General features: G+C 71.1%; 107 protein-coding genes and 1 riboswitch (1 of these 108 only partly in view). Of the genes, 62 read left to right on the top strand and 45 right to left on the bottom strand.

Features of this window, described 5'->3' with window-relative positions; genetic code table 11:
* Positions 1-204 precede the first annotated feature (204 nt).
* Complete coding sequence (locus JJ691_RS20010) at positions 205-702, top strand: hypothetical protein (RefSeq protein ID WP_211770260.1); 498 nt, start codon at positions 205-207, stop codon at positions 700-702.
* A gap of 114 nt (positions 703-816) precedes the next feature.
* Here the strand turns inward: JJ691_RS20010 and JJ691_RS20005 are convergent, their stop codons facing one another.
* Positions 817-1,785: a quinone oxidoreductase family protein gene (locus JJ691_RS20005; RefSeq protein WP_211770259.1), complete on the bottom strand. Its 969-nt coding sequence runs from the start codon at positions 1,783-1,785 to the stop codon at positions 817-819.
* Between the two features lie 28 nt (positions 1,786-1,813).
* Positions 1,814-3,421, bottom strand: a complete 1,608-nt coding sequence (locus tag JJ691_RS20000) for a DUF885 domain-containing protein (protein ID WP_249228054.1) — start codon at positions 3,419-3,421, stop codon at positions 1,814-1,816.
* Between the two features lie 42 nt (positions 3,422-3,463).
* Here JJ691_RS20000 and JJ691_RS19995 point away from each other — a divergent pair, with 42 nt between their 5' ends.
* Positions 3,464-3,757, top strand: coding sequence for a hypothetical protein (locus tag JJ691_RS19995; RefSeq protein ID WP_211770258.1), 294 nt, complete (start codon positions 3,464-3,466; stop codon positions 3,755-3,757).
* A 61-nt stretch (positions 3,758-3,818) separates the two neighbouring features.
* Here the strand turns inward: JJ691_RS19995 and JJ691_RS19990 are convergent, their stop codons facing one another.
* The 3 genes from JJ691_RS19990 to JJ691_RS19980 are packed head-to-tail and all read right to left on the bottom strand — an operon-like array spanning position 3,819 to position 6,289.
* Positions 3,819-4,802 carry an alpha/beta hydrolase gene (locus tag JJ691_RS19990; RefSeq protein WP_211770257.1) on the bottom strand — a complete coding sequence of 328 codons (984 nt, stop codon included), beginning with the start codon at positions 4,800-4,802 and terminating at the stop codon, positions 3,819-3,821.
* An 11-nt stretch (positions 4,803-4,813) separates the two neighbouring features.
* Complete coding sequence (locus JJ691_RS19985; RefSeq protein ID WP_211770256.1) at positions 4,814-5,902, bottom strand: DUF1648 domain-containing protein; 1,089 nt, start codon at positions 5,900-5,902, stop codon at positions 4,814-4,816.
* A gap of 6 nt (positions 5,903-5,908) precedes the next feature.
* Positions 5,909-6,289, bottom strand: a complete 381-nt coding sequence (locus JJ691_RS19980; RefSeq protein ID WP_211770255.1) for a GntR family transcriptional regulator — start codon at positions 6,287-6,289, stop codon at positions 5,909-5,911.
* 328 nt (positions 6,290-6,617) lie between these two features.
* Between JJ691_RS19980 and JJ691_RS19975 the strand changes: the two genes are divergently transcribed.
* Positions 6,618-7,349: an alpha/beta hydrolase gene (locus JJ691_RS19975; RefSeq protein WP_211770254.1), complete on the top strand. Its 732-nt coding sequence runs from the start codon at positions 6,618-6,620 to the stop codon at positions 7,347-7,349.
* A gap of 67 nt (positions 7,350-7,416) precedes the next feature.
* Here JJ691_RS19975 and JJ691_RS19970 read toward each other — a convergent pair whose 3' ends face one another.
* Positions 7,417-10,197: an AfsR/SARP family transcriptional regulator gene (locus JJ691_RS19970; protein ID WP_211770253.1), complete on the bottom strand. Its 2,781-nt coding sequence runs from the start codon at positions 10,195-10,197 to the stop codon at positions 7,417-7,419.
* A 130-nt stretch (positions 10,198-10,327) separates the two neighbouring features.
* On the opposite strand from JJ691_RS19970, the gene JJ691_RS19965 reads away from it, so the two are divergent.
* The 3 genes from JJ691_RS19965 (at position 10,328) to JJ691_RS19955 (ending at position 12,458) form a co-directional block, all read left to right on the top strand.
* Positions 10,328-10,747, top strand: coding sequence for a hypothetical protein (locus tag JJ691_RS19965; protein WP_211770252.1), 420 nt, complete (start codon positions 10,328-10,330; stop codon positions 10,745-10,747).
* Between the two features lie 92 nt (positions 10,748-10,839).
* Positions 10,840-11,463: a phosphotransferase gene (locus JJ691_RS19960; RefSeq protein ID WP_211771593.1), complete on the top strand. Its 624-nt coding sequence runs from the start codon at positions 10,840-10,842 to the stop codon at positions 11,461-11,463.
* Positions 11,464-11,540: 77 nt separating this feature from the next.
* Complete coding sequence (locus JJ691_RS19955) at positions 11,541-12,458, top strand: hypothetical protein (RefSeq protein ID WP_211770251.1); 918 nt, start codon at positions 11,541-11,543, stop codon at positions 12,456-12,458.
* Here JJ691_RS19955 and JJ691_RS19950 read toward each other — a convergent pair.
* The gene (locus JJ691_RS19950) at positions 12,440-13,141 is read right to left on the bottom strand and encodes a tyrosine-protein phosphatase (RefSeq protein WP_211770250.1); all 702 of its coding nucleotides are present in this window, start codon (positions 13,139-13,141) and stop codon (positions 12,440-12,442) included. The genes JJ691_RS19955 and JJ691_RS19950 overlap by 19 nt on opposite strands.
* Positions 13,142-13,294: 153 nt before the next feature.
* On the opposite strand from JJ691_RS19950, the gene JJ691_RS19945 reads away from it, so the two are divergent.
* Both JJ691_RS19945 and JJ691_RS19940 read left to right on the top strand, forming a co-directional pair.
* The gene (locus JJ691_RS19945; RefSeq protein ID WP_211770249.1) at positions 13,295-14,185 is read left to right on the top strand and encodes a hypothetical protein; all 891 of its coding nucleotides are present in this window, start codon (positions 13,295-13,297) and stop codon (positions 14,183-14,185) included.
* Positions 14,186-14,356: 171 nt separating this feature from the next.
* On the top strand, positions 14,357-16,075 hold the full coding sequence (locus JJ691_RS19940; protein ID WP_211771592.1) for an FAD-binding dehydrogenase: 1,719 nt from the start codon (positions 14,357-14,359) through the stop codon (positions 16,073-16,075).
* 33 nt (positions 16,076-16,108) lie between these two features.
* On the opposite strand, the gene JJ691_RS19935 is transcribed toward JJ691_RS19940, so the two are convergent.
* Positions 16,109-16,825 carry a TetR/AcrR family transcriptional regulator gene (locus JJ691_RS19935; protein ID WP_306291377.1) on the bottom strand — a complete coding sequence of 239 codons (717 nt, stop codon included), beginning with the start codon at positions 16,823-16,825 and terminating at the stop codon, positions 16,109-16,111.
* A gap of 50 nt (positions 16,826-16,875) precedes the next feature.
* Here JJ691_RS19935 and JJ691_RS19930 point away from each other — a divergent pair, with 50 nt between their 5' ends.
* A complete protein-coding gene (locus JJ691_RS19930) occupies positions 16,876-18,375 on the top strand; it encodes an FAD-dependent oxidoreductase (RefSeq protein ID WP_249228053.1) in 1,500 nt (499 codons plus the stop codon).
* On the opposite strand, the gene JJ691_RS19925 is transcribed toward JJ691_RS19930, so the two are convergent.
* On the bottom strand, positions 18,372-19,028 hold the full coding sequence (locus JJ691_RS19925; protein WP_211770246.1) for a TetR/AcrR family transcriptional regulator: 657 nt from the start codon (positions 19,026-19,028) through the stop codon (positions 18,372-18,374). The genes JJ691_RS19930 and JJ691_RS19925 overlap by 4 nt on opposite strands.
* A 73-nt stretch (positions 19,029-19,101) precedes the next feature.
* Here JJ691_RS19925 and JJ691_RS19920 point away from each other — a divergent pair, with 73 nt between their 5' ends.
* Positions 19,102-20,220 carry an FAD-dependent oxidoreductase gene (locus JJ691_RS19920; RefSeq protein ID WP_211770245.1) on the top strand — a complete coding sequence of 373 codons (1,119 nt, stop codon included), beginning with the start codon at positions 19,102-19,104 and terminating at the stop codon, positions 20,218-20,220.
* Positions 20,221-20,226: 6 nt separating this feature from the next.
* Here JJ691_RS19920 and JJ691_RS19915 read toward each other — a convergent pair whose 3' ends face one another.
* Positions 20,227-20,661, bottom strand: coding sequence for a PaaI family thioesterase (locus JJ691_RS19915; protein ID WP_211770244.1), 435 nt, complete (start codon positions 20,659-20,661; stop codon positions 20,227-20,229).
* A gap of 59 nt (positions 20,662-20,720) precedes the next feature.
* On the opposite strand from JJ691_RS19915, the gene JJ691_RS19910 reads away from it, so the two are divergent.
* The 4 genes from JJ691_RS19910 (at position 20,721) to JJ691_RS19895 (ending at position 24,583) form a co-directional block, all read left to right on the top strand.
* Positions 20,721-22,130: an MDR family MFS transporter gene (locus JJ691_RS19910; RefSeq protein ID WP_211770243.1), complete on the top strand. Its 1,410-nt coding sequence runs from the start codon at positions 20,721-20,723 to the stop codon at positions 22,128-22,130.
* A gap of 57 nt (positions 22,131-22,187) precedes the next feature.
* Entirely contained in the window at positions 22,188-22,646 is a 459-nt protein-coding gene (locus JJ691_RS19905) for a GbsR/MarR family transcriptional regulator (RefSeq protein ID WP_211770242.1), read from the top strand.
* A 136-nt stretch (positions 22,647-22,782) separates the two neighbouring features.
* A complete protein-coding gene (locus tag JJ691_RS19900; RefSeq protein ID WP_211770241.1) occupies positions 22,783-23,397 on the top strand; it encodes a TetR/AcrR family transcriptional regulator in 615 nt (204 codons plus the stop codon).
* Between the two features lie 82 nt (positions 23,398-23,479).
* Entirely contained in the window at positions 23,480-24,583 is a 1,104-nt protein-coding gene (locus tag JJ691_RS19895; protein WP_211770240.1) for an FAD-dependent oxidoreductase, read from the top strand.
* An 83-nt stretch (positions 24,584-24,666) separates the two neighbouring features.
* Here JJ691_RS19895 and JJ691_RS19890 read toward each other — a convergent pair whose 3' ends face one another.
* Positions 24,667-25,641: a COX15/CtaA family protein gene (locus JJ691_RS19890; protein WP_211770239.1), complete on the bottom strand. Its 975-nt coding sequence runs from the start codon at positions 25,639-25,641 to the stop codon at positions 24,667-24,669.
* 185 nt (positions 25,642-25,826) lie between these two features.
* Between JJ691_RS19890 and JJ691_RS19885 the strand changes: the two genes are divergently transcribed.
* Complete coding sequence (locus JJ691_RS19885) at positions 25,827-26,975, top strand: S53 family peptidase (RefSeq protein WP_249228052.1); 1,149 nt, start codon at positions 25,827-25,829, stop codon at positions 26,973-26,975.
* Between the two features lie 138 nt (positions 26,976-27,113).
* On the top strand, positions 27,114-28,292 hold the full coding sequence (locus JJ691_RS19880; RefSeq protein WP_249228051.1) for a S53 family peptidase: 1,179 nt from the start codon (positions 27,114-27,116) through the stop codon (positions 28,290-28,292).
* 66 nt (positions 28,293-28,358) lie between these two features.
* Here JJ691_RS19880 and murJ read toward each other — a convergent pair whose 3' ends face one another.
* The 4 genes from murJ to mptB are packed head-to-tail and all read right to left on the bottom strand — an operon-like array spanning position 28,359 to position 33,445.
* On the bottom strand, positions 28,359-29,984 hold the full coding sequence (gene murJ / locus JJ691_RS19875) for a murein biosynthesis integral membrane protein MurJ (protein WP_211770238.1): 1,626 nt from the start codon (positions 29,982-29,984) through the stop codon (positions 28,359-28,361).
* 37 nt (positions 29,985-30,021) lie between these two features.
* Complete coding sequence (locus tag JJ691_RS19870) at positions 30,022-30,798, bottom strand: ABC transporter permease (RefSeq protein ID WP_211770237.1); 777 nt, start codon at positions 30,796-30,798, stop codon at positions 30,022-30,024.
* Positions 30,795-31,733 carry an ABC transporter ATP-binding protein gene (locus tag JJ691_RS19865; protein WP_249228050.1) on the bottom strand — a complete coding sequence of 313 codons (939 nt, stop codon included), beginning with the start codon at positions 31,731-31,733 and terminating at the stop codon, positions 30,795-30,797. Before JJ691_RS19865 ends, JJ691_RS19870 begins: the two co-directional genes overlap by 4 nt.
* A gap of 44 nt (positions 31,734-31,777) precedes the next feature.
* Positions 31,778-33,445, bottom strand: a complete 1,668-nt coding sequence (mptB, locus tag JJ691_RS19860) for a polyprenol phosphomannose-dependent alpha 1,6 mannosyltransferase MptB (RefSeq protein WP_249228049.1) — start codon at positions 33,443-33,445, stop codon at positions 31,778-31,780.
* 257 nt (positions 33,446-33,702) lie between these two features.
* On the opposite strand from mptB, the gene JJ691_RS19855 reads away from it, so the two are divergent.
* The 9 genes from JJ691_RS19855 to JJ691_RS53065 are packed head-to-tail and all read left to right on the top strand — an operon-like array spanning position 33,703 to position 40,868.
* Complete coding sequence (locus JJ691_RS19855; RefSeq protein ID WP_249228048.1) at positions 33,703-34,443, top strand: helix-turn-helix transcriptional regulator; 741 nt, start codon at positions 33,703-33,705, stop codon at positions 34,441-34,443.
* The gene (gene sufB, locus JJ691_RS19850; RefSeq protein WP_211770234.1) at positions 34,440-35,897 is read left to right on the top strand and encodes a Fe-S cluster assembly protein SufB; all 1,458 of its coding nucleotides are present in this window, start codon (positions 34,440-34,442) and stop codon (positions 35,895-35,897) included. The genes JJ691_RS19855 and sufB overlap by 4 nt, the downstream gene beginning before the upstream one ends.
* A gap of 1 nt (position 35,898) precedes the next feature.
* A complete protein-coding gene (sufD, locus tag JJ691_RS19845) occupies positions 35,899-37,077 on the top strand; it encodes a Fe-S cluster assembly protein SufD (RefSeq protein WP_211770233.1) in 1,179 nt (392 codons plus the stop codon).
* Positions 37,074-37,394 carry a non-heme iron oxygenase ferredoxin subunit gene (locus tag JJ691_RS19840; protein WP_249228047.1) on the top strand — a complete coding sequence of 107 codons (321 nt, stop codon included), beginning with the start codon at positions 37,074-37,076 and terminating at the stop codon, positions 37,392-37,394. The genes sufD and JJ691_RS19840 overlap by 4 nt, the downstream gene beginning before the upstream one ends.
* 40 nt (positions 37,395-37,434) lie before the next feature.
* Positions 37,435-38,208 (top strand): Fe-S cluster assembly ATPase SufC, encoded by a 774-nt coding sequence (gene sufC / locus JJ691_RS19835; protein WP_211770232.1) that lies wholly within the window; start codon positions 37,435-37,437, stop codon positions 38,206-38,208.
* A 49-nt stretch (positions 38,209-38,257) separates the two neighbouring features.
* Positions 38,258-39,541, top strand: a complete 1,284-nt coding sequence (locus JJ691_RS19830; RefSeq protein ID WP_211770231.1) for a cysteine desulfurase — start codon at positions 38,258-38,260, stop codon at positions 39,539-39,541.
* Positions 39,541-40,002: a Fe-S cluster assembly sulfur transfer protein SufU gene (gene sufU / locus JJ691_RS19825; RefSeq protein ID WP_211770230.1), complete on the top strand. Its 462-nt coding sequence runs from the start codon at positions 39,541-39,543 to the stop codon at positions 40,000-40,002. Before JJ691_RS19830 ends, sufU begins: the two co-directional genes overlap by 1 nt.
* Positions 39,999-40,385: a metal-sulfur cluster assembly factor gene (locus JJ691_RS19820; RefSeq protein WP_211770229.1), complete on the top strand. Its 387-nt coding sequence runs from the start codon at positions 39,999-40,001 to the stop codon at positions 40,383-40,385. The genes sufU and JJ691_RS19820 overlap by 4 nt, the downstream gene beginning before the upstream one ends.
* Positions 40,386-40,433: 48 nt before the next feature.
* A complete protein-coding gene (locus JJ691_RS53065) occupies positions 40,434-40,868 on the top strand; it encodes a hypothetical protein (RefSeq protein WP_211770228.1) in 435 nt (144 codons plus the stop codon).
* Here JJ691_RS53065 and JJ691_RS19810 read toward each other — a convergent pair.
* Positions 40,822-41,583, bottom strand: coding sequence for a class I SAM-dependent methyltransferase (locus JJ691_RS19810; protein ID WP_211770227.1), 762 nt, complete (start codon positions 41,581-41,583; stop codon positions 40,822-40,824). The two genes, JJ691_RS53065 and JJ691_RS19810, sit on opposite strands and share 47 nt — an antisense overlap.
* Before the next feature lie 30 nt (positions 41,584-41,613).
* On the bottom strand, positions 41,614-42,720 hold the full coding sequence (locus JJ691_RS19805; protein ID WP_256449437.1) for a 5-aminoimidazole-4-carboxamide ribonucleotide transformylase: 1,107 nt from the start codon (positions 42,718-42,720) through the stop codon (positions 41,614-41,616).
* A riboswitch (ZMP/ZTP riboswitch) is annotated at positions 42,708-42,792 on the bottom strand. It overlaps the preceding gene by 13 nt.
* Before the next feature lie 18 nt (positions 42,793-42,810).
* Here JJ691_RS19805 and JJ691_RS19800 point away from each other — a divergent pair.
* Positions 42,811-43,320 carry a mycothiol transferase gene (locus JJ691_RS19800; RefSeq protein WP_211770225.1) on the top strand — a complete coding sequence of 170 codons (510 nt, stop codon included), beginning with the start codon at positions 42,811-42,813 and terminating at the stop codon, positions 43,318-43,320.
* Positions 43,321-43,323: 3 nt separating this feature from the next.
* Here JJ691_RS19800 and JJ691_RS19795 read toward each other — a convergent pair whose 3' ends face one another.
* The 3 genes from JJ691_RS19795 to JJ691_RS19785 form a co-directional block, all read right to left on the bottom strand.
* Complete coding sequence (locus tag JJ691_RS19795; protein WP_249228045.1) at positions 43,324-44,505, bottom strand: carboxylate-amine ligase; 1,182 nt, start codon at positions 44,503-44,505, stop codon at positions 43,324-43,326.
* 184 nt (positions 44,506-44,689) lie between these two features.
* The gene (locus JJ691_RS19790; RefSeq protein ID WP_211770224.1) at positions 44,690-46,405 is read right to left on the bottom strand and encodes an EAL domain-containing protein; all 1,716 of its coding nucleotides are present in this window, start codon (positions 46,403-46,405) and stop codon (positions 44,690-44,692) included.
* A 54-nt stretch (positions 46,406-46,459) separates the two neighbouring features.
* Positions 46,460-47,533, bottom strand: coding sequence for a lycopene cyclase family protein (locus tag JJ691_RS19785; protein ID WP_211770223.1), 1,074 nt, complete (start codon positions 47,531-47,533; stop codon positions 46,460-46,462).
* Between the two features lie 24 nt (positions 47,534-47,557).
* Between JJ691_RS19785 and JJ691_RS19780 the strand changes: the two genes are divergently transcribed.
* A complete protein-coding gene (locus JJ691_RS19780) occupies positions 47,558-49,111 on the top strand; it encodes a deoxyguanosinetriphosphate triphosphohydrolase family protein (protein ID WP_211770222.1) in 1,554 nt (517 codons plus the stop codon).
* Positions 49,112-49,250: 139 nt separating this feature from the next.
* Positions 49,251-52,052 (top strand): S8 family serine peptidase, encoded by a 2,802-nt coding sequence (locus tag JJ691_RS19775; RefSeq protein WP_442912738.1) that lies wholly within the window; start codon positions 49,251-49,253, stop codon positions 52,050-52,052.
* A gap of 90 nt (positions 52,053-52,142) precedes the next feature.
* On the opposite strand, the gene JJ691_RS19770 is transcribed toward JJ691_RS19775, so the two are convergent.
* Complete coding sequence (locus JJ691_RS19770) at positions 52,143-52,547, bottom strand: SHOCT domain-containing protein (protein ID WP_211770221.1); 405 nt, start codon at positions 52,545-52,547, stop codon at positions 52,143-52,145.
* Between the two features lie 139 nt (positions 52,548-52,686).
* Here JJ691_RS19770 and JJ691_RS19765 point away from each other — a divergent pair, with 139 nt between their 5' ends.
* A complete protein-coding gene (locus tag JJ691_RS19765; protein WP_249228044.1) occupies positions 52,687-53,199 on the top strand; it encodes a potassium channel family protein in 513 nt (170 codons plus the stop codon).
* Here JJ691_RS19765 and JJ691_RS19760 read toward each other — a convergent pair.
* Positions 53,102-54,475, bottom strand: coding sequence for a hypothetical protein (locus JJ691_RS19760; protein WP_211770220.1), 1,374 nt, complete (start codon positions 54,473-54,475; stop codon positions 53,102-53,104). The two genes, JJ691_RS19765 and JJ691_RS19760, sit on opposite strands and share 98 nt — an antisense overlap.
* A gap of 3 nt (positions 54,476-54,478) precedes the next feature.
* Complete coding sequence (locus JJ691_RS19755) at positions 54,479-54,916, bottom strand: DUF7144 family membrane protein (RefSeq protein WP_211770219.1); 438 nt, start codon at positions 54,914-54,916, stop codon at positions 54,479-54,481.
* Between the two features lie 195 nt (positions 54,917-55,111).
* Here JJ691_RS19755 and JJ691_RS19750 point away from each other — a divergent pair, with 195 nt between their 5' ends.
* On the top strand, positions 55,112-55,579 hold the full coding sequence (locus tag JJ691_RS19750) for a hypothetical protein (RefSeq protein WP_211770218.1): 468 nt from the start codon (positions 55,112-55,114) through the stop codon (positions 55,577-55,579).
* Positions 55,580-55,627: 48 nt separating this feature from the next.
* Here the strand turns inward: JJ691_RS19750 and JJ691_RS19745 are convergent, their stop codons facing one another.
* Entirely contained in the window at positions 55,628-56,179 is a 552-nt protein-coding gene (locus JJ691_RS19745) for a hypothetical protein (protein WP_211770217.1), read from the bottom strand.
* 14 nt (positions 56,180-56,193) lie between these two features.
* Positions 56,194-56,763: a DUF1269 domain-containing protein gene (locus JJ691_RS19740; RefSeq protein WP_211770216.1), complete on the bottom strand. Its 570-nt coding sequence runs from the start codon at positions 56,761-56,763 to the stop codon at positions 56,194-56,196.
* 263 nt (positions 56,764-57,026) lie between these two features.
* On the opposite strand from JJ691_RS19740, the gene JJ691_RS19735 reads away from it, so the two are divergent.
* The 13 genes from JJ691_RS19735 to JJ691_RS19675 all read left to right on the top strand — a co-directional run bounded on the left by JJ691_RS19735 (position 57,027) and on the right by JJ691_RS19675 (position 73,765).
* Positions 57,027-59,513 carry a LuxR C-terminal-related transcriptional regulator gene (locus tag JJ691_RS19735; RefSeq protein WP_211770215.1) on the top strand — a complete coding sequence of 829 codons (2,487 nt, stop codon included), beginning with the start codon at positions 57,027-57,029 and terminating at the stop codon, positions 59,511-59,513.
* A gap of 151 nt (positions 59,514-59,664) precedes the next feature.
* Positions 59,665-61,095 carry an MFS transporter gene (locus JJ691_RS19730; RefSeq protein ID WP_211770214.1) on the top strand — a complete coding sequence of 477 codons (1,431 nt, stop codon included), beginning with the start codon at positions 59,665-59,667 and terminating at the stop codon, positions 61,093-61,095.
* A gap of 68 nt (positions 61,096-61,163) precedes the next feature.
* Complete coding sequence (locus JJ691_RS19725) at positions 61,164-63,836, top strand: MGH1-like glycoside hydrolase domain-containing protein (RefSeq protein WP_211770213.1); 2,673 nt, start codon at positions 61,164-61,166, stop codon at positions 63,834-63,836.
* Positions 63,833-65,326, top strand: coding sequence for an alpha-amylase family glycosyl hydrolase (locus JJ691_RS19720; protein ID WP_211770212.1), 1,494 nt, complete (start codon positions 63,833-63,835; stop codon positions 65,324-65,326). Before JJ691_RS19725 ends, JJ691_RS19720 begins: the two co-directional genes overlap by 4 nt.
* A 122-nt stretch (positions 65,327-65,448) precedes the next feature.
* A complete protein-coding gene (locus JJ691_RS19715; protein ID WP_249228043.1) occupies positions 65,449-66,813 on the top strand; it encodes an MSMEG_0569 family flavin-dependent oxidoreductase in 1,365 nt (454 codons plus the stop codon).
* The gene (locus tag JJ691_RS19710) at positions 66,813-67,643 is read left to right on the top strand and encodes an amidohydrolase family protein (RefSeq protein WP_211770211.1); all 831 of its coding nucleotides are present in this window, start codon (positions 66,813-66,815) and stop codon (positions 67,641-67,643) included. The genes JJ691_RS19715 and JJ691_RS19710 overlap by 1 nt, the downstream gene beginning before the upstream one ends.
* Positions 67,644-67,654: 11 nt before the next feature.
* Complete coding sequence (locus JJ691_RS19705; protein WP_211770210.1) at positions 67,655-68,167, top strand: MSMEG_0572/Sll0783 family nitrogen starvation response protein; 513 nt, start codon at positions 67,655-67,657, stop codon at positions 68,165-68,167.
* Positions 68,168-68,180: 13 nt separating this feature from the next.
* Positions 68,181-69,233, top strand: coding sequence for an MSMEG_0568 family radical SAM protein (locus JJ691_RS19700; protein ID WP_211770209.1), 1,053 nt, complete (start codon positions 68,181-68,183; stop codon positions 69,231-69,233).
* The gene (locus tag JJ691_RS19695; RefSeq protein WP_211770208.1) at positions 69,230-70,588 is read left to right on the top strand and encodes an MSMEG_0567/sll0787 family protein; all 1,359 of its coding nucleotides are present in this window, start codon (positions 69,230-69,232) and stop codon (positions 70,586-70,588) included. Before JJ691_RS19700 ends, JJ691_RS19695 begins: the two co-directional genes overlap by 4 nt.
* A 28-nt stretch (positions 70,589-70,616) precedes the next feature.
* A complete protein-coding gene (locus JJ691_RS19690) occupies positions 70,617-71,432 on the top strand; it encodes a carbon-nitrogen hydrolase family protein (protein ID WP_211770207.1) in 816 nt (271 codons plus the stop codon).
* Between the two features lie 4 nt (positions 71,433-71,436).
* Positions 71,437-72,255, top strand: a complete 819-nt coding sequence (locus tag JJ691_RS19685) for a carbon-nitrogen hydrolase family protein (RefSeq protein ID WP_211770206.1) — start codon at positions 71,437-71,439, stop codon at positions 72,253-72,255.
* Positions 72,255-73,352 carry an MSMEG_0565 family glycosyltransferase gene (locus tag JJ691_RS19680; protein ID WP_211770205.1) on the top strand — a complete coding sequence of 366 codons (1,098 nt, stop codon included), beginning with the start codon at positions 72,255-72,257 and terminating at the stop codon, positions 73,350-73,352. The genes JJ691_RS19685 and JJ691_RS19680 overlap by 1 nt, the downstream gene beginning before the upstream one ends.
* The gene (locus JJ691_RS19675; protein WP_211770204.1) at positions 73,304-73,765 is read left to right on the top strand and encodes a LysR family transcriptional regulator; all 462 of its coding nucleotides are present in this window, start codon (positions 73,304-73,306) and stop codon (positions 73,763-73,765) included. Before JJ691_RS19680 ends, JJ691_RS19675 begins: the two co-directional genes overlap by 49 nt.
* 56 nt (positions 73,766-73,821) lie before the next feature.
* Here the strand turns inward: JJ691_RS19675 and JJ691_RS19670 are convergent, their stop codons facing one another.
* Entirely contained in the window at positions 73,822-74,811 is a 990-nt protein-coding gene (locus JJ691_RS19670; RefSeq protein WP_211770203.1) for an SDR family NAD(P)-dependent oxidoreductase, read from the bottom strand.
* Positions 74,812-74,884: 73 nt separating this feature from the next.
* Between JJ691_RS19670 and JJ691_RS19665 the strand changes: the two genes are divergently transcribed.
* From JJ691_RS19665 to JJ691_RS19620, 10 genes are all read left to right on the top strand, one after another.
* Positions 74,885-75,790, top strand: coding sequence for an AraC family transcriptional regulator (locus tag JJ691_RS19665; RefSeq protein ID WP_211770202.1), 906 nt, complete (start codon positions 74,885-74,887; stop codon positions 75,788-75,790).
* A gap of 126 nt (positions 75,791-75,916) precedes the next feature.
* Positions 75,917-76,774 carry an alpha/beta fold hydrolase gene (locus JJ691_RS19660; RefSeq protein WP_211770201.1) on the top strand — a complete coding sequence of 286 codons (858 nt, stop codon included), beginning with the start codon at positions 75,917-75,919 and terminating at the stop codon, positions 76,772-76,774.
* Between the two features lie 124 nt (positions 76,775-76,898).
* A complete protein-coding gene (locus JJ691_RS19655; protein WP_249228042.1) occupies positions 76,899-77,939 on the top strand; it encodes a hypothetical protein in 1,041 nt (346 codons plus the stop codon).
* 65 nt (positions 77,940-78,004) lie between these two features.
* A complete protein-coding gene (locus JJ691_RS19650; protein WP_211770200.1) occupies positions 78,005-80,080 on the top strand; it encodes an AbfB domain-containing protein in 2,076 nt (691 codons plus the stop codon).
* A 70-nt stretch (positions 80,081-80,150) separates the two neighbouring features.
* Complete coding sequence (locus JJ691_RS19645) at positions 80,151-84,227, top strand: polymorphic toxin-type HINT domain-containing protein (protein WP_249228041.1); 4,077 nt, start codon at positions 80,151-80,153, stop codon at positions 84,225-84,227.
* Between the two features lie 5 nt (positions 84,228-84,232).
* A complete protein-coding gene (locus tag JJ691_RS19640) occupies positions 84,233-84,754 on the top strand; it encodes a hypothetical protein (RefSeq protein ID WP_211770199.1) in 522 nt (173 codons plus the stop codon).
* 24 nt (positions 84,755-84,778) lie between these two features.
* Entirely contained in the window at positions 84,779-85,243 is a 465-nt protein-coding gene (locus JJ691_RS19635) for a hypothetical protein (RefSeq protein WP_211770198.1), read from the top strand.
* 63 nt (positions 85,244-85,306) lie between these two features.
* Positions 85,307-85,714 carry a hypothetical protein gene (locus JJ691_RS19630; RefSeq protein WP_211770197.1) on the top strand — a complete coding sequence of 136 codons (408 nt, stop codon included), beginning with the start codon at positions 85,307-85,309 and terminating at the stop codon, positions 85,712-85,714.
* 66 nt (positions 85,715-85,780) lie between these two features.
* Positions 85,781-86,575 (top strand): SDR family NAD(P)-dependent oxidoreductase, encoded by a 795-nt coding sequence (locus JJ691_RS19625; protein ID WP_211770196.1) that lies wholly within the window; start codon positions 85,781-85,783, stop codon positions 86,573-86,575.
* Positions 86,576-86,597: 22 nt separating this feature from the next.
* Entirely contained in the window at positions 86,598-87,335 is a 738-nt protein-coding gene (locus tag JJ691_RS19620; RefSeq protein WP_249228040.1) for an SDR family oxidoreductase, read from the top strand.
* 497 nt (positions 87,336-87,832) lie between these two features.
* On the opposite strand, the gene JJ691_RS19615 is transcribed toward JJ691_RS19620, so the two are convergent.
* From JJ691_RS19615 to JJ691_RS19590, 6 genes are all read right to left on the bottom strand, one after another.
* On the bottom strand, positions 87,833-88,978 hold the full coding sequence (locus JJ691_RS19615; protein WP_211770195.1) for a DUF222 domain-containing protein: 1,146 nt from the start codon (positions 88,976-88,978) through the stop codon (positions 87,833-87,835).
* Between the two features lie 404 nt (positions 88,979-89,382).
* The gene (locus tag JJ691_RS19610; protein ID WP_211770194.1) at positions 89,383-90,198 is read right to left on the bottom strand and encodes a hypothetical protein; all 816 of its coding nucleotides are present in this window, start codon (positions 90,196-90,198) and stop codon (positions 89,383-89,385) included.
* Entirely contained in the window at positions 90,195-92,186 is a 1,992-nt protein-coding gene (locus JJ691_RS19605) for an alpha-galactosidase (protein ID WP_211770193.1), read from the bottom strand. The genes JJ691_RS19610 and JJ691_RS19605 overlap by 4 nt, the downstream gene beginning before the upstream one ends.
* A gap of 44 nt (positions 92,187-92,230) precedes the next feature.
* Positions 92,231-93,061 (bottom strand): carbohydrate ABC transporter permease, encoded by an 831-nt coding sequence (locus tag JJ691_RS19600; RefSeq protein WP_211770192.1) that lies wholly within the window; start codon positions 93,059-93,061, stop codon positions 92,231-92,233.
* 73 nt (positions 93,062-93,134) lie between these two features.
* Entirely contained in the window at positions 93,135-94,064 is a 930-nt protein-coding gene (locus JJ691_RS19595; protein WP_211770191.1) for a carbohydrate ABC transporter permease, read from the bottom strand.
* Between the two features lies 1 nt (position 94,065).
* Positions 94,066-95,349, bottom strand: a complete 1,284-nt coding sequence (locus JJ691_RS19590) for an ABC transporter substrate-binding protein (RefSeq protein ID WP_211770190.1) — start codon at positions 95,347-95,349, stop codon at positions 94,066-94,068.
* A gap of 170 nt (positions 95,350-95,519) precedes the next feature.
* On the opposite strand from JJ691_RS19590, the gene JJ691_RS19585 reads away from it, so the two are divergent.
* Genes JJ691_RS19585 through JJ691_RS19575 form a run of 3 tightly spaced genes read left to right on the top strand, consistent with a single transcriptional unit; the run spans position 95,520 to position 96,817 of the window.
* Entirely contained in the window at positions 95,520-96,218 is a 699-nt protein-coding gene (locus tag JJ691_RS19585; protein ID WP_211770189.1) for a FadR/GntR family transcriptional regulator, read from the top strand.
* Between the two features lie 36 nt (positions 96,219-96,254).
* Positions 96,255-96,584: a hypothetical protein gene (locus tag JJ691_RS19580; protein ID WP_211770188.1), complete on the top strand. Its 330-nt coding sequence runs from the start codon at positions 96,255-96,257 to the stop codon at positions 96,582-96,584.
* Between the two features lie 47 nt (positions 96,585-96,631).
* On the top strand, positions 96,632-96,817 hold the full coding sequence (locus JJ691_RS19575; protein WP_211770187.1) for a hypothetical protein: 186 nt from the start codon (positions 96,632-96,634) through the stop codon (positions 96,815-96,817).
* On the opposite strand, the gene JJ691_RS19570 is transcribed toward JJ691_RS19575, so the two are convergent.
* Positions 96,812-97,429 carry a bifunctional 4-hydroxy-2-oxoglutarate aldolase/2-dehydro-3-deoxy-phosphogluconate aldolase gene (locus tag JJ691_RS19570; RefSeq protein ID WP_211770186.1) on the bottom strand — a complete coding sequence of 206 codons (618 nt, stop codon included), beginning with the start codon at positions 97,427-97,429 and terminating at the stop codon, positions 96,812-96,814. The two genes, JJ691_RS19575 and JJ691_RS19570, sit on opposite strands and share 6 nt — an antisense overlap.
* Positions 97,423-98,571 (bottom strand): galactonate dehydratase, encoded by a 1,149-nt coding sequence (dgoD, locus tag JJ691_RS19565; RefSeq protein WP_211770185.1) that lies wholly within the window; start codon positions 98,569-98,571, stop codon positions 97,423-97,425. Before dgoD ends, JJ691_RS19570 begins: the two co-directional genes overlap by 7 nt.
* 106 nt (positions 98,572-98,677) lie before the next feature.
* Between dgoD and JJ691_RS19560 the strand changes: the two genes are divergently transcribed.
* Positions 98,678-99,298 (top strand): cyclase family protein, encoded by a 621-nt coding sequence (locus tag JJ691_RS19560; RefSeq protein ID WP_211770184.1) that lies wholly within the window; start codon positions 98,678-98,680, stop codon positions 99,296-99,298.
* Here JJ691_RS19560 and JJ691_RS19555 read toward each other — a convergent pair whose 3' ends face one another.
* The 3 genes from JJ691_RS19555 to JJ691_RS19545 form a co-directional block, all read right to left on the bottom strand.
* Positions 99,299-99,970 carry an SDR family NAD(P)-dependent oxidoreductase gene (locus tag JJ691_RS19555; RefSeq protein WP_249228039.1) on the bottom strand — a complete coding sequence of 224 codons (672 nt, stop codon included), beginning with the start codon at positions 99,968-99,970 and terminating at the stop codon, positions 99,299-99,301. It lies immediately after the preceding gene.
* 51 nt (positions 99,971-100,021) lie between these two features.
* The gene (locus JJ691_RS19550; protein ID WP_211770182.1) at positions 100,022-102,100 is read right to left on the bottom strand and encodes a glycoside hydrolase family 27 protein; all 2,079 of its coding nucleotides are present in this window, start codon (positions 102,098-102,100) and stop codon (positions 100,022-100,024) included.
* A gap of 184 nt (positions 102,101-102,284) precedes the next feature.
* Positions 102,285-103,268, bottom strand: coding sequence for a helix-turn-helix domain-containing protein (locus JJ691_RS19545; protein WP_211770181.1), 984 nt, complete (start codon positions 103,266-103,268; stop codon positions 102,285-102,287).
* A gap of 227 nt (positions 103,269-103,495) precedes the next feature.
* On the opposite strand from JJ691_RS19545, the gene JJ691_RS19540 reads away from it, so the two are divergent.
* Positions 103,496-104,059 carry a hypothetical protein gene (locus JJ691_RS19540; protein ID WP_249228038.1) on the top strand — a complete coding sequence of 188 codons (564 nt, stop codon included), beginning with the start codon at positions 103,496-103,498 and terminating at the stop codon, positions 104,057-104,059.
* An 84-nt stretch (positions 104,060-104,143) separates the two neighbouring features.
* Here JJ691_RS19540 and JJ691_RS19535 read toward each other — a convergent pair whose 3' ends face one another.
* The 4 genes from JJ691_RS19535 to JJ691_RS19520 all read right to left on the bottom strand — a co-directional run bounded on the left by JJ691_RS19535 (position 104,144) and on the right by JJ691_RS19520 (position 106,826).
* On the bottom strand, positions 104,144-104,893 hold the full coding sequence (locus JJ691_RS19535) for a maleylpyruvate isomerase N-terminal domain-containing protein (protein ID WP_211770180.1): 750 nt from the start codon (positions 104,891-104,893) through the stop codon (positions 104,144-104,146).
* Positions 104,894-104,920: 27 nt separating this feature from the next.
* Positions 104,921-105,121, bottom strand: a complete 201-nt coding sequence (locus JJ691_RS19530) for a hypothetical protein (protein ID WP_211770179.1) — start codon at positions 105,119-105,121, stop codon at positions 104,921-104,923.
* A complete protein-coding gene (locus JJ691_RS19525; RefSeq protein ID WP_211770178.1) occupies positions 105,112-105,480 on the bottom strand; it encodes a PASTA domain-containing protein in 369 nt (122 codons plus the stop codon). The genes JJ691_RS19530 and JJ691_RS19525 overlap by 10 nt, the downstream gene beginning before the upstream one ends.
* Before the next feature lie 80 nt (positions 105,481-105,560).
* Complete coding sequence (locus JJ691_RS19520) at positions 105,561-106,826, bottom strand: cytochrome P450 (protein ID WP_211770177.1); 1,266 nt, start codon at positions 106,824-106,826, stop codon at positions 105,561-105,563.
* A gap of 48 nt (positions 106,827-106,874) precedes the next feature.
* Here JJ691_RS19520 and JJ691_RS19515 point away from each other — a divergent pair, with 48 nt between their 5' ends.
* Entirely contained in the window at positions 106,875-107,606 is a 732-nt protein-coding gene (locus JJ691_RS19515) for an alpha/beta fold hydrolase (RefSeq protein ID WP_211770176.1), read from the top strand.
* Between the two features lie 9 nt (positions 107,607-107,615).
* Positions 107,616-108,437, top strand: coding sequence for an LLM class flavin-dependent oxidoreductase (locus JJ691_RS19510; RefSeq protein ID WP_211770175.1), 822 nt, complete (start codon positions 107,616-107,618; stop codon positions 108,435-108,437).
* On the opposite strand, the gene JJ691_RS19505 is transcribed toward JJ691_RS19510, so the two are convergent.
* Complete coding sequence (locus tag JJ691_RS19505) at positions 108,434-109,423, bottom strand: hypothetical protein (protein WP_211770174.1); 990 nt, start codon at positions 109,421-109,423, stop codon at positions 108,434-108,436. The two genes, JJ691_RS19510 and JJ691_RS19505, sit on opposite strands and share 4 nt — an antisense overlap.
* 347 nt (positions 109,424-109,770) lie before the next feature.
* On the opposite strand from JJ691_RS19505, the gene JJ691_RS19500 reads away from it, so the two are divergent.
* Together JJ691_RS19500 and JJ691_RS19495 are read left to right on the top strand one after the other, a co-directional pair.
* The gene (locus JJ691_RS19500; protein ID WP_211770173.1) at positions 109,771-111,399 is read left to right on the top strand and encodes an ABC-F family ATP-binding cassette domain-containing protein; all 1,629 of its coding nucleotides are present in this window, start codon (positions 109,771-109,773) and stop codon (positions 111,397-111,399) included.
* A 200-nt stretch (positions 111,400-111,599) separates the two neighbouring features.
* Positions 111,600-111,809, top strand: coding sequence for a helix-turn-helix domain-containing protein (locus JJ691_RS19495; RefSeq protein WP_025357225.1), 210 nt, complete (start codon positions 111,600-111,602; stop codon positions 111,807-111,809).
* Between the two features lie 58 nt (positions 111,810-111,867).
* On the opposite strand, the gene JJ691_RS19490 is transcribed toward JJ691_RS19495, so the two are convergent.
* The 3 genes from JJ691_RS19490 to JJ691_RS19480 all read right to left on the bottom strand — a co-directional run.
* Complete coding sequence (locus tag JJ691_RS19490; protein ID WP_211770172.1) at positions 111,868-113,445, bottom strand: penicillin-binding transpeptidase domain-containing protein; 1,578 nt, start codon at positions 113,443-113,445, stop codon at positions 111,868-111,870.
* Between the two features lie 101 nt (positions 113,446-113,546).
* Positions 113,547-114,269 (bottom strand): sugar isomerase domain-containing protein, encoded by a 723-nt coding sequence (locus JJ691_RS19485; protein ID WP_211770171.1) that lies wholly within the window; start codon positions 114,267-114,269, stop codon positions 113,547-113,549.
* A 139-nt stretch (positions 114,270-114,408) separates the two neighbouring features.
* Positions 114,409-114,663, bottom strand: partial view of an ArsR/SmtB family transcription factor gene (locus tag JJ691_RS19480; RefSeq protein WP_211771579.1) — the 3' portion only. Its footprint extends 78 nt past the window's final position; only the last 255 of its 333 coding nucleotides appear in the window; its start codon lies off the right edge, out of view; its stop codon occupies positions 114,409-114,411.

Genomic DNA, 114,663 nt, shown 5'->3' with positions numbered 1-114,663 from the left:
TGCTGACCGTACCAGCTAATCGTGCACGTGCATATGGCTGTGCAGTCGGCTCAAGGCTGTGACCAGCGACGCTGACCAGGCGAAGTCATCCCATCGGGTGATGTCGACGCGCAGCCGGGGCCCGGGTTGCTGTGAGGTTCGCCCGGTGGCCATCGGGTCCGGCCCCGCGCCAAGATCGGGTCACGATTCCAGGGAGGGAAATCGATGATCGGGAAAGTTCTCGCCGTTCTGCCCGTGGCCGCCGCCGTCGCCGTGCTGGCCGGGCCGGCCGCCTTCGCCGACACCACGCCGGTGGCCAGCATCGCCATCACCGCCGAGCCCGGCTCGTACCCGGTGACGGCCAGTGGGCACTGGGCCGCGCCGGACCAGGAAGTGCTGGTCAGCAGCCCGCAGAACGTGCTCAAGGCGCAGACCGACAACGGCCTCGGGTACATCGCCGTGCTGCTGCGCGGTCCCCACAACGAGCCGTTGCACGTCGGCTCGTACGACACTGTCGGCGACCCGCAGGCGCATCCCGAGCTGGCCAGCGTCCAGCTGATCTCGAACGGCCTCGGCTGTTACGCGGAGCAGGGCGGCTTCACCGTCGACCGGATCGAGACCGACCCGGCCAGCGGTGTGCTGACCGCCTTCGACGGCACCTTCGACCAGCGCTGCGCGGGCTCCACCGGCACCGCCCACGGCGAGATCCACTTCCAGCGCTGACTGCGGGGGAGGGCACATTGCCGGACAATGCCCCTCCCACCGCGCTGACTTAGTGCTCGGAAGGGGGCTTTCCTGGCGTTCAACGCCAGGAAAGCCCCCTTCCGAGCAGCTGGGTCATGGGATGAGCAGCAGCTTGCCGGTGGTGCGGCGGCCCTGGAGGTCCTCGTGCGCCTTGGCCGCGTCGGCCAGGGGGTAGCGGCCGCTGATGCGGATGGTGAGCTTGCCGGACTCGATGCCGGCGAAGACCTCGCCGGAGCGCCAGGACAGCTCGTCCACGGTCAGGGTGTGGTGGGCCAGCGTGGGCCGGGTGACGAACAGCGAGCCGCCGGCGTTGAGGCGTTGCAGGTCGAACGGCGGCACCGGGCCGCTGGCCGCGCCGTACAGGGCGAGGGTGCCGCGGATGCGCAGGCTGTCCAGGCTGGCGTCGAAGGTGTCCTTGCCGACGCCGTCGTAGACCACGGCCACGCCCTGGCCGTCGGTGAGCCGGCGGACCTCGGGCGCGACGGCGGTCTCGGTGTACCGGATGATCTCGTCGGCCCCGGCCTCGCGGGCCAGCTTCTCCTTCTCGGCGCTGGACACCGTGCCGATGACCGTCCCGCCCAGGGCCTTGACCTGCTGGGTGAGCAGCAGCCCCATGCCACCGGCGGCGGCGTGCACCAGCACGGTGTCGCCAGCCTGCACCGGATAGGTCGACCGGGTCAGGTAGTGCATGGTCATGCCCTGCAACATCGACCCGGCGGCCACGTCGAGCTCGACGCCGTCGGGCACCGGGACGGCGAGGTTCTCCGGCACCCGGGTCAGCTCGGCGTAGCTGCCGATGGCGCTGGCCCACGCCACCCGGTCGCCGACCTTGAACCGGCTGACGCCGGACCCGACCGCCACCACCTCGCCGGCGCCCTCCAAGCCCGGCACGAACGGCGTCGGCAGCGGGTAGGCGCCGGTCCGGTGATAGGTGTCGATGTAGTTCACGCCGGCGGCCGCCACCCGGACGAGCAGCTCGCCCGGCCCCGCCTCCGGATCGGCGACCTCGGTCGCGACCAGCACCTCGGGACCGCCGGGGGTTTGGACCTGTACCGCCCGCATGGGCTCTCCTCCTAGATCAGCTCCTGTGTCAGCGCCAACCAGCAAACTCCCCCGGTTGTTCCAGCACCACCCGGCGGGCCAGGCCCAGCGGCATCGCGCCGGAGCCGGCGATCCGGTCGTGGAACGACTTGAGGGTGCCCAGGCCCCGGGCCAGGAACTCGTCCCGGATCGCCTCGATCTCCATCGCGCCGGTCAGGTAGGACGGGGCCTGCGTCGGCCACGAGCAGTACCGGTTGACCTCGCCCTTGGCCGTGCCGGCGGTCAGCGTGTACTTGGTGGTCATGAACTCCTCGGCCTGCTCCACGGTCATGTCGCCGCAGTGCAGCTCGGTGTCGACGATGATCCGCGCGGCCCGGAACAGCCGGAAGTCCAGGTGCGCGAGCAGCTGGCCGGGAGTGGTGTAGTAGCCCTGCTCGCGCATCATGCGCTCGGCGTACAGCGCCCAGCCCTCGGAGAAGTACGAGGTGCGGAACACCTTGCGCACCAGCCTCGGGTTCCCGGCGTGCCAGGAGAAGTGCCAGTGGTGGCCGGGGTAGGCCTCGTGCACCGAGACCGTGCGCAGACCCGGGTTGGAGTTGGTGCGCAGCCGCTGCTCCACCTGCTCCGGGGTGGCGTCGTCGGGCGTGAACGGCACGAAGTAGTGGCCGAGCCGGGACGGGGTCGCGGCCGGCGGGGTCATGTAGAACGGCACCACGAACATCGGCCGCAGGAACGACGGTGACGGCACCACCCGGCACTGCTCGCCCTCGGCGAAGGTGACCAGGTCGTGGTCCTTGAGGAACTGCCGGGCCTGCTCGGTCTCCTCGGCGACGACGGTGAGCAGGTCGTCCAGCGTCGCGGCATGGTCCTCCTGCAACGCCCGCACCGCGACCCGCCAGTCGCCGCCGGCCACCGTCGTGGCCTCGGCGTCCAGTTCCGCGTAGGCGGCCTCGCCGCGGGCATGCAGCTCGGACGCCCCGTAGCCGAGCAGCTCGCACTCGGTCAGCAGCGTCGAGTACAGCTTCTCGCCCATCCGCCAGTCGCCGGTCGCCCGGTCGGCCAAGCCCTCCAGGTACGTCGTGAGCTCGTCGGCGGCGTCGGCGGCCCGCTCGCCCGCCTCGACCAGCCGGGCCCGGTCGGCCTCGTTCTCGACGTTGGCCGGCAGCACCTCGGTCAGGAAGCCGCGGGCGGTGCGCAGCTGGCCGAGGCTGCGCCGGACGATCAGCGGCGAGGCCAGCTCCGGGTCCAGGTTCTCGCGGCACGCGGCGTAGATGCCGGGCAGCTCGGCCAGCCGGCTCAGCGCCGACTCCACCAGCTCCGGCTCCGGGCGCAGGCGGTGCAGGAACGTCGTGTTCAGGCCGCCGAGCGTGCCGACGTACACCGCCGGATCCCGCCGCCAGGCCGGCCAGTCGGCCATCGCCCGCTCGCGCCGCAGGTGGGTGAGCACCAGCTCGTGGTCCACGCGGTCGCTGAAGTCGGCCGGCAGGTCGGCCGCGGTGAACTTGGCCAGCCACTCGGCGTGCTCGCGCTGTCGGGCCAGGAAGCCGGCCTCGGTGAAGTCGCCGAACGTGCCCTCGTGTTCGGTGAGGCCCAGGTGCGCGGCGGTGATCGGCTGCGCGGGCAGGTACCAGTCGAGGAAGGAGGTAACAAGCGTCACTGCGCCCAATCTAGTGTCGAGAACGCTGGTTATGGTGGGCGGATGTCGGAACAGACCCGGATTCCCCGCCGCGCCGTGTCCTCGGCCAAGGCCTTCGTCGCCGCGCACGGCCGCCCCACCCGGGCCGTGGTCGCCCCGATCGGCCGGGCCGGCGCCCGCCTCGTGCTCGTCGGCAACGACGGCGCGATGGGCGACATCGTGGTGCCGGACGTGGCCACCGGCGAGGCGGTCATCGAGGCCGCCGGCGCACAGGCGGCCGAGTGGGACCGCGAGACCACCGCCGCCACCAAGATCGGCCCCCGCCACCGCCGCCGCATGGCCGCCCCCAAGGTCTGACGTATTAGCTCGGAAGGGGGCATTCCTGGCGTTGAACGCTAGGAATGCCCCCTTCCGAGCGTTAGTGGCGTGTCCAGGGGCGGGCCCACTGGTGCAGGGCGATGAGCAGTGCGGGGGCCAGGGGCTGGCCGTTGACGGGGCTGCCGGCCGGGTGGAAGAAGTGGTCGATGCCGTTCAGCGTCGACAGTTTCTCCCCGCGCAGGGCCCGCAGCAGCGGCGGTGTGGTGGCACACGGCACGTTCGTGTCGGCGGTCCCGCAGGTCACCAGCACCCGGGTCCCGGCCGGCACCCGGCGGGCGATGTCCGGCGGGTAGATGTCGTCGTTGGTGCGCAGGTAGGCGCCCTGGGCCAGCAACGTCTGGAACAGCTGGGCGATCGTCGGCAGCATGCCGGTCGTGCTCACCGGCTTCTCCGCCCGGTAGTCGGCGATCCAGGCGGCGATCAGGTCCTTCTGGGCCTGCGCCTGATCGGCCGGCAGGGCGGCGTCGAGCTGTTCGCCCAGTTGCAGGTCGATCAGGTCCAGGATCCGTTCGTCCTGTGGGGCGAGCAGCGCCAGGCCGGCGGGTCGCGGCCACACCGAGGTGTCGACCAGCAGGGCGTTCATGCCGCCCTCGCTGTGCCCGACGATCAGCATGGCGCGCGGATTCGTCTCGGGCTGCTTGAGCAGCGCGGCATACGCGGCGTCGGCCTGGCGGATGAAGACGCTGTAGTCGGCGCCGGCCGGCGGGGGCGTGCGGGTCGGGCCGCTGCCGTACTTGTCGAACCGGAACGTCATGATGCCGTCCTGACCCAGCGCGTCGGCCAGCAGCGACAAGGTGTTCGGCTGGATGGTCGGCAGCTGGTCGCCGTTGCGGTCGGTGGGACCGCTGCCGGGTAACAGCAGCGCGGCCGCGAGCCGGTCCCCGGGTTTGTGCGCGGGGACGTGCAGCGTGCCGTACGCGGTGACGCCGTCGGACTGGAAGGTGATCTCCCGATCCGTTGCCGGGATACCGTTCGCGGGCGTGATGGCGGCGGCGACCATCGCCGCGACAACAAGGCTGTGCATGGGTTTCTCCTTCAGCGCAGGATGAACGGCAGGATCATGCTGAACGCGAGGACGACGACCACCAGCCCGCCGCAGACGGCCAGCGCGGTGCGGTTGCCGATGTTGATCGTCCAGCCGAAGCCGAAGCGCCGCTGCACGAACCAGGACGGATCGTTGGCGTTGCGGTAGATCACGCCGCCGATCCAGTTGCCGTCATCGTCCCGATGGGACAGTCCGGTGTGCTCGTCGGGCTCCTGTTCGCGGCCGCGCTGCACGACGATGATCGCCAGCAGCCCGACGCCGAGCAGGATCGGCGCCAAGGCCACGGCCAGCAGCGTCCCGATCCGGGCCGTGCCGGTCCACATCGCCCAGTCGACCGCCGCCAGCCCGAGGTTCATCAGGGCCGCGAAGATGATGAACCCGCGGCTGAGCCGGACGACGTGCTCCCGGTGGGCCTGTGCCGACGCCGCCGGCCGTGCCGGGTCCACGTCGGCCGGGGCACGGCCGATCAGCGCGCCGATCCCGCACAGCAGCACCGTGAGCACGGCCTGCACGAACACGATCCCGAACACGCTGCCCACCGACTTCGGCGCCCACCGGTTGACCACGCCGTTGGCGTCGTAGTGCATCGGCAGCGGGTCGGGCAGGCTCGGATAGAGGACGGTGCCGATCACCGCGGTCGCCGCGACGACCAGGAACGGCAGCAGCAGCCACAGCCACGGGAACTTCGGCGGGTCGCTGCGCAGTGTCGTGTCGGCCGTGACCGCCTGGCGGACGCCAGCGAACCAGTCCTGGTCCCGCTTGGCCGCCGCGATCGCCTGGTGGGCCCGGTAGTACAGGCCGTACCAGACGAGTTCGACGACGATCACCGGCAGCGGCAGCAGCGCCAGCCCGATGGCCAGCATCAGACCGACGCCGAGCAGCCCGGTGATTCCCCCGTAGAGCAACAACGCGGTGCGGAACCGGGTGGTTTCCCGCCGCACCACCGGATCGTCCACCCGCTCGTCCGGCACCCGGACGCCGAACCGCACCGTGCGGGCCGACAGCGACGGCGTCAGCCAGGCCAGGTAGAGCAGCAGCCCCGTCAACATCAGGTGCGCCACAACGGCAGTCGTGGTCACTTTGACTCATCCCCTCGGTTTGTCGAATCCCGCGAGGACCGCCTGGCACGTCGCCAGCACCTCCGCCGCGGACACCCCCTTGGCCACCGCCTCCGCGAGCAGCGTGCGCGCCCGCGTCGTCCAGTCGGCCACGAACGCCTCGTCCGACTCCGTCGGTCCGACCACTGCCCCCGTCTTGCGGTTGACGCGCACGAATCCCTGTTGCCGCAACAGGTCGTACGCCTTGTTGACGGTGTGGAAGTTGATGCCGAAGTCCGCCGCCAGCTGCCGGGTGGACGGCAGGGACTCCCCGTCCGGCAGCGTGCCGTCCGCGATGCCCTCCACGATCCGGTCCCGCAGCTGCTGGTAGATCGGCACCTCGCTGGTCAGGTCGAGGCTGATGATCACGTGACCTCCCTCCTGGTGGTCTGTTGTAGTAGTTATAGAACAAAGCAATCGAGGCGGCAAGGGGCAGGCGGGGGAGGGGGAGGCGCAGGGAAGGGGACAGCGGCGAGGGGGAGGGTGTTCTTTGGGAGTCGACGACGGCCGCTGACCGAGGCGTGAAAAGCCGTTGGCGGAGCACGGCGGCCGGCTGCTACCTTTCCGGCGGCCGTGCGAGAGACCGAGGAGGTGGTACCCGTGAACATTTCGACATGGGTGCTCCCCTCCGGGGTCACGGTCGGGCGATAGGTCGTCCGGGAGCGCCGTTTCACGCGCAATCCCGAAAGGCACGACCATGGACTTCACCTCTGAGCGGCGTCTCGACGACGGCGTCCTCGAACGAGAATTCACCCTCGGCGAGATCCCCGGCATCCTGTGGACGCCCGGATCCACGTCCGAGCCGGCCCCGCTGATCCTGCTGGGCCACCCCGGCGGACTGGGCAAGATGTATCCCCGACTGGTTGCCCGGGCCCAGCGCTCCGCGGCGCAGGGTTTCGCCGCGGCCACCATCGAGCTTCCCGGAAGCGGCGACCGGCCCCGTTCCGCCGCCGCCGAGCAGGCCCGCGCCGACCTGCGCCGGGCTCTGGAGGCCGGCGAGCCAGTCAGCGACGAGATCGTCGACGCCCTCATCCTCCCGCTGGTCGACCAGGCGGTCCCGGAATGGCGGGCCACCCTGGACGCCCTCCTCGCGCTGCCCGAGATCGGCGGCCCGGTCGGGTACGCGGGAGGGGTGATCGCCATCGGCGTCCGGCTGGCGGTGGTCGAGCCGCGCATCGCGGCCGCCGGCCTGTTCGCCGGAAGTTTCGTGCCCCGCAGCATGTTCGAGGAGGCCCGCCAGGTCACCATTCCGCTGCACGTCCTGCTGCAGTGGGACGACGAGGGCAACGACCGGCAGGCGGCCCTGGACCTGTTCGACGCCTTCGGCTCCAAGGAGAAGACGTTGCACGCCAACATGGGCGGGCACACCGGCGTTCCGCAGTTCGCAGGGGAGGACGCGGCCGGGTTCTTCGCCCGGCACCTGAAGTGACGCCGGGCCGGTAGCGGGATGCCGCTCATCGAGGACAGGTCCCGGCCGTCCTCGATGAGCGGCGCCGCTATGGCGTGGACTCGTTGGTGTCCAAGCTGTCGAGGCGGCTCTGCACTCGGCTGGCGTCCTCGTCACGGCCCTGCTGCCGATACAGCTCCACCGCCTCCCGCCACGCCGCACGGGCCTGGTCGCGGTCGCCGGAGGCGACGTGCGGGAATCCCAGGTTGTCCAAGGTGTTGGCGGCCTCGTAGGCGTTGCCGAGGTCGTGGAACAGGGTGAGGGCCTGCCGGTAGAAACTCACCGACTCCTGGTGGTCACCGCGGTGATGGGCGATGTAGCCGAGGCTGTCCAGGGTGTTCGCCTCAGCCTCGGGGTTGTGGTGGCGCCGGTTCAGCGTGAGGGCGGCCTGGCAGTGGTCGCGGGCCCGGTCGTACTGGCCCACCCGGGCGGCGTACCAGCCGACCGCGTTGAGCGCGTCGGCTTCCCACACCGGCTGGCCGACGACCCGGAACAGGTCCAGTGCCTGGGCGGCGTGGTCCAGTGCCTGCCGGGCGTCGTCCCGGGCCCAGGCCCGCGCGAGCACCCGGTGGGTGGCGGCCAACTGGAGAGGATCCTGGTGCACCTCCGCCAGCGCGAGTGCCTGGCGCAGCTGGCTGATCCCCTCCTCGTGGTGCCCGAGTTCGGCGTGGACCGCGCCCAGACGGCGGTGGGCGTAGATGCCGGGTACGGGTTCGGGCAGGTGCTCGGCGGCGTCCAGAGCGGGTTGCCACGTCGCGAGCTTGGCATGCCGATCTCCGCGCCAGTTGTGGAAAGTGTCCACGGTCCACGCCAGCTGCCACACGATGAGGTGCCACTTGTGGCGAGCAGCGGCGCGTTGCGCGGCCAGCAGCACGGAGTGTTCGGTGTCGAACCAGGCCACCGCCTCGGAAACGTCATGGAGTGGCTGGGGTTGGACGCCGTGGGCCGGCGGGCCGAGTCGGATCGGCGGACGGTGGGGATCCAGGAGTCGGTCGGCGGCATGGGCGGTGTGACTGTAGAAGGTGAGCACTCGCCGCAGCGCCGCATCCTGTGTCTGCTCGTCCACCTCTTCACGGGTGATGCTCACGGCATAGGCGCGCATCAGGTCGTGCATGGCGTACCGGTCGTTGGCGCGACGTTCGACCAGTGACGCCTCCACCAGATGGCGCAGGATCTCACGCATCCGCACCGGAGGCAGGCCGCACAGGGTGGCGGCGGCCGCGAGCCCGATGTCCGGGCCGGGGGCGATGCCCAGAAGTGCGAACGCCGTGCGCTGCTGGGCGGTCAGGCCGTGCAACGACCAGGACAGCACGGCCGGCAGGCTGATGGAGACGTCGGCGTCGTCGAGCGCGTCGATGCCGAAGGCCCGCAGATCGGTGGTGAAGTCGGCCAGTGGCAGGTGGGGGTGGGCCTGGGCCCGGCCGGCGATGACGCTCAGCGCGAGCGGATACCCGCCACAGAGCCGGATGAGCTCGGCCACCGCGTCCGGCTCGGCCGCGACGCGGTCGGTTCCCAGCCGTCCGGCAAGCAGGGCGTGGGCTTCGGCGCTGGACAGGACGTCCAGGTTCAGGCTGCCGGCGTTGTGCCGGACGACCAGCGGCGTGAGGATCTTGCGGCTCGTCACCAGCACGGTGCACGACGGTGTGCCGGGCAGCAGCGGGACGACCTGGTCCGCGGTGGCGGCGTTGTCCAGCACCACAAGGATTTTCTTGCCGGCGAGCTCACTGCGGTAGCGGGCGGTGTGCTCGGCCAGCCCGCCGAACACGCCCTTCGTGTCGACACCGAGGCCGTCGAGGAAACCCCGCAGCGCCGTCAGCGGATCGACCGGCTCGCCGTCCGGGCTGAATCCGCGGAGGTCGACGAACAGCTGCCCGTCGGGGAACCGCTCGGCGTGGGTGTGGGCCCAGTGCAGGCCGAGCCAGGTCTTGCCGATCCCGCCCGCCCCGGCCAGCCCGGAGATCAGCACGGTCGCCCCGTCCGCGGTGTCCAGGGCGCCGGTGAGCGTGTCGAGTTCGGCGTCGCGGCCGGTGAATCCCGTTGGCGCGGGCGGCAATTGGCGGGGCGTGATCTTCGACGTCGTGACCGGGGCGGCCAGCGCGTCGTCCGCGGTCAGAATGCTCTGGTGCAGTTGCTGGAGGGCGGGTTCCGGGGCGGCGCCGAGTTGTTCGGCCAGCTCCTCACGTACGCGCTGGTAGTGGTGAAGCGCGTCGGCCTGGCGGCCTGAGCGGTACAGCGCGAGCATGACCTGCCCGGCGAGGCGTTCGTCCAACGGGTGTTGCGCCGCCCGGGTGCTGAGCTCGGCGAGCAGTTCGGCATGCCGACCGCAGCGCAGCGCGGCATCAGCACGGTCGAGTTCCGCGGTTCGCCGCTCGGCCTCCAGCGCCGTTCGCACGGCCACGAACCACGGGCTGTCCAGTTCGGCGAGCGCCGTTCCCCGCCACAAGGCCAGCGCACGGTCGAACAGCACCAGCGCTTCGCTGTCGTCCGCGCACGAGCGGGCCTGCGTGACCAACTGGCGGAACCGGTGCACGTCGACCGCGGCCTCGTCGACCACGAGCCGGTATCCGGTGGAACTTCGTTGCAGGGACACATCCGACATCGAGGCGAGAATCGCCCGCAGGCGGGAGAGGTAGCTGTAGAGGGCGTCACGGCCGCGTTGGGGCAGGTGTTCACCCCAGACGTGGTCCAGGAACTGGTCGGCGGGCACCGGATGGTTGGCGTGGACCAGCAACACCGCCAACACACCGCGCTGCCGGGCCGGGCCGAGGTCGACGAGGTGACCGCTGTCGTGCGCCTCGACGCTGCCCAGCACGCGAAACTCCGTAGCCACCCGCAACCCCCATCGCCCCGCCCCGTGAATAGCAGAGCTGACCAGCGGTTTCAAGCTTCCGCGAAGGTTTCACCAGGATCGCGCGGCCATGGTGGGACCACAGCGAAGTCGACAAGTTCGGAGGTTTTCCGTGCGTCACAATCGTTTCGGCAGGTTCGCCGCCGTGGTCGCCCTGGCGGGCACCGCTCTGCTGGCCGCGGGCGCGACCGCCGAGGCCAGCCCGGCTGATCCAGTGCAGGCGTCCCCCTCGGCGGCGTCCGGCTGCCTCGTGCCCAAGCAGGGCTCCATCACGATCGCCGGCAGTGTCGCGATCGCCGTCTCCCACCTGGCGAACTGCGGCCCGGACTCCGTCATCCTGTCGCCGGGGCAGGACACCTACCACACCCTCGGCTGGAAGGAAGCGGCTGGCGCGTACATCGGCAGCGGGTTCACGGCTCACTGGTACGTGAAGGGGGTTTCGGGGCAGGGCTGCCACGTGAGCAACGGCGGCTGGGTGTTGAACCTGGACGGCGGCAACCTCGTCGTCTGGGCCGACAAGAGCGGTTGCTGAGTCGACCGCTCCCAGGGGGGACGGGGCCGGCCGGGCGTTCCCCGGTCGGCCCCGTGGTAAATGCGGCGACGTGGGCGATTGATGCCGTGACAATGGCCGGCGTGGAGAAGGTCGAGGTCGTCGTGGCCCATCAGGAGCGCACGACGCTGCGCGTGGGGGACGTGTTCCTGAAGGTGGACGCCGACCAGGCGCGGACGGATGTCGAGGTCGAGGCGATGGCGATAGCGCCGATCCCGACGCCGCAGGTGTTGTGGCGGAAGCCGCCGGTGTTGGCGCTGGCGGCCCTGCCGGGGACGGCGCTGGGGCGGCTGGGGGAGCCGTCGACAGCGTCGTCGAAGGCATGGGCGGCGGCGGGGGCGGCCGTGCGGACGCTGCATGAGGCGCCGCTGCCGCCGTGGCACAGCCGGGACTGCGACGAGATGGCGGCGGACCTTGTGAGCGAGTGTGAGTTGCTTGTGGCGAACGGGGTCCTGTCCGCAGGGTTGGTGACCCGCAACCGGGAGGTTGCCGAGGCGGCGCTCCGGCCCCGGACACCGGTGTTCACGCACGGAGACCTGCAGATCGCCCACGTCTTCGTGGACGGTGACGAGATCACCGGCGTGATCCGCGGCTGGTGGTCGCTGCGCAGCCTGCTGGCGATCCGCTGGCTGGTCGAGCACGGCTTCGACCCGTTCGCACCGGGCTGCGAGGTCGACGTGCTGAAAGCCCGGATGTGAGGCCCAGCGCCGGATCGTTACGGGAAAGAAGCGCGTTCCCCGAGTGGTGCTCGCGCGACCAGGACACGATCTTGGGCATGGCTGACAGCGGGTGGCGGTACTCCCTCCGGGCGGCGCTGGTGGGCGGCGGCCTGGCGGCGTTGTGGATCGCCTTCGCGTTCACGGCTTCGACAACGGTGTGCCGGAACTCGTGGACCTGCGCGATTGTGCTGATCTACGGGTACTGGGCCATGCCGGCGATCGGGGCGCTGGTGGCGTGGCCGGTGACGCGGTGGGCGGGCCTGCGGCCGGCGTGGCTGGTGGCGTTGCTCGGCTCGGGAATCGGGCTGGCGGGCCTGTTCGCCCGGGACTCGTTCGGGTTCCAGCCGACGTTGACGTCGCCGTGGCTGGTGCCGATCGAGGCGATCGGGTTCGTGGTGGCGGCGTGGGTGGTCGTCACCAGGATTCCGTTGGTGTGGCGGGCTTTGCTGCTGGTGCTCGTGTTGCTGCCGCTGCCGGTCGCCGAGCTGACCGCCGGAATCCGGGCCAACAGCGCCAAACAGGACACGTTGGCCCAGGCCGGTGTTCCGCTGTACGGCCCGGACGTCCCGGCCGGCTACCAGATTCGGTTCGCGGGGAACATCGGCTACGGGGAGCACAAGTTCTTCTACAGCATCGAGCCCACCGCGATCGGGACCAAGCCGGATCCCAATACCGAGGACGAGACCTCGGTCCGGGTCACCGTCGCCGCGGTGTCGCCCAGCTTCGCGCCACCGGACCACTGCACGTTCACGGGTTCCATCGCCGAAGGCGATCGCGTGCCGCCGTGTCCCTCGGTCGGCACCGACATGTGGCGCTGGAACAGCAAGGACGGCAGTTACGTCAGCTACTTCGTCCGTCGGGACGGCGTCGGCGTGGAAATCGAGCGGCACAGCGACAAGGTGCCCGAGGACATCCTGCGCGGCATCGCCCGGACGCTGGCCGTGCGAGACCCGTCCTACTTCACCGGCGGCTGAGTCAGGCGGGTACGCAGAGCGGTGAGGTCGGTGTCGGACAGGCCGTTGTCGAGCAGGAAGTCCGGCATCCGCAACGTGGCGATCGTCGAGGTCAGCGATTCCTCGAACGTCGTTCCGTGGGCGGTGAGGAGTTCGGTCACCGCGCCGAGCTGGTCACGGACGCCCATTTCCTCGAACCTCGGCTTCATTCGCTCGTACGTCAGCAGGTAGTCGGCGATGATCTCGTCCGGCGTCGCCTCGGCCAGCGTGAGCAGCACCAGCGACAGCAGCCCGGTCCTGTCCTTGCCGGTGGCGCAATGGAACACCACACATCCCGGCGCGGCGTTGGCGATGGCCCGCACGGCACCGACGACCAGCTCGGGGAATTCGGCCAGCAGCCCCGGGTAGTGCAGCGGCGAGGACAGGTAGTCGGTCTTGCACCAGTGCTCGTAGAACGGCGTGCCGACGGGATCCAGCGGGGTGTTCAGGGTGGTCAGCCCCGCTGGCCTCGGCACGTGGTCCGGCTCGGGCTCGTCGGGATTGCGCAGGTCGATCACAGTGCGAACGCCGTAGTCCCACACCGCCGACCATCCCGCCTCGCTCAACCGCGTCGGTGCCTCCATCCGCACCACCGCGCCCGGCCGGAGCCGCCCCATCCCGCCGAGGTCACGGGCGTTGACGCAGCCGTCCCAAGAAAGCTCCATGATCACAGGACGTGTCAGCGGCACCGGAGTTCACTCGGATATTTCGGTTGACCGGGTTTGGGAACCCGTTGGCAGGTGGGAGAAGTGGTCTCCTGAGACTCCCACAGCCAAAATCGTTGTGAGTCGCGGTTGTCCCCGGGGCACGATGGCGCTGTGGACTCGGGTGTGGCCTGGCGGATGGATGTGGCACGGCGCGTGGCCGATGCCTATGGCGTGAAAGACAATCTGGCCGCCGTCACGGTCGCGGGATCGGTGGGCGCGGGGCTGGCCGACCGGTGGTCGGACCTGGAGCTGGACTGCTACTGGCGGCAGCCGCCCACCGACGCCGACCGTCGCGGCCCGATCGAACGGCTCGGGGTGGACCTGGAGACGTTCTGGGACTACGACCCCGACGACCAGGAGTGGAGCGAGGACTACCGCCTGGGCGGCCTGGGGGTAACAGTCAGCAACTTCACCGTCGACGTAGTGGACGGGATCCTCGACGTGGTCGTCGGGCAGGCCAGCACGGATCCGTTGGCACATATGAGGGTCGCGGCGATCCAGCGCTGCCAGCCGCTGCGAGGCGGCGATCTCGTGCAGGCGTGGCGGATGCGAGCCGACAAGTACCCTGACCGCCTGGTCGCGGCGATGGTCGAGAAGTCGCTGACGCCGGGTGTGCTGGCGGGTTGGCCGGCGCGGGAAGCGTTGGTGGAACGGGGTGACACCATCGCCGTGCACGCGTTGCTGGGCCGGATCGAGCAGGCGGTGTTCGCGGCGGTGTCGGCGTTGAACCGGATCTACCAGCCGCACCGGCTCGGCAAGTGGCAGCGCCACCACATGGCCCGATTCACCATTGCCCCCAACGAATTCGCGCGGCGGCTGGACGACCTCGGGCAAGGGCCGCACCACGAACGGCTCGCGACCGCCGAAGCGTTGCTGGCCGAGACCGTCACGCTGGTGGGGGAGCACTCTGCGGCCGACCTGACGGCGCTGTCCGATGTGCTCGGCCAGCGACGCAAGCCGGTGCCGTTGTCGCTGGGGGACAACGGCAAGCGCGGTCGTTGACGGCCCAGCCCTATGGATGGTCGGACCATCCCTGCTTGTCTCTTTACTGACCGGTAACACGTTCGGTTCAGTCGGGAGGATGACTCGATGACGAGTCCGCGGATGGGCGACAACAGCTTGAGCCGCCGGAGTCTGCTGGCCGCGGGCGGCGGGGTCGCGGCCGGCACGGCGATGGGGATGCTCGGCCTGGGCGGGGTTTCCGCGGCGGCGACGGCGGCGGACGACGCGGACGCGATTGTGGTCGGCCATGGCCTGGCCGGCCTGGTGGCGACCTCGGAGCTGGTGGCTGCCGGCCGGCGGGTGCTGCTGCTGGACCAGGAGCCGCAGGCCAGCCTCGGCGGGCAGGCGTTCTGGTCGCTGGGCGGCCTGTTCTTCGTCGACTCTCCCGAGCAGCGCACGGCCGGCATCAAGGACTCGGTCGACCTGGCCCGGGCCGACTGGTTCAACACCGCGGGCTTCGACCGCGGGGTGGACGACCCGCTGGGCGAGGACTACTGGGCCTCCCGCTGGGCCGACGCCTACGTGCACTTCGCCGCCGGCGAGAAGCGGGCCTGGCTGTCGAGCCTGGGCGTGACGTGGGTGCCGATCGTCGGCTGGGCCGAGCGTGGCGGCGTGTCGGCCTCCGGCCCGGGGAACTCGGTGCCGCGCTTCCACCTGACCCTGGGCACCGGCCCCGGCGTGATGGAGCCGTTCGCGAAACTCGTCACCGACGCGGCGGCCGCGGGCAAGGTGACCTTCGCGTTCCGACACCAGGTCGACGGCATCATCACCACCAACGGCGCGGTGACCGGCGTGCACGGCAGTGTGCTGGAGCCCAGCAGCGCGGCCCGCGGCACCCCCAGCTCCCGCACCAAGATCGGCGACTTCGAGCTGCACGCGCCGATCGTGGTCGTCACCTCCGGCGGCATCGGCGGCAACCAGAACCTGGTGCGGGCCAACTGGCCGGCCCGCCTCGGCCGCCCGCCGGCCCACATGATCACCGGCGTGCCGGCCCACGTGGACGGCCGCATGCTGGCCATCAGTCAGGCGGCCGGGGCCCGGCTGGTCAACCCCGACCGGATGTGGCACTACACCGAGGGTCTGACCAACTTCGCCCCGATCTGGCCCAACCACGGCATCCGGGTGCTGGCCGCGCCGTCCTCGCTGTGGTTCGACGCCAACGGCCGGCGGCTGCCCAACCCGGGCGTGCCCAGCTACGACACCCTCGGCACGCTGGAGCTGATCGGCCGCTCCGGCTACGACTACACGTGGTTCGTGCTCAACAAGAAGATCATCGACAAGGAGTTCATCCTCTCCGGCTCCGAGCAGAACCCCGAGCTCACCCGCAAGGATCTGCTCGGCTACCTGGCCATGCGGATCCTCAACAGCACGCCGCCGCCGGTGAAGGCGTTCATGGACAAGGGCCAGGACTTCGTCATCGCCGACACGCTGCCCGACCTCGTCGCCGGTATGAACCGGCTCACCGGCACGAACCTGGTGGACCTCAACCAGATGCAGGCCCAGATGTCCATTCGGGACGCTCAGGTCGACAACCCGTTCACCAAGGACAGCCAGGTGATGGGCGTGCGCAACTCGTTGGCCTACAGCGGCGACAGCCTGGCCCGCACCGCCCCGCTGCACAAGATCCTCGACCCGTCGGCCGGCCCGCTGATCGCCATCCGGATGAACATCCTCACCCGCAAGACCCTCGGCGGCCTCCAGACCGACCTGTCCGGACGGGTGCTCGGCGCCAACGGCCAGCCCATCACCGGCCTCTACGCCGCGGGCGAGGTCGCCGGCTTCGGCGGCGGTGGCGTGCACGGCTACCGCGCGCTGGAGGGTACGTTCCTCGGCGGCTGCCTGTTCTCCGGCCGGACGGCCGGTCGCGCCGCCGCAGCGGAGAGCGCCTGACCCCTCGCGGGCTGACGAGTCGGCGGCGGCTCGTCAGCCCGCGAGGCCGTTGATCATCATGCCCAGGGTGAAGTCGAAGCGGTCGTGGCCGTCGCCGGCGGTGAGCTCGGCGGCGTGGGCGACGGTGTGCGGGAAGGTCGCCACCGGCAGAGCGGTGAGGCGGCCCCGGAGTTCGTCGCGGTCGACGACCCAAGGGGCGTCGGCGCTGGTCCCACGCTGGTGCCGGATGGACGTCTCCAGGCAGTACGCGGCGACATAGAGCAGCAGGGCGTCGATGGCCCAGGCAGCGGCCTGCGGGGCCACGCCGCCGGCCACCATGATCGCCAGCATGCCCTCGCTGACCCGCAGGACCTCGAGGTCGGTGGGGGCCAGGGCGAGCGCCGCCCGGGAGACGCCGGGGTACTTCAGGTACTGGTCGCGGATCTGCCCGCACACGCCGCGGATCTGCTCCCGCCAGGCCGCCGGCTCGGGTTCGGGCAGCACGAGCTCGCTGCACAGCCGGCCGATCAGCAACTCGTCGAGATCGGCCTTGTCGACCACGTGGGCGTAGAGCGAGGCCGGCCCGGTGTCCAGCGCCGTGGCCAGCCGGCGCATGGTCAGCGCCTCGTAGCCCTCGGCGGCGATGAGGCCCAGCGCGGTGTCGACGATCTGCGCCGGTGTGAACACGGTCTTGCGCCGCCGCCGGGTGGCGGCCTCGGTCTCGGGGTTCGGCGGCTGGTGGCGCGCGGCGCGTCGCTCTCTCGGGTTCACCCGCACAGCCTAGCTTGACAGGAACGATGTTCGTAACTAGAACAGTGTTCGTGATTCAAGACGCGAACGTGACCGTGGTCGGCGCCGGGCCGGTGGGCCTGGCCCTGGCCGCCGAGCTCGCCCTGGCCGGAGTGTCCGTGCAGGTGCTGGAGCGACTGCCCGAGCCGGACCGGGCCATGAAGGCCCAGTCGATCAACATGACCACCGCCGGGGCGCTCGACCGCCGCGGCCTGCTGCCGGCGGCCGAGAAGGTGCAGCGGGAGACGCTGGGCCGGATGGGGCCGGTCGTCGAGGGCAAGTCGCCGTCGGACACCCGGATCACCGGGCATTTCGCCGGCATGGCCGTCGACGCCGACCTGGTCGACTGGGACGACCCTGACTTCGTCGCGCACACCGCGGCCGCCGGCGCGCGAGTGGTGCCGCAGCCCGAGTTGGTGGCGCTGCTGACCGAACACGTGACGCGGCTCGGCGTGCCGGTGCACCGCGGCGTGGAGGTCACCTCGCTGGAGGACACCGGCGACGGTGTGCTCATCGGCACCACCGCCGGCTCGGTGCGCACCGACTGGCTCGTCGGGTGCGACGGCGGGCACAGCGCCGTGCGCCGCCTCGCGGGCATCGAGTTTCCCGGCGAAGCCCCGGAGCTCACCGGTATTCAGGCGGTCGTCGACACCGCCGGCGACTTGCCGCTGACGAACGGCTGGACCTGGACACCCCGGGGGACTTACCGCTACGGGCCGCAGCCGGGCCGGGTGGCCATCGTCGAGTTCGACCACCCGCCGGCCGACCGCTCGACGCCGATCACCCTGGACGAGGTGCAGACCAGGCTGCGCCGGGTCACCGGCCTCGACATCACGCTGACCGCGCTGCGCGGCACGCCGACCCGCTGGACCGACAACACCCGCCAGGCCGCGAGCTACCGCAAGGGGCGCGTGCTGCTGGCCGGCGACGCCGCCCACGTGCACCCGCCGTTCGGCGGCCAGGGCCTCAACCTCGGCTACGGCGACGCGGTCAACCTCGGGTGGAAGCTCGGCGCCGTGATCGCCGGGTGGGCGCCCGAGGGTCTGCTCGACACGTATGACGCCGAGCGGCGGCCCATCGGCCAGTGGGTCCTGGACTGGACGCGAGGCCAGATCGGCGTGCTGCGTCCGGACGTCAAGTCGGGCGCGCTGCGGGAGATCGTGGCCGATCTGCTGGGCACCCGGGACGGCGCGACCTACGCGGTCAAGCAGCTCGCCGGGGTCACCCAGCGCGTCGACCTGCCCGGCAACCATCCGCTGGTCGGCCGGTACGTGCCCGATCTGTGGCTGCGCGACGGCTCCCGCCTGGTCGACCACGGCCACAGCGGCGGATTCCTGCTGCTCGACCGCACTCCCGACGGCGCGTTCGCGCGTATCGCCGAGCCGTGGGCCGGGCGGGTCACGACCGTGACCGACGAGCCCGCGACGCCCGCCGGTGTGCTGGTGCGCCCGGATGGCGTCGTGGTCTGGGCCACCGACTCGACCGACATCGCCGGTCTTGAGGACACCCTGCGCCGCTGGGCCGGAATCTAGTTCGACCGTCCGAGCAGGCGGATGCCGTTGAGGATGAGGTCGATGCCGGCCAGGAACTGCTCGCGGTCGTCGTGGTCGCGCAGCTGGCCGGCGACCTCGCGGGTGAACGGGAACTCGTCGGGATCGAGGCTGGCCCACAGCGCCGAGACGTCGGCGAGGAAATCGGCCCGGCTGGTGCCGGGCGAGACGCTGCGGGCGTTGGCGGCGTTGAGGCCGCCGACGCCGAGGATGTAGTTGGTCACGGCGGACGTGGCGGCGAACTCGGTGCCCGCGGGCACACCGAGAGCCTTGACCTGCCGGCCGATGCTCTCGAACAGCCGCAGCATGGCCGGCTGGGTCGAATTGGTGGACAGCTGCGTGCCGATCCAGGGGTGCACGTCGATGGCGTCGAACACGGCCAGCGACACCGCCCGCACGTCCGCGGCGACCTCGGCCGCCAGCGCCGGGGCCAGCACCGCGTCGGTCGCCGCGGCCAGCAGCTCGCCCTTGTTGGCCACGTGGTTGTAGATCGCGCCGGGCCCGGTCCGCAGGCTCTCGGCCAGCCGCCGGAAGGTCAGCCCGCTCTCACCGGCCACGTCGAGCAGCGCCACCGCCGCCTCGACGATCCGCTCCCGGGACAGGGCGTCGGCCCGCCGCTCGATGTGACGTGTCATGCCCTCATCTTGACACGCCTGGAACGCTGTTCCAAACTGGCTTGGAACAGCGTTCCAAAGAGAGGTGATCACCATGACCGCACCAGTCACGATCGTCGGCGCCGGGCTCGGCGGCCTGACGCTCGCCCGCGTCCTGCACGTCCACGGCATCCCCGTCACCGTCTACGAGGGCGAGGCCTCGCCGACCGCCCGCGCCCAGGGCGGAATGCTCGACATCCACGAGGCGGACGGGCAGGTCGCCCTCAGGGCCGCCGGCCTGTACGACGAATTCCTCGGCCTCATCCACGAGGGTGGTGAGGCGACCCGGGTGCTCGACATGCACGGGACCGTCCTGTACGACGAGCCCGACGACGGCGAAGGCCGGCGGCCCGAGGTGCCCCGCGGCCGGCTTCGGCAGCTCCTGCTCGACTCCCTGCCCGCCGGCACCGTCCACTGGGGACACAAGATCACCGGGGTGCGCGCCCTCGACCCCGGCCAACACGAGCTCACCTTCGCCGACGGCTCAACCGTCACGACCGGTCTGCTGGTCGGCGCGGACGGCGCGTGGTCGAAGGTCCGTGCCCTGGTGTCCGCGGCCAAGCCCGAGTACACCGGCACCACGTACGTCGAGATGTACCTGCACGACAGCGACGAGCGGCATCCCGCGAGCGCCCAGGCGGTCGGTGGCGGCGGCATGTTCGCGCTCGCCCCTGGCAAGGGCATCACCGCGCACCGGGAGCCGGCCGGTGTTCTGCACGCCTACGTCCAGATCATCAAGCCCCTGGAATGGCTCGACGGCATCGACTTCACTGACCCCGCCGCGGCCGCCGCCCAGATCGTCACCGAGTTCGACGGCTGGGCCCCGGAGCTCACCGCCCTCATCACCGCCACCGACACCCCGCCCGTGCCGCGGCCCATCCACACCCTGCCCGCCGGCCACCGCTGGGACCGTGTCCCCGGCGTCACCCTGGTCGGCGACGCCGCCCACCTGATCGCGCCCTCCGGCGAAGGCGCCAACATCGCCATGCTCGACGGCGCCGAACTCGCCCTCGCCCTCGCCGCCCACCCCGACGACGTCGAAGCCGCCCTGACCGCCTACGAGACCGCCCTGTTCCTCCGTACCGCCGGCGCCGCCGCCGACGCCGTGGAGCTGAACGTGATCATGTTCGGCGACAGTTCCCCGCACAGCCTGGTCGAGATGTTCACGGCGTAGCGGCGGTCAGCGCTCCGGGCGGGCCGCGACCTGGATCAGGGTCTGCTGGCCGGCGGCGACCATGGTCCGCTGGTCGCCGTCGACGGCGTACACGTCGAGCCGGGTGACGGTCAGGGTGCGGCCGGGCTTGAGCACGGTGCCGACGGCCTCCAGGTGGTCGCCCAGCGCCGGGGCCAGGAGGTTCATCGTGAACTCGACGGTGAGGACCGAGGTGTCCTCGGGGAACAGGGTGTAGGCGGCGTAGCCGCCGGCCGAGTCGGCGATGGCGCTGGTGGCGCCGGCGTGGAAGTAGCCGTTCTGCTGGGTCACTTCGGGCCGGGCCGGCAGCAGGATGTGCACCAGCCCCGGCGCGACGGTCCCGAGTCGGGCCCCGAGGTGGGTCATCAGGCCCTGGCGGTCGAAACTGGCCCGCACCCGGGCCAGGGCGTCGAAGGAGGTCACGGGGCGACGGTATCCCGGTGCGTAAGGTGCGAAGGGCACGGGATGCCAGAGGGGGAGCCTTGCCGAAGCTGAGCCAGAAGATCGTCGTGCCCGTCGTGTACGTCGCCGCGGTGTTCATGTCGATCCTGGACAGCACAGTGGTGAACGTGACGCTGCCGGTGATCGCCCGCCGCTTCGACGTGCAGCCGGAGCAGGGCCACGCGGTAGTCATCGGCTATCTGCTGAGCCTGGCGGTGTTCATGCCGGCCTCGGGCTGGCTGGCCGAGCGGTTCGGCGTGAAGCGGGTGTTCCTCACGGCGCTGGCGCTGTTCGTGGCGGCCTCCGGGCTGTGCGGGCTGGCCATGAGCCTGCCGGAGCTGGTGGTGTTCCGGGTGGTGCAGGGCGCGGGCGGTGGCCTGTTGGTGCCGGTGGGCATGACGATGGTGCTGCGCACGTTCGCGCCGGTGGAGCGGCCGCGGGCGACCCGGCTGATGAACCTGGTCACGATCCTCGCGCCGGCGTCCGGACCGGTGCTCGGCGGCCTGCTCACGGTCCGGCTGTCCTGGCGGTACGTGTTCCTGGTGAACCTCCCGATCGGGGCATTGGCGTTCCTGTTCGGGCTGCTGTTCCTGCACCAGACGTCCGACGTCGTGGCGCGGCGCTTCGACGTGAAGGGCTTCCTGTTGTCGGGCTTCGGTTTCGCCGCGGCCGTGTACTCGCTGAGCGAGGGGCCGGACCGGGGGTGGACGCAGCCGGACGTGATTGTCACCGGGCTGCTTGGCGTGGCTCTGCTGACCACTTTGGTCCGGGTCGAGCTGCGCGTCCCGGGGCCGCTGCTGAACCTGCGATTAGTGGGCCGCAACCGGCCGTTCCGGACGCACAGCGTGGTGACGATCCTGAACTCCGGCGCGTTCCTCGGTGTGCTCTATCTGATGCCGCAGTTCCTGCAGACGGTCCGTGGCTTCGACCCGCTGGAATCGGGACTGACCACCTTTCCGGAGGCGCTCGGAGTGGTGCTGTGCATGCAGCTTGTGGCGCGGATCTATCCGCGGGTCGGCCCGCGCCGGTTGCAGCTGCCCGGTCTGCTGGGGCTGGCTGTGATCATCTGCGGCATGGCGCTGATCGGCCTCGACACGCCGCGCTGGCAGATCATCGCGCTGATGTTCGCGGCCGGCGTGAGCGTGGGCTTCGTGTTCCTGCCGACCCAGACCGCCGCGTTCGCCACCGTGCCGGCCGAGGAGCTGGGCCAGGCCTCGGCGCTGTACAACGTCGGCCGGCAGCTCGGCTCGGCCGGCGGGGTGGCCGGCCTGAGCACCGTGGTCGCCGCCCTCGGCTCCGACGGCGATGGGCCCGGGCTGATCGCCTACCACGCCGGCTTCTTCACCGCCGCCACCCTCGCCCTGCTGGCCGCCGCCGTCGCCATCACCACCCGGGACGCCGACGCCGCGCCCACCATGCGGCCTCGTGAGCGTGTCGCCGACCGCGGTTAGCTCTCACCTCCTACACTGGGGCTTCAGTGTCGATTGAAGTCGATCGAGGGGCAGGTCATGGCGACGCAGAGCCAGCTGTCGGCGTGGATCGAGCGCATGGCCGCGCACTTCGTGCCCGAGGGCATTCCCCTGATCGGCGGCCGCATCCTGGCCTACCTGCTGGTGTGCGACCCGGTGGAGCGCACCGCCGCCGAGCTGTCCGAGGAGCTGGAGGCCAGTAGCGGCTCGGTCAGCACCAACGTCCGGCTGCTGATGAACCTCGGCGTCGTCACCAAGACCACCCGCCGCGGCCGTCAGGCGGCCGAGTACAAGCTCAACGAGCAGGGCTGGAACGACATGATCGACCGCCGCCTCCGGGCCCTCGCCGCCACCCGCGAGCTCACCGCCGCCGGCCTGCGCCTGCTCAGTGGCGACCCCCAGCGCGCCCAACGCCTGCGCAACATCGACGAGATGTACGGCTGGCTCGCCGACGAGCTCCCGGCGGTCTGGGAGCGCCGCCCCGCCCCGCCGCGCTGACCAGCCCGAAGTCGCCGTATCACCCCAGGCGTGCCTTGCCCTGCTTGGTCACGCCGGTCAACCCTGCCCTCATCCCCAGATATTTGGCTGCGAAAAAGTTTTGGCGGCTCCAAAAATTCTCGCGTAGGGTGAGGGCATGGCCGGGCTTCGGGAGCGGAAGAAGGCGCAGACGCGGCAGCACATCGCTGACACGGCGGCGCGGTTGTTCGGGGAACACGGGTATGACCGGGTGTCGGTGGTGGACGTGGCCCAAGCGGCCTGCGTGTCGGACCAGACCGTCTACAACTACTTCCCGGCCAAGCAGGACCTCGTTCTGGACCGGGCCGACGAGTATCGCGAGCGGTATCGGCGCACGGTGGTGGAGCGGCCGAGCGGGATGAGCCCGGCGGCGGCCCTGAGGGCCCTGGCCCGGGAACACCTGGAGCGGCACCGGGGCACGGATCTGGCGGAGGCGCGCGGGGCGCTGCCGGCGATGTGCGTCAGCAGCCCGACCATTCGCCGCTTCGCCCTGGAAATGTGTGACGAGCACGCCGAAGTGATCGCCGCCGCGATCACGGAGACCTGCCCCGGCCTGCATCCCGCGGTGGCCCGGGCCCGCGCGGCGGCGCTCATGTCAGCGTTCCAGATGATCACCGATCACCTCGGCCGCAGTGTGCTGGCGGGGGAGCCGCCGGCGAAGACGGCCGACGAGCTGGCGCCCGCGGTGGAGGCCGTCTTCGACGATCTCGACCGGCAGTTCCAGGGCGACTAGCCGATCAAACCCGTTGCCGCGCCGGCCCGACGCCGGGGCGCGCTGCGGCCTGCCCAAAAAACGTGCCCGTCAAAGGAGAACCATGTCCGTCACGATCATCGGCGCCGGGCTCGGCGGCCTCACGCTGGCCCGAGTCCTGCACGTCCACGGCATCCCGGCCACGGTCTACGAAGCCGAGGCCTCGCCGACCGCCCGCGCCCAGGGCGGCATGCTCGACATCCACGACTACAACGGCCAGCTCGCGGTCGAGGCGGCCGGCCTGATGGACGAGTTCCGCGGCCTCATCCTGGAGGGCCGCCAGGCCATGAGGGTCCTCGATCCGAACGGGACGGTCCTGTTCGAGAAGGCCGACGACGGCACCGGCGGCCGTCCCGAGGTGCAGCGCGCCGACCTGCGGCAGATGCTGCTCGACTCCCTCCCCGCCGGCATGGTGCGGTGGGGCCGCAAGATCGACAGTGCCCGCACCCTCGACGACGGCCGCCACGAGGTGACCTTCGAGGACGGCACGGCGGTCGTCGCGGACCTGCTGGTCGGCGCGGACGGCGCCTGGTCACGGGTGCGGCCGCTGCTGACTGCCGCCACGCCGGAGTACACCGGCACGGCGTTCGTGGAGATTTACCTGCACGAGGCCGAGACCCGGAACCCGACCGCCGCGAAGACGGTCGGCGGTGGCTCGATGATCACGCCGGCCAAGGACCTGGAGATCCACGCCCACCGGGAGAGCGGCGACACCCTGCACACCTACGTGGTGCTGGCGCGGTCGCTGGAGTGGTTCGCGGCCATCGACTTCACCGACGCCGCCGCGACCGTCGCCCGGATCGCCCAGGAGTTCGACGGCTGGGCGCCGGAACTCCTGACGCTGATCACCGACGGCGACACCGCGCCCGTGCTGCGTCCACACTACGCGCTGCCGATCGGGCACCGGTGGGACCGTGTGCCGGGGGTGACCCTGGTCGGCGACGCCGCGCACCTCTCGGCCCCGAACGGCGAAGGGGCCAACCTGGCCATGCTCGACGGCGCGGAGCTGGGCCGGGCCATCGCCGCGAAGCCGGACGACGTCGAAGCCGCGCTGGCCGGGTACGAGGCGGAGATGTTCCCCCGTGCCGAGGAGATCGCCGCCCGCACCAAGGAGGCCGCGGACCTCACCCTCCAAGACATGATCGACTTCTTCAACCAGCCCCAGTGACCCCGCGAGTCCCGCTCTCAGGCAGCCATGATGCGAGTTTCGGAACTCGACATTCGCTTGCCCCAGAGCGGGACTCGCGGGGGTCAGCGGGTGGCCAGCTCCGGCTCGGAGATCTCGGTTGGAGCGGGGCGGGAGATCTCGGGGGCGGGGCCGCGGTCGCGGCTGGCGGTCCACAGCGAGGCGCCGGCGATGAGGATCAGGGTGGCGCCGAGGACGTGCACCAGGACCAGGATGTCCGGCACACCGGTCCAGTACTGCACGAGACCGACCACGCCCTGGGCCAGCGTCACAGCGACCAGCACCCAGTAACGCCGCCACAGCACCGGGATGGCGTCCTTGATCTTCATGCCGAAGCCCAGCGCGAACAGCGAGCCGACGAGCAGGAACACCAGATCGGCGTGGATCTGGGCGAGGGTGGCGATCGGGACTTCCAGCCGCGGCGTGTGGATGTCACCGGAGTGCGGGCCGGCGGAGGTCACGAGGGTGCCGGCGATGAGGATCACTCCGACCATCACGGCCTGCGCCAGCTGAAGACCCAGCAGCGGGCGGGGGAGCAGCGGCCGGGGCTTCTCATCGCCCTCGCCGACGGCCCGGAACAGCAGCACCGCCAACCAGATCAGCGGCATCGAGGCCAGGAAGTGCAGGGCGACCACCCACCACTGGAGTCCGGTGAGGACGGTCATGCCGCCGATCACCGCCTGCGCCACCACACCCAGCGGCATCATCAGCGACAGCACGATCACCCGCCGCCGGCGGGGCCGGGCGAAGATCGCCATCAGCACGCACAGCGCGGACACCACGCCGAGCCCGCCGCCCAGCAGCCGGTTGCCGAACTCGATCCACTGGTGCGCCTGCCCGCCGACCGGGTCGGCGACCGGCACCAGGCTGCCCGGCTGGCACTCCGGCCACGTGGTGCAGCCCAGACCCGAACCGGTGACACGGACGACCGCGCCGGTGACGGCGATGCCGGCCTGCGTCACGACAGCGGCCCCGGTGATGACGCGCTGCACGGCGCGACTGGGGGACGGGACGCGGGACAGCAGCGAGGGGGTTGACACGAGTCGATGGTAGGACCGGCCGCCGGGCCGCCCGGCACCGGGCCGTTTGTCCGGATCCAGGGGTGGGGTCATCGGACCGAGGGATTTCCCCCGTTGGCTGTCCGCAATCGTCTGCTTACGTTGGGAAAGCGCTCCCAACCCACTCGGGGCGTGCCCGACCCCCCACTCCCTGCGTGGAGGTCCCTGTGAAGTTCAAGTCCCTGCTCGCGGTCGCCGCGATGGCGGCCACGGCGCTGGCCATGACCGGCACCGCGAACGCCGCCCCCACCGGCATCACGACGGTGCACTCCTGCGCCACGACCCCGGCCCCCGGCTACGCGGCCTGTACGGCGCTGCGCCGCACCGACGCTGGCGCCAAGTCGTTCGGGCCCCTGGTGTCCGGCCTCACCCCGGCCAACCTCACCTCGGCCTACAAGCTGCCGGCCGGCGGCGCGGGCAAGACGGTCGCGATCGTCGACGCCCAGGACGACCCGAACGCCGAGTCCGACCTGGCCACCTACCGGTCGAACTTCGGGCTGCCGGCCTGCACCACGGCCAACGGCTGCTTCAAGAAGGTCAACCAGACCGGCGGCACCAGCTACCCGACCGGCGACACCGGCTGGAGCGAGGAGATCTCGCTGGACCTCGACATGGTGTCGGCGGTCTGCCCCAGCTGTCACATCCTGTTGGTGGAAGCCACTTCCGCCTCGTACGCCAACCTCGGCACGGCCGTGAACGAGGCGGTCAAGCTGGGCGCCACCGCGGTCTCCAACAGCTACGGCGGCGGCGAGTCCTCGGCCGAGACCAGCTATGACTCGTACTACAACCACCCGGGCGTGGCGATCACGGTCAGCTCCGGCGACTCCGGCTACGGCGTCGAGTACCCGGCGGCTTCCCGCTACGTCACGGCGGTCGGCGGCACCCACCTGACGACCAGCTCCACCAGCCGCGGCTGGACCGAGACCGCCTGGAGCGGCGCGGGTTCCGGCTGCTCGGCCTACGAGTCCAAGCCGACCTGGCAGACCGACACCGGCTGCTCGCGCCGCACGGTCGCGGACGTGTCCGCGGTCGCCGACCCGGCCACCGGTGTCGCCGTCTACGACACCTACGGCGAGTCGGGCTGGCTGGTCTTCGGTGGCACCAGCGTCGCGTCGCCGATCGTCGCCTCCGTGTACGCCCTGTCCGGCAACGTCAGCGGCGTGCCGGCCTCGCTGGCGTACTCGCACACCTCGTCGCTGTTCGACGTGACGAGCGGCTCCAACGGCAGCTGCGGCAGCAGCTACCTGTGCACCGCCAAGGCGGGTTACGACGGCCCCACGGGCCTGGGTACCCCGAACGGCACAGGGGCCTTCTGACGGACGACGCCGGGCGGCATCCAGCCGCCCGGCGTTTTGTCCGTTGCGAGGGCAGGTTCCATCATTTCGCGTATTGGCGCAGGGTGACCGGATCCTTACCGTCGGGGAGCTTCGTCCCGACTTCCCGTGGAGGAAACGGTGACCGGAAAACCCCTGAGAATCCTTGCCGTCGTCGCGCTGTGGGCCGGCGTGACGGCGCTCGGCGGCGTGACGGCGGCACAAGCCCAGACCCAGTCCACGATCACCACGGCCCGGTCCTGCGCCGCGGCCCCCGCTCCCGGCTACGCCGCGTGCACTGCCTTGGTGCGCACCGATTCCGGCGCGCGGCCGTTCGCCCCGGCGGCCCCGGCCGGCCTGAGCCCGGCGAATCTCCAGTCCGCGTACAAGCTGTCCACCGCCGGCGGGGCCGGCCTGACGGTGGCCATCGTGGACGCCTATGACGACCCGAACGCCGAGAAGGACCTGGCCACCTACCGGTCCACGTTCGGCTTACCGGCCTGCACGACGGCCAACGGCTGCTTCAAGAAGGTGAACCAGAACGGCGCGGCGAGCCCGCTGCCGGCCGGCAACACCGGCTGGGCCGAGGAGATCTCGCTGGACGTCGACATGGTGTCGGCGATCTGCCCGAAGTGCCACATCCTGTTGGTGGAGGCCAGTTCCGCGTCCATCGCCAACCTCGGCACCTCGGTCAACACCGCGGTCCGCCTCGGCGCGGTGGCCGTCTCCAACAGCTATGGCGCCGGCGAGTTCTCCGGTGAGACCTCCTCCGACACGTACTACAACCACCCCGGTGTGGCGATCACGGTCAGCTCCGGCGACGCCGGCTACGGCGTGGAGTACCCGGCCGCGTCGCGCTATGTCACGGCGGTCGGCGGCACCCACCTGGTGACCAGCTCCACCGCCCGCGGTTGGACGGAAACCGCTTGGAGCGGCGCGGGTTCCGGTTGCTCGGCGTATGAGGCCAAGCCGACCTGGCAGCACGACACCGGCTGCACCCGGCGCACTGTCGCCGACGTGTCCGCGGTCGCCGACCCGGCCACCGGCGTCGCCGTCTACGACACCTACGGCGTCGGCGGCTGGCTCGTGTTCGGCGGCACCAGCGTCTCCTCACCGATCGTCGCCTCCGTGTACGCCCTGGCCGGCCGCCCGGCGGCGGGCAGCATCCCGGCCTCGCTGGCGTACTCGCACACCTCGTCGCTGTTCGACGTGACCAGCGGCTCCAACGGCAGCTGTGGCGGCAGCTACCTGTGCACCGCCAAGGCCGGCTACGACGGCCCGACCGGGCTGGGCACCCCGAACGGCGTCGGCGCCTTCTGATGCCCCACCAATGCTGGGAAGGGGGCTTTCCTGGCGTTCAACGCCAGGAAAGCCCCCTTCCCAGCGTCAACGGCGGACCAGGGAGCCGATCTTGTCCAGGGCCGGGCGCAGCTCGTGCACCCGCAGCAGGGCCATCACGCCGAACGCCGCGAGCAGGCCGAGAATCCCGCCCACCAGCAGGGAAGTGAACGCGCCGAGCGCCCCGTGCAGGCCGCCCGGGAGGTAGCTGCGGACGCCGAGTTCGACCAGCAGCGCCACCGCCGCGCCCCACACCGCGGCCACCGCGACCTTGATGTACGTCTTCACCACGCGCCGGCTGCCCAGCCGCCCGAACCGCCTGCGCAGCAACAGTTCCCCGACCAGGGTGCCCAGGGTGAAGCTGATCGCGTCGGAGAAGGTCAGCCCGAACACGACCTGGTTGGGCGGCAGCAGCTGCGCGGCCAGCAGCACCACCGGCACCTTCAGCGCGATCATCGCCGCGTTGATCAGGGTCGGTGTTCGCGAGTCCTTCATCGCGTAGAACACGCGCATCTGCAACATGATCAGCGCGTACGGCAGCAGTCCGAACGAGGACGTGGTGATGGCCAGCCCGAGCCGGGTGGCGTCCGAGCCGCCCTTGCCGAACACGGTGATGGCCACGGCCAGGGCCGGCCCCAGCACGGTCATCAGTGCGCTGATCGGGGCCAGCATCACCGCCGACATCCGGCTGCCCAGCGACAGGTCGTCCAGCAGCGCTGGGATGTTCCGGTCAGCGGCGGCCTTGCTCATCCGCGGCATGATCGCGGTCAGCAGCGACACGCCGAGCACGCCGTAGGGCATCTGCACCAGCAGCCACGAGTACGTGTAGATGGTGATGCTGCCGGGATCGGCGTTGGTGCCGACGCGGGTGATGGTGATGTAGCCGATCTGGCTGACCACCACGTAGCCGACGACCCACAGGGCCAGGCTGCCGAACTCGCCCAGCCGCCGGTCCCAGCCCCAGCGCCAGCGCGGCCGGTAGCCGCTGCGCAGCAGCGGCGGGATCAGCGCCACGGCCTGGATCACGATGCCGAGGGTGGTGCCGGCGCCGAGCAGCAGCAGCTTGAAGTCGGTGATGTGCACCGGGTTGGTGGAGATGTCGCCCGGCAGCACGAAGTACACCGCGATGGTGGCCAGCAGCGTCAGGTTGTTCAGCACCGGCGCCCAGGCCGGCGGCGCGAACACGTTGCGGGTGTTGAGGATCGCGCCGACCATCGCGAACAGGCCGTAGAAGAGGATCTCCGGCAGCAGCAGGTAGGCGAACGCGGTCACCAGCTCCGGGTTGGCGTGGCCGCTGCTGCTGTCCACGAACAGCTTGGTCAGCAGCGGCGCGGCCGCGACCGCCAGCACGGTCATGCCGAACAGCATCGTGAAGCTGACGGTGAGCAGCCGGTGCGTGTACTCGTCGCCGCCGTCGGCGTCCTCTTTGCGGGCCCGCACCAGCAGCGGCACCACCACGCTGGTCAGCACGCCGCCCAGCAGCAGCTCGTAGATGATGTTGGGCACGGTGTTGGCCACCGTGTAGGAGTCGTTGATCGCGCCGGCGCTCAGGCCGATGACCGCGGCCAGCAGGAGTTTCGACAGGAAGCCGGTGATGCGGCTGACCAGGGTGGCCACGGCCATCGAGCCGCTGGCGCGCGCGAGCGACGGTTCTTCGTCGCGTTGTTGGTCCACGGTAGTCGTGCTCAAAGTAGGGGGAACGCCTTCTCGGTCAGGTCAGCCGGGTGGTCTTGGTGGCGACGCCGCCCGCGGCGGCCGCCCAGATGATCAATACCAGCACCGGCTGCCAGCCCGGTGCGCCACCCTGGGTCAGCACGGTGTGCAACGCCTCGGCCAGCGCGCCGGACGGCAGCAGCTGCACGATGACGCCGAGCCCACCGGGCAGCGAGCTCGCCGGCAGCGCGATGCCACCGGCCAACAACAGCACGAACCACACGATGTTGGCCACCGCCAACACGATCTCGGCCCGCAGCGCGCCGCCCAGCAGCACGCCCAGGGCGCCGAAGGCGAGCGTGCCCAGCAGCACCAGCACGATCGCCCACACGATGCCGCTCGCCGCCGGCGACCAGCCCAGCAGCGCCGCCACGACACCCAGCGCCACGATCTGGACGGCGACGATGGTGACGGCCGCCAGCACCCGGCCCGCACCCAGCAGCCAGCGCGGGATCGCCGTCGCGGCAAGGCGCTTGAGCACGCCGTAGCGGCGGTCGAAGCCCAAGGCGATGGCCTGCCCGGTGAACGCCGAGGACATCACCGCCAGCGCGAAGATCCGCGGCGTCACCTCGTTCACGCGCGGCTCGGGCAGCGGCACGATCTTCAGCAGGGTCAGGCCGACCAGCAGTGCCAGCGGGATCAGCAGGGTCAGCAGCACCTGCTCGCCGTTGCGCAGGGCCAGCGCCGTCTCGGTGCGGGCCTGGGCGACCAGCATCCGGCCGAGTCTTCCTCGGCCGGGCGCGGGAGTGAACGCGCCGGGGGAGAACGTGCTCATGAGCGGAGCTCCCGTCCGGTCAGCTCCAGGAACACGTCCTCGAGGCTGCGGCGGGCCACCCGCAGCTCTTCGGCCAGCACGCCCTGCTGGGCGCACCAGGACGTGACGGTGGAGACGACCTGGGGGTCGATGCAGCCCATCACCACGTAGGAGCCGGGGCCGATCTCGTCCACCTTGAGGTTCTCCGGCAGGGCGTCCACCAGCAGCCGGGTGTCCAGGCCGGGGCGGGCCCGGAAGCGCAGCTGCTGCTCGGCCGTGCCGCCGCTGGTCAGCTCGCGCGGGGTGCCGCTGGCCACCACCCGCCCGTGGTCGATGATCACGACCTGGTCGGCCAGCGTCTCCGCCTCGTCCATCAGGTGCGTGGTCAGCAGCACGCCGACGCCGTCGGTCCGGAGCGCCTGCACCAGGTCCCAGACCAGGCGGCGGGCCTGCGGGTCCAGGCCGGCGGTCGGCTCGTCCAGGAACACCAGCTCCGGCCGTCCGACCAGGGCGCAGGCCAGCGACAGCCGCTGCTGCTGCCCGCCCGACAGCCGCTTGTACGGCGTGCGGCGCGCCCCGGACAGACCCAGCACGTCCAGCAGCCACGCGGGATCCAGCGGATTGGCCGCGCAGGCCGCCACGAGTCGCAGCATCTCCTCGGTGCGCACGCCCGGGTACGCGCCGCCGCCCTGTGGCATCACGCCGATCCGGGCCCGCAGCTGCGCGCCCTCCCGCACCGGGTCCAGGCCCAGCACGCGGATCGTGCCGCCGTCAGGACGCAGGAAACCCTCGCAGAGCTCGACGGTGGTCGTCTTGCCGGCGCCGTTCGGGCCGAGCAGGGCCAGCACGCTGCCCCGGTCCATGGTCAGGTCCAGGCCGTTCACCGCGACGGCCGACCCGTAGCGCTTCACCAGGCCCGACACCTCGACTGCCGGGGCGGTCGGGGATGGGGTCACGTCCGCCGAGCCTAGGGGGTGACTCGGACGCAGGCTCGTGGGGCTCATCCGAGCTGCCCGGAACTGAGCGGTTCGGACGTGTCGGGGGTCACGGTCAGTTCACCTCGGGGTTCGCGTTCGGGGAGTTTGCCGCGCACCAGCAACAACAGCAGGCCGACCGTGATGAGCGCGGCCGCGGCGGCGGTCGGGATCAGGAACGCCCGGCCGTCGAAAGTGGACCCGGTGGGCGGCGTGACCAGCGCGATCAGGGCGCTGAACACCGTCACCACGAGCCGGAAGCGTTTGCTGGCCTTGCAGGTGGCCAGCGGGATGATCGCCCACAGCGGGTACCAGGGCTGCACCACCGGGCCGAGCACCACGAACCAGAACAGGAACAGGCCCAGCCCGGCCATGGCGCTCAGCCGGCCGCGGTAGGCCTGCCACAGCAGGGCCACGCCGGCGGCGGCGAAGCCGACCCAGCCGATCGCCCGGGCCACCGCGATGGTGTTGTCGACGTGGTTGCCCACCTGGAACAGCACACCCAGGCCTACGCCGCCGAGTGCGACCAGGGTCACCGGGGACAGCCAAGTGTAGATCTTGGTGCCGCCGGTCAGCGTGTTCAGCCAGCCCCAGCCCAGGCCGCTGGCCACCGTGATCAACGTCATCACGCCCACGCCGACCACCAGCATCACCACACCCGCCTTGAGCAGGTGCGACAGCCCGCCGCCCCAGCGCCGGGCGATCATCACGCCGACGAATCCCAGCGCCACCAGGGCCGGGGCCTTGACGCCGGCGCCCATGGTGATCAGCGTCGAGCCGGCCAGGATGCCGATCAGCTCCTCGCGTGACCACGGGGGTATCGGGTCGCCGGGATTGACCTTGGGCAGCCGCCGGATCGCGACGTGGAAGCCGGCCAGCATCAGGCCGATCGCCAGCGCCTCGTTGTGCACGCCGATGACCAGGTGGAACACCACCAGCGGGTTGGCCGCGCCCAGCCAGATGGCCGCCACGGGCGGCACCCGGAACCGGCGGGCCAGCCGGGGCAGGGCCCACACGATCAGGCCCAGGCCGACCAGCGCCAGCACCCGCTCCAGCAGGATGCCCACCACGATGTTGTCGCCGGCGATGCCGGTGATGGCCCGGCCGATGGTGAGGAACAGCGGGCCGTAGGGGGAGGGCGTCTCCCGCCACAGCGTCGGCACGTTGCGGGCCAGGATGTTGTCCGGGCCCAGGGCCTGCGCCGCGCCCACCGTGTACGGGTCCATGCCGTGCTGCACCACGGCGCTCTGGGCCAGGTAGCTGTAGACGTCCTGGCTGAACATGGGTGGCACCAGGATCAGCGGGATCGTCCACATCACCAGCGTGCGGTCCATCTGCGCGCGGGACAGCATCCGCGGCCGGCCCGGCCACACCAGCCGGCCCAGCCACAGCCAGGCCAGCACCATCATCAGCATCCCGGAGAACGCGCTGGCGATGGCCACCGTGGGGATGCGGGCGAAGACGCCGAGAATGGGGGTGTCCAGCAGCGGGTTGATCGTCGGCGACGCCCCCGCGCCCAGGCCGCCGCAGGCCAGCAGCAGCGAGCCGATCGTGCCGAACCGCCGGATCACCTGGAGCTGCCGGCGCTCGGTCCGGTCCAGCCGCAGCGGCGCGTCCGGCACCGGAACCAGCCCGGGCGGACCGGTCTCACCGACCGACCCGGTCACCAGCTCTCGAAGTTTGGCGGCCAACACCCAAGCAGAGTAGCGAGGCCCGCGTGAGCCCCACCTGAACACCCGCGCCCGCCCACCCCTCAGTCACATTTCGCCCACCCCTCCTCCCTCCCCTTCGCCACATGTGGACCGCATGTGGCGACTGAAGTCGAATGTGGTCCACATGTGGCGAAGGGGAGGGGGTGTGTCACCCGGTCGGGTGTGAAGCGAGTCACGTTGGGCGCACTGTCTGGGGCGGTGGCTTTGCTGTACCGATCGAAATAGGCAACACTTGTGTTGTGAAAAACGTCGGGAGCGATCAGACGCAGGGTGCGGCGCCGCCGCAGCCGGCCGACGGCCGCACCCGGCAGGCGGTGGCCAGGCTGCTGCTCGAACGGGGACCGGTCACCGCGGCCGACGTCGCCGACGAGCTGGGCCTGAGCCATGCCGCCGTGCGCAGGCACCTGGACGCCCTGCTGGCCGACGGAGAAGCGGCCACCAGGGACGCGCCGCTGCGTGGGCGCAGGGGGCGAGGCCGGCCGGCCAAGCTGTTCCTGCTGACCGAGTCGGGCCGGGCCCGCTTCGGTCACGCCTACGACGACCTGGCGGTCGCCGCGCTGCGCTTCCTCGCCGAGAGCGGCGGGGAGCAGGCGGTCCGGGCGTTCGCCGAGCGCAGGGTCGAAGCCATGATCGAACGGCACCGGGACGCCGTGACCGAGCCGAAGCAGCCGGCGGAGCGGGCCAAGGCCCTCGCCGCCGCGCTGACCCGCGAGGGCTACGCTTCGTCGTCACGGCACGTCGGCGCCGGGGAGCAGCTGTGTCAGCACCACTGCCCGGTGGCGCACGTCGCGGCCGAGTTCCCGCAGCTGTGCGAGGCCGAGACGACGGCGTTCGCCGCCATGCTCGGGGTACACGTGCAGCGACTGGCGACCATCGCCCGCGGTGACGCGGCGTGCACGACCCACGTGCCGCTGCTCCCGACCCAAGGTAAGACCCCGAACACGACACCACCCACCCCGGACGGAGGGGAGCTCGCATGACTGCCGCTGCCGAGCAGCGCACGCCCACCACGCCGCAGGCCGAGCCGTTGACCCAGGAAGAGACCCTGGCCACGCTCGGGACCTACGAGTACGGCTGGGCCGACTCCGACGCTGCGGGCGCGAGCGCTCGCCGAGGTCTGAACGAGGACGTCGTCCGGGACATCTCGGCCAAGAAGAGCGAGCCCGAGTGGATGCTCGAGCACCGCCTGAAGGGCCTCAAGCTGTTCGAGCGCAAGCCCATGCCGAACTGGGGTTCCGACCTCTCCGGCATCGACTTCGACTCGATCAAGTACTTCGTGCGCTCCACCGAGAAGCAGGCCGCCACCTGGGAGGACCTGCCCGAGGACATCAAGAACACCTACGACAAGCTGGGCATCCCGGAGGCGGAGAAGCAGCGCCTGGTCGCCGGTGTGGCCGCCCAGTACGAGTCCGAGGTGGTCTACCACAAGATCAACGAGGAGCTGGAGCGCCAGGGCGTCATCTTCCTGGACACCGACACCGGCCTCAAGGAGCACCCGGAGCTGTTCCAGGAGTACTTCGGCTCGGTGATCCCCAGCGGTGACAACAAGTTCTCCGCGCTGAACTCCGCGGTCTGGTCCGGCGGCTCGTTCATCTACGTGCCCAAGGGCGTGCACGTGGAGATCCCGCTGCAGGCCTACTTCCGGATCAACACCGAGAACATGGGCCAGTTCGAGCGGACCCTGATCATCGTCGACGAGGGCGCGTACGTGCACTACGTCGAGGGCTGCACGGCGCCGATCTACTCCTCCGACTCGCTGCACTCGGCGGTCGTGGAGATCATCGTCAAGAAGGGCGGCCGCTGCCGCTACACGACCATCCAGAACTGGTCGAACAACGTCTACAACCTGGTCACCAAGCGCGCCAAGGCCGAAGAGGGCGCGACCATGGAGTGGATCGACGGCAACATCGGCTCCAAGGTCACCATGAAGTACCCCTCGGTGTTCCTGATGGGCGAGCACGCCAAGGGCGAGGTGCTCTCGATCGCCTTCGCCGGCGAGGGCCAGCACCAGGACGCCGGCGCGAAGATGGTGCACCTGGCCCCGCACACCTCCTCGACCATCGTGTCGAAGTCGGTGGCCCGCGGCGGCGGCCGCACCTCCTACCGCGGCCTGGTCCGGGTCAACAAGGGCGCGCACCACTCCGCCTCCACGGTGAAGTGCGACGCGCTGCTGGTCGACCAGATCAGCCGGTCGGACACCTACCCGTACGTGGACGTCCGCGAGGACGACGTGTCCATGGGCCACGAGGCCACCGTCTCCAAGGTGAGCGCGGACCAGCTGTTCTACCTGATGTCCCGCGGCCTGACCGAGGACGAGGCGATGGCCATGGTGGTGCGCGGCTTCGTGGAGCCGATCGCCCGCGAGCTGCCCATGGAGTACGCGCTCGAACTGAACCGCCTGATCGAACTGCAGATGGAAGGGGCCGTCGGCTGACATGGCCAGCCCAACGACACAGCACGGGTTGACCGAGCACTCGCACGGCGGCCCGGTCGTCCCGCAGAGCTCGCGCGGCGACCGCTTCACCTCCTACGACGTGGACGCCTTCGAGGTCCCGGGCGGCCGCGAGGAGGACTGGCGGTTCACGCCGCTCAAGCGGCTGGGCGGCCTGCACAACGGCACCGCCGTGGCCAGCGGCACGGCCGTGGTCGACGTGAAGGAGTCGCCGGAGGTGCGCGTCGAGCGCGTCGCCCGCGACGACCAGCGCATCGGCCAGGGTGGCGTGCCGGCCGACCGCGTCTCCGCACAGGCCTGGTCGGCGTTCACGCAGGCCACCGTGGTCACCTTCGCCAAGGAGACCAAGGCGTCCCGGCCGACCGTGGTCACGGTGACCGGCCCCGGCGAGGGCGGCGTGGCCTACGGGCACGTGCAGCTGCGCGCCGAGGCGTTCGCCGAGGCCGTCGTGGTGGTCGACTACCGCGGCTCCGGCACGTACGCGGACAACCTGGAGATCGTCGCCCTCGACGGCTCGAAGCTCACGGTCGTCGTGGTGCACGACTGGAACGACGACGCCGTGCACGTCGGCGCGCACCTGGCCAAGCTGGGCCGGGACGCGCAGCTCAAGCACACCGTGGTCACCATCGGCGGCAGCCTGGTGCGGGTCAGCCCGACCGTCACCTACGGCGACAAGGGCGGCGACGCCGACCTGGCCGGCCTGTACTTCGCCGACGCCGACCAGCACCTGGAGCACCGCACCTTCGTCGACCACGCGGTGTCCAACTGCCGCAGCAACGTGGTCTACAAGGGCGCGCTGCAGGGCGATGGCGCGCACACGGTGTGGATCGGCGACGTGCTGATCCGGGCCGCGGCCGAGGCCACCAACACCTATGAGCTGAACCGGAACCTGGTGCTCACCGACGGCGCCCGCGCCGACTCGGTGCCCAACCTGGAGATCGAGACCGGCGAGATCGAGGGCGCCGGCCACGCCAGCGCCACCGGCCGGTTCGACGACGAGCAGCTGTTCTACCTGCAGGCCCGCGGCATCCCTGTGGACCAGGCGCGGCGGCTGGTCGTGCGCGGCTTCTTCCACGAGGTGCTGCAGAAGATCGACGTGCCCGAGGTGCGGGAGCGCCTGGAGGCGGCGATCGAGGCCGAGCTGCAGGCCGTGGGGGCATGACGATGCGACGGGCGTGTTCGCTGGCCCAGCTGGAGGACGGCAAGCCGTTCCCGGTCGAGCTGGCGGACACGCCGATCGTCCTGGTGCGCCAAGGGGATCAGGTGCACGCGCTGCGCGACGAGTGCACGCACGCCGAGATCGCCCTGGCCGAGGGCGAGCTGACCCGCAAGGGCCTGGAGTGCTGGCTGCACGGGTCGTGCTTCGACCTGCGCACCGGCGCCCCGTCCTCGCCGCCCGCCACCGAGCCGGTGGCCGTGTACGCGGTGACCGTGTCCGGCGACGACGTGCTCGTCGACCCGGATCACCGAACAAACTGACTTGCTGTCTCGAACCGCCACACAGGAGAACGAAGAACCCATGGCCACCCTGGAGATCAAGGACCTGCACGTCTCGGTCGTCACCGACGACGCCCCCAAGGAGATCCTCAAGGGCGTGGACCTGACGATCAAGGCCGGCGAGACGCACGCCATCATGGGCCCCAACGGCTCCGGCAAGTCCACCCTGTCCTACGCGATCGCCGGCCACCCCAAGTACGAGGTCACCTCGGGGCAGGTCCTGCTCGACGGTGAGGACGTGCTGGGCATGGCCGTCGACGAGCGGGCCCGCGCCGGCATCTTCCTGGCCATGCAGTACCCGGTCGAGGTGCCCGGCGTGTCCATGTCGAACTTCCTGCGCACCGCCGCCACCGCCGTGCGCGGCGAGGCCCCGCAGGTGCGGCACTGGGTCAAGGAAGTCAAGAACGCCATGTCGGAGCTGGAGATCGACCCGTCGTTCGCCGAGCGCAGCGTGAACGAGGGCTTCTCCGGCGGTGAGAAGAAGCGCCACGAGATCCTGCAGCTGGCGCTGCTCAACCCGAAGATCGCCATCCTCGACGAGACCGACTCCGGCCTCGACGTGGACGCGCTGCGGGTGGTGTCCGAGGGCGTGAACCGCTTCCGGGCCAACGGTGAGTCCGGCGTCATGCTGATCACCCACTACACCCGCATCCTCAAGCACATCACCCCCGACTTCGTGCACGTGTTCGCCGGCGGCCGGATCGTCGAGTCCGGCGGCGCCGAGCTGGCCGCGCGCCTGGAGGACGAGGGTTACGTGAAGTACACCGGAAAGCAGGAAGCAGCGCAGGTCGGCTGACGTTGCACCTGTTGACCCGTAGTCGTTAGAACGCGAGGAGGCGCCGGCAGTGACCACCACCGCTGCACCCTTGGACGTCGCCGCACTGAAAGCCGACTTCCCGATCCTGGCTCGCACGGTGCGCGAGGGCAAACGGCTGGTCTACCTGGACTCCGGCGCCACGTCGCACCGTCCCCGGCAGGTGCTCGACGCCGAGCGGGCGTACATCGAGACGTCCAACGCCGCCGTGCACCGGGGCGCGCACCAGCTGTCCGAGGAGGCCACCGACCTCTACGAGGCGGCCCGGGAGAAGATCGCCGACTTCATCGGCGTCGGCATGGACGAGGTGGTGTTCACCAAGAACGCCACCGAGGCCATCAACCTGGTCGCCTACGCCTTCGGCAACGCCACGTACTCCGACGACCCGGCGGCCAAGCGCTTCGCGCTCGGGCCGGGCGACGAGATCGTGGTGACCGAGATGGAGCACCACGCCAACCTGCTGCCGTGGCAGCAGCTGGCCCAGCGCACCGGCGCGACGCTGAAGTGGTTCTCCGTCACCGAGGAGGGCCGGCTCGATCTGTCCAATATGGACGAACTGATCACGTCGCGCACCAAGGTGGTCGCCTTCACGCACCAGTCCAACGTGCTCGGCACCGTGAACCCGGTGTCGGCGCTGGTGGCCAAGGCCCAGTCGGTCGGCGCGCTGACCGTGCTGGACGCCTGCCAGTCCGTGCCGCATTCCACTGTGGACTTCCGGGCGCTCGGCGTGGACTTCGCCGCGTTCTCCGGCCACAAGATGCTCGGCCCGTCCGGCATCGGCGTGCTCTACGGCCGGTACGAGCTGCTCGAGATCATGCCGCCGTTCATCACCGGCGGCTCGATGATCGAGCAGGTGTTCATGGAGAAGTCCACCTTCGCGCCGCCGCCCGCGCGGTTCGAGGCCGGCGTGCCCATGACCTCCCAGGCCATCGGGCTCGGCGCGGCCGTGGACTACCTGCGGCTGCTGGGCATGGACGCCGTCGCCGCCCACGAGCACGAACTCACCGGCGCCGCCCTGGCCGGGCTCCAGGCGATCCCCGGCGTCCGCATCGTCGGCCCCACCGACAACGTCGACCGCGGCTGCGCCGTCTCGTTCGTCGTCGACGGCGTGCACGCCCACGACGCCGGCCAGGTCCTCGACAGCCTCGGCATCGAGGTCCGCGTCGGGCACCACTGCGCGTGGCCGCTGCACCGCAAGCTCGACGCCGCCGCCACCGTGCGGGCCACGTTCTACGTCTACAACGACCTCGCCGACGTGCAGGCCCTGCTTGACGGTGTGCGCGAGACCCAGCGCTTCTTCGGGGTGAACGCCTGATGCAGCTCCAGCAGATGTACCAGGAGATCATCCTGGACCACTACAAGAATCCGCACCACCGCGGCCTTCGGGACCCCTTCGAGGCCGAGGTGCACCACGTCAACCCCACCTGCGGGGACGAGGTCACCGTGCGGGTGCACCTGGAGGGCGAGGGCCCCGAGGCCAAGGTCGTCGACGTCTCCTACGACGGCCAGGGCTGCTCCATCAGCCAGGCCTCCACCTCGGTCCTGACCGACCTGGTCATCGGCCGCACCGTCGGCGACGCCTTCGGCACCCTGGACTCCTTCGTCGAGCTCATGCAGGGCCGCGGCAAGATCGAGCCCGACGAGGACGTCCTGGAGGACGCCGTCGCCTTCGCCGGCGTCGCCAAGTACCCCGCCCGCGTGAAGTGCGCACTGCTCGGCTGGATGGCGTTCAAGGACGCGGTCGCCCGCGTCGTCGATGGAGGACAACAGGCATGAGCACCGAAGACGTGACCCGGACCGCTGAGGCGCTGCCCGAGGTGCCGGTGAAGGCCGACGCGCCGTCACTGGAGGACATCGAGGAGGCCATGCGCGACGTGGTCGACCCCGAGCTCGGCATCAACGTGGTCGACCTGGGCCTGGTGTACGACATCCACCTGGACGACGACAACGTGGCCACCCTGGACATGACGCTGACCTCGGCGGCGTGCCCGCTGACCGACGTGATCGAGGACCAGACCCGGTCGGCCCTGACCGGCGGTCCCGGCGGCGGCGTGGTGAGCGACTTCCGCATCAACTGGGTGTGGATGCCGCCGTGGGGCCCGGAGAAGATCACCGACGACGGCCGGGACCAGCTGCGAGCCCTCGGCTTCACGGTCTGACGCCAACGGCCCCTCCCCTCGGGAGGGGCCGTTTTTGTTGGGGGAAGCATGGAAGTGCCGTTCATCGACGAGCATCGCGAGCTGGTGCCCGCGCCGGCCGAGGAGGTCTGGCCGGCCCTGGTCGCGACCGTCACCCACGGCCTCGCCGCCCCCGCCCCGCTGGCCGCCGTGCTCGGCACCTCGCCCCGGCACGCCACCGTCGGTGTCTTGGCCACCGGCTCGACCATCGTGGGCTTCGCCGCCGCCGAGGTCGTGCCGCCGCGCCTGATCCGCCTCGCCGGCCGGCACCGCTTCTCCCGCTACGAACTCGTCTTCACCCTCGAACCGGCATCCGGCGGAACGGTGCTCGCCGCCAGATCCTCGGCCGAGTTCCCCGGGCCGCACGGCTTCCTCTATCGCACCCTGGTCATCACCAGCGGCGCTCACCGTCTCCTGGTCACCCGCCTGTTGCGGACGATCGCTCGTCGCGCTTCCACGCCCTGATCAGGAATCGGTGGGTGCGGACGGCGAACGGGCCGTCGGCCTCGATGCGGGAGTGCAGCCGGCGCAGGGCCTGGTCGTAGCGGGGGACCGAGAAATCGGGAACCTGCCAGGGAACCATCCGCAGCTGGTAGACCACCGCGCCGATGTCGTGGAAGGTGAGCAGGGGCCATTCCTCCTTGGCGTCGAGGATCTCCAACCCGGCAGCAGCCAGTGCTTCCGTTGCCACGTCGAGGTTCCAGTGGCGATCGGTGACAGGAGCACCGAGGGCGTGGTTGAGGTCCACGCAGTCGTCGCTGCCGACCTGCTGAGTCAGGACCGTGCCGCCAAAGGCCAGCACCCGGGCGATGCCGGCGGCGTCGAATCGGCCGTGGCGGTTGAGCACAAGGGAGAACTCCCGGTCAGGAAAGGGAAGTTCCTCGGTGCCGACGACGGTGACGCCCAACGGCGCCAGTCGCCGGGATGCCACGGAGACGTTCGGCGGCCAGCTCTCGGCGGCCCAGGTCCGGCCAGCCGGCGGCGAAAGGGTGGCGAGGAGTTCGCCGCCGCCGGTGTCGATGTCCAGCACCCGGTCGGCGTCGCGCAGCAGGCCCAGGGCCAAGTCCGGGTAACGCCACGACGGCTCCGCGGTGACGGCCCGCCCGGCCAGCCAGCCGAAGTCCCAGCCGTGCAACGGAACCGCCGCGGCGGCGGACACCAGTGAGTCGTAGTCCCCCATGACGCCAACGTACCGGGGGAGTCGAGCGAGTTAGTGGTGGAACAGTCTCAGGTCGGTGCGGACGAGGGTGATGCCGTGCTTGCGGCAGGCCTCGGCGACCTCCTCGGAGCGGATGGAGCCACCGGGCTCGGCGATGTAGCGCACACCGTGCTTGGCGGCGTGGTCGACGTTGTCGCGGAACGGAAGGTAGCCGTCCGACACGAAGGACACGCCGGACAGGCGTTCCATCCACTCGGCCCGCTCGATGGCGGTGAGGTCCTCCTCGATGTACCGGATCTGCTCGTTGATCAGGTCCTGTCTGCGGGTGCCGGGCTTGACGTCGAGCAGCACCCGGACGGCCGGATGCCGGCGCAGCCACCAGATGTCGACCTTGCTGCCGGCCAGCCGGGTGCAGTCCACCCGGGACTGCTGCCCGGCCCCGATGCCCAGCGTGACACCGTCCTTGACGTAGCAGACGGAGTTCGACTGGGTGTAGCGCAGCACGGCCATGCCCAGCAGCAGGTCGTCCACGGCGGTGGAAGGCAGGCACTCGCCGAGCAGGGATCGGGTCAGCGGCACGGGATCGCGGTCCTGGGTCAGCCGCATGCCGAAGACCTCGCGAGTTTCCCGTTGCGGGGGAACGAAATCCGGGTCGGCCTCGACGACGAGGAAGCGGCCGCCCTTCTTGGCGCTGAGCGTGGCCACGGTGCCGGGCTCGAAGCCGGGGGCCACGATGCCGTCGCACACTACGGCGCTGAGCAGCTCGGCCAGCTCGGCGTCGACCGGCGCGGACACGGCGGCGAAGTCGCCGTAGGAGCACTTGGGGTCGGCGTCCCGGGCCCGCAGGTAGGCGCTGGCCACCGGGCCGACGTCGTCCATCCCGTACAGGTCGGCGGTGACCTGGTCGATCGGCCCGGACAGGGCCGCCCCGGCCGGGGAGACGTGCTTGAACGAGGCGGCGACGGTCCGCCCCAACGCCCGGGAGGCCTCCCGCACCAGCTGCCACGCGTTGAGGGCGTCCAGCAGGTTGACGTACGAGGGCTGCCCGTTGACCATCCGGACGGCCGATCCCTCGAACTCGGCGGCCTGTTGCGGGTTGATGCCGTAGCGGAGCTCCATCGCTGCCTCCTCAGCCTGTTTGCTGACGGAGACGCCCAGGCGGTCGACGCTCGCATCCGGTCCCGGTCGCTCCCCGGTGGTGTCCCACCCTCGCCAGTCACGACCTCACGCGATGATACCTTATCGAACATGGGTTCGAGTGAACTGCCGCGCGAGTGGCCGGCGACCGACGCGGCCGACGAGCTGACGCTGCTGACCGAGTTCCTGACCTTTCTGCGGATCACGGCCGTGAACAAGCTGGCCGGGCTGGACCGCGAGCTCGCGGCGGCCGCGCCGTTCCCGGCTTCGCCGGTGTTCAGCATGCTGGGCGTGATCCGCCACCTCACCTCGGTCGAGCGCTACTGGCTGGCCATCGTCGGCGGCGGCCTGGACGTGCCCAACCGCTGGGAGAGCCCGGACCGGGACATCGACTTCCGACTGTCCGAACAGGACACTCCGGCGTCGGTTGTCGCCGAATACCGGCAACAGTGGGAACTCTCCCAGCGGGCGCTCCAGGGCAAGGCGGCCGGCGACCCGTCGGCGGCGGACGCCGACAAGACGGTCCGCTGGCTGCTGACGCACGTGGTGCAGGAAACCGCGCGCCACGTCGGGCACCTGGACGTGCTCCGGGAGTTCGCTGACGGCACGACCGGCGAGTGAGGCTCACACCAGCTCATCGGCCCCGGCGGTCTGCGCGGTCAGCAGGTCGACCACGTCGGTGAGCTTGCCGTTGCGGGCGAACGCCCGGCGCTGCCGGTCCGCCCCGCATCCCTTGGCCACCAACGACTCCAGCAGATCCAGCACGAGGTCGAGGTCGCCGGCGTCTTCCAGCGCGGGTCGGATCCGCCCGATCAGCTGCCGCACCAGCACCGGCGTGGGCAGGGGGTGCCCGGTGACCGGGTTGACGCAGCTGCCGCCGAGCCCGTCCCGGGCCGCGCGCCAGCTGGCCGCCTTGAGCAGGTGCTGCGGCATGGCCAGCGGCGGCCGGGTGTCCTGTAAGGCGGTGGCGACCATGGCCCGGGTCAGGGCGGCGATCAGGACCGCCTCGTCGGCCGTCGCGGCCACGTCGCACACCCGCAGCTCGATCGTCGGATGTTGTTGCGACAAGCGGATGTCCCAGTACGCCATGGCCCGATCCATCGCCGCGCCGACCTGCAGCAGCGAGCGCACGGCCCGCTCGTACTGCTCGGGCGACTCGAACACCGGCGGCGGGCCGGCCGTGGGCCAGCTGGCCCACACCAGGTAGCGCCAGCTCGCGTAGCCGGTGTCCCGGCCCTCCCAGAACGGCGAGTTGGCGCTCAGCGCCAGCAGCACCGGCAGCCACGGCCGCAGGTGGTTGCTGGCCCGGATGCCCTCCTCCGGGCCGGGAATGCCGACGTGCACGTGACATCCGCAGATCGACAGGCCGTCGGTGACCGCGCCGAACTCGTCAGCCATCTGCCGGTAGCGGTCGTTGTCGGTCAGCGGCGGCGGCGCCGCGCGGCCGAGCACCGGGGTGCCGACGGCGGCCAGCCGCAGCCCGTGCCGGCGCGCCGTGCCGGCCAGTTCCTCCCGGCTGGCAACAAGATTCTCCCGGACCTCGGCCATCGTGGTGCAGACCGGGGTGGCCGTCTCGACCTGGAACTGAGTGATCTCCGGTTGCAGTCCCGGCAGTCTGCCGGCGGCCGCCGCCAGCACGACCGGCGCCCGCGGCGCCACCCGCCGGGTGCGGTAGTCGACCAGCAGGAACTCCTCCTCGACGCCGACCGTCAGCGGCGTCCTGGCACCTCCCGGCCTGGGTATGGGCACGACCAGTCGGCCCGTTTTCCCGTGGTGCTGACGCCCGATCTCACCAATGGTGTGCACCGAAACTCCCGCCGCCGACTGGCATGGTCGCGCTCCGTCACCCTGCTGATGCTAGGAGTGAGTGTGCTCCGAGCTCCACGATGGTGGCAGCACTTCGGTCGACTGTGGGAAGTACTAACCCGCTTGGCGGTGGCGCGGCGCACTCATACGAGCGCTGCTCACGCCGGCGTCCGGGCTGAGGCGATCAGGCGGTCACCGCGCCGTGCCGGGCCGGCGGCACTCTTGGCGCGGTGTTGCCGCCGCGCAGCACGTCCATCCGCTCCGAGCCGGGCCGGCCGAGCACCCAGCTGTCCCCGCGCAGCGCCTTGGCCTGCTTCTTGAGCGGCGCGAGCTGGCGGGACACCTCGCGGTAGTCGGTGACGCTGCCGGGGGAGCAGACCAGTGTGGCCAGCGACATGGAGATCACCAGCCCGCCGGCGGCGTGCTGGGCGTCGAGCTGGCCGGAGGACAGCGGCACCAGGTCGTCCAGACCGGAGACGAACACGAAGTCGTCGCCGCCGACGTGGCCGACCTGCACGGTGGGCAGCACGGCGGCGGCGTCGGCCAGGGCCCGGCCGATCTCGCGGATGAGGTCGTCGCCGGCGGCGAACCCGGCGGAGTCGTTGACCTGCTTGAAACCGTCCACGTCGAGCCAGCCGACGGCGAAGATCTCCCGCATCGCGATGCGGCGGTCGACCTCCCGGGCCAGCGCGTCGCTGCCGGGCAGCCGGGTCAGCGGGTTGAGCGAGGCGGCCTGCTCGACTTTGAGCTCGGCGATGCCGCGCACCACGTCGGCGCTGTGCACCACGCCGAGGCAGCGGTCCTTCGCGTCGACGATGACCACCTCGTCGTTCATCCGCTGCCGCTCGGCCTTGGCCAGCAGGTCGAGCAGGTCCAGCGCGGTGGCGTCGCTGGGCAGCACGTACGGCCGGTCGGCCAGCCGGGTGGCGTCCCGCTTGGCGTGCAGGGCGTGCCCGTACGGCCCGGTGACGGCCAGCAGGAACCGCATCCGGTCCACGGTGAACAGCGGCCGGTTGTTCTCGTCCACGAGCACCACGCCGCCGACGCCCTGTTGGGCCAGGATCGACCGGACCTCCTCGGCGGTCGCGGACACCGGCAGCATGGTCGCGGGGTGCAGGAAGTCGGTCACCCGGGGGCCGTTGCGGTGCCGCACCGGGCCGGTGAGCTCGCCCTCGGGCAGCTTGGTCAGCGCCGCGGCGATGGTGGTCTCCACGGTGGGCCGGCGGCCGGCCTTGGCCAGCAGGTTGCCCTGGGCCATGCCGAAGCCGAGCCGGCGCACCGCGGCCAGTTGCAGCTCGGTCTCCACGCCCTCGGCCACCAGCTGGGCCCCGTTGTGCTCGGCGATCACGGCCAGCGCCTGCACGAGGGCGGCCTTGCCGGCGTCGGTGGGCAGCCCGGCCACCACCCGCCGGTCCAGCTTGATCATCTCGGGGGCGAGCTCGGTGTACAGCGCCAGCGGCACGTCGCCGTCGCCCACGCCGTCCAGGGCCACGTGGAAGCCGCTGGTCCGCAGCAGGTCCAGGCCGTTGCGCAGGTTCTCCCGGCGCAGGCGGGAGAACGGGGTGCCGACCTCCAGCCACAGGGTGTCCGGGGCACGGCCGGTCTCCCGCAGCGCCTCCAGCAGCGGGCCGATGGACTCGGCCGCCTTGGACACGGTCGCGGCCAGCACGTTGACATGCAGCGGCACGACGTTGTTGTGCTCGGCCGCGGCCCGCACGGCCGAGGCGGCCAGCGCCACGTCGGTCTCCAGTAGCTCGCCGGCGCGGGCGGCGTCGCGTAGCAGCTCGTACACAGAACGAGAGGCAGGCCTTGCCAACGCCTCGATCGCGACGACTCCGCCGGTGTACAGGTTGAACAACGGCTGGAACGCGAAGCGCACATCCTCCAGCAACCCGGTCACACTTCGATACTAAACAGGCCGAGTGTGAAATTGCCGAGTGGCTTCACTGGCTGTTCATCGAGTCGTTGCGGCAAATGCAATAGCGCTGCGTAACCGGGGTGGCGCGGACCGGAACAGGGCCAGCATCGCAGCCGCCGTACCGGTGAAGTTCTCACGTCCTGTGAGGTAGTCGCGTTGATTTTTTGTGGGCAATCGGAAGAAAAGCTCAAAGAACTCGGGAACGCGTGCCGGCGGCATACGGAGCAATGCGGCCAGGCCTCGTCGCCGCAAAACGTGCGTCATTCTGGCGTCGATCGACCAGATCTGCCGGCCGGCTGTGACTGGTCTCTCGGTCGCTGCCCGGGCCACCCGGGGGGCCAGCGTGAGCGCGGTGGCCACGCTGAACCCGGACGCCGGGTGCACCAGGCCGGCCCGCGCCCCGAACGTGAGCAGCGGTCCGCGGGGCAGCGGCGGGTTGAGCGGGAAGCGCACCCGCTCGTGCTCCGGGCGGTCCAAGGGCCAGCCGTGCACGGCCAGCCGCCGGTGCAGCCGCTCGCGCAGCAGCGCGAACGAAAGCCCCGGCAGATGCGCGAGCGAGGTCTCCTCGACCAGCACGCGCTCCCCGTCCAGCGGCAGCGCGTAGCAGAACGTGGGCGGGTCGCCGGCCTGCCGCCAGTCCATGAACATCGCCTCGCCGGGCGGCAGCACCCCGGCCGGCAGCACCACGCCGATGGCGGTCTGCTCGGCGTGCCGACCCGGCGGCGCGCCGGTGGCGTCCACGACGAGCCGGGCCCGCAGGGTGCGGCCGTCGGCCAGCCACACCTCGGTCGGCGTGATCGACTCGGCCCGGCCGGCCACCGTCTCGATGTCCGAACGGGACAGATGCCGACGAAGATTCTCGTTGTGCAGCACCACATAGTCGCCGTCGAGCCGGTGCTCGGTCAACGCGTGGGCGCGGACGGTGGTGGCCCGGGCGGCGATCACCTCGGGCGGCAGCGGCGGCAGCTCGTGGGCCCACGAGCCGTAGGTGGCGCGCCACGGCCGGTCCGGCGCCCGGTCCACCAGCATGGTGCGCAGGCCGACGTCCGAACAGGCGGCCGCGAGGGCGGACCCGGCCGGCCCGGCCCCGACCACCAGCACGTCCACCACGCCGTCCAGGCTAACGTCAGGGTCATGCACGACCTGCGGGCACACCGCCGTTCAGCCGGGCACGACGCCACCGTCGATCTCGCCGCCAGTCCCTTCCGGGCGGACCGGGACCGGGTGGCCAGCTCGCCGTTCTTCGCCCGTCTGGGTGGTGTCACCCAGGTGGTGAGCCCGACCGGCTCCGGCCTGCTGCTGCACAACCGGCTCACCCACAGCCTGAAGGTGGCGCAGGTGGCGCGGGTCATCGCCGAGCGGCTGACCGCCCGGGCCGAGACCATGGCCGTGCTGGACAAGCTCGGCGGCTGCGACCCGGACGTGGTGGAGGCGGCCAGCCTGGCCCACGACCTGGGGCACCCGCCGTTCGGGCACCTCGGCGAGGAGGTGCTGGACCGCCTCGCCCGCAACCGGTTCGGGCTGGCCGACGGCTTCGAGGGCAACGCCCAGTCGTTCCGCATCGTCACCACGACCGATGTGCGCGGGCCGTCGGCGGTCGGCCTCGACCTGACCGTCGCGGTGCGGGCCGCGCTGCTGAAGTACCCGTGGACCCGGCTCTCGCACCCGACGCCGCACCCGCGCACGCTTCGGATCCCGCCGCGCGGCGCGTCGGAGCCGCCGGAGGCGGTCGGCAGCGGTTCGGCCAAGTTCTCGGCGTATGTGACGGAACTCGACGACTTCGAGCAGTCGCGGGCGCCGTTCCGCGGCCGCGTCGAGGACTGGCAGCAGACCGTGGAAGCGTCCATTATGGACACAGCGGACGACATCGCGTACGCCATCCATGATGTCGAGGACTTCCATCGCGTCGGTGTGCTCCAGCATGCGACCGTGGCGGCGGAACTGACAACTTGGCTCAACGAAGCCCTGGATCTGGCTGCACTGTCCAAAGTGGAGCTCGCTGTGCAGTCGCGGCTGCCGGGCCGGTCGCTGGAGGCGATGCGGCGGCGGCTGCACGAGAAGGACTCCTGGGCGGTGGACGACGACGCCTTCGCGGCGGCGGTCCGGCGCGTCCGGACGGAGCTGGTGGACGGCCTGCTCGCGGTGCCGTTCGACGGCTCGGCCGAGGCGGAGCAGCGGGTCGCCGCCTTCTCCGGACGCTGGACGACCCGGCTGGTGGACGGCGTGGAGGTGCTGCTGGACCCGACGCCAAGGTCTGGTCACGTGCTGCTGGCCCCGGCCCAGTGGCACGAGGTGGCGGTGCTGAAGTTCGTGCACCGGCGGTTCGTGTTGCTGCGCCCCGATCTGGCGCTGCACCAGCGCGGCCAGGCCCGGCTGCTGACCAACCTGGTGGAGGCGCTGGACCAGTGGCTGTCCGACCGGCACGAGGCCGACCGGCTGCCGCGCCGGCTGCACGACCTGGTGGAGCTGGCCGATTCCGAGTACCGGTCACTGGCCCGAACGGCCCCGGAACTGTTGGCCGGACCGGCCGGCGACGTTCGGACTGGGCCGGATGCCGTGCGCGCGCTGGCCCGCGGCCGGGCCGTGGTGGACTTCGTGGCCTCGCTGACGGACGGTCAGGCCGCCTCGATGCTGGATGCGCTGTCCGGGCGAACCGGACAACTGTGGACAGAGGCCTTTGTGCTGTAGTTTTCGACAAAACGTGACGACTGGCCTGTTTGGGCGACACCCGCAAGGCAGCTGTGGGTGATCGTGCGGAAACTTTACGTTGGGCTTACGGCTGGTGATCACCGGCCGTGAGCCCAACGCCGCACCCCTGGGAGCCCAGTTGCGCAGATCCGCTCACCCCAGAAGAACCCTGTTAGTCGCCGGGGCCGCGTGCCTGGCCACAGTGCTCGGTTTCGCGCCGGCCACCGCCGCCCCCCACCCCAACCCGGGCCTGCTGCCCGCCAACGCCGTCGCCCAGATCGCCGCGCTGCAGCAGCTGAAGGCGTCCGAGTCGGCGACCGACCTCAAGGTCGACAGTCAGCTTTTCGTCGAGACCAGGCTCCGCACCGACCGTTCGGCCCGCTCCGCGCTGCCCGACGTCAAGTCGGGCGTGAAGTTCGGCGCCGCCGACACCGTCTCGGTCGACATCCACGCCACCAAGACTTCCGACGCGCTCCTCGACGCCGTGCGCAAGGCCGGCGGCCAGGTGAAGGACGTGTCGCAGCGCGAGGCCACCGTGCGCGCCGACGTGCCGCTGTCCGCGGTGCAGTCACTGGCCACCCGCGATGACATCAAGCAGATCCTGACGGCCAGTGCCGCGATCCTGTCCGACAGCGCGGCCCCGGGCCGCACCACCGACACGCCCGACCCCGTCTCGAAGCAGACCCGGGACGCGCGGGTCGAGCAGGTCACCCGTGACTCGATGCGAGCCCGTGTCGCCGCGGCCGTGGTCAGCGAGGGCGACCGCGCGCACGCCGCCGACACCGCGCGCCAACAGAACGGCGTGACTGGCGTCGGCGTCAAGCTGTGCGCCATGTCCGACGGCGTGTCCTCGCTGGCCGCCTCGCAGGCCCGTGGCGAGCTGCCCGACGTCGACGTGCTGCCCGGCGCCGAAGGCAGCGGCGACGAGGGCACCGCGATGCTGGAGATCCTGCATGACCTCGCGCCCGGCGCCGCCCTCGGCTTCGCCACCGCGTACAACACCGACGCTGACTTCGCTGACCACATCCGCAAGCTGCGCAGCCAGGAGCACTGCGACGTCATCGTCGACGACGTCTTCTACTTCGACGAGCCGGTGTTCCAGGACGGCCCGATCGCGCAGGCGGTCAACGACGTGACCGCGAACGGCGCGCTGTACTTCTCCTCCGCTGGCAACGAGGGCAATGTCGGCGACGGCACCTCGGGCCACTGGGAGGGCAACTACGTCGACTCCGGCCAGACCATCGGCCGTTTTGCCGGCGGTGCCAACAACTTCGCCGCCGGCGCCGGCAACGTCCAGGTGCTGGAGCCGCTGTCGGCCGGGTCGGCCGGTGTGGTGACCACGCTGAAGTGGAACGACCCGATCGGCGCGGCCACCGACGACTACGACCTGTACCTGTTGGACGCCAACGGAAACGTGGTGTCGTTCAGCCAGAACCCGCAGACCGGCACCCAGGACCCGTACGAGCGGGTCGGCACCACCGCCGGCAACCAGCGGCTGGCCATCGTGAAGTTCAAGGGCGACAACAAGTATCTGTCGCTGTCGGCGCTGCGCGGCCGGTTCACCGACTCCGGTCCGCTCAAGGCGTACGTGACGACCGGTGAGACCGGCGGCCACTCCTCGGCCAAGGACGCCTTCAGCGTCGCCGCCGCGCCGGCCGCCGCCGCCTTCCCGCGGGCGCTGGAGCCCGGCGACCCGCCGAACCCGGCCGGCCCGTTCCCGGGCGCGTTCAGCGCCAGCACCAAGATCGAGCGGTTCAGCTCCGACGGCCCGCGCAAGATCTTCTTCAACGCCGACGGCAGCCCGGCCGGCGCCGGCGGCGCGCCGGTGGTCCGACAGAAGCCCGACATCACCGCCGCCGACGGCGTTTCCACCTCGGTGCCCGGCTTCTCGCCGTTCTTCGGCACTTCCGCCGCCGCCCCGCACGCCGCCGCCATCGCCGGCCTCATCCTGTCCGGCAACCCCGGCATGTCGCCCGCCGACATCCGGCAGGCGCTGACCGCCACCGCCGTCGACATCGGCGCCCCCGGCGTCGACGAGCGCACCGGCTACGGCGTCGTGCAGGCCGACAAGGTGCTGGCCTACACCGGCGCCAGCCCGCAGCCGCTGGCCACCGCCCAGGCGCCGACCGTCAAGGGCCCCAACGGTTCCCCGTACGTCAAGCCCGGCGACACCGCCACCGTCACGCTGCCCGTCTACAACGGCGGCGACGGCACCGCCGCCTCCACCAGCGTCGTCGTCGACTCGCCGACGCCCGGCGTCACCATCGCGCCCCGGTCCAAGCGCTACGGCACCATCGAGGCCGGCCAGACGGTGATCAACTCGTTCACCCTGACCGTGCCCGCCACCCAGCGGCTGGGCGTGCCCGTGGTCGTCACCGCCAAGGTCACCTTCGCCGGCGCGCACTCGCCGACCACCCAGACCTTCCAGATTCCGATCGGCCAGCCCTCCCCGGTGGTGCAGGACTTCGCCTACGCCGGCGCCGTCGCGGCCATCCCCGACAACAGCCCCGTCGGGGCCAGCGTGCAGATCCCCGTCACCGGCGTCGGGCAGGCCTCCAAGCTGACCTTCTCCATCGACGGCAGCTCGTGCACGACCACCGCCGGCGCGACCACCGTCGGCCTCGACCACACCTACGTCGGCGACCTCACCGGCACCCTCACCTCGCCCTCCGGGGCCACCGCCGTCCTGTTCCAGCGTCGTGGGGCCGGCGGCCACAACCTGTGCCAGGTCGTCTTCGACGACTCGGCCGCCACCGCCTTCTCCACCGTCAGCTCGGCCAACGCCCCCTTCACCGGCTCCTGGAAACCGCAGACCACCCTGGGCTCCCTGCTCACGGACTCGGTCGACGGCACGTGGACGTTCAAGGTCGTCGACGGCGGCGCCGTCGACACCGGCAGCATCCGCGCAGTCTCCTTGCACTTCAACGGTTTTGTAGCCTGACGTAGGCCAGCGGTGTGGCGCTCCCCGGCCGGGGAGCGCCACACCTGTCCGGCCTCGTTGGGCGCGAGGCCCACCCGGGCCGCCGGGTCGCTACGACACCATCGCCCGGTGCTTGAGGGTCTCGTACTCCGAGGTGCTGATCGCCCCGCTGTCCAACAACTCCTTGGCCTTGGCGATCTGGTCGGCCGGGCCGCCCGCGGCCGACACCGAGCGCATCTGCCGGTCGTACTGGCCGCGCACCTGCATCGCGTCCGCCTCGCGCCGCACCGCCATCGCGCCACCCTGGACGATCAGGTACGCCAGCACACCGATGAACGGCAGCAGAATGACCAGCACCGTCCAGCCGGCCTTGCCCCAGCCGGAGATGTCGTGCCGGCGGAAAAGGTCGGCGAAGACGGTGATGAGCAGCCAGAACCAGATCACCCAGGCGAACACGATCAGCATCGTCCACAACACGTCCAGCATGGGGTAGCCGCTTGACTGCGCGATATTCATCGTGCCTCCCTCGTCGGGCGCCTGGCATGCGGTCGCACGCCAGGTGTTCACGCTGTCCGCGCCGCGACCGCGGCGCCTCCTCCCGCGCGGATGGACCGGCGAATACCATGCGGGACGGGACTTCCGGAGGGAGGTCGATGTGAGCCGGACACGGATGCTGCGGCGGGTCACGCTGGCGGCCCTCCGGCCCGTGCTGTCGGTCGTGGCGCTGGTGACGCTGTACTACGTGCTGCCGATGAACCGTCCGGCCGGGGTCGGCGCGTTCGCCCTGCTCGCCGCGGGGCTGGCCGCGGTCGTCGGCGTGGTGGTCTGGCAGACCAGGGCCATCCTGCGATCCACCCGCCCGGTGGCCCAGGGGGTGCAGGCGCTGGCCGTGGCGATTCCCTTGTTCCTGCTGGTGTTCGCCTCGGCCTACCACCTGCTGGCCACCGACGTCCCCGGCAGCTTCAACCAGTCGCTGACCCGGACCGACGCGCTCTACTTCGCCGTCACGGTGTTCGCCACGGTCGGCTTCGGCGACATCGTCGCGGTCAGCCAGCAGGCCAGGATCGTGGTCACGGTCCAGATGGTGGGTGACCTTCTGGTGCTCGGTGTGGTGCTGCGAGTCCTGCTCGGCGCCGTGCAGCGCCGCCGCCACGACCGAGGATCGTGAGCAGCACTTCGTACATGCCGAGAACCGTTGCCACGACAAGCAATCCGGTCCACGACGACAGCACTGACGCCACCACTGCCGCTACGACGACGCCCATGATGCGGAGCAGGTCGACGTGGCGTCGGATCCAGGCCGGGGTCGCCGCGGCTGCCGGCCGCGCGGCCAGCCACAGCCACCGGCCGCCGGCGGCCGCCCGGCTCCGCGCCCAGGTCGGCAGCCGGCCCGGCCCCGTCAGGTAGGCGAGTGCCGCCACCAGGGCACCGGCGACGAGCAGAACGTATCCGCTCTGGCGCAGCCCGGAGAAGACGACGGTGACGGCGGTGTCCGCCGCCGATCGGTAGACACCGGGCGGCACCTGGGCCAGCACCTGTCCCTTGACCACGCGGATCGTCGCCGTCACCGCCACGACCCACACCGAGAGCCAGACCCCGAACTGGAGCAGGGTGCGGCGGCGGGCCGTCGACGCCCACAGCGCGCCGGCGAACGCCGCCACCGTCACCGCGATCACGCCGTACAGCCAGCGCTTCGCCAGCACGACCGCCTGTTGCAGCTGGCGCAGTTCGTCTCCGCGGTAGACGGTGAACTGGGCGAAGTTCTCGGGCAGCGTGACACCCAGCGCGTCGCCGACGATCGCGCGCAGCCGTGGGGGCACCGCGCCGCTGGTCACGTCGGGCAGGTCGAGCCGGTGTCCGAAGAACGTCGGCAGCTGCTGCTCCAACTGCCGGAGCACCTGGTTGACCACGGGCAGCAGGTCGATGCGCACCTGGTCGCCGGTGGCCGCGATCACTTGGCTGTCGCCCTCCAGCACCGCCACAGCCTGCTGGTGGACCAACCGGTTGGCCGCCACCCACAGGCTCTGGAACTGGTCCGTGCGCACCAACTGGTCGACGCTGCGCTGCACGAACTCGTGCAGCTGGCCCGTGATCGGCCCGGCCACGAAGGCGGCCGGGCCGGGCAGCACCTCGGCCAGCCGCCGCCGCACGTCGACCGCCTGGAACACCTGGTCCGTCGTGTACGTGGCGATCGCCGTGGCCACCTCGGGTTCCTTGGGCAGCGGCGCGACGGTGGCCACCCAGCGGTCGGTGTCCAGCACGGTCAGCGCGGACCACGAGCCGACCATGCCGATCACAGTGCCCAGCGCCGCGACGACGACCAGCACGGCCGCCGCACATCGGCGTGCGACGGCCAGGCGTCGACCGCGTGCGCGTCGCGCGTCCAGCTCGGACCGCAGCGCCAGCACCTCGGCCCGCAGCCGGGCGAGCTCGCCCTCCGACACGCCTCAGGTCGCCTTGGTGCGGTCGCCGAACGAGGTGGCCGAGCTGGTGTCCTGCGTGCGCACCTCCTGCCACCGCACCGTGAGCGCGTACAGCACGACGGTGTCCAGCGCGATCATCAGCATTGACCACACGGGATACGCGCCGAGCCAGAACACCTGCACGGCGGCGTGCACGCCGACGATCACGATCGCGGCGATGCGCGCGGCGCTGCTGGCCGCGAACAGGCCGAGCCCGGACGCGAGCATCACCGCTCCGAAGATCACCAGTGCCCAGCCCCAGCCGCTGATGTCGATCATGTACAGCTTGTCCTCGACCATCACCACCCGGGTGCTCTGGCTGAGGGCGATGAAACCCTCCACCACGTTGAGCACTCCGGTCACCAGCAGCATCACGCCGGCGAAGAACACCCAGCCGGCCCACGTCGTCTTGTTCAACACCATCTGCCGTCCCTTCACGGGTAACGATGTCGTCGCCGGCAGACCCTGGCCCGTGGTCGCCGAGGATGCCTCATCCGCCCGGGGTGAACGCGTGGTCGCGGCGCCGGTCCTCATCCGCCCCGGGTGACGACCCGGCGCCGCCGGCTCGGCAGGCTCGCACCGCCCGGATCTCCCCACGACGTCACGGAGGACGAAGCCATGGAGGAAAGGCAGGTCTGGCGGGCGTTGCTGGCCTCGGTGCTGTTGCTGGTGGGCACGCTGGTCGCATGCGCCGACGCCACGCCCGGGTCCCCGACGGCCAGCACCCCGACCGGCGTCGCGTCGACGACACACTCGGACGCGCTGTGCGAGTCGTTGCGGCAGTTGGGCTCGGACGTGCACAGCCTGCGCACGCTCGACGTCGTGGCGGTCGGCGCGAACGGGCTCAACGCCGCCGTGCACCAGGTGTACGTCCAGTTGGGCGACGTCGCCCAGCAGGCGGGCAACACGCTCGCCCCGCAGGCCCAGGCGTTGCGAGCCGGTCTCGACGACCTGAGCGACACCGTGTCCGGCCTGACCGACGCGGCCAGTGTCCGCGCCGCGCTGCCCCAACTGGGCTCGCAGCTGGCGGCGGTGTCGGCAGGCTGGGACACCCTCAGGCGTCAGGCCGCGGACATCTGCCCGTGACCACACCGCCCGCGCGACCGGAGCCGGCGGGCGGTGGGCGTGTGGCCGTCAGCGCTCGCCGGCCGTCGGCGGGGAATCCAGGCTGGTGAGCTGTTCGGCCTCCTGACGGGTGGTCAGGCCGATGTCGACCAGGTCGAACGGGCTGATGAACACGTCGCCGACGCGGAAGCCGCCGGTGCGCAGCAGGGCGTCCCGCAGCGGCACCGCCCAGTGGTGCTCCACCAGCAGCAGCGTGGCCGCCGAGTCGTTCGGGATCTCCGCGAGGATGTCCCACACCTGCTCGTCCCGGAACACACGTACCCCTTCCCGGCCCGCGGCGCGGGTGCCGGCCACCATGCCCGCCACGGCGCCGGCCTCGCCCTCGGCGCCGAGGCCGACCAGCGCGCCGATCTTGCCGCCCAGCTCGATGCCTTCCGCCCGGGTCAGGTTGGTCAGGTGCTCGACGCCGACCCGGCCGGTCTCGTCCTTGTGCACGATCACCGCGTCGATCACCCGGATGGTGTCGCTGGACCGCAGCCGGTCCAGCTCGGCGAGGACCTCTCCCCGGAAGTCGGGATGCCGGAACCCCAGCACGAGCAGCTCCACCGGACCGATCGCCATGTCCGCTCCCTCCCTCAGCGCGCCGGGTCGGCGGCCGGCCGCGCGTGCTGTCCGGACGGCCGGGTGTGCTGTCCGGCCGGCTCGGTGTGCTGCCCGGCCGGCTCGCCGTGCAGCGCGGTCTGGAGCTGGACCTCGGCCTGCTCCGGCAGCGAGGACTTGAGCACCGTGCCGCCGAACCGGCCCAGCGCGGCGACCGCCTTGTCCGGCGTGGCCCGTTCCACGATCAGGAACAGCGCCGACGTGCCCGGCTGGAGCATGTCCTGCACCTGGTGCTGGAACTGCTTGCCGATGCCGGACTTCTCCACCTTGCCCAGCAGCACGCCGAGACCGGCGCCGACCGCCATGCCCAGGAACGGCACGAACAACAGCAGCCCGAACAGCAGGCCCCAGAACATTCCCCAGGTCGCGCCACCCGCCACGCTGTGGTGATTGGTCGTGGTGTGGAACCCGCCGTCGGCGTCCCGGCTGACCACCGCGACGGCGTCCGGCTCGATCACCAGGTCGGCCGCGAGGCGCTGGACCTCCGCCGCGGCCGCCGCGGCAGTGTCCTCGTCGGGATATCCGATGGCCACCAACGTCGCCATGACTCGCACTCCCTTCCGCCGTCCCGGTGCGGGCCGGCTTCCGGGTCCATGCCAGCCGCCGGGGGCGCGCGGCGCCTCATCCGCGGCGCATGACCGCACTCGTTGCGACACGAACCTTTTTCCACGCCGGCCTGACACCGCTCAACGTCATTCGTGTGAGGTGATGTATCAGGTGGTGGCGGACAGCAGACTCGGCCTCGGCCGGGCACCGCGACGCGACCGCTGGTCCTTCTCGACGACGACGATCAGGCGGGTGAATTGAGGTGTGTGCCGAGACTGCCGCTGCGTACGCCGTGACTCCCGGCGGCGATCCGCTGATGTCGGCCAAACTCCGGGTCGCCGAGATCCGGTCGCGGGTGGTGCTACGGCCACGGCTGCTCGACCGGCTCCAGGAGGCAACCCGAGGACCGCTCACCCTGATCGGCGCGCCGGCCGGCTCGGGCAAGACCGTGCTGGCCAGCTCCTGGCTGTCCGCCGGCCGGGCGCCCGGCCGCGTGACCTGGCTCAGCCTCGACGCCGGCGACGACCAGCCCGGCATCTTCTGGACGTACGCGCTGGAGGGGCTGACGCGCAGCGGCGTGCGGCTGGACGGGGTCGACCCGCCGGCCCGCGCCGACGCCGTCGACAGGTCGCTGCTGACCAGGCTCGCGGCCGGCCTGTCCGAGCAGGCCGAGCCCTCCGTGCTGGTGCTGGACAACGTGGAGGTGCTCGGCCGTGGCCAGGTGATCGCCGACATCGACTTCCTGATCCGACACGCCAGTCCGCAGCTGCGGGTGGTGACGATCAGCCGAACCGATCCGGCGCTGCCGCTGCACCGCTACCGGCTCGCCGGCTGGCTCACCGAGATCCGTGCCGGCGAACTCGCCTTCACCGTGGACGAGGCCCGGATGCTGCTGGCCGAGCACGGTGCGCGGGTGGCCGCGGACACCGTCGAGCTGTTGGCGCACCGCACCGAGGGCTGGGCCGCCGGCCTTCGGCTGGCGGCGCTGTCGTTGCAGGACCAGGACCTGCGGACGGCGGCGGAGATCGCCCGCCGGTTCGGCGGCGGCCGACAGGACGTGGCCGAGTACTTCCTGGCCGAGGTGCTCGACCACCAGCCGGCCGGCATCCGTGAGTTCCTGTTGCGCACCAGCGTGGTGGACCGCCTGCCGCCCCAGCTCGCCGACGAGCTCAGCGGACGAACGGACAGCGCGCGGCTGCTGCGCGACATGGTCCGCGCCAACGCGTTCGTGCTGCCCACCGACGAGGGAGGCTTCCGCTACCACCGGTTGTACCGCGAACTGCTGCGGACTCAGCTCGGCAGCCGTCCGACCGAGGAGATCGCCCGCCTGCACCGCACGGCGGCGCGCTGGCTGGCGGCGGACGGGCAGATCGGGCCGGCCGCCGCCCAGGCGGCAGCGGCCGGGGAGTGGACGCGGGCGGCGACCCTCGTGGTCGAGAACTTGTCCGTCGGCGGCGTGCTGACGGGTGCGGACGAGCAGCTGGCCGACGTCTTCGCCGACATGCCGGAGAACGTCCAGGGCCCGCACGCGACCGTGGTGCTGGCGGCGCTCGCGCTGGCCGACGGCGACCACGAGCGGTGCGCCCGGCAGCTCGCGTTGGCGCGCCGGGCCGTCGACAACGCGCGGCCGCCGGCCAGCAGGGCGCTCCGGCTGGCGATCACCGCCCTCGACGCGGCCGGCGCCGGCCCGGACGAGGCGGTCGCCGCGGCCGCTCGTTTCGATGAGGTGGCCGCGGAGCCGGGGCAGCCGCCACCGCCGGACCTGCTGGCGGTCGTTGGCGCCAGCAGCGGCGCGGCCCGCCTGCTGGTGGGCGGTCCGGACGAGGCGGAGGACACGCTGATGGCTGCGGCGCGGTCCGCCGACGCCGCGGGGCTCGGCCGGCTGCGGGCCAAGATCCTGGGCCAGCTGGCGCTGCTCAACGCGATCCGGGGCCGGTTACGCCGGGCCGGCAAGTTCGCGTTCGCCGCGACGAGGGTCGCCGACCGCTGCGGCCAGTCCGGCGAGGACCGGCCAGCCGCCATCGACACCGCCCTGGCCTGGATCCACCTCGACCAGTACGACCTGCCCGCCGCCAGACGCCATACGCGCACCCGGGCCGACCAGGACGATCCGGTGACCGCCGCGGCCCTGTCGGTGCTGCGGGACCGCCTGCTGCGCAAACGGACCGACGCCGACGCCGAAGCGAAATGGCCGCCGTGGCTGGCCGCCGCCGGCCAGGACGCCGAGGCCGGTGGTGTCCTCGCCGCCCAGGTGGAGTCGTTGCTGCGCAAGGCCGCCCGCGACCTCGACCACGGCCGCGGCGACCTGACCCGGCAGGCCCTCAGCCACGCGCTGCGCCTGGCCGCGCCGGAGAGCCTGCGGCGGCCGATCCTCGACGCCCCGTCCCGACTGCGGCGGTTCCTCTTGCAGGACAGGGAACTGCTCGAACGGCACCGCTGGCTGGGCGGCACGCTCGCCGTCGTGCCCACGATGCGCCCGTCCGGCGAGTCCCGGCCGGCCGCGCTCGTTGAGCCGCTCACCGACCGCGAACACGAGGTGCTGCGCAACATGGCGGCGCTGCTGTCCACCGAGGAGATCGCCCGCGCGATGTTCGTGTCGGTCAACACGGTGAAGACCCACATCCGCGGCATTCTGCGCAAGCTGTCGGTCAACCGGCGCAACGACGCCATCCGGCGCGCCCGTGAACTCGGCCTGCTCGCCATGGCCGCCGACGAATCCTCACCGACCGAGGGCGAAGCGTCGCACTGAGGGCGTCCGCGCCGATCATCCCGCGCGGGTGAGGACACCGGGTCCCGCACACCGCACGGTTGACCGCCGAACGGGCTTCGGCCCTCGACCTCCAGGCGGTGGACCCGATGGGGACCGGATCCGACGTTGTCGCCCACCGCGGGCGGCCGCGATGACACGCGCCGGGGCGGGCGCGTTGGTGCTGCCGCTGGCGCTCGGGCAGTTCGTCGCCAGCTTCGCCGCGACCACCATGAACGTGGCGATCAGCGCGATCGCGTCGGACATCGGCACGACCGTGATCGGCGTGCAGACCACGATCACGCTGTTCACCCTGACCATGGCGGCCCTGATGATCCCGGGCAGCAAGCTGACCGACATCTGGGGCCGCAAGGTCTGCTTCGTGGTCGGGCTGACCGTGTACGGCGCCGGCGCCGTGCTGGCCTCCCTGGCCACCGGCCTGGGCCTGATGGTGCTCGGCTACTCGGTGCTGGAAGGGATCGGCTCGGCGCTGATGATCCCGCCCATCTACATCCTGATCACGGTGTCGTTCGACGACGTGGAGACCCGCGCCCGGCACTTCGGGGTGGTCAGCGGCGCGGGCGGTCTCGGCGCGGCGGCGGGGCCGCTGATCGGCGGCCTGATCACCAGCGCGTTCAGCTGGCGCGCGTCGTTCCTGCTCCAGGCGCTGCTGGTGCTGTGCATCATCATCCTGTCCCGCCGCGTGGCCGATCCGCCCAGGACCGAGCCGCGGCCGGGGTTCGACCTGCTCGGCGCGGTGCTGTCCGCCGGCGGCCTGTTCCTCGTGGTGTTCGGCATCCTGCGCACCGGCGTCTACGGCTGGTTCGTCGCGCGCACGGCCTTCTCGGTGGCCGGCGCCGTCGTCATCCCGGCGGGCGGCCCGTCGCCGGTGTGGATCTTCATCGGGGCCGGCGTGCTCACTCTCGTAGGGCTGGTGCTGCACCTGCGCGCCCGGGAGCGCGCGGGCCGGGACCCGCTGTTCTCCGTCGAGCTGTTCCGCGACCGCACCACCAGTCTCGGCCTCGTGACCCAGCACCTGCAGTGGCTGGTGCTGCAGGGCTCGTTCTTCGTGATCTCCGTTTTCCTGCAACAGGTTCGCGGCTACGACGCGATCGGGACCGGCCTGGTGCTGCTGCCCGCGACGGTGGGCATCCTGCTGTCGTCCGCCGCGGCGGAACGCCTTGCCCACCGCCACAGCCAGCGGCGGCTGGTCCGCGGCGGCTTCGTGACCACGATCGCCGGCATGGCGCTGCTGCTGGCCCTGGTCCGGGACGACTCGGGGGTGCTCACCTTCGTGCCCGGCCTGTTCCTGGTCGGCGCGGGCATCGGGATCATGCTGACCGCCTCGGTGAACGTGGTGCAGTCCAACTCGCCGCCGCGACTGCAGGGCGACATCTCCGGCGTCTCGCGCAGCGTGTCCAACCTGGGGTCCTCGGTGGGCACCGCGCTGGTCGGCTCGGTGCTCGTGGGCGCTTCGCATCCGGGTGGCAGCCCGTTCGCACTCTCCCTCGTCGTGCTCGGCGCCGTCGCGGTCGCCGGCCTCGTCGCCGCCGTCATGCTGCCCCGAACCACCCGCCCGGCATGACGTCGCGTGCGCCGCCCAGAGCACATGCTGGCGCCATCACCGATCCGGCCACGTTGGAGGTGGGCACCATGTCCGATGCGGAGCGCGAGCGACTCGCCGACGCCGACGCGGGGGTCGCCTGGCGGCGTTGGGGGCCGTACCTCAGCGAGCGGCAGTGGGGGACGGTGCGGGAGAACTACGGCGTCGACGCCTGGTCGTCGTTCCCCCACGAGCAGGCCCGCTATCGCGCGTACCGGTGGGGCGAGGACGGCCTGGCCGGATTCTGCGACGACCGGCAGCGGCTGTGCCTGGCACTCGCGCTGTGGAACGGGGTCGACCCGATGCTCAAGGAGCGTCTGTTCGGGCTCACCAACGCCGAGGGCAACCACGGCGAGGACGTCAAGGAGTGCTACTTCTACGTCGACGCCACGCCGACGTCGTCCTACCTGAAGATGGTCTACAAGTATCCGCAGGCCGAGTTCCCGTACGCGGAGCTGGTGGCCGTCAACGCCGCGCGGGACCGGTCCGAGCCCGAGTACGAACTGCTCGACACCGGGGTCTTCGACGACGACCGGTACTTCGACGTGGTGGTCGAGTACGCCAAGGCGGGGCCGGAAGACGTGCTCATGCGGGTGACCGCGTACAACCGGGGCCCGGCGGACGCCGTGCTGCACGTGCTGCCGACGCTGTGGTTCCGGCACACGTGGTCCTGGGCCGGCGGCGCGCAGCAGCCGGTGTTGCGCGCGGTGGACGGGCCGACCGGCGTCAGCGCGATCCGGGCGGACCACGAGGAGCTGGGCACCAGGTGGTGCTACACGGACGGGAAGGTTCCCGTGCTGGTGACCGGGAACGAGACCGACAACGAGCGCGCGTTCGGGTGGCCCAACGATGCCCGCTACGTCAAGGACGGCATCGACCGTGCGGTGGTGCACGACGATCCCGACGCGGTCGATCCCACCGGTGTGGGCACGAAGGCGGCGATGCACCACGCGCTGGTGGTGCCGGCCGGGGACAGTGTCACGGTTCGGGTCCGGTTGACCGACACCGAGCGCGGCGCCCCGTTCGAAGTCTTCGACCACCTGCTGAGCCGGCGCCGCGACGAGGCGGACGCGTTCTACAGCACGCTCACCGAGGACCTGACCGACGACGAGCGCCTCGTCGTGCGCCAGGCGCTGGCCGGCATGCTGTGGTCGAAGCAGTACTACGCGCTGGACCTGGAGCGGTGGCTGGTCGAGCACGGCGCCGACCCGATCGACGGCGACCTCCCGCTGCGCAACCGGGAATGGCGGCACCTGCTCGCCGAGGACGTCATCTCCATGCCGGACAAGTGGGAGTACCCCTGGTTCGCGGCCTGGAACCTGGCCTTCCACGCCGTCGCCATCGCGTCGGTCGACATGGCGTTCGCCAAGCACCAGCTCGGTCTGCTGCTGGACCGGCGGTACCTGCATCCCAACGGCCAGCTGCCGGCGTACGAGTGGAACTTCGGCGACGTCAACCCGCCCGTGCACGCGTGGGCCACGCTGTTCGTCTACGAGCTGGAGAAGGCCAGGACCGGCGAGGGCGACCGGCGCTTCCTGGCGAACGCCTTCCACAAGCTGACCCGCAACTTCGGCTGGTGGCTCAACCGCAAGGACGCCGACGACCGCAACATCTTCCAGGGCGGCTTCCTGGGACTGGACAACGTCGGCGTGTTCGACCGCAGCGCGCCGCTGCCCGGCGGCGGCCGGATCGACCAGGCCGACGGCACCGCGTGGATGGCGTTGTACTGCCAGAGCATGACCCGCATCGCCGTCGAACTCGCCGAGCACGACCCGGTGTACGTCGAACAGGCCCTCGCACTGCTGGAGAACCACGCGTGGATCGCCGCCGCGACCACCCACGTCGGTCCGGACGGGATCAGCCTCTGGGACGAGCAGGACGGCTTCTTCTACGACGTGCTGCGCCGGCCGGACGGCAGCGCGGTGCCGCTGCGCGTGCGCTCGGTGGTCGGCTTGATGCCGCTGGCCGCGGCGACCGTTGTCGGAGCCGACGTGCGAACCCGGTTCCCCGAGCTCGTGGACGGCGTCGCGGAGTTCCTCGACCGCCATCCGGCCGTGACGGCCGCGCTGTGGGGCCACGGCCGGCAGGCCCGGGAGACCGGCCCGGCGCTGTTCGCCCTGTTCGACGAGCACCGGCTGCGCCGGATCCTGTCGCGGATGCTGGACGAGGCGGAGTTCCTCAGCCCGTACGGCATCCGCTCGATGTCGCGCTGGCACGCGGAAAACCCGTACGTGCTGGACGTGAACGGCCAGGAGCACCGCGTCGGCTACCTGCCGGCGGATTCCGACAGCGGCATGTTCGGCGGCAACTCCAACTGGCGCGGCCCGGTGTGGTTCCCGGTCAACCTGATGCTCGTCCGCGCGCTGCTGAACCTGCACGCCTACTTCGGCGAGGACTTCACCGTGGAATGCCCGACCGGTTCCGGCCGGCAGTGCACGCTCTACGAGGTGGCACAGGACATCGCGGACCGGCTTGTCCGGATCTTCCGGCCCGACGCCGAGGGGCGCCGGCCGGTGCACGGCGGCCGCCCGATCCCGTGGGACAACCAGCACTGGCGCGACCTGCCGCTGTTCTACGAGTACTTCCACGGCGACAACGGCAGCGGCGTCGGCGCGAGCCACCAGACCGGCTGGACCGGCACGGTCGCCGTGCTGCCGCTGCTGTTTCGCAGCCCACTGGCCCGGACCATGCTGCCCGGCGGGCGCCCGGCGGTGGCGCGATGAGCGGGTGGCCCGACCAGCCGGTGATCTACGAGGTCAACACCGCGGTGTGGCTGAACGCGCTCTCCCGCCGTTCCGGCCGCCACACGACGCTGGCCGACGTGTCCGCCCGCGACTGGGACGCGATCACCCCGCGCGGTGTCGACGCGGTGTGGCTGATGGGCGTGTGGCGGCGCAGCCCGGCCGGTCTCGCGCTGGCCGTCGCCGATCCCGAACTGCGTCGGGCGTTCCGTGAGGCACTGCCGGACCTGCGCCCGACCGACGTGTTCGGCTCGCCCTACTGCGTGCGCCAGTACGTGGTCGACGCGGCCTTCGGCGGGCCGTCGGCGCTGGCCGCCGCGCGAGGCGAGCTCGCCGACCGCGGTGTCCGGCTGATCCTCGACTACGTGCCCAACCACGTCGCGCCGGATCACCCGTGGGTCACCTCGCGCCCGGAGCTGTTCGTCCCGGGCGGGCCGCAGGACGTGCGGGCGGACCCGAGGGCATGGCTGGAACTGTCCGAGCACGTTCTCGCCCGCGGGCGGGACCCGTACTTCCCGCCGTGGCCGGACGTCGTGCAGCTCGACGCGTTCTCCCCGGACCTGCGCGCCGCCACCGCGGCCACGCTGGCCGGGATCTCGGACCAGTGCGACGGGATCCGCTGCGACATGGCGATGCTCGTGACGAACCCGGTGTTCGGGGCGACCTGGGGCGGGCGGGTGGGGCCGGAGCCCGCTGAGGAGTTCTGGCCGGCGGTCATCGGCCGGCTGCGCGCGCTGCATCCCGACACCGTGCTCGTCGCCGAGGCCTACTGGGACCTCGAGCGCACGCTCCAGCAGCAGGGGTTCTCCTTCTGCTACGACAAGCAGCTCCGCGACCGGGTTGTCGGGCAGGACCCGGCCAGCATCCGCGCGCATCTCGGAGCCGACCAGGGCTACCAGTCCCGGCTGGTGCGTTTCCTGGAGAACCACGACGAACCCCGCATCGCCGGCCAGTTGCCCGCGGCCGCCGGGCGGGCCGCGGCCGTCGCCATCGCCACCGTGCCCGGCGCGACCCTCTGGCACGAAGGCCAGTTCGAGGGGCGCCGGGCCCGCCCGTCGGTGTTCCTGTCCCGGCGCCCCGACGAGCCCACGGACCACCGGCTCGCCGAGTGGCACGCCCACCTGATCGCCACCGTCGCCGGCCACCGGGTCCGGCGCGGCGCCTGGCGGCCGCTGGAACCGGCCGGGTGGCCGGACAACCAGTCGTGCCGGAGCATCCTCGCCTGGTGCTGGCTGCCCGGCGGCGGCACGAGCCGCCACCTCGTGGCGGTGAACTTCTCCGGGCAGCCGGCGCAGACGCGGATCCCGCTGGGCTGGCCCGATTTACCCGGCCGCCGCTGGCGCCTCACGGACCTGCTCGGCGGCGAGGTGTTCGACCGGGACGGCGACGACCTGGCCGGCTCGGGCCTGTACCTCAGCCTTGGCCCGTGGCAGGCCCACCTGCTGTCCGTCGAGTCGCCCGGGTCCTCGTAGCGCGGGAGCACCGCGTGGCTGTCGGAGTGAGTACACGTCGGTGAAACAACGGGCGGTTCGCGTAACCGCCCGTTGTTCCGGTTGACACGCGCCGGTCATCGTCGCTCACTCTACTTGTTTTCGTGAACGGCGATTCGGTCGCGAATTCCGAGAGGGACGGCCTGGACGGCGCGTATTTCCCGGTCCTTGTCGTCGGTGGCGGTCAGGCGGGGCTGTCGGTCAGTTATTGGCTGACCGCCCGTGGCATCGGCCACGTGGTGTTGGAGAAGTCGACGGTCGGCGCGGAATGGCGGGACCGGCGCTGGGACTCGTTTTGCCTCGTCACCCCGAACTGGCAGTGCCGGCTGCCCGGGCACGCCTATTCGGGTGACGATCCGCACGGTTTCATGGTCCGGGACCAGATCGTCGACCACGTCCGGGACTACGCGGCGAAGATCGAGGCGCCGGTGGTCGAGGGGGTGACGGCGACCCGGCTGCGGGTGGGCGCGGACGGCCGGTTCACGGTGGCGACCACGGCCGGCACGCTGACCGCGGACCAGGTGGTGATCGCCACCGGCCCGCACCAGGTGCCGCTGACGCCCCGCCTGGCCGAGCGGCTGCCGGCGGGCATCGCGCAACTGCACTCCGCCGACTACAAGCGCCCGGACGCGCTGCCCGCGGGCGGCGTGCTGGTGGTGGGCACCGGGCAGTCGGGCTGCCAGATCGCCGAGGACCTGCACCTGGCCGGCCGGCAGGTGCACCTGGCCACCGGCAGCGCGCCCCGGGTGAGCCGGTTCCACCGGGGCCGGGACGTCGTGGACTGGCTCGACGACATGGGCTACTACCGGCGGTCGATCGCCGAGTTCGACGACGCCGACGCGGTGCGGCTGCGGGCCAACCACTACGTCACCGGCCGGGACGGCGGCCGCGACATCGACCTGCGGGCCTTCGCCCGGGACGGCATGCGGCTCTACGGCCGCCTGGCCGGCATCGACGCCACGAAGGTCGCCTTCGCGGCCGACCTGGCCGCCAACCTCGACCACGCCGACGACGTGGCCCGGTCGATCAACGCTGGCATCGACGACCACATCGAGGCCAACGGCATCGCGGCCCCGCCCGCGGCCCCGTACGAACCGGTGTGGACCCCGCGCGACATCCCCACCGAGATCGATGTGGCGAAAGAGGGCATAACCTCGGTGGTCTGGGCCACCGGATTCGGTCGCGACCACCGCTGGATCGACCTTCCGCTGTTCGACGGGAAGGGATATCCGACCCATGATCGGGGCGTCACGAGTTTTCCCGGCGTTTACTTCATCGGGCTCCCGTGGCAATGGACGTGGGGGTCGGGACGATTCTCCGGAGTGGCCGCCGACGCCGAGCACATCGTGGCGGAAATCGAATTCGCGCGCCGCCGGAATCGGACGTTCGACATGCCCTGGATCGCCGGCACACCGACCAGCACGTATCCCGGCGACGACAACTGGGTCGCCCCGCGGACGGCGGCGTGATGGCCGCGCCGCGCTGGATCTGCGACGCGCACCGGCACCTGGGCGCGATGCCGGCCCACCCCTTCTACCAGGGCCCGCCGGTGCGCCCGGACACCACGGCCCGGGCCACCATCGCCGAGCTGATCGCCGACATGGACGCCGAGGGGGCCGAGCGGGCGCTGGTGATCCCCAACTACGGCGTGCCCGAGCCGGACCTGGCCTTCTCGTTCAACGAGCTGGTCGTGGAGGCGGCGGCCGCGGACGACCGGATCCGGGCCGCGCTGTGGGTGTCGCCCAAGCCGGCCGACGCCGCGCGCACGGCCGCCGCCCTGAGGCTGGCCGGCGAACCCGGCGTGCGGGCGCTCAAGCTCAGCTTCCTGCTCGGCGGCCGGGCCGACGACCCCGACTGCGCCCCGCAGCTGGACCACATCTTCGACCAGGCCCGGGAACGCGACCTCGTGGTGCACGTGCACACCTCGCCCGGGGCGGCCTCCGACATCGACGAGGTCGGCAAGCTCGTCGATCGCTACGGCGACCACGTGCGCATCCACCTCGTGCACTTCGGCGGCGGCATGAGCGGCCACATCAAACTGGCCGGCGGCCGCTTCCTGGACTGGGTGCGGGCCGGCAAGCGCGTCTACACCGACCTGTCCTGGGCCATCGGCTTCGCCCCGCGCTGGCTGGTGGCCGAGCTGGACCGGCACGGCCTCGGCCACGACCGGGTGCTGTTCGCCAGCGACCAGCCGTGGGGCGAGTTCGACGGCGAGCGGGCCAAGCTCGCCGCCGCCACGGGCGACGGCGACCTGTCCGCCGCCGTGTTCCGCGACAACTTCCAGCACCTCTACGAGTGAAGGAGCAGTCGATGCCCGAGTTGACCGAGGCCGAGTCCCAGAGCCTCAACGAGATCCCGCACCCGGCGCTGCCCGAGGGCACGAACCTCTACGGCGGCACCAAGGTCTTCCCCGACTACCAGGCCGAACCCGGCCAGTCCTACTTCACGCTGGTGCACGGCATCGCGCACGAGTCCTCGGTCAGCTTCGTGGCGATCCTGCAGGCGACCCGGGCGCTGCGCAAGGGCTTCGAGACCGCCATCTACTTCTACGGCCCGGGCGCGATGAACTGCATGGCCACCCGCGGCTTCCCGACCACCGGCAACTCGGCCTTCCCGGGCGAGCACAACATCAACGAGTCGCTGAAGACCTTCATCAAGGAGGGCGGCAAGGTCTTCTGCTGCCGGTTCGGCCTGTCCCTGCACGGACTGCGCGAGGAGGACCTGATCGAGGGGGTCATCCCGACGCACCCGCTGGACGTGCAAGACGCGCTGATCCACTACGCCCGCAAGGGCGCGATCATCAACTCCACCTACATGGTCTGAGGCGGGAGGCGCCGTGCGAACCGTCACCTTCGTCGAACTCGCGCTGGTCGGGGTCCGGGGCGCGACCCCGGTCCGGCGCGGCATGGGCGCCGGGCCCAGCGCCGACGGCCATCTTGTGGTCGACGGCCTGAACGCGGCGCTGCCCACCAATCCGGACTCGCCCTACGAGCTGCGGGACGGCCGGGTGCTGGCCGGGGAGACCGACCTGGGCCTGTCGGCCACCCCGGTCCGGCGGCCCAGGTTCTACGATCTGTCCACTGTGGACGGCGTGTCCTACGAGAAGATCGCCCGCCTGCACGGGGCCGACGTGCTGGCCACGACCGTCGTGCAGACCTGCGTCCGGTACGCCGAGGACCAGCGCTGCCGGTTCTGCACCATCGAGGAGTCGCTGCGCTCGCGGGCGACCGTCGCCGCGAAGACGCCGGCGCAGCTGGCCGAGGTGGCCGAGGCGGCCGTGCGGCTGGACGGCGTGCGGCAGATGGTCATGACCACCGGCACGACGACCGGCCCCGATCGCGGGGCCCGCAACCTGGTCCGCTGCGTGCAGGCCGTGCTCGAGGCCGTGCCCGGGCTTGCGATCCAGGTGCAGATCGAGCCGCCGGCGGACCTGTCCGTGCTGACCGAACTGCGCGCTGCCGGCGCGGTGTCGATCGGCATCCACGTCGAGTCCCTGGACGACGAGGTGCGGCGCAAATGGATGCCGGGCAAGGGGGCCGTGCCGATGAGCGAGTACGAGGCGGCCTGGGACGAGGCGGTCCGGCTGTTCGGCCGCAACCGGGTCTCGACCTATCTGCTGGTCGGGCTGGGCGAGGACCCGGACGAGCTGATCGCCGGCGCGGCCCGGCTGATCGACCGCGGCGTGTACCCGTTCGTGGTGCCGTTCCGAGCCATGCCCGGCACGCTGGCCGTGCGGGACGGTGCGCGGCCGCCGGACGCGGCGCTGGTGACCTACGTGACCGAGCGGGTGGCGACGTTGTTGCAGGAGGCGGACATGCGGGGTGCGGACCAGGAAGCCGGCTGCGCGGCCTGCGGCGGGTGCAGCGCGCTGCGGATGGCCGGCGCATGACGGCCATCGGCGAGGTGCTGTTGGGAACCACCCCGCGGTGCCGGATCCGCGTGGCCGAAGCGTCCGATGTGGACGCCTACCGTCGGTTGCGGACCGAGGTTTTTGTTGCCGAGCAGGGATTGTTCCATGGCAGCGATCTCGACTGGCGGGACGAGGACCCCCGCACGGTGGTGCTCGTCGCCCACGACCCGGCCGGTGCGGTGATCGGCGGCGTCCGGCTCGGGCCGGCCACGCCCGGCGAGGATCTCGGCTGGTGGGTCGGCGGCCGGCTGGTGGTCCGGGCCGGCGACCGGCGGCTGCTCGGTGTCGGCGCGGCGCTGGTCAACGCCGCCGCCGCGCATGCGGAAGGCGCTGGTGTGTTGCGGTTCGAGGCGACCGTGCAGGCGGCCAACGTGATGCTGTTCCGACGACTGGGCTGGCTCGCCGTCCGGGACGTCGAGGTCGCCGGGCGGCCGCACGTGCTGATGCGCTGGCCGGTCGACCGCATCGCCGCGCTGGCCTCGGCGACCAAACGCGAGCTCGGTCCGCTGCTGAATGGCCTGCTGCCCCGAGGTTTCCTCGGCGACGACGGCGCGCCGGTGCCCGGCAGCGACCTCGTGGCCTGCTGCGACGCCATCACGCCGGCCATGGTCGAACGTGATCCCGAGTGGGCCGGCTGGTGCTCGGTTCTGGTCAACGCCAACGACTTGTCGGCGATGGGGGCGCGCCCGGTCGGGCTGCTCGACGCCCTCGGCGCCCGGGATGCTTCGGCGGCCCGCCGCGTGCTGACCGGCCTCCGCGCCGCTGCTGAGGTCTACGGCCTGCCCGTGCTCGGCGGCCACACGCAGCTCGGGGTGCCCGCCTCGCTGGCCGTGACCGCGTTGGGCCACGCGCAACGGCCCGTGCCCGGCGGCGGTGGCCGGCCCGGGATGCCACTGCGGCTCACCGCCGACCTCGCTGGCGGCTGGCGGCCCGGATATGCCGGCCGGCAATGGGATTCCACCACCCATCGCAGCCCCACCGAGCTGCGCGCCATGCTCGACGCCGTGCGCCGGGCCCAGCCGGCGGCGGCCAAGGACGTCTCGATGGCCGGCATCGCCGGCACGCTCGGCATGATGGCCGAGGCCGGCGGCTGCGGGGCTGTCCTCGATGTCGACGCCGTCCCCCGACCGGCCGGGGCATCGATGGGGGACTGGCTGACCTGCTTCCCCGGCTTCGCCATGCTCACGGCCGGTGAGCAGCAGATGGACGCCGGCCCAGCCATGGGTGCGACGTGCGGGGAACTGACGAGTGAACCGGGGGTTCGGCTGCGCTGGCCGGACGGGGAGACGACCGAGGCGATCGCCGGCCCGGTCACCGGACTGGGGGCGGCATGAACTGGTCGGTACAGTACAAGGCGGCGCCATGACCACCCTGCGCATGGCGGCGGTGTCCGCCAACTTCGGCAGAGACATCGACGTCGCCCTGGTCACCGTGGCCAAGCTGATCGCCGAGGCCCGAGAGCAGGGCGTTGGCCTGCTGGTGCTGCCGGAGGCGACGCTGGGCGGCTACCTGGCCTCCCTCGACGGCACGGCCGAGGGACCGCCGCCACTGGAGGTGGACGGCCCGGAGATCGGGCGGCTGGCGGCGCTGGCGGGGGACATGGTGGTGACGGCGGGGTTCTGTGAGCGCGGCGAGGGCACGGTCTACAACAGCGCGGTCTGCGTGACGGGGGACGGAGTGCTCGCGGTGCACCGGAAAGTGCACCAGCCGCTGCTGGAGAGCGCCAGCTACGGGGCGGGGCAGCGGTTCGAGGCGTTCGACACGCCGGTGGGCCGGCTGGGCATGATGATCTGCTACGACAAGGCCTTTCCGGAGGCGGCCCGGGCCCTGGCGTTGGGCGGGGCGCAGGTCGTGGCCTGCATGTCGGCCTGGCCGGGCAGCCGCACCAATCCGGCTCCGGACCTGCGCCAGGACCGCTGGAAGCGGCGCTTCGACCTGTTCGACCGGGCCAACGCGCTGCAGAACCAGCTGGTGTGGGTGTCGGCCAACCAGACCGGCGACTTCGGTACGCTCCGGTTCGTGGGCAGCGCCAAGATCGTCGACCCGGGTGGGGAGATCCTCGACGACACCGGGGTGGGCGAGGGCGTGGCCGTGGCCGAGCTGGACGTGCCGGCGGCGCTGGAGCAGGCCCGCCGGGCCATGGGGCACCTGCGCGACCGCCGGCCCGACGCGTACTGACACCATGCTGCGGATCGGCGCGGTGGCGGCCGCCTTCACCCGGGACCTGGACTTCGACCTCCAGCGCATCGCCACGCTGATCGAGCACGCCCGCCGCGACGGCGTCGGCCTGCTGGTGCTGCCCGATGCTGCCCTGGGCGGCTACCTGACCGACCTGCGCCAGCCGGACCTGGCCGCGCTGCCGCCGGCCCTGCCGGTCGACGACGTGCACCTGCGCAAGATCGCCGGCCTGGCCGCGGACATGGTGGTGTGCCTGGGTTTCTGCGAGGCCGACGGCGGCTCCCGCTACAACAGCGCGGTCTGCGTGACCGGGGACGGCGTGCTCGGCCTGCACCGCAAGGTGCACCAGCCGGCCGGGGAGTCGGCGGCCTACGCGGCCGGGGACCGGTTCACCGCCTTCGACACGCCGGCCGGCCGGCTGGGCATGATGATCGACTACGACAAGTCGTTCCCGGAGTCGGCCCGGGCGCTGGCCCGCGACGGCGCGCAGGTGCTGGCATGTCTGTCGGCCTGGCCGACCAGCATCACCAACCGCGCGCCGCGGATGGCCCAGGACCGTCAGTCCCGCCTGTTCGACCTGTACGACCAGGCCCGGGCGGCGGAGAACCAGGTGGTGCTGGCCTCGTCCAACCAGACCGGCGCGCTGGGCGGCATGCGGTTCCTCGGTCAGGCCAAGGTGGTCGGGCCGGGCGGCGACGTGCTGGCCCGGACCTGGTCCAAGGCCGGCATCGCGGTCGCGGAGCTGGACGTGCCGGCCGAGATCGAGCACGCCCGCCGGGTGCTCAACCACCTGGACGAGCTGCGGCCGGAGGCGTACCGCTGATGCGGATCGCGCTGCTGACCTACTCCTCGAAGCCCCGCGGCGGCGTGGTGCACACCCTCGCGCTGGCCGAGGCCCTGGCCGCCCTCGGCCAGGACGTGACGGTCTGGACGCTGGGCCGCGGCGGCGACGACCGCTTCTACCGGCCGGTCGACCCGGCGGTGACGGTGAAGATCGTGCCGTTCCCGAGCGTGGACGACGTCGGCGAGCGGGTGCTGCGGTCCATCGCCGCGCTGCGCGAGGCCTTCGATCCCGCCGGGTACGACATCGTGCACGCCCAGGACTGCATCAGCGCCAACGCCGTCGACCGGTGCGTCCGGACGGTGCACCACATCGACCACTTCACCACGCCGGAGCTCGCGGCCTGCCACGAGCGGGCCATCGTCAATCCCTACGCCCACGTCTGCGTTTCCGCTGCCGTCGCGGCCGAACTCCGTGACGGCTGGGGGATTTCCGCGATGGTGATCCCCAACGGCGTGAACTACGAACGCTTCGCCACCGCCGATGGCCGGAAGTGGCGGGAACGCCTCGGCCCGTACGTGCTGTCGGTCGGCGGAATCGAGCCGCGCAAGGGCTCCCTCGACCTGCTGGCGGCGTACCAGCGGCTCGGGCGGCCCGACGTGCGGCTGGTGATCGCCGGCGGCGAGACCCTGTTCGACTACCGCTCATACCGCGCGGAGTGGGACGCCCTGGCCGCCTCGGTCCACCCCGAGCCGGTGGTGCTCGGTCCCGTCGCCGACGACGAGCTGCCCGCCTTGGTCGCCGGCGCCTCGGTGTTCGCGTTCCCGTCCACAAAGGAGGGTTTCGGCCTGGCGGCCATGGAGGCCCTGGCCGCCGGCGTGCCCCTGGTGGCCCGGGACCTTCCGGTGCTGCGGGAGGTGTTCACCGGCGCCGCGCTGTTCGCCGACACCGTGCCCGACCTGGCCGCCGCCCTCGCCTCGGCCCTGGACTCCGGCGGCGGGAACCGCGTCGCCGCCGGCCGGCAGCTGGCCGCCGGCTACACTTGGTCCGCCGCGGCCGAGGCCCACCTGCGGCTCTACCATGGGTTTCCGTGGACATCCGGCAGATCGAGTTCTTCGTTGTCGTCGCCGAGGAACTGAACTTCACGAGGGCCGCCGAGCTGACGCCCGTGACGCAGTCGGGGCTGTCGTTGTCGATCCGGAGCCTGGAGCGGGAGCTGGGCGCGGCCCTGGAAACGGTGCGGCTCGGCGCGGAGCAGTGTCTGGGGGCTGCGATCGCCCTGCCGGACGTGCTGGCGGCGTTCCAACGCCGGCGTCCGGCGGTCACGCTCCGGTTCGAGCAGGTGGGCGGCCGGACCCTGCTGGACGCCGGCCTGTTGGCGCAGGCGGGCGACGCGCCGCCGCAGGTCGCCCTCCACCATGTGCAGGTTGGAACGGCACACGCCGCAGCCGGCGACGCGCACCAGCAGCTGCCCGGGGCCGGGCTTGGAGGGTCGAGATTTCCTTCCAGGCCAACGGGTTCTGGGTCAGCGGGGCGGGAGTGTCCAATGTGATCGCGTGCATGGGTCCATCCTGCGAGCGCCGCCCCGCCCCGTCCAACGGGTAACTCTCATCGCTGCGATGAGTGAATCCGATCGCTCAGCTCCCACAGCGCCACCGCAGTCTCCACGTCGACGGCGTGCGGCGCCACTCCCACCGGCCACTCGCCGCGCATCGCCGCGGCCGCGTCGTCGGGCGAGGCGATGGGGGAGACGTTGTTGTTCTCGCAGTACACGCCGCCGAGGCCGTCGAGCAGCGGGCTGGTCGCGCACCAGACGCTGGTCGACGCGCCCTGCCGCACTGTCTTCGCGCCGCGTTCGGGGTCGATCACCGGGTGGCCGGCGTCATCGACCAGGTTCAGCGCCCGCAGGTCGGACTCGTTGGCGTAGCGAGAGAGGTCGGTGCCGATGATCGAGCCGGGGTGCAGGGAGAAGCCCCGGATCCCCTCGGATTCGCCCCGGCGGTCCAGTTCCAGCGCGAACAGGATGTTCGCGGTCTTGGACTGGGCGTATCCCTGCCACTCGTCGTACGGGCGGCGCTTGAAGTCCGGGTCGTCCAGGTGCACCGAGGAAAGCCGGTGCGCCCAGGCCGAGACGGCGACCACCCGCGCGCCCTGCGCCTTCCGGAGGGCCGGCCACAGCCGGGTGGCGAGCCGGAAGTGGCCGAGATGGTTGGTGGCGAAATGGGACTCGTGGCCGCCGACGGTCCGGGCGAGCGGCACGCACATGATTCCCGCGCTGTTGACCAGCATGTGCACGGGCCGGTCGGAGGCCAGGAAGTCCGCGGCGAAGGTGTCGACCGAGGCCGGGTCGGCCAGGTCCATCGGCGTGATCTCGACGCGGTCGATGCCGGTCAGCCGGGCGCGGGCCTTGTCCGGGTAGCGGACCGGCACCACGACCGTCGCGCCGGCGGCGCTGAGCACGCGGGTGGTCTCCAGGCCGATGCCGGAGTGCCCGCCGGTGATGACGGCTGTCTTGCCGGTGAGGTCGATGCCGTCGAGCACGTCTTCGGCGGTGTTGGCGGCGGTGAAGGGGGAGTTGATCGGTAGCTGCGCTGTCATGCTTTCAGGTTGCCGTGCGTGATTCGGACTTCCAATGCTTGAGGATCCGTCTTTGATGCGCGAGAGTCCAGGTATGGAGGTCGATCCGCTGTCTGGGGCGCTGACGCTGGTCCGAGCCCGGTGTCGCATCACCGGGCGGCTCGCGGCCGGCGGCGACTGGTCCGTGCGGTTCCGCCCCGAGTTCCCGCTCAAGCTCTACGGCCTGGTCCACGGCCGGTGCTGGCTGATCCTCGACGGCGAGGCGAGGCAGTTCCATCAGGGGGAGGTCATCGTGCTCAACGGGGTTGACTCCGTGGTGCTGTGCAGCGATCCCGCGGTGCGCCCGATCGAGGCGGCCGTGGTGTACGGCGAGGACCCGTCGTCGGCCCGGATCGGTGACGGCGACGACTTCGACCTGGTGGGTGGCCATGTGGAGATGAACCGCAGCGGCGACGACCTGTTGCTGGCGGCGCTGCCGAGGATTGCTCATATCGCTGACACGCCCGAGGCGGGGGAGATGCTCGGCGTGCTGACCGGGCTGCTGCGGGAGGCCGGCGACGGCCGGCCCGGCGCGCACTTCGCGGCCGCCCAACACGCCCAGCTGCTGCTGGTGCACGTGCTTCGGTTCCTCGTCGAGCACGACGCCGCACGCCCGGGCTGGCTGACGGCTCTGGGTGACGCTGCCCTGCGGCCGGCCGTCGAACTCATGCACGGCGATCCCGCGCGGTCGTGGGGCCTCGACGAGCTCGCCCGCGCCTGCGGCATGTCCAGGAGCACCTTCGCCGCCCGCTTCCGTGACGTCGCCGGCCAACCACCCGTCGCCTACCTCAACCGCTGGCGGATTCGCTTGGCGGAACAGGCCTTGCGGGACACCGACATCACGGTGGCGGCCCTCGCCGCCCGTCTCGGCTACGCCACACCCAGCTCGTTCAGCCACGCGTTCCAACGGATCACGGGACTGTCGCCGGGGCAGCACCGTCGGCTCGAACCGATCCCGTGATCGCCGAACCCTCGCGCGCTTCGCCCGGACGCCGCCGCACTTCCCGACGTCTTGCGTCCGGGGTCCCGGCGAGAGGGGGACCTACGTCCCATGGTCTCCCAGCGCGCCCGCGAGTAGAACGGACGCATGGGGAAAACCGGGGGATTCAACGACGAGCTCTCCGCTTCGCAGTACCGCGGGATCTATGCCCGGGTGCGAGCCCAGTGGCCGGCGGCGGCCGAGGATCTGGACGTGCCGACCAGGTTCGGCCGCACCCATGTGATCAAGTACGGCCAGGGCCCGCCGGTGGTGCTGGTGCCGGGATCCGGAGCCACGGCGGCGAACTGGTCGCCGAACGCGGCGGCGCTGGGGGAGCGCCACACGGTGATCTCCGTCGACACACTGGGCTTTCCCGGGCTGGGGCAGCAGACCGAGCCCTTCACCGGCCCGTCCGATCTCGGCGTGTGGCTGGCTGATCTGCTCGACGGGTTACGTGTCGACACGGCCCATGTCGGCGGATTGTCCTACGGCGCTTGGGCATCCATGCAACTGGCCTGGCACGCGCCGGCGCGGGTGGAGTCGCTGCTGCTGCTCGAACCCGGCGGCAACTCCCTTGGCCGGCCGCCGTTACGCAGCCTGCCGGCGATGGTGCGGCTGCTGCTGGCCAGAAGTGAGGCCGCCTACGAGCGGTTCGGTCGGGTGGTGGAGGGCGGCTGGCCCAATGACCGGGACCGGCAGCGGCTGGTCAATTTCGGCATGGCCAATTATCTGAGCGCGGTGCCGATGATCAAATACGTCTCGGACGATCAGCTGCGCCGATTGGATCAGCCCACGCTGCTGTTGCTCGGCGGCACGAGCATCGTGCACGACCCGGTCACAGTGTTGGCCCGGGCCCGGGCGCTGATGCCCAACGTGCAGGCCGAGATCATCGAGGGAGCCCCGCATCCGCTGGCCGAGACGCACGCCGAGATCATCAACGAGCGGATGCTGGAGTTCCTGGGATAGACACCGCCAAACCGAGTATCGGTCGTCCGGTTCATCACGTTGCTACTTGTGGCGCAGCTCGCTTGCGATTGACCGATTTGGGAGTTACGGTCTGCCCAGCTGAATATGGGTGGGGGGAATTCTGGTGCGTCTGCGCACTGTGCTGGCTGCTGTCTGCCTGTCGTTGGCGACGCTCGTGTCCGGGGTGGGGCCGAGCTTCGCGGCGACGCAGGACACGTCGGCCGACAAGATATGGGTGCAGTACCTGGCCTATCGCGACTCGCGTTCCACGGTGCGCATCGGCGCCTGGCAGGCGCTGCTGTCCAGCACGCCGGACGCGGCGATCGCCCAGTTCGTGGCCACCGGCTACGACTACTCGGTGAAGCTGGCGGCGGAGACCAAGGCCCGCAATGCCGATTTCGCGCGCCGGATCCTGGACACCTACCCGGCGGAGTACGCGCCCGAGGTGCACTCGGCCGCCCAGTACGCGGTCAACAGCCGGGACGACGCCGATCGTGAGCGGTTCGCACATGGCGGTTTCCAGGCGGCCGAGCAGCGTGACCGGCAGGTCCGCCAGACCCGGGGCGACCAGGCCAAGGCGCTGGTCGAGGCGGACCGGGCCTTCGTGCGCGACCTGGCCGCGAACGACCCCGGCACCCAGGTCCGGGTGAGCGCCTCGTACGCCACGAGGGTCGGCGCCACCGACGACGACCTGGTCGACTTCTTCGCCTCCGGCTGGGCCCTGGGCGCCCGGCTGGACCTGGAGTCCTACCGCTTGCAGGCGGCCGACAACGAGAACAAGTGGCGAGCCTCGCTCGCCCGCCTGATCACCGACGCCCAGGCCGCCGAGCAGGCGGCCAAGAACGCCTCGGGTGACGCCGCCGCGAAGGCCCGCGAGGCGGCCGGGCAGGCCTGGCACGCGGTGGGCGACCAGACTGCCCCGGCCCGCTCGGCCTGGGACCAGGCCCAGCAGGTCGCCGACCGGCAGGCCCGCAACTGGGCGGCCATCGCCCAGGCGGCGGCCGCCGCCACCGGCCCGAACTGGGCGGCCGTGGTCGCCCCGGCCCAGGACAACTCGACGCAGTGGTCGGACGAACGCGGCTTCGCCGCCGACCAGGCCCGCTACTGGAATGCCTTGCTGCAGCAGGCTTTGGACGGCGAGCAGCGGGTGCGGTCCGGCAGCTGAGGCTGCCTCGGTTCCCTTCGGCTTCACTTCTTTTTCCACCATCGATGAGGACAGGTGTATTCGGCATGCCTACGAACAGACCCGGTGCGGTCGGGCGGGCCCTGCTCGTCGCCGCCACGACGACGGCGCTGACCGCCGGCACGCTGGCCACGGGGGCCCTGGGCGCGGGAGTCGCCAGCGGCGCTCCGGCCGTGGCCACCGCCGCGCCGCAGGCCGACAAGGCCGCGGTGACGGTCGCCGAGGCGACCCAGGAGGAGAAGGTCAACGCGATCCGCGCGCTGGGGATCGACATCGACAACACCTGGCTGGTGTTGCGCGACCGCGACTTCGTCTTCAAGATATTCGACAACGCCGACGCCACCCGCTTCCCGCTGGTCAAGGACGGCGCGCTGCAGTCCTATCGGGACGGTGACACGGCCGCGACCGTGTTCATCCGCACCGGCATCTACGACCTGGCCCAGCGCGACCGCGACAACTGGGCGCGGGCCAAGGTGGAGCGGGACCTGGCCCGCAAGCTCAAGCAGTCGGCCGCCTCGCTGATCGCCATGCCGGTCACCGACCAGCAGCTCGACCTGGGCTACAAGGACTTCGTCTACAAGATCTGGCAGTTCACCCGCAACGTCCAGGACAGCAAGCGGGTCAACGCCGCGGCGCTGGACGCGTTCGGCGGCAGCGACGCCGACCAGAAGACCTTCCTGGAGTCGGGCCTGCTGGCCGCGGTGCGCCAGGACCAGGACGACGCCATCAAGGCGGCCAAGGACGCCAGCGATGCCGAGAAGGCGCGGCTGGCCGCGCGGGCGGCCAAGACCAACGCCGCCTCGGTGGTGCTGCTGCCGGTCGACGACACGGTGCTGAGCCTGTCCGACGACAACTTCATCCGCAAGATCATCGAGCGGGCCACGCCCAACAGCGAGGTCTACAACGCCGCGTGGGCGGCGCTGCGCAGCACGGTCCCGGCCGACTGGAGCGCCTTCATCACCACCGGCATCTTCGACGCCAACAAGCGTGACATCGACATCGCCCGGCAGAAGAAGGCCGAGGAGGACCGCAAGGCGGTCCGCGAGCTCAAGGCCCGCGCCGAGAACGGCCGGATGCAGCCCCGCCTGGTGGCCGCGGCCGCCGCGGCGCTGGCCGGCGACGACGCCGCCGTGGCCGCGTTCCTCAAGGACGGCCAGTACGCCGTGTCGACCCAGTCGCTTCAGGTGACCACCGAGGCCACCGGTGTGCGCGGGGCTTACGCGGTCAGCGCCGGCGGCGACGTCAACATCTGGTTCGGCGACGCCGGCACCAACGGCACGGCCAAGATCGCCGACGCCACCTGGAAGGTCGTCGCCGGCCTGGCCGACCCGAACTGCTTCTCGCTGGAGTCGGCCACCATCGCCGGCAGCTTCGTCCGCCAGCACGACCTGCGGGTGCGGCTGGAGGCCAACGACGGCACCGCCGGCTTCAAGAACGACGCCACCTGGTGCTCCCGCGCCGCCCTGGACGGCAGCGCCGACGTGTCGCTGGAGTCCAAGGCGCAGCCGGGCCGCTTCCTGCGGCACATCGACGGCGGGCTGTGGGCGGCCAACGACAGCAAGCAGAACCCGTCCGACAGCGACTTCCAGTTCGCGCAGGACGCCACCTGGCACATCGCCGACAACAACCCCGACGTCACCACGCCGATCGGGCAGCGCTGGTACAACGACGCCGCGTTCCGCCAGGCCGTCGGCGACCCCAAGGGCACCGAGGTCTACGACGACGGCGTGCGCTACCGGGACTACACCAACGCCCGCGTCTACTGGAGCGCCAAGACCGGCGCGCACAGCATCGCCGAGCCGATCCTGACCAAGTACCTGGCCGAGGGCGGGCACAAGGCGTTCCTGCCGGTGACCGACACCAACGCCACGCCGAACAAGCCGGGCCGCTACAACCACTTCGTCAACGGCATCTCCATCTACTGGAGCGCCAAGACGGGCGCGCACCTGGTGTACGGCGCGATCCGCAACCACTGGCAGGACATGGGCTGGGAGAACTCCTACCTCGGCTTCCCGACCGCCGACGAGTTCGACATCCCGGGCGGGCGCCGCAGCACCTTCGAGGGCGGCCACATCGACTTCAACGCCACCACCGGCGCGGTCGTCGACGTCCACGGCAACTGATCCACATTCGCGAGGGGGGCTCGGCGCGCGCCGAGCCCCTCTTTCCTCGGCGGGGAGCCAGAACGTGAGAGTGACAACAAGAGCAGTGGGCGCCGCGCTCGCGCTGGCGGTGCTCGCCGGGGTGGTGCAGGCGGCGCCGGCCACAGCCGCAACCGCGGCCCCGGTCCGCCCGGCGGCGACGTCTGACGAGTCGCCGGCGCGCCCGATGCCGCCGGAGCTGTACCACGAGTGGGACGGCAAGGACGGCCTGCCGCCGCTGACCAGCGATCCGCGGCTGCGCCAGATCGTCGTGGACAACGCCGAGCTGGATCCGGACCAGGAGGTCCGGGACGCCGCGAAGGCGGCCTTGGACGCGAACACCAACGACGCGATCATGGCTTACCTCAACGGTGGCCAGGACACGGCCCGGGCCAAGGCCGACGCCCGGCGGGCCGAGGCGGCGCGCCAGGACCGGGCGGCCATCGAGCCGCTGCGCGGCACCGGCGGCCCCTACCTGCGGGCCGAGGTCGACCGGGTGCTGGCCGGCACCGACGCGGACCGGGCGCAGTTCGTCGCCTACGGCCGGGCGATCGCCGAGCAGCGGGACGCCCAGGCCACACAGGACGAGAAGACGCGCCTGGACCAGAACCGGGCGCGGGTGCAGGCGCTGGTCGCGGCCGGCGGCCCCGCCGTGTCCAAGGCCGCCCAGGCGGCGCTGGCCGGCGGCGACGCGGCCGTGGCCGAGTTCCTCAAGACCGGCTACCTGACCGCCGCGAAGGCCGACGCCGACGCCCGCGAGCAGGAGCTGAAGGACCAGGAGGAGCGGGACAAGGCCGCCGACGCCCTGTCCGACCTGGCCAAGAAGGCCGCCCGTGCCTCGGCGGCCCGCCAGCAGCTGATGGTCGCGCACGGCAACGGCGTGCGGGCCCTGGAGCAGGCGTCCAACGCCCTGGTCCTGGCCGGCGCCGAGGCCCGCAAGGCGGCCCAGATCCTGGCCGCCAACACCGCCGGCGGTCAGCATCCGGCCGACTCCTTCGACGTCGTCAAGGCCGAGGTCGCCCGCCAGCTCGGCTACGCCCGCACCGCCGCCGGCCAGGCCGCGCAGGCCGCGACCGCGGCGAAGGCACAGGCCGACGTGCTGGTGGACACCGGCCTGACCTACGGCACGCAGTGGGCGCAGATGGCCCAGGGCATGGCCGACGCGGCCCAGGCCGCGGTGTCGGCATCGGAGACCGCGCAGCACGCCATCGACGCCACCGCGTACACCGACCAGGCGCGCAACGCCCAGGAGCAGGCCGAGCGGCACGCCGCCGAGGCGGCCGCGTGGCGTCAGCACGCCGAGGAGCACGCCCGTGCGGCGGCGTCCATCGCGGCGGCGGCACAGGCGCAGGCTGACGCGGCCAAGGACGCGGCGGCGCGGACCAAGCAGGCCCGCCAGGTCGCCGAGGCGGCCCGGGATCGGGCCCTGGCGGCGGCGCAGCGCACCCGTGACGCGCGGATCACCGCGGAGAACGAGGCGGCCAAGGCCGCCGCGGCACGGCAGGTGGCCCAGCAGGAGCAGGCCAACGCGGCCTCGGCTCGCGCTCGGGCCGAGCAGCAGGCCGCGGTGGCGAAGTCCGCGCGTGGCGAGGCCGACCGGTACGCGGGCATCGCCGCCGCGGCTCGCAAGGACGCCGAGACCCAGGACGGGATCGCCGGGCAGGCGGAGACCAACGCCACCAACGAGGAGCACAACGCCGCGGCTGCCCGTGACCGGGCCTTTGCCGCGGAGCGGAACCAGCAGGCGTCCGAGGCCCGCGCCCAGGCGTTGGAGGCCGCAGCCGCCGCCGCGCGGGGCACCGCCAACGAGCAGCCGGCGCGGGATGCCGCGAACCAGGCCCGTAGCGACGCCACCACGGCCATGTCGGCCGCGGTCGGGGCCCGTGGTGCCGCGAACACCGCGACCGGTGCGGCGGTGGGTGCCCGCTCGGCAGCCACCGACGCCACCCGTGCTGCGGCCCGTGCTCGGGCTGCCGCACAGCAAGCAGCCGCCGCTGCGGCACGTGCCAACGCCGCGGCCAACAAGGCCGAGGCTGAGGCCGCCGCAACGCATGCTGCGGCATTGCAGGCCAACGCCGCCGCTGCGGACGCGACCGCGAACGAGGCCCAGGCCGCTGAGGCGGCGCGGGCGGCCGTGCGGCTGGCCGAGCAGGCCGCCGCCGAGGCCGTCGAGTCGCTGCGGTCGGCCGAGCGCACGCGCGCCGAGGCCGACGCCGCCGCCACTGAGGCGGTTTCCGCGGCCACGCAAGCGAACTTGGCAGTACAGGCGTCGACCGCCGCCCGTGCGTCGTCGCAGGCGATCACTGACCCGGCCAACACGGCGATCACCGTGGCCGCGCCGTTCGCCGGCAGCGACGTGGACGCCGACTTCGTGATCCTGGTGGCCAACCAGGCCAAGTCGGTCGGCGCGGAGCAGGCCAAGGCAGCCCAGGACCGGGCCAACGAGGCACTCGACGCCGCCAACAAGGCAGCCGACGCGGCAGCCAAGGCCGCCGCTGAAGTGAAGCCCGCCTTCGATGCGGCCGCCGCGGCGGCCAAGTCGTCGGCCGACGCCGCCCGCTCGGCCGCCCAGGCCCAGCAGGCCGCCGCCGACGCCGCCGTCGATGGGGCGGCCGCCCGGGCTGCGGCCGCGAAGGCCAACGACGCCGACGCGCAGGCCCACGCCGACGCCGTGCGGGCCCGCCAGGCCGCCAACAACGCCAGCAACGACGCCGCTATCGCCGGCCGCAGTGCCTCCGCCGCCGAAAGCGACGCCGCCGCTGCCCGCAGCACCGCCGCCGCCGCCGAGGCCGACGCTGCCGCCGCCCGTGGGGCAGCCGACCAGGCCGAAGCCGACGCCACCAAGGCCAACGCCGCCGCCGACAGCGCCCAGAAGCACGCCGACGCCGTCGCCGAGGCGGCCAAGAACGCGCGCGACAGCGCCGTCCAGGCCCAGCAGGCCGCCGACCGCGCCGAAGAGGCGGCTCGCAAGGCCGAAGAGGCCAACCGGCGGGATCAGGTCAACCAGGGCGACGCCAAGCAGGCCGACCTGACCCCGGACGAGGAGCAGCTGCTGCTCCAGGCCGGCGGGCCGGATCTGCTCAAGCAGTACAAGGACGGGCTCGCTGAGGCCAACAAGGGCATCCTCGACTTCATCAAGGAGAACGGCGCCGACGTCCTGCTGGAGCTGATCGGCGTGAAGGACGCCGAGCGGTGCTTCGGCGAGGGCGACATCATCGGCTGCCTGTGGACCGTGGTCAACGTCGGCTCGCTGCTGATCGCCATCGGCAAGATCCCGGCGGTCAGCAAGGCGATCGGCCGGGTCGCCGAGGGACTGGCCAAGTTCCTCGACGGCACCAGCGCGGGCCGCAAGCTGTTGGAGCGGCTCAACAAGTTCCCGGTCTGCAACTGCTTCCCGGCCGGCACGCCGGTGGCCACCGAGCACGGCTCGAAGCCCATCGAGCAGATCGCGGTCGGCGACCGGGTGTGGGTGCGCGCCCTGGACACCGGGCAGTCGCGGCTGCGCGCCGTGTCCTCGCTGTTCAGCAAGCACGCCGACACCCTGCTCACCATCACTGCCGGCACGGCCGTCGTCGAGGTCACCCCGCAGCACCCGTTCTGGGTCGTGGACAGGGGATGGGTCGACGCCGGCGATCTCCGAGTGGGCGAGCACCTGCAGTCCCGTGACGGCAGCCAGCCGGCCATCGCGAGCATCACCACGAAGTCCACCTCGACCACGGTCTACAACTTCGAGGTCGAGGGCGACCACAACTACTACGTCACCGAGGGCCAGCTCCTCGTCCACAACTGCGCGCGGATCTGGGAGGCCATCAAGGGCACCCAGGACGTCTATGAGGGGACGGCGCTGCCGAAGTCCTTTGAGCTGAGCCTGGAGGGAGCCGACAAAGTCTGGGTCGCGCCCAATGCCACCAAGCACATGCTCGAGCGGATGCCCAGCGACGTCCGGCCCGCGCTGCGTGACCTCGCGGCCCAGGTCCAGCTGTCCAGCCTGCGCAGCGCGGTGCAGAAGGCCGTCAAAGCCGGGTACAAGTACGATGAGATGGTCGTCGTGGACGGCTGGGAGCTCATCTTCGGCCCACCCAAGACGGGGCCGCTGCCGACTCTCTATCACGCCCTGCAAAAGAATTGACGGAAATGGTGCTGAGGGTTACTCGAGTCGTCGAGGCGCGGACCGGCGACGTGGAAGGCGACGTGTACGTGCCGTTCTCCGTCGACTGGGTCCCGGTGGGGTCCGCCGGCACTCCCGCCTACTACTTCGCGGAGGATCGGGACGGGGGCTCGTCGGCCGGTTACGTCGAACTCAAGATCGAGCGGGTGACCGGCGAGGTCATCGCGGTCGTCGTGGTCAACCTGCCCAAGCGGCAGGCGGCGATGCCGGACCTGACGGGCATCCCGGTGGTCGAGGGCGGCGTGCGGGTCGATCTCGCGCCGTGGGAGCCCAATCCCGACCTGGTTCCCACCAAGGAGCGGTTCGACGAGCGGTGTCCGCTGTCGGTGGCCGAGGACGAGACCCACGTCTACTTCGGGCTGTCCGACACCGCCCCGGTGCGGCTGGTGATGGCCGGCCCCACCGGGTTCGGGATCGGGCCGGACGACGAGCTGACCGGGATCGTGGTGGCCCGGACCCCGGGTGTGTGGGAGTCGATCCCGCAGTGATCGAGTTCCGTTGACCTGGTTGGCTTGGACGTGCGGATCCGTACTCTCGTTGAGTCGAAGGGCGAGTTGGTCCGCCTTGACGACATCACCCCGCAGCTGCGCCTGCGGCGTGCTGAGCACTTCGATGGCGTCATCGTGTTGGGGGTCAAGGACCGGCCGGTGATCGACGAGACCGTGGTGGATGACGTCGACTGGTTCTGGGGTTTTCTGTGGACCGCGACCAAGGACTTCGTCAACGGCTGCGACGTGAAGATCGGACTGCCGACGCTGCCGTACGAGTTGGAATTCATCCACCTGACCGAGGGGAACGCGAGGATATCCTTCTCCGGCCGAGGTACCTCGGTGCAACGGTTCTGCGTGGCGCAGGAACTCGTCGAGGCCATCGTCACGGAGGCGGATTCGTACTATCGGAACATGATCAGACTGGCGAAGAAGCAACAGCGTCTCTGGCACGACATGCTCGACGATGTGCGCGCTTTTCGAGACTAGGCGGGTCGTCTTGTCGGGTGGTCGCTGTGGCAGACGCGGCGGCGACCACCCGAGGACCTCACAGTGATCGAGTTCCGCTACGGCGAGCTGACCACCGACGGCCTGACCTCGCGTAACCGGGCCGAGGTGCACGCCGCCCTGGATGCCGACCTGGTGTTGGCCGAGGACGGCCGTGAGCTGTACTCGGAGGTTCAGTTCCCGGTGGTGCAGGTGCTGGCCGCGTTGCGCGAGTGGCAGCGGGATCGGGGCGTCTTCGAGTTCTGGGAGCCGTCCTTCGTGCGGGACCGGTGGGGCGTGCGGTTCCGGCCGGTCGGCGACGGCTGGCAACTCGTCAACGACGACGAGGATCCGGTGGTGACCAGCTCGGTGCTGGCCACCGCCGACCTCGACGCCGCGATCGACGACTTCGGGGCCCGGCTGCGGGTGTCGTGCGTGGCGCGGCTGGGCGAGTGGATCACCGAGTTCGTCTGAGTGCCGGGCTTGCCGGGCCGGCGCGGGGCCAGCACGATGTCGGCAACGACATCGGGAGGCGGGTCGATGGATCTCGGACTGGACGGCAAGATCGCGGTGGTTACCGGCGCCAGCAAGGGGATCGGCCTGGCGATCGCGATCGCGCTGGTCGCCGAGGGCGTGCACGTGGTGGCCGGTTCCCGCAGCGGCAGCCCGGAGTTGGAGGCGTTGATCCGGGACGGCAAGGCGCATGCCCTGGCCGTCGATCTCGGTAGTCCGGACGGCCCGGGTCGTCTGGTCGATCTGGCGTTGGCCGAGTGCGGGCGCGTCGACATCCTGGTCAACAACGTCGGCGCGGCGACCCCGAGGACGACCGGCTTCCTGAACGTCACCGACGAGCAGTGGGCCCACTCCGTCAACCTCAACCTGATGGCCGCGGTCCGCACCACCCGCGCCGCGTTGCCCTCGATGCTGGCCGCCGGGAGCGGCTGCGTCGTCAACATCGCCTCCATCAACGCCAACCTGCCCGATCCCGGCGTCATCGACTACGGCGCTGCGAAGGCCGCCTTGGTCAACGTGACCAAGGCGCTGTCCAAGGAGTTCGGGCCGCGCGGGATTCGGGTCAATTCGGTCAGCGCCGGCCCCGTCGCCACCGACCTGTGGCTCGGCGATGGCGGTGTCGCCCAGACTCTGGCCGCTGCCACGGGGTCAGACCCCGCCGCCGTCGCCGACGGGGCCGCCGCCAACGCCGTGACCGGCCGTTTCACCAGGCCGGAGGAGGTTGCCGACCTCGCCGTGTTCCTGGCCAGCGACCGCCGGGCCGGCAACGTCACCGGTGCCAACTTCACCATCGACGGCGGCTACACCACGGAAACCCACTGACGGATCTGGTAGACGTGTCGGCATGAGCGATGTCATTGACCTGACCGGGAAAACGGTGATCGTCACGGGTGCGTCCGCCGGCATCGGCGCGGCGACCGCGCGGGCCCTGCACGCCGCCGGGGCGTTCCCTGTCCTGGCCGCGCGCCGGGCCGACCGGCTGGCCGGGTTGAGCGAGGAACTCGGCGGCGCGCTGGCCGTGGCCACCGACGTGACCGATCCCGATCAGGTGCGCGGTCTGGTCGCCGCCGCCCTGGAACGGCACGGGCGCGTCGACGGCCTGGTGAACAACGCGGGCGCCAGCATCCAGGGCCCGATCGCCGATATCGACGTCGCCGAGTACCGGCGGATTCTCGACCTCAACGTGGCCAGTCTGGTCGGCGTCACCCAGGCTGTGCTGCCGGCGATGCGGGAGCAACGGTTCGGTCGCATCGTCAACGTCAGCTCGGGCACCACCCGCCGGGTGGCGACCGGCGTCGGCGCCTACGCGGCCACCAAATCAGCCGTGAACATGATCAGCGCCGTCATGCGCGAGGAACTGGCCGGCGACGGGATCGCGGTGTCGCTGCTGCTGCCCTCGGTGACCGCGACCGAGTTCGGCAACGGCATCTTCAAGGACGGCGTGCCTCCCCGCCCCGGCATGGTGGTGCACCGCCCGGAGTACGTGGCCGGTGTGGTGCTGCGGCTGCTGCGCACCGGCGAGGACACCTTCGACATCCCGCACGGCCCCGAGCAGCCTGATATCGCCCGCGTGCCCGAGTGAGCATCGTATCGGCGAGGGAAATCGAAGCGGGTTGTTGGGTGTTTCGGCGCGGTTGTGGTTGTTGCTGGTGATGGGTGCTGGGGTGTTTTGGTCTGGTGGTTATTGGGTGGGGTTTTTGGGTTGCTCCGGGTGGATTTTGCGTGGAGCCTCTGGGCGATGGCAGTCGAGGCAAGAATCGGACAGGCTGCGCCTGCCTCGATCGCCGGAGAGCGTATGCCATCGCCCCCCTCCACGCAAAATCCACCCTCCGAGGTAAGGGGTGGGGGTTGCTTGGGCGGTCGCGCTTTTCGGCGCTGACGCTTTGGCCAGATTTGGATCCTCATTACCTTTTCTTTGGTCCGCCCGATTTTATCTCCCGCGCTCCGCTCGGGCCGTCTTCTCGCCACCTTCTTCCTGGTCTTCACTTCAAACCCAACCTTCCGACCCCACCCTTTGTTGGCCAGTTATTTCTCTTTGTCGGGTGCTGTTTCGCTGTGGAGTTGTCAAAGAACGGGCGGTCAGTACTGGTGGGGCGTGGTGGTGTAGTGGCGGCCTTGCGGGGTGTGCCAGTGCAGGGTTCCGTCTTCGTCCAAGGTTGCCGTGTAGTCGCGGTGTTTGAGGTGGTGGTGATGGGCGCAGTAGCCCTTGAGTTGGGTGGCGTTGGTCTTGCCTTGTGGCCAGGGAACGGTGTGGTCGAGTTCCCGGATGGGACTGACACAGCCGGGGGCTGAACAGGTGCCGCCGTCGCGGAGGGTGGAGAAGGCGCGGGTTTCGGCGTTGGGGCGGTAGGTGTGGGTGCCGATGGCGCAGGCGTGGCGGTACTCGTCGAGGAGCAGGCCGGCCCAGGGGCCGTGCATGGCCAGTTCGCGGGCGGAATCGGCGGCAATCGGGCCATAGCCGTCCAGCAGGGCCGGGTCCTCGGTCAAACCGATCAGCGTCTCCATCGAGATGGTGACATGCACCTTGACCTTGCGATCCACGCCGTACCCCAGGAAGCGGTCCAGGAAGGCGTCGGCGCGTTTCTGGTCGGTGGTGCGGTCGTCCTTCGGTAGGGAGCGGGCGTCGCAGGTCAGGAGGTCGTAGGCCTGGCGGGCGTCGATGGCGGGCAGGATGATGCTGAGCAGGGCCATGCCGTCGGGTAGCGGGGTGAACTCGACCCGCCGGTCCTCGCGGGCCTTCAGGCGGCGCTGGTCGTAGCCGAGGGGGTCGGCCTCAGCGACTGCTTTGGTGGCCCGGCGGGCCAGCTGGGTGCGGGTCAGGCCGGGGGCCACGTCCGCCAGGGCCTCGTCCACTTGGGAGATCAGCGCGGGGTTGGTCAGGTGGACCACTCGGTCGTCGACGGTCTTGAGTCGGCGGGGGTCGATCTCGCCGCGCCGTAGTAGCTCCGCGCACCGGGGTAGCCGGTCTAGGACGTCGCTGTATTCCTTCTGACGGACTACCGACTGCTCCGGCTCACGAACGGCCATGGCGATCTCGGCGGTGTCCTCGATCCCTCGAACCAGGCTGAGCTCGATGTAGTGGAGAGCCGCCATGGCCTTACGAGCCACAATAAGCAGAGTGAGCTTCTGATCGTCGGTAAGGCCCTCGACATCCACACCCAGGAGTAGATCCACCATGACCCCTGAGGGTTCCATGGACTCCAGCTCTCGGGTGATTTCCTTCATGCCTCCAGAATACTCGCACACATGATCGAACTCGACTCACTAATGGGTGAATTCAAGTCTGCAAAGAAAGTCTTTTCTCAACCCATCTCACCCAATAGTCCTCGCCCCTTACCTCGGAGGGTGGATTTTGCGTGGAGGGGGGCGATGGCATAAGCTGTCGGCGATCGAGGCAGGCGCAGCCTGCCCGCTTCTTTGCCTCGATGCCATCGCCCAGAGGCTCCACGCAAAATCCACCCGGAGCAACCCAAAAACCCCCACCCTTCAAACGCAACACACCCCCACTCCACGCAAAATCCTCCGGAGTCACCCCGTGGAATCACCGCGGAAACCTAACTCGCAAACCCCGACAACCCTCAACAAAACCGCCCCCGCACGCACAACCACCACACCCCACCCCCAGACCGCTAAGTCGCCCGAATCACCGTCCGGCACCGGTCAACCACCGTCTCCCCGGGCTTGGCCGCGACGCTGTGGTGTTCCAGCTCCGCGTAGCCCCCATAATGCCCGTCGTCCTCGAACACCTGGATGACGTCACCGCTCTCCTGATACGGCCCGTCCCGGTAGTCGCCACCGGGCCGCACGTCGATGTGGCGTTCCATCACCAATCCGGGCCGCGTGTAGCGGAGCAGACCGGTGGCGATCTCGGAAACCACACCGAACTTGCTCATGCGTCGCCCGGACAGGTCAATAGCCGCGATGCCTCGGGAAACGGTGAAGCGGTCGGGATCCACCGGCTCGGGGAGGTGGTCCCGGAACGAGAACCCGCCGGTCACGCCGATCTCCAGCCGTCCGCCGAGGGGAACCTGCACGACGCTCCACACGTCCACGGCTTGTCCACTTTGGACGTGGAGGACAGTTTCGGTCTCGTATTCGGCGACGTAGCGGGTGTCGGCGTGCACGGTGACGTGCCGTTCGACGACAACGCTGCTCTCGGCCCCGGTGTTGCGGTCTCGGAGGGTGGCGGTGAGCACCAGGTCGAGACCGTCGGTGGACTGGTGCACAGCGTCCCAGTTGCCGGGGTCGATCTCGCCCGGAACGGTGTGGTTGACCAGATCGTCTCGACCGGCCCCGCGCCAGAACCAGTCCCGCTCGGGTCCGAGCCAGAGCCGGTCGCCGCCGAGATTCCAGCCGGAAGGCTCGGCAGCGACCCAGAACGCATCCCGACCACGCACCGAAACCTGGAGGATCCGGCCGGACGGCGGGGCGAAGGTGATGGTCAAGAACGCTCCAGCACGATCACGTCGGCGTCTACGGACTCCCAGTCGACCGGCAGGCCGGCGGACATCAGATGGGCCCCGGAGTATGCGCCGTACCGAGCTGAAGGGTCCAAACCGGACAGCCGGATCCGGGGCCGCCGGGCCGACAGGGCCGGGGTGCCGTCCAGCGGTCCGGTGTTCCAGGCCAGCACGACAACCTGGTCGGGGCCGGTGTACTGAAGGGCGAACGTCGGGTCGGCGGGCGTGCCGATCATCGTCACCGACGCGGAGTGCAGGAACTCCCGCAGTTCCTTGTACTGCGCCACATACTGGGCGGCCTCGGCCCGCTGCTCGCCCGTCCACGACCGGATGTCGGCCCCGATGCCCAGCGCGCCGGCCATGGCCAGCACGAACCGGAACCGCAGCGACCGTGGCCGGGGATCGAACATGCCGGGCGCGTCGGTGACCCACGAGCTCATCACGTGTGGGGCGTGGGCGTGCAGGAAGCCGTACTGAATGGACAGTCGGTCCAGTGGGGCGGTGTTGTCGCTGGGCCACACGACATCGGTGCGGGCGATGGTCGCCAGCTCGACCCGGGCGCCGCCGCCGGCGCAGCCCTCGATGGCCACGTCGGGGTGCGCGGTCCGCAGATGGTCCAGCACCCGCAGGTAGTTCCGGGCATGGGCGCCGTCAAGGTCCAACGACTCCGGCGCGCCGCCGCCGGGGCGGCCACGCTCGGTCGGCGGCCGGTTCATGTCCCACTTCAGGTACCGGATCGGGTACTCGGTCAGCAAGCCGTCCAAAGTGGACAGGACAAAGCCGAAGACGTCTTCCCGCCCCAGGTCCAGCAGGAGCTGGTTGCGGATCAGGGTCGGCTCGCGGCCGTCGAGGTGGTAGACCCAGTCGGGGTGTTCGGCGTACAGGCGGGACTTGGGGCTGATCGACTCCGGCTCCACCCACAGCCCGAACTCCAGGCCCAGCGCCCGCACGTCCTCGACGAAGGAACCGAAGCCCTGCGGGAACTTGGCCGGGTCGGGCGTCCAGTCCCCGAGTCCGCCGGTGTCGTCGTGCCGGCCGACGAACCAGCCGTCGTCCACCACGAAAAGCTCCGCACCCAGGTCGGCGGCCACCTTGGCCAGCTCCAGCTGGCCGGCCGCGTCGACGGCGAACTCCGTTGCCTCCCAGGAGTTGTACAGCACTCTCCGCCCGCCACGGGAGATCTGACGTTCGTACGAGTGCCACGCCCGAGCCAGACCGCCGAGACCGTCCACACTGTAGGCGGCGGCGACCTGCGGCGTCTCCAGCGACGCACCCGGCTCCAGCAGCACCGCAGACTCGTGCGGCTGACGGCCGACCCGCACCCGGCAGGAGCCGCTGAGCTCGATGTCGGCGTCGATTCGCCAGGAACCGGGCCATGCCAACGAGAATCCCCACGTGGGGCCGTCGGGCGCCGAGTCGTCCTGCACAGCCAGCCAGGGGGAGTAGCCCTGCCCGGCGACGCCTTGCTGACTACCGATCTCGAACCGTCCGGCCGGCAGCACCAGCTGCTGTAGCTGGAACTCCTGAGCCCACTGTCCACTGAGGAACGACAGTCGGGCGGTGTCGACCGGCACGCAGAAGCCGGCGGAGTCGAAGCGCTCCAAACGAATCGCCGTGTCACCGGTGTTGGTCAGCTCGGTCCACCGCAGCAGCACATCAGTGCCGGGCACGACCTCGTAGTACAGGTCGGTCCGCAGTCCGCTCAGCGGATCGGCGAACGTTAGCCGCAGGGAACTCTCCTTGGCCGAGGCCGAGTCGAACGTCCACCACGATTCCCGAGCCGCGCCAACGGGTCCGGCCACCAGATCCGCCCCGGAGAACGGCCGCAGCCCGAACGGGGCGTACTCGACGGGTGCCCCGTCGGCCTCCGTCATGTACGGCGTACGACCCACGTTGGCCAGCGGTGACGGCCCGTCCTCGATCCCCGCCGGACCCCAGGACCGCAGTTCGGCCCAACGCTGATGTTCCGGCAACCCAACCGTGTAAGTGGTAGTCGCGAGCCTAAGTGTCCACTGAGTCACTTGACCGCCCCCAGTGCGAGCCCGGCCACGAAATGCCGCTGGAACCGGAGGAACACGGCGATGGTGGGGATGGCGGCGATCACCGAGCCGGCAGCGATCACGTTCCATTGCGACACATACTGTCCTTGCAGGCCCAGCAGGGCCGAGGTGATGGGCATCTTGGAGTCGGTGCGGATCACCGTGATCGACCACAGCAGGTCGTTGAACACCCAGGTGAACGACAGCGCGGCCAGCGAGGCCAGCGCCGGCCGGGTCAGCGGCAGGATGACCCGCCAGAAGATCTGCAGCGGCGACGCGCCGTCGATCACCGCGGCCTGCTGGATCTCGTTGGGGATGGCCCGCATGAAGCCGTACAGCACGAAGGTGTAGAAGCCGAGCCCGAAGCCGATCTGCACGCCGATCAGCGCGGCCAGGGTGTCGTAGATGCCCAGCATCTCGGCCATCTTGGACACCGGAACCAGCAGGATCTGCGGCGGCAGCAGGTTGCCGGCCAGCATGACCAGCAGCACCGTCCGTCGGAACGGCAGGTCGTAGCGGCTCAGCGCGAACGCCGAGATCGCGCCGAGGGCCAGCGTGATGACCACCGCCGGGATGGTGACGACCAGGCTGTTGACCATCGCCTGGAACTCGCCGCCGTCGATCCAGGCCTGGGCGAAGTTGTCCAGTGTGAACGAGTGCGGCAGGCCGCCGACGCCGTTGGCCGCCACGTCGTCGAAGGTGCGCACGCTGGTCACGATCACCAGCAGGATGGGCAGCAGCCACAGAACCGAGATGCCGCCGGCCACCAGGTGGAAGCCGCCGGTGCGCAACGCCTTGGCCCGGCTCACTGCTGCACCTCGCTAGCGCTCGGTGTCCGCGTTCGCGGACGCTCTGTGTTGAATGATTTGCTCGCAAGCTCGCTCATGCGTCGGCGTCCCGGAACGCGCGGACCAGGTAGGTGAGGATGACCCCGAAGGCCAGCACGAAGATCACCACGGCGAGCGCGGAGGCGTAGCCTAGGCGCAGCGACTGGAAGGCGGTGGAGTACATGTAGGTGCTCAGCAGTTCCGAGGAGTGGTAGGGGCCGCCGCGGGTCAGCGCCCACACGACGTCGAACGAGCGCAGCGAGTCGATGATGATCACCGAGAGCACCACCGAGTTGACGCTGCTGAGCTGGGGCAGCGTGATCTTCGTGAACTGCTGCCACTTCGAGGCGCCGTCCACAGTGGCCGCTTCGTACAGGGTGGGGTCGATCCCCTTGAGGCCGGCCAGGTACAGCACCATGATGTAGCCGATCTGCCGCCACAGCGCCGGCACGATCACCGCGTACAGCGAGGTGTTGGCGTCGGCCAGCCACGAGTGCTGCCAGCTGTCCAGGCCCAGCGCGCCCAGCACGGTGTTGACCAGGCCGTCCGGCTGGTACACGGCCTGCCAGATCAGCGCGGTCGCGACCAGCGAGAACACCACCGGCGTGAACAGCGCGGCCCGGTAGAAGCCGACGCCCTTGCGGTCCTTGAGCAGCAGCAGGGCCATGCCCAGGCCGCCCAGCGCGGACAGGCCGCCGAACAGCACCAGCCACAGCACGGTGTCCAGGAAGGCCTTGCCGAAGGTCGGGTCGCTGAACAGTTCGGCGTAGTTGCCGAAGCCGACGATCACCGCCGGCGAGACGCCGTCCCAGCTGGTGAACGACAGGTACACGCCCTGCAGTGCCGGCCAGAACACCCAGAACGTCTCGACCAGCAGCGGCACCAGCACGAAGGCCAGCAGCGCCGGGGACAGGGTGCGGCGCCGGCGGCGTGGCCCCGTCGGCGAGGACGGGGCCACGGCCGGCGCCGTGAGGGTCGCGGTCACGTCAGGAGGTCCAGATCTTCTTGGCGTTGGCCTGCCACTCGGTCAGGATGGAGTCCACCTGCTCCGGGTGCTGGATGAACTTGATCAGCGCGGTGTCGGCGGTGGGCTGCAGGGCGTCGCTGGAGTCCCGGTTGAAGAACTGGGTCAGGTCGGCCGCCTTGTTCAGCATGTCCTTGCCCTTGGTGATCAGGGCGGTGCCGGCGTCCTTGGCCGCCGGGTTGGCCGGCAGCGAGCTGCCCGAGGACGACTTCAGGTACGCCTCCTGGGCCTCGACCGTGGTCAGGTACTTCAGGAAGTCCTTGGTCGGCTGGGTGCGCTTGGTGCGGGAGCTGGCGAAGAAGCCGTCGGTCGGGGCCTCCTCGGCCAGCGGCACCGCCGGGTCGATCACCGGGAACCGGAAGAACCCGATGTCGTCCACGTCCTCCTTGGGCGTGGTGTCCAGCAGGAAGGTGCCGATCAGCATCATGCCGGTGCGGCCCTGCAGCAGGTTGGTGGTGGCGTCCTGGAAGGACAGTGCCGTGCCCTTCGGGTCGAAGTGCGGCAGCGCCGTCTTCCACTGGTCGAACACCTTGTGCACCTGCGGGTCGGTGAAGGAGTGCTTGCCGGCCAACAGCTCGCGGTGGTAGTTCGCGCCGTTGATGCGGATGTTGAGGTAGTCGAACCAGCCCGAGGCCACCCACGGCGTGGAGTTGTCCGCGCCCAGGCCGATCGGGGTGACGCCCTTGGACTTGATCGTCTCGCAGACCTGGAGGAAGTCGGCCCAGGTGGTCGGTTCCTGCACGCCCCACTTGGCGAAGTTGGACTTCCGGTAGAACAGGCCCCAGAAGTAGTAGCTGGTGGGGATGAAGATCTGCTTGCCGTTGTCGGTGCTGAGCTGCTTGAGGGCGTCGCTGTAGCCGGTGACGCCGTTCCACACGTCGCTGACGTCGAGCAGCAGGCCCTTGTCGGCGTAGGAGCGGGCCACCGAGCCGGCATACCAGGTCATCACGTCCGGCGGGTTGGACGAGGTGAGGTAGGTCGGCAGCTGGGTCCGGAAGGTCTCGGCGGCCACCGTGTTCAGGCTGGCCTGCGAGCCGCCCTTCTTGTTGAACGCGTCGACCAGGGCCTGCATGGCCGCCTTCGCCGACGGCGCGGAGAGGTTGGACTGCACGGTCACCGGGCCGGTGGCCGACCCGCCGCCCGCCGAGCTGCCGGTGGAGGTCACGCAGCCACCGAGGGCGGTGGCCGCGCCTACGGCGCCGAGTCCGGCCAGGAAACTGCGCCGGGAGAAGCCCGTGGTGGTCATCAGCGACCCCTGTCGTTCACGTGAGATGGGAAGTGACAGTGAGGTTGCAGCGGCGAGGCGACGGTGTCAAGATATATTACTAAATTAGTATCTGCGGTGGCTGGGCGATACTGTGCTGTCTTCACACAAGGTGTGGGATGCCGACAGCGCGAAGGGGTGGAGGGCGTCAGGTGACCGGTTACCAGCTCAGGGGCGTGCACGGGCAGACCGTGGAGGCGCTGGCCCGGCGGATCCTGTCCGGCGAGATCCCCGAGGGCGCCACCCTCGACCTGCTCGCGCTGCGGGAGGAGCTGGACGTCAGCCTCACCGCGCTGCGCGAGGCGCTGAAGGTGTTGGCGGCCAAGGGCATCATCGACGCCCGGCAGAAGCGGGGCACCTTCGTGCAGCCCCGCAGCGGCTGGAACATGCTCGACGGCGACGTGCTGCGCTGGCGCTCGGCCGGGCCGCCCGACCCCGACCTGCTGGAGCACCTGGCCGAGGTCCGGGCCATCGTCGAGCCGGCCGCCGCCAAGCTCGCCGCCCAGCGGGCCACCGACGCCGACCTGGCCGACCTCGACACCGCCCTGGCCCGGATGGCCGAGGCCGCCGGCAACCCCGGCAAGCTCGTCGACGCCGACCTCGACTTCCACCGGGCCCTGCTCGGCGCCACCCACAACCAGCTCGTCGTGCAGATGGAACGGGTCATCGCCAGCGGCCTGGCCATGCGCGACCAGGTCGTGCACAACGCCGATCCGGCCGACGACCCGGTGCCCAGCCACCGCAAGGTCCTCGACGCCATCCGCGGCCGTGACGCCGAGGGTGCCGAGCAGGCCATGCGGGCGCTGGTGGACAAGGCCAGCGAGGACCTGCGCCGCATCTCCGGAAACTGACTCCGGCCACACGGTTCCTGCTGCGGGGATCGGCCCATGACCGACGCGTCCGCGCAGGCGGCCCAGGTGCTGCGGGCCGTCGAGGCCCAGGCCGCCGGGCATCTGGTCAACGTCGATTACCTGGGCGAGAGCTGCCGGGACGCCGACCGCGCCGTCGCCGAGACCCAGGTTTTCCTCGACGCGGCAACGCGGCTGCCGGCCGGCTGCGCGATCTCCCTCGACCTGTCCCACATCGGCCTGGCTGTCGACCCGGACCTTGCCTTGGACAACGCCCTTCGCATCGCGCGGGCGACCGCCGACACCGGTCGGGAGATGGTGATCTCCGCCGAGGGCTCGGACCGCGCCGACGCCGCTGGTCCGAATTAGGGGGATATGTCCCACTAGCGTTGGCTGACCGGTTACGGTGTGCCGCTATGGAGCCGCACACCGCAGTGATCCTGGCGCTCGTCGCCGTGCTGGTGATCGCGTTGGTCGGCGCCATCAGACCCCGGTCCATGCTGCCCGCCGGAGCCGCCGAGCACCAGTTGCTGCTCGCGCGGCTGATCACCCTGCTGGTGGCCTGCGTGTGCGCCGCCTTCCTGCTGGTCGAGGCGTTATGACCCGGCCAGCTCGACGAACCGGGCCGCCCGCTCGGCCAGGGCGGTGAGGTCGCCGCCGGAGGCCGCGTCGCCGACCAGGGGCGAGCCGACGCCGACGGCGATGGCCCCGGCGGCCAGGTAGGCCTCGGCCTCGGCGACGCCCACGCCGCCGACCGGCACGAACGGGACGTGCGGGAACGGTTGGCGCAGCGCGGAAAGGTAGGCGGGGCCGCCGGCGGAGGCGGGGAAGAGCTTCACGGCCTCGGCCCCGAGCGACAGGGCGGTCTCGATCTCGGTGGGGGTGAAGGAGCCGGCCAGGATGGGCAGGCCGGCCTCCACGCAGGCGGCGACCGACGGCGACAGCGCGGGGCTGACGGCGAAGGTGGCGCCGGCGGCGATGGCCGCGGAGGCGTCGGACGCGGTGCGCACCGTGCCGGCCCCGAGCCAGCAGCCGTCGGGGACCTTGACCGAGGAGATGGCCTCCAGCGCGCCGGGACCGGTCAGCGAGACCTCGACCAGCCGCACCCCGGAGTCGAACAGCACGTGCACGGCGTCCCGCGTGTGGCCGACGCCGTCCCCGCGGACGATGCCGACCAGCCGGCATTCCCGCAGCGCGCTCCCGAAAGTCACCATTCCGCCAGGCTCCCGTCCTCGTGCCGCCACACCGGCGACCGCCACGCGTGCCCGGCCTCGGCGGCCTGGCGCACGGCGTCCTCGTCGATCTCGATGCCGAGCCCGGGTCCGGTCGGCCGGGCCAACTGCCCGTCGGTGAAGGCGAACGGGCTGGTGTCGGCAAGATACCCGGTGAGCTCGCTGCCCGCGTTGTAGTGCAGGTTCAGACTCTGTTCCTGGATCAGGAAGTTCGGCGTGGCGAACGCGACCTGCACGCTGGCGGCCAGCGAGATGGGCCCGAGCGGGCAGTGCGGGGCGATGCTGGCCCCGTAGATCTCGGCCAGCGAGGCGATGCGGCGCAGCTCGGAGATGCCGCCGGCGTGCGAGGGATCGGGCTGGGCCACGGCGATGCCGGCGTCCAGCACCGGCTTGAACTCCCAGCGCGAGTACAGCCGCTCGCCGGTGGCGATGGGCACCGGGGAACTGTCCACAACGGACTTGAGCACGGCGGCCGGTAACTCCGGCAGGATCGGCTCCTCCACGAACAGCGGCTGCACCTCTTCGAGCCGGGGCAGCAGGCGCTTGGCCATGGCCGGGGACACGCGGCCGTGGAAGTCGATGGCCAGGCCGCGATCCGGCCCGAGCACGTCGCGGGCCTCGTGCGCCCGCGCCAGCACACCCTCGACGTCGGTCGGGGTGGCGATGGCGTCGATGGGCCCGCAGGCGTTCATCTTCACGGCGGTGAAGCCGCGGTCCACCTGTCCCTGCACGGCTTCGCGAATCCCTTGTGGACGGTCGCCGCCGACCCAGGAGTAGACCCGGATCCGGTCGCGCACGGGCCCGCCGAGCAGTTCGTGCACGGGCACACCCCGCACCTTGCCGGCGATGTCCCACAGCGCTTGGTCGTAGCCGGCCAGCGCACTGGACAGCACCGGCCCGCCACGGTAGAAACCGCTGCGCCGCAACACCTGCCAGTGCTCCTCGATGCGCAGCGGGTCCTGCCCGCGCACCAGGTCGGCCATCTCCCGCACAGCGGCCCGCACGGTCTCGGCGCGGCCTTCCACCACCGGCTCGCCCCAGCCGACGACGCCCTCGTCCGTGCTGACCTTCAGGAACAGCCAGCGCGGCGGCACCAGGAACGTCTCGATGTCAGTGATCTTCACAGGCCTGCCTCACGGTTCGTCCGCCGATCATCACCGAGGGTACATCAAATCATTAATTATGGATACTTATTGCGAGCTGATTCCTCTGGGCCCCTACCATGGCCCCATGCTGATCGACGTCACCCTGGCCATCCGGCCGGACATGCCGCACTGGCCGGGCAGCACCGCGCCGGTGTGCGAGTGGGAGACCCGCCTGGACCGCGGCGAGGAGTCCGACGCCAGCAAGTGGACGCTGTCGGCCCACCAGGGCACCCACGTGGACGCCCCCTCGCACTTCATCCCCGGCGCGGCCGGCATCGAGGAGATCGGCCTCGACGTGCTGTGCGGGGCGGTCGAGGTGGTCGGCATCGCCGAGGACGGCCCGATCCGCGCGCACCACGTCGCCGGCATCGCCGACGGCGCGGAGCGGGTTCTGTTCCGCACCACCAACTCCACCACCGGCCGGCTGTTCCGGGAGTTCGACCCCGGCTACGTCGCGGTCAGCGCCGAGGCGGCACAAGCCTTGGTGGACAGGGGAATCCGTCTCGTCGGCATCGACTACCTGTCGGTGGAGTGCTTCGGCGACAGCGAGTTCCCGGCCCACCACATCCTGCTCGGCGCCGGAGCGCCGATCATCGAGGGCCTGGACCTCGCCGCCGCCGAGCCCGGCCGCTACCAGCTGACGTGCCTGCCGATCCGCCTCACCGACGCCGAGGCCGCCCCGGCCCGGGTGGTGCTGACCCGCTGATCACGCCGAGTCCTTCCGCACGGTCCACCCGCCGTCCACCAGGATGTCCGCCCCGGTGACGAAGGACGCCCCGGCCGACAGCAGGAACGCGATCACCGACGCCACCTCCGCCGGGTCGCCGAGCCGCCGCAGCGGCGTGGAATCCTGACTGCGCAACCGGTCCTCTTCGGACACTCGGTCCCACGCCCCGGTCAGCACCGGGCCCGGCAGCACAGTGTTCACCCGCACCTCCGGCGCGTACTCCACGGCCAGTTGACGCCCCAGCGACACCAGGGCGCCCTTGCTCGCGGCGTACGCCGGATGCCCCGGCAGCCCGGCCCGGGCGTGCACCGACGACACCAGCACGATCGCGCCACGCCGCTCCCGCAGCGACGGCAGGAACTGGTGCGCGGCAAGGTAGGCGGCGGTCAGGTTGACGTCGATCTGACGCGACCACTCGGCCGCCGTCTGCTCGTGCAGCGGCTTCACGACGACCGTGAAGGCGTTGCTCACCAACGCGTCCACCTGCCCGCCGGCGACCCGGGACACCTCGTCCCAGGTCGCCTGCGCGCTGACGTCGCCGCGGACGGCCACCTCGGCGCCGTCGGCGATGTCCACGCCGATCACCCGGTAGCCGTCCGCGGTGAGCCGCCGGGCGGTGGCCGCGCCGATACCGGACGCGGCCCCCGTCACGACAGCACAGCGTCGATCCCTTTTGGGTTCAGACAACACGAACTCCTTGCGTCACAGCACTGTCTGGTGCACGTGGTCGTCCACACCGCGGACGGCCACCCACGCCGAACCGTTCGCGCCGGCCGCGACGCCGAGCGTACCGACGATGGCGTTGCTGGCGAACTCGCCGCGGGGGAACCATCCTCCCCACGAGCCGTCGGTGAAGTTGCGCTGCCACAGCGTGTAGTCACTGGCTCGGGCGAACATGTACAGCCGCCCGGAGGTTGCCAGCAGCGTCGGGGCGGTGCTGATCACGCCGCCCAGGCCGGTCCAGCCGGTGTTCTGCTCCCACAGCCATGCGCTGTCGTCGAAGGCCCGCACCACGATGTGCGTACCGTTGGCGTCGGCCACCGCGCTGGGACGGCCGTAGATCGGCTGGTCGCTCGGCGAGCCCAGGGAACTCCACGTGCCGTAGCCGCCGGAAGTACGCTGCCACACCTTGCCGTCAGCGCCGCGGGCCACCAGGGTCCACTGTGTCGGCGAGGTGAAGGCCACGGTGGGGGAGTCGGTCAGGTTGCCGCCGAGCTTGACCCAGTTGCCCCAGTGTCCATTTTGGAACGTCCGCTGGTAGGCCGCGTTGTCCGTGCCCCGCACGAAAACGTCGACCCGGTCGGCGCCGGAGGCGTAGGCCGCCGGCTGGCCGAGGATCTGGTTGTGGGTCGGGCCGCCGAGCTGGGCCCACTTGCCGCTGCCCACGGTGCTCTCCGCGAGCTGGCCGGAAGCGTCCCGCACGAAGGTGTACGCGTGCGTGTCGTCGAACCGGACCAGGGCCGGGCTGTCGCTGGCATTGCCGCCGAGGTCGTTGCCGGGGGCCAGATCCGTGCCGGACAGCTTGAGCATCACGGTGCCGTGCGCGGGAACGGTCGCGGTGTAGGAGCCGGTGGTGGTGCCCTTGTCGGCGCGGGCCCGCAGGTCACGCACCTTGACGTTGCCGCTCAGGCCGGCCTTGGCGAAGTCCACGGTCATCGAGGATGCGGAGTCGCTGCGGTTGAGCAGCACGACCGCCCGGTTTCCCTTGCCGGACAACACCTTGCTGTAGACGTTGCCGCCGCCGGAGTCCGCCACCCGAACGCCCTGGATGGCCAGCGGGTCCTGGTCGACGGCCAGGATCTCCGGGTTCTTCAGCGTGTCGAGCATCGACTGGGGCAGCGTGCGCGGGTCCGCCCCGATGATCAGCGGCGAGCCCATCTCGGCCCACATCACGAACTGCGTGGTGGACTCCTCCTCGGTCAGCTCGGTGCCACCGGTCGGGAAGGGACGCATCGGGATCAGGTAGTCGGGGTCGTTGTAGTGGCCGGGGCTCTGCGCCTCGGGGTGCGCCGCGTTGTCGTCCATGTTGCGCAGGATGTCCGGCCACTCGCCGGGCGTCGGGTTGCCGAAGGCCACGTCGGTGTCGGTGCGCCAGGAGGTCGCGTTGTCCGGGCCCCAGGTGTAGGCGTAGCCGGCCATCCGGGTCGACGGCCAGTCGGGCACGCCCCAGTCGGAGGTGACCGGGTCGCACAGGTTGAGGATCATCTTGCGGCCGGTGTTGGCGACGGCCTGGGAGAACTGGTGGAAGGCCACCGCCGGGTCGAGCTTCTGGGCCAGGCCGCACAGAAAGTCGATCTTGATGGCGTCGAAGCCCCACCGGGCGAACTGGTCGGCGTCGCGCTGGTAGTAGCCGCCGCCGCTGCCCAGCCCGCAGTTCTTGCCGTCGTAGGCGCCGGCGTCGGTGTAGATGCCGGCCTTGAGGCCCAGGCCGTGGATGAACTTGACCAGGTTGTCCATGCCCGACGGCCAGCGCGCCGGGTCGACCGCCAGGTTGCCCTGGCCGTCGCGGGGCGGGCTGGCCTGCCAGCCGCCGTCCAGCCACACGATGTCGTAGCCGGACTTGGCCAGGCCGCTCGACACGAGGAACTGGGCCACGCTGTGCACGTTGTCCTCGGTCGGGGCGCCGAGGCCGAAGTAGGAGTTCCAGCCCATGTACGGGGTGGGGGACACCACCGGTGCGTTGGGCTGCTGGTGGTCGGGCTCCGCGGTCGCCGTCGGCGCCGCCAGCGAGCCGATGCCGAGCGCGATCGCGCAGGCGAGCGTGAGTCTGCGTAAGAACATCGATTCCCTCGTTCCTGGCGGCAACGCTGCTGCCGGGGACGAGGTTGCCGGGGCGGCCCCGGCGATGTCAATATTTATTCCTAATTTACGAGCAGGGAGGGGTGTGGCGAAGCCTGTGCGGGCGACGGGCCGACACGAAAAAACCCGCCGCCGGGGATCGGCGACGGGTTCCTTCGAGACCGGGTTACCGGCTGGGCCAGTCCCAGCGGATGCCGAACACGCCCGGGCCGAAGCCCAGGGCGACCGAGTGCACGCCGCCGGACGGGTCGAGCGTGAGGTTGCGACGGCGGGACGGGCCCTCCTCGCCGGCCGGCACCGCGTACTGCTGGCAGCGGGCCGGCAGCCGCGACTGGTCGAAGCGCACCTCGATCACGTACTCGCGCACCGGCAGCCGGAACTTGCGGCAGTAGGCGTTGCCGCTGGCCGGGAACTGCGGGCCGGCGTGGTTGAGCTGGTACTCCATGATCACGGTGTCGCCGCGGGCCAGCGTGCGGTCGAAGACCAGTTCGGCCACCAGGATGCTGGACTCCTCGTCCACCGCGGTCCGGCCGACCCGGCAGTTGCTCAGGTTGGTCAGTTCCGGGATCACGCCGGGGCCGGACTCCGCGTCGTAGACCATCACCCAGCGGTCGGCGCCGTCCTGCTCGGCGCGCAGCACCTGGCGCACCCAGAGCGAACGATGGCCGCCGTCGGGGGCGATCTCGATGCGGTCGTGCTGGCTGAGCCGGCCGAGCCGGCAGTCGGAGCTGGTGTCGACCCGGTTCAGCAGGCTGGCCAGCCGCTCGCGGCGGGACCAGAGCGCGTCGATCGGCAGCACCCGCGTCGGCCGGCTGCGGCGTCCCCGCGGGCGGGGTGGCCCCAGCAGCGCCGTCAGCGAGCTCGGCGGCACGCCGAGCACTGCCTCCAGGTGGCGCAGTGCCTCCAGCGACTCCGGCCGCTCCGGCCTTCGGCGGCCGGACTGCCAGTAGCTGAGGGTGGCGACGCTGATGGTGATGCCGCGCAGCCCGAGCCGGTGCTGGATGCGGTCCAGACTCAACCGGCTGGTCTTGATCGCGGCGCGCAAGGCGTCCGGAAACGGTCCGGTGGCCAGCAGGCCGACCAGTTCGTCCCGGTCGGCTGGCACGGTGTCGGCGAACGACAGGTCCGGATGACCAGCAGCGATCGTCATAGTGACTCCTCGCTGTCAACTTGTCACGCAGCAGTGACACTACTGGGTGAGCACGTGACCATGGCACCTCTGAACGGAGGCTGTGTGTACTCCTATTGGCGTAAAGTATTACTTGGAGTCGCCAAGTGTCCAGTCGTACCCGGTTCGACGGTCACGCTTCCGGGTTGGTTCATCTTAGTGTCGGACCGCTGGCAAGCCCCCGGCGGGCGGCCCCGTAGGCTTGGCCGGTGACCACCCCGAGACCCGCGGGCGACCGCGTGTTCGCCGACGTGGCCACCGCAGTGCTGGGCCCCGGCGACCACCGGTTCGCCGATCTGCTCGACGTGCTGACCCAGATGCCGGCCGTTCAGCTGGATGTGGTGCACGCCAACGACGACCTGCTGCCGCGGCTGGCCCATGAGAACGGCCTCGAAGCGGCGCTGGCGGCGGCCCGCCTGGCGCTGCGACCGGGCGGCCTGTTCATCGCCGCCGTGCCCGAGCTGGACAAACTGCGCCGCCTGCGCCCCACCGCCCCGCCCCCGCGCGTCTCCGGCCGTGGCGACCAGCGCCAGGTCACCGTGCAGCTGTGGGACTGGGCCGAGGACGGCCAGTCCTACGGCCTGGAAGTCCTCCAGCTGGCCCGCTCCGGCAGCCAGTGGGAGCTGATCCAGGCCGTCTCCACCCGCCATCAGGTGATCACCGGCGCCCAGGTCACCGCCGGCCTCACCGCCGCCGGCTTCGCCGCCGTGCAGCGGCTCACCCCCAAGGAGAGCGGCCACCCCCTCCCCCTCTGGGTGGCCGTCGCCCCCTAACCCCCACCAAACGCCACATGTGCGCCACATTCGACTCCCAGCGCCACATGTGGACCACAGGTGGCGAAAAAGGCGGGGGTGGCGTCAGCCGAAGGTGACGTGCTTGGACCAGAAGGCCAGCAGGTCGGCGTCGCCGGTCACGCCGGTCGGCTCCCGGCGGCGGTAGATGATCAGCAGCAGGTCGGTCAGCGGCGCCTCGACGGTGACGGCGGCGTCGGCGCGGCCACGCTGGTTCACGATGGCGTCGCCGGTGAGGTCGACCTGCCAGGCGACGTCGGCGTCGGTGGCCCGGAAGGACAGGGTGCGACCGCGGCCGAGCAGGTCTCGCTTGGCCGGGTTGAACTCGAAGTGCTGGGGCAGCGCGTCGAGCTCCATCCACTCGTCGACGGCGTCCACCACGACCTCCGGCTCGGCGGTGAAGGGCTGGCCGGCGGCCAGCATCGCGTCGGCCCGGTGGACCAGCGTCTCGTGCACCATGCGGCGGGCGAAGAACGACACCGGCATCGGGGCCAGCGGCGTCCACACCACGGTGTCCGGCCCGGCGTCCCGGATCGACGCCGCCAGCCGCCGCGCCCCGTCCAGCAGCCACTCCACCGGCGGCTCGCCCGAGTCGTCGCCGTTCACGTCGCGACTCGGATCGGGCACCGGTCCCTCGGCCCGGGTCCGCACGATCTCCTCGATCCAGGCGTGCGCCCCGCCGAGGTGCCGCAGCAGCCCGCCCAGGCTCCAGTCCGGGCAGGAAGGCACCCGCGCGGTCAGGTCCGCCCCGGCCACGTCGGCGGCCAGCAGCTCGGTCTGGGTGACGATCTCGGCGCGCTGGCGCTCGAAGTCCATCGGTCACGTCTCCTCACATCGGCGTCGTCACCCCAAGGTCGGAGCCCGCCCGCGGTCCTCGACACTACGGTTCGCGCGGATGTGGGGGATGATCGTGGCGTTGATCGACTTCGGCTGTCTGGTCGCGGCCGCGGCGATCTGGGGGCGGATGACGGCCGCCCACAGCCGGGCCGGGATGCGGGTGTTCGCGACGACGCCGCTGGCGGCGAGGCGACTGCTCAGGGGCACTTCTCCGTTGTCTTGACCACCCCGAAGTCGATCTTCACGCCGACCTGGATCTGCTGCCCGGCGGCGATGTTCTGGTCGCACACCTTCCAGTTGCGGTCCAGGATCTGGTGCCGGCCCTGGCCGCTGACGTCGTGCGAGCTGGTGAAGAACACGACGTTGCCGGTCAGCTTCTGGATGGCGTCCTGCGCGTCCTGCAGGCCCGAGCCGACCAGGTTGGGCATCGTCCAGTGCTCCACGGGTCGCGCCGTGGTGGTGGTGTGCCCCGGAGCCGGCGTGGCGCCGGGCGTGGATCCCAGCTGGCTCGGCGCGCAGCTGGTGGCGACCGCGGCTAACGTCACGCCCAAAGCGAGCTTCAACACGACAACAGCCTCCCCAGTTAGGCTCTCGCCTTCGATCGTGTCGGTGATCGCCCGTCAGCGGAACACACGATCGGGTGAGATCACCACGTCACGGGCAGGCTCTTGACGCCGTTCTGGAAGTTCGACCGCAGTCGCACCGGGTCGCCGGCCGGCCGCACCTCACCCAATCGGTCCAGCACAGCCGTGAACACGGCGGTCATCTGCGCGCGGGCCAGCTGCGCGCCGAGGCAGAAGTGCGGGCCGTGACCGAACGTCAGGTGGTCGTTGGGGGAGCGGCCGACGTCGAACCGGTGCGGGTCGGCGAACACGCGCTCGTCCCGGTTGGCCGCGGAGAACCACACCACCACCTTGTCCCCGGCGCGAATGTCCACATCGGACAGTGTGGTGTCGGCGGTCGCGGTGCGGCGGATGTGCATCACCGGCGTCCACCACCGCAGGATCTCGTCGATCGCGGTCGGCAGCAGCGACCGGTCGGCCAGCAGCCGCCGGTACTGGTCGGGATGGCTCATCAGCGCGATCAGCCCGCCGGGGATGCCGTTGCGCAGCGTCTCGTTGCCGGCCACCGCGAAGAGCCAGAACAGGTTCTCGAACTCCTCGATCGACACCCGCCCGCCGTCGTCGTCGACGTGCCGCATGAGGTCGCTCATCACGTCCTCGCCGGGCTGGGCCCGCTTGTGCTCGCCCAGCGCCGTCGCGTACGCGTAGAGGTCGGGCATGCCCTCGCGGGTGCGGGGATCGGGCATCTGGCCGTTCACACCGGGTTCGGGCCGTAACGCCAGCGCCGCCCGGGCCATGTCGGTCACGCCTTCGGTGTCGACGGTGTCGATCGCGGCGTACTCGGCGTCCTGGAAGCCGATCACCCGGCTGCTCCAGTCGAACAGCAGCCGCCGGTCCTGTTCCGGCACGCCGAACACCTCGGCCAGGGTCAGCAGCGGCAGATCGGCCAGCTGCTTGGCCAGATCCGCCGCACGCCGATCAGCGACGGCGGCAACCAGATCGTCCGCCCAGCCGGTGATCCGATCCACCAGCCGGGCCACCGCCCGCGGCGTGAACGCCCGTGCCAGCAGGCCCCGCAGCCGGGGATGGTCGGGCGGATCCATGTTGAGCATCATTCGCCGCACGTACCGCAGATCGGCCGGTGTGGCCGGGTCCCGGATCTGCGTGCCGCCCAGATTCGACGAGAACAGCTGCGGATGACGCATCACCTGCCGTACCTCGGCATGGCGGAGCACGGCCCAGAAATCGTCCACCCGGACCACGGCCGCCTCGCGGCGCAGCTCGTCGAGAACATCGTGCGGCACGGCCCGGACATAGGTGTCGGGATTGGTGATCACGGCGGCGTCCACGGCCACGACGCTAGCCCGCCGGGCCCGTGGTGGGGAATGATCCGGCCGGTGGACACGCTGAGGGTGCGAACAGGCGGAGCCGGCGGACCGGCCGTGCTGCTGCTGCACGGGCTGGGTGCGACCGGCGCGGTGTGGGACGGCTTCACCGAGCGGCTGGACCGCCGCTGGGTCGCCCCCGACCTGCCCGGCCACGGTCGGTCGGGCCGGCTCAAGCGGTACTCCTTCGGCGGCATGGCCGGTGCGGTGGCCGAGCACCTGCCGGCCGGCGAGCCGGTCACGGTGATCGGTCACTCGCTCGGCGGCGTGCTGGCGATCGCCCTGGCCAGCGGGTGGTTCGGCGTCGAAGTGCGGCGCGCGGTCGCGGTCGGCGTGAAGGTGGAGTGGACCGACGACGAGCTCGCCGGGGCGGCGGCGATGGCGCAGCGGCCGGTGAAGGTGTTCGGCAGCAAGGAAGAGGCGGCGCAGCGCTACCTGAAGGTCTCCGGCCTCGGCGGCCTGATGCCGGCCGACCCCGACGGCCTCGCCGCCACCGGCGACGGCTGGCGGCTGGCGCTGGACCCGCAGACGTTCGCCGTCGGCCGGCCCGACATGCGTGGCCTGCTGGCCGCCGCTCGGTGCCCGGTGCTGATGGTGACCGGCGAGAACGACCCGATGAGCGCCCCCGAGCAGGTGCGCGCCCTGGCCGAGCACGTCGAGGTGCTGCCCGGGCTCGGCCACAACCTGCACGTGGAGGACCCGGGCACGCTATTGGAAGTGATCAGCCGCACCGGCGGCTGGTAGGAAGGTTCTATGACCGCTCTCGGCACCGTGTTCCGGCCCCAGTTCCCGCCCGAGGTCCTGCGCTCGATGGCGGAGACCGCCGACGCTACCGGGCTCGACCAGTTGTGGGTGTGGGAGGACTGCTTCTCCGAGAGCGGCATCGCCACCGCCGCTGCCGCCCTGGCGTGGACGTCGCGGGTGCGGGTCGGCATCGGTCTGCTGCCGGTCCCGCTGCGCAACGTCGCCCTGACCGGCATGGAGCTGGCCACGCTGCACCGGCTGTTCCCCGAGCGGGTGATCGTCGGCGTCGGCCACGGCGTGCAGAGCTGGATGGGCCAGGTCGGCGCGCGGGTGTCATCGCCGCTCACGCTGCTGCGGGAGTACCTGGACGCGCTGCGTGCGTTGCTGCGCGGCGAGGAGGTCAGCGTCGACGGCACCTACGTGAAGCTGGATCGCGTGCGCCTGGATTGGCCGCCGTTGACGCCGGTGAAGGTGTACGCCGGCGGCGTCGGGCCGAAGACCCTTCGGCTGACCGGAGAATCGGCCGACGGCACGCTGACCGTCGCCGACGAGTCCGCCGACAGCGTGCGCCGGATCCGGGAGCTCGTCGGCGACCAGCAGGAGATCATCGCCGCCCTGCACGCCGCCACCGGCCCCGACGCCCTCGAACGCCTGCGCCGCACCAGTCCGGACGTCGGCGTCGCCGGCGACGCCGAGACGGTCGCCGCCGCCGTCCGGGAACTCGCCGCCGCCGGCGCCGACACCGTGGTCGTCCAGCCCACCGGCGACGAGCCCGACCCGGTCGGCTTCGTCCGTTTCGTCGCCGAACAGGTCCGCCCGCTGGTGCCCTAGAAGCCGGCGGAGCGGTAGGCGTCGAAGGGCACCGGCGGGGCCTGGTCCACGTCGGCGCACTTCTGGGCCCGGGTCAGCGGCCACTGGGTGAGGTACTGCACGGTGCGGCCGGTGTCGGCGATGGCCCGGTGGATGTTGTCGGCGGCGGTGCCGTCGTCGAAGTAGGTCTCGCCGATGATCCACGGCTGGTGGTAGCCGAGCGAGGTCATCTTCTGGTCGGCGTCGACGAACTGCTGGTACTCGTCGCCGTTCCAGTCGTCGCCGTACAGGTGCAGCTCGAACACGCTGGGCGGGTTGGAGCCGTAGACGGCGGACATCTGGGTGACCCGGTCGGCGATCCACACCGTCATGGAGAAGCCGACGGTGTCGGCGCTGCCGAAGGCGGCGGTGTAGTCGGCCCACAGCCGCTGCGTGTACGCGCGCAGCGCCGGCTGGTTGGACATCGGCATGCCCTCGTTGAGCAGGTCGATGCGGTACGGGATGCCGGCGGCGGCGATCAGCGGGTGCAGCCGCGAGATCACGCCCCAGTCCTCCTGGTAGGCCGACTCGTTCATCGAGGACCAGGAATGCGGGTCGTCGGCCCCCAACGGCATGAAGACGACGTCGATCTCCTCGAAGCCGGCGGCCTTCACCGCCGCGAGCAGGTCGACCAGCTGCTGGCGATCGACAGGGGAGAGGTCGCCGGAGCTGGAGTCCATCACGGTGCCGGAGTCGGGGCCGTGCTGGTGGAAGATGCCGATCCGGAGCCGGCGCTGGCCGGCGTCGTACATCTGGTGCAGCTGGGCCGTGATGGTGTCGCGGCCGTCGTTGAAGCTGTCGATCACCCCGTACGGCTCGCGGTCGCAGCCGCCGCTCAGGTTGTAGAAGTCGTAGTTGGAGCCACCGGCTTCCAAAGGCCCGGCGGGTGCGGCGCCGGCGGTCGGCGTCAGGACGGTCAGCAGCAGGGCAGCGGCGGCCAACGGCAGCCACTTGTGCTTACGGCGCAAGGAATTCCCCTCACCGGTCGGATTCCGGGCGCGCGGCAGCCCACAGGGAAAGCGCTTACCCCGGAAAGAGATCAATGCGGCGGAAGATCACGAACAGTTGTTGATCACGCAAGCGGTTTACGCCGTCGGAGTGTAGGCATGACCCGATCGGAGTAGTCAATACATTCACATTTGACGGGTCGTAACTGTGTGTCGAGTCACAACCGGAGGGGTGGGGCGAAAACGGTTCGCGTCAGCACGTAAACTCGATGCGTGATCAAGTTGATCTGCTAGGCGGCCGCCGGGCCCGCCGGCCGTGGCCGGTGGGCGGACGAGTCCTGCCCAGTCGATCCGCACCGGAGTATGTCTTGATCACCGTCACCGACCTTGAACTGCGCGCAGGTTCGCGCATCCTGCTCTCCGACGCCACGCTGCGCGTGCAGCCGGGCGACCGCATCGGCCTGGTCGGCCGCAACGGCGCCGGCAAGACCACCTCGCTGCGGGTGCTGGCCGGCGAGGGCCAGCCGTACGCCGGCGAGGTCCGCCGCAGCGGCGAACTCGGTTACCTGCCACAGGATCCCCGCGAGGGCGACCTGTCGGTCACGGCCAAGGACCGGGTGCTGTCGGCCCGCGGCCTGGACCAGTTGCTGCGCGAGATGGAGAAGGCGCAGACCACCATGGCCGAGCTGGTGGACCAGGACGCGCTGGACAACGCGGTCCGCAAGTACGGCCGGCTGGAGGAGCGCTTCGGCGCCCTCGGCGGGTACGCGGCCGAGAGCGAAGCGGCCCGCATCTGCGCCAACCTGGCCCTGGCCGACCGTGTGCTGGCCCAGCCGCTGCGCACGCTGTCCGGCGGCCAGCGCCGCCGGGTCGAGCTGGCCCGGATCCTGTTCGGCGCCTCGGAGTCCGGCGTCGGCGGCAAGGCCGGCACCACGCTGCTGCTCGACGAGCCGACCAACCACCTGGACGCCGACTCCATCTCCTGGCTGCGGTCCTTCCTCAAGCAGCACACCGGCGGCCTGGTCGTGATCAGCCACGACGTCGAGCTGCTGGCCGACGTGGTGAACAAGGTCTGGTTCCTCGACGCCACCCGCGGCGAGGTCGACATCTACAACATGGGCTGGTCCAAGTACCTGGAGGCCCGGGCCGCCGACGAGAAGCGCCGCCGCCGCGAGCGGGCCAACGCCGAGAAGAAGGCGTCCGCGCTGATGGCCCAGGCAGACAAGATGCGGGCCAAGGCGACCAAGGCGGTGGCCGCGCAGAACATGGCCAAGCGGGCCGAGAAGCTGCTGTCCGGTTTGGAGGATCAGCGGGTCGCCGACAAGGTCGCCCGGATCCGCTTCCCGCAGCCGGCCCCGTGCGGCAAGACCCCGCTGGTGGCCGAGGGGCTGAGCAAGTCCTACGGCTCGCTGGAGATCTTCACCGGCGTCGACCTGGCGATCGACCGGGGCAGCAAGGTCGTGGTGCTCGGGCTGAACGGCGCCGGCAAGACCACGCTGCTGCGGTTGCTGGGTGGCATGGAGAAGCCGGACGCCGGCGGCCTGGTGCCCGGGCACGGTCTGCGGATCGGCTACTACGCCCAGGAGCACGAGACCCTCGACCACGACGCCTCGGTCTGGGCCAACATCCGGCACGCCGCGCCGGACGTGCAGGAGCAGCAGCTGCGCTCGCTGCTGGGCACGTTCCTGTTCAGCGGCGAGCAGCTGGACCAGCCGGCCGGCACGCTGTCCGGCGGCGAGAAGACCCGACTTGCCCTGGCGGGTCTGGTGTCCAGCGCGGCCAATGTGCTTCTGTTGGATGAGCCAACCAACAACCTGGATCCGGCCAGTCGGGAGCAGGTCCTGGACGCGTTGCGGCGCTTCGAGGGCGCGGTCGTGCTCGTGACCCACGACCCGGGCGCCGTGCAGGCCTTGGAACCCGAGCGGGTGATCCTGTTGCCGGACGGCACCGAGGACCACTGGTCGGATGACTACCTGGAGCTCATCGAGTTGGCATGATCCGCTGGTCGGGGCGCTGATCTGCCACAATGGCCACAGTGATCACTTCACTCACACCGGTGATCAGCCAGAGGTAACTCAACGATCACCGAGCGATGATTTTGCTTGATCGCCTGGCGTTCGGGCCCGTCGTGTTCGATCATTGCGACGACAGGGGCCGCGAGCGGCCCGACCTGCACTCCCACGGAAGGCGGGACAAGGTGGCTGACCTGAAGAAGGGCGCCCGGATCACGGGGCCCACGCGGGACAAGCTGGCCGCTGACCTGAAGAAGAAGTACGAGAAGGGCGCCAGCATCCGCGCGCTCGCGGAGTCGACGGGGCGTTCCTACGGCTTCGTGCACCGGGTGTTGTCCGAGTCCGGCGTGCAGCTTCGGGGCCGGGGCGGTGCCACGAGGACCAAGAAGAAGTAGGGCGGGGCATCACCCGGACGACCCGATTCCCCTAGGCCGTCCGGGTGATCAGTGGGGATCAGCCGATCGCGCGCAGGAACGTGCCGGCCACGTCGACCGCGGGGCCGGACGTGTTCGCGTGCGGCAGCAGCACCGCGAAGGCGACGTCGCCGCGGTAGCCGACGAACCAACCGTGCGCGGCGCCGGTGTCGACCTCGGCCGTGCCGGTCTTGCCGAACGTGTTGGGCAGCGAGGCCAGGCCGCGGGCGGTGCCGGTGGTGCACACCTCGCGCATCATGTCGCGCACCTGGGCGAGCACGCTCGCCGACGGGGGCGCGGTCTTGCCGTTCGCGGTGGTCTGCTGGCCCCTGATCAGCACCGGCGTCGGCACCTGTCCGTTGTGGACGGTGGCGGCGACCACCGCCATGCCGAACGGGCTGGTCAGGTCGGTGCCCTGGCCGAAGCCGTCGACGGCGCGGTCCACCTGGTCGGGTGCGGAGTCCACGCGCCCGGTGTTGGTCGTGACGCCCGGAATATCGAAGTCCACCCCGAGGCCGAGTTGCTTGGCGGCGGTGGGCAGATCATCCGCGCCCAGGTTCGCCGCGATCTGGGCGAACGTGGTGTTGCACGAGGCCGCGAACGCCGAGTGCAGCGCGGTGTTGTAGTCCGGTGCGGCGCCGAGCTGAAGCGTGCCCTCGTTGGGAATCGTGCGCGGTCCGATGTGGACCGTGTTCGGACAGGACACAGTGGACTTCTCGGACAGGCCGTGCTCCAGGCCGGCGGTGGCCGTCACGATCTTGAACGTGGAGCCCGGCGGGAAGGTGCCGGTGAGCGGGCTCTGGCCGCCGTTGTCGAACAGCGTGTTCGTTGCCACGGCAAGGATCTCGCCGGTGGAGGCCTGTATCGCGACCAGTGTGGCCGCGCCGGTGAAGCCGTCCACCGCCTTCTGAGCCGCGTCCTGGGTGCCGGCGTCGATGGTCAGCGCGTAGGCCGCCTTCTTGGCCCCGTCGAAGTTCTCGAGCGTCTTCACGTCCTTGCCGGCGGAGTCCACAATGGCGATCGCCTGACCGTCCACGGCCTGTAAGTCGCCGCCGATCGCTTGCTGCACACCGGCTTTCACCGACTTCGGCACGGCGTCCAGGGCCAGCGGCTTGCCGTCGCGGTCGGTCAGCGTGGAACCGCCGGGCGTGGTGTGGAAGGCCAGCGACTGGCCCGGCGTCAGCTCCGGCTCGATCACCGCGTCCGACCAGTGCACGAGCCACTTTCCGTTGCTCTGCACCATTTTCAGCGGCACCTGGTAGACCGCGTCGACCTTGGTGGCCCGCCAGTCCACATCCACCGTCACGCCGTCGGAGGTGAGACTGGCGGATAGTCGAGCACCACTCATGTTCTTGTACACGGTGGTGAGCGCTGCCGTCGCCGCGGTCGGGTTGTCGGTCAGCGCCGCCGCGGCCGCCACGTCCAGCGTGCTGAAGGACTGCACGTAGTCGCGGGCGACATCGTTGGCGGTCAACGGTTGTGGCTGGTTCGCCGGCGAACTGGTGACGTATTTGGACGGCGGCCCCGGCGCGAGCAGCAGGTAGGCGGCGACGGAGACGACCGCCACCACCGCGGTGCCACCCGTGCCCAGGATCCACCATCTGGTCTTCGACTGCATGAAGTTGAGTCCCCCCTTGCGCGTCACGTGCTCGCACGGACGCTAACCCCTGCGTGACTTCCTTTCCTGGGTATTCCTACTCACGCGCGGTGTCGGTTCCGTCACGCCAGAACGTCGATCCGAGGTGTGTACTTGGCCAGCAGCGCCTTGTTGGCCGCGTCCCCGCCCTCCACGTTGGCGCTGCGCCACAGCGGCAGGTCGAAGCCGGCGGCCTTGGCCCGGTCCAGCAGCCGCACCAGCAGCAGGTTCCACAGGAAGGCGTTGGCCAGCGACGAACTCGGCGCCGTCACCGGAGACTCCGCCGGGTAGGCCGAATCACCCGGAATGACCAGGTTGTCCAGCACGAAGGTGGCCTCCTCGGCCAGCGTGCTGCCGGCCCGCTTCGGCGCCACCGAACTGGTGGCCACCGAGGTGAACGCCACCACCGGCGTGCCGGCCGCCTTGCCCTGCCGGGCCAGCTCCACCGGGTACGGGTTGACGCCCGAGGTGGAGAAGATCACCAGCACGTCGTGCTCGCCCAGCTCGACGCCGTCCAGCACCTCCGCGGCCAGGCCCGACCGGCGCTCGGCCGTCGTGCTGGACACCGCGCCGTGCATCGGCAGCAGCGTGGGGTGGTAGAGCGGGCGCACGCAGGCCAGGCCGCCCGCGCGGTAGAAGGTCTCGGCGACCGCCGCCAGCGAGTGGCCCGCGCCCGCGGTGAGCACCACGCCGTCCTGGGAGATGCCGGCCAGCAGCGCGTCCGCCACCTTGTTCAGCGTGTCGGCGTTGTGCCGCTCGATCCGGCCCAGCTCCTCGCGCAGGCTCGAACCGTAGTCCTCGGTCATTCGCTTCCTCTGTGTTCATGCCGCCCGTACCGGGCGGGGCGAGGTCGCTCTAAGCCGGTCTCTTCGCCTTGCCCGGGAAAATCGCTGGAAAGATGCGATTTTCCCGGGCCGCGGCTCCAGAGACCGGCGCGACCTCGCGTTAATGGTCCACACCACTCTGCTCCTCGCCGGCCATCCGGTCCAGGTGTTGTTCGAGCGCGTCCAGGCGGCCCGCCCACAGCTCGCGGTAGGGCGCGAGCCAGTCGTCCAGCTCGCGCAGCGGATCCAGGCGCAGCCGGTAGCAGCGGCGCTGGGCGTCCACCCGCACCGTCACCAGGCCGGCCTCGCGCAGCACCCGCAGGTGCTTGGACACCGCGGGCTGGCTCAGCTCCAGCTGGTCGACGAGCTGGCCGAC

The organism is Kutzneria sp. CA-103260, assembly GCF_018263855.1.
GTDB lineage: Bacteria > Actinomycetota > Actinomycetes > Mycobacteriales > Pseudonocardiaceae > Kutzneria.
The sequence above is the reverse complement of the archived record's forward strand: the minus strand, read 5'-3'. Positions and strand labels throughout refer to the sequence as shown.

Coding starts and splice junctions, on each gene's coding strand:
- JJ691_RS20010 (WP_211770260.1), top strand. CDS start 205: ATGATCGGGAAAGTTCTCGCCGTTCTGCCCGTGGCCGCCGCCGTCGCC.
- JJ691_RS20005 (WP_211770259.1), bottom strand. CDS start 1,785: ATGCGGGCGGTACAGGTCCAAACCCCCGGCGGTCCCGAGGTGCTGGTC.
- JJ691_RS19995 (WP_211770258.1), top strand. CDS start 3,464: ATGTCGGAACAGACCCGGATTCCCCGCCGCGCCGTGTCCTCGGCCAAG.
- JJ691_RS19990 (WP_211770257.1), bottom strand. CDS start 4,802: ATGCACAGCCTTGTTGTCGCGGCGATGGTCGCCGCCGCCATCACGCCC.
- JJ691_RS19975 (WP_211770254.1), top strand. CDS start 6,618: ATGGACTTCACCTCTGAGCGGCGTCTCGACGACGGCGTCCTCGAACGA.
- JJ691_RS19960 (WP_211771593.1), top strand. CDS start 10,840: ATGGCCGGCGTGGAGAAGGTCGAGGTCGTCGTGGCCCATCAGGAGCGC.
- JJ691_RS19955 (WP_211770251.1), top strand. CDS start 11,541: ATGGCTGACAGCGGGTGGCGGTACTCCCTCCGGGCGGCGCTGGTGGGC.
- JJ691_RS19950 (WP_211770250.1), bottom strand. CDS start 13,141: ATGGAGCTTTCTTGGGACGGCTGCGTCAACGCCCGTGACCTCGGCGGG.
- JJ691_RS19940 (WP_211771592.1), top strand. CDS start 14,357: ATGGGGATGCTCGGCCTGGGCGGGGTTTCCGCGGCGGCGACGGCGGCG.
- JJ691_RS19925 (WP_211770246.1), bottom strand. CDS start 19,028: ATGACACGTCACATCGAGCGGCGGGCCGACGCCCTGTCCCGGGAGCGG.
- JJ691_RS19920 (WP_211770245.1), top strand. CDS start 19,102: ATGACCGCACCAGTCACGATCGTCGGCGCCGGGCTCGGCGGCCTGACG.
- JJ691_RS19905 (WP_211770242.1), top strand. CDS start 22,188: ATGGCGACGCAGAGCCAGCTGTCGGCGTGGATCGAGCGCATGGCCGCG.
- JJ691_RS19900 (WP_211770241.1), top strand. CDS start 22,783: ATGGCCGGGCTTCGGGAGCGGAAGAAGGCGCAGACGCGGCAGCACATC.
- JJ691_RS19895 (WP_211770240.1), top strand. CDS start 23,480: ATGTCCGTCACGATCATCGGCGCCGGGCTCGGCGGCCTCACGCTGGCC.
- JJ691_RS19870 (WP_211770237.1), bottom strand. CDS start 30,798: ATGAGCACGTTCTCCCCCGGCGCGTTCACTCCCGCGCCCGGCCGAGGA.
- sufB (WP_211770234.1), top strand. CDS start 34,440: ATGACTGCCGCTGCCGAGCAGCGCACGCCCACCACGCCGCAGGCCGAG.
- sufD (WP_211770233.1), top strand. CDS start 35,899: ATGGCCAGCCCAACGACACAGCACGGGTTGACCGAGCACTCGCACGGC.
- JJ691_RS19840 (WP_249228047.1), top strand. CDS start 37,074: ATGACGATGCGACGGGCGTGTTCGCTGGCCCAGCTGGAGGACGGCAAG.
- sufC (WP_211770232.1), top strand. CDS start 37,435: ATGGCCACCCTGGAGATCAAGGACCTGCACGTCTCGGTCGTCACCGAC.
- sufU (WP_211770230.1), top strand. CDS start 39,541: ATGCAGCTCCAGCAGATGTACCAGGAGATCATCCTGGACCACTACAAG.
- JJ691_RS19820 (WP_211770229.1), top strand. CDS start 39,999: ATGAGCACCGAAGACGTGACCCGGACCGCTGAGGCGCTGCCCGAGGTG.
- JJ691_RS53065 (WP_211770228.1), top strand. CDS start 40,434: ATGGAAGTGCCGTTCATCGACGAGCATCGCGAGCTGGTGCCCGCGCCG.
- JJ691_RS19810 (WP_211770227.1), bottom strand. CDS start 41,583: ATGGGGGACTACGACTCACTGGTGTCCGCCGCCGCGGCGGTTCCGTTG.
- JJ691_RS19800 (WP_211770225.1), top strand. CDS start 42,811: ATGGGTTCGAGTGAACTGCCGCGCGAGTGGCCGGCGACCGACGCGGCC.
- JJ691_RS19780 (WP_211770222.1), top strand. CDS start 47,558: ATGCACGACCTGCGGGCACACCGCCGTTCAGCCGGGCACGACGCCACC.
- JJ691_RS19770 (WP_211770221.1), bottom strand. CDS start 52,547: ATGAATATCGCGCAGTCAAGCGGCTACCCCATGCTGGACGTGTTGTGG.
- JJ691_RS19755 (WP_211770219.1), bottom strand. CDS start 54,916: ATGGTGTTGAACAAGACGACGTGGGCCGGCTGGGTGTTCTTCGCCGGC.
- JJ691_RS19750 (WP_211770218.1), top strand. CDS start 55,112: ATGGAGGAAAGGCAGGTCTGGCGGGCGTTGCTGGCCTCGGTGCTGTTG.
- JJ691_RS19745 (WP_211770217.1), bottom strand. CDS start 56,179: ATGGCGATCGGTCCGGTGGAGCTGCTCGTGCTGGGGTTCCGGCATCCC.
- JJ691_RS19740 (WP_211770216.1), bottom strand. CDS start 56,763: ATGGCGACGTTGGTGGCCATCGGATATCCCGACGAGGACACTGCCGCG.
- JJ691_RS19730 (WP_211770214.1), top strand. CDS start 59,665: ATGACACGCGCCGGGGCGGGCGCGTTGGTGCTGCCGCTGGCGCTCGGG.
- JJ691_RS19725 (WP_211770213.1), top strand. CDS start 61,164: ATGTCCGATGCGGAGCGCGAGCGACTCGCCGACGCCGACGCGGGGGTC.
- JJ691_RS19720 (WP_211770212.1), top strand. CDS start 63,833: ATGAGCGGGTGGCCCGACCAGCCGGTGATCTACGAGGTCAACACCGCG.
- JJ691_RS19710 (WP_211770211.1), top strand. CDS start 66,813: ATGGCCGCGCCGCGCTGGATCTGCGACGCGCACCGGCACCTGGGCGCG.
- JJ691_RS19705 (WP_211770210.1), top strand. CDS start 67,655: ATGCCCGAGTTGACCGAGGCCGAGTCCCAGAGCCTCAACGAGATCCCG.
- JJ691_RS19695 (WP_211770208.1), top strand. CDS start 69,230: ATGACGGCCATCGGCGAGGTGCTGTTGGGAACCACCCCGCGGTGCCGG.
- JJ691_RS19690 (WP_211770207.1), top strand. CDS start 70,617: ATGACCACCCTGCGCATGGCGGCGGTGTCCGCCAACTTCGGCAGAGAC.
- JJ691_RS19685 (WP_211770206.1), top strand. CDS start 71,437: ATGCTGCGGATCGGCGCGGTGGCGGCCGCCTTCACCCGGGACCTGGAC.
- JJ691_RS19680 (WP_211770205.1), top strand. CDS start 72,255: ATGCGGATCGCGCTGCTGACCTACTCCTCGAAGCCCCGCGGCGGCGTG.
- JJ691_RS19670 (WP_211770203.1), bottom strand. CDS start 74,811: ATGACAGCGCAGCTACCGATCAACTCCCCCTTCACCGCCGCCAACACC.
- JJ691_RS19665 (WP_211770202.1), top strand. CDS start 74,885: ATGGAGGTCGATCCGCTGTCTGGGGCGCTGACGCTGGTCCGAGCCCGG.
- JJ691_RS19660 (WP_211770201.1), top strand. CDS start 75,917: ATGGGGAAAACCGGGGGATTCAACGACGAGCTCTCCGCTTCGCAGTAC.
- JJ691_RS19650 (WP_211770200.1), top strand. CDS start 78,005: ATGCCTACGAACAGACCCGGTGCGGTCGGGCGGGCCCTGCTCGTCGCC.
- JJ691_RS19640 (WP_211770199.1), top strand. CDS start 84,233: ATGGTGCTGAGGGTTACTCGAGTCGTCGAGGCGCGGACCGGCGACGTG.
- JJ691_RS19625 (WP_211770196.1), top strand. CDS start 85,781: ATGGATCTCGGACTGGACGGCAAGATCGCGGTGGTTACCGGCGCCAGC.
- JJ691_RS19620 (WP_249228040.1), top strand. CDS start 86,598: ATGAGCGATGTCATTGACCTGACCGGGAAAACGGTGATCGTCACGGGT.
- JJ691_RS19615 (WP_211770195.1), bottom strand. CDS start 88,978: ATGAAGGAAATCACCCGAGAGCTGGAGTCCATGGAACCCTCAGGGGTC.
- JJ691_RS19590 (WP_211770190.1), bottom strand. CDS start 95,349: ATGACCACCACGGGCTTCTCCCGGCGCAGTTTCCTGGCCGGACTCGGC.
- JJ691_RS19580 (WP_211770188.1), top strand. CDS start 96,255: ATGACCGACGCGTCCGCGCAGGCGGCCCAGGTGCTGCGGGCCGTCGAG.
- JJ691_RS19575 (WP_211770187.1), top strand. CDS start 96,632: ATGGAGCCGCACACCGCAGTGATCCTGGCGCTCGTCGCCGTGCTGGTG.
- JJ691_RS19570 (WP_211770186.1), bottom strand. CDS start 97,429: ATGGTGACTTTCGGGAGCGCGCTGCGGGAATGCCGGCTGGTCGGCATC.
- JJ691_RS19560 (WP_211770184.1), top strand. CDS start 98,678: ATGCTGATCGACGTCACCCTGGCCATCCGGCCGGACATGCCGCACTGG.
- JJ691_RS19550 (WP_211770182.1), bottom strand. CDS start 102,100: ATGTTCTTACGCAGACTCACGCTCGCCTGCGCGATCGCGCTCGGCATC.
- JJ691_RS19545 (WP_211770181.1), bottom strand. CDS start 103,268: ATGACGATCGCTGCTGGTCATCCGGACCTGTCGTTCGCCGACACCGTG.
- JJ691_RS19535 (WP_211770180.1), bottom strand. CDS start 104,893: ATGGACTTCGAGCGCCAGCGCGCCGAGATCGTCACCCAGACCGAGCTG.
- JJ691_RS19510 (WP_211770175.1), top strand. CDS start 107,616: ATGACCGCTCTCGGCACCGTGTTCCGGCCCCAGTTCCCGCCCGAGGTC.
- JJ691_RS19490 (WP_211770172.1), bottom strand. CDS start 113,445: ATGCAGTCGAAGACCAGATGGTGGATCCTGGGCACGGGTGGCACCGCG.
- JJ691_RS19485 (WP_211770171.1), bottom strand. CDS start 114,269: ATGACCGAGGACTACGGTTCGAGCCTGCGCGAGGAGCTGGGCCGGATC.